The sequence below is a fragment of the Frankia sp. AgB1.9 genome, assembly GCF_016786355.1.
Taxonomy (GTDB): Bacteria; Actinomycetota; Actinomycetes; order Frankiales; family Frankiaceae; genus Pseudofrankia.
This window is the reverse complement of record NZ_JADWYX010000016.1, coordinates 1-108654: the sequence shown is the minus strand read 5'-3', so window position 1 is coordinate 108654 and position 108654 is coordinate 1. Positions and strand designations below refer to the sequence as shown.

Here is a 108654-nt window from a genome sequence, read left to right as displayed (position 1 = left end):
ATCTCGTCCTCGCCGAGAACCCGTCCGGCGGCGGCGTCCGCGTCCGCTCCCGGCCTCTCCTCGGCTGCACCGACTGACCGCCCTAGCCGACTGACCGCCCTAGCCGGCGGCGCTGTCCTTCGCCCGGGCGGCCAGCGCCCGGACCAGGCCGTCTCGGCCCTCGGTCAGCGCGCGGCGCAGCGGCGGCGCCGGGTCCTCGTTGGCCAGGTAGGCGTCCACCTTGTCCAGCGTCGAGGCCTCGATCACTCCGTCCGGGAACAGCGTCTGGGTGATCGTCTGCGCGGTGTCGAAGCTGCGGGTCTTCCAGATTCCCGCGATCTCGGCGAAGTACCGGTCGACGTAGGGCCTCGTCAGCTCACGCTGGCTCGCCACCCAGAAGCCACCCATCGTCGCCGCGGCCAGGTGGTTGGACAGCGTGTCGGACTCCATGACGGCCGCCCAGGCCGCGGCCTTGGCCTCGGCGGTCGGCCGGGCGCTGCGCGCCGTCGCCGCCCGCTTCTCGCCGGCCGCGGTGGCGTCCCGGACCAGCTCCGCGTCGATCTCGGCGTCGCCGTAGACGCCACGGGCGACGAGCTGGGTGAGCAGCGACCAACGCAGCTCGGTGTCCAGCGCCAGCCCCTCGATGACGTCGCGGCCCTCGAAGATCGCCTTGATCTTCTCGACCTGCTCGGGGTCCTCGGCCTGCGCGAAGGTCGTCGTGAAGACCAGCTGCAGGTCGCTGCCGGGCGCCGCGGCGCGCAGCAGCTGCTCGGCCCGGTCGGTGAGCGCGCGCAGCGCCGCCGACCGGTTCGCCGGGTCGCCGTAGCTGTCCAGGGTCAGGGCCGCCCGGGCGAGCAGCGTCTGCACCACGCCGATGTCGTCCTCGACGTCCACGCCGGACAGCACCAGCTTGACGTAGTCGCGGGCGGCGAGCTCCGCGTCCCGGGTCATGTCCCACGCGGCGGCCCAGCACAGCGTCCGGGGCAGCGAGGCCCGGACGCTGCCGATGCCGGAGATCAGCGTGGCCAGCGACCGGTCGTCCAGCCGGATCTTCGCGAACGACAGGTCGTCGTCGTTGAGCAGCAGCAGCTCGGGCCGGCGCGCCCCGACCAGCTTGCTGACCTCGGTCAGCGGGCCGGTGACGTCCAGCTCGACCCGCTCCCGGCGGACCAGGTCGCCCTTGCCGTCCCGGTCGTACAGGCCGATCGCGATCCGGTGCGGCCGCAGTGTCTGCGACGCCGTCGGCGGGTGGGCGGCCGGCTCCTGCACCACGTCGAACGCGGTGAACAGCCCGGACGAGTCGGTCTCGAACCTCGGCCGCAGCGTGTTGACGCCCGTCGTCTCCAGCCAGTCCTTCGACCAGCCGGTGAGCTCACGGCCGCTCGCCTTCTCCAGCTCGTCGAGCAGGTCGCGCAGCGTCGTGTTGCCGTACTCGTAGGCGCGGAAGTAGGTGCGCAGGCCGGAGAGGAACTCCTCCTGGCCGACCCAGCTCACCAGCTGCTTGAGCACCGAAGCGCCCTTGGCGTAGGTGATGCCGTCGAAGTTGGTGCGCACCGCGTCCATGTCGACGGCGTCCGCGACGATCGGGTGCGTCGAGGACAGCTGGTCCTGCCGGTACGCCCAGCCCTTCTCGGCGTTCGCGAAGGTCGTCCAGCCGTTGGTGAACCGGGTCGAGGTGACCTGGGCGAGCACCGAGACGTAGGTCGCGAACGACTCGTTCAGCCACAGGTCGTCCCACCAGCGCATGGTGACCAGGTCGCCGAACCACATGTGCGCCATCTCGTGCAGGATCGTCTCGGCCCGGCGCTCCCGGCGGGCCTCCGTCACCTTGGCGCGGAAGACGTAGTCCTCCAGGTAGGTGACGCAGCCGGCGTTCTCCATCGCCCCGGCGTTGAACTCGGGCACGAACAGCTGGTCGTACTTGCCGAACGGGTACCGGTAGTCGAACACCCGGTGGTAGAAGTCGAAGCCCTGCTTGGTGATCTCGAACAGCTCAGCCGGGTCGAGGAACTCGGCCAGCGAGCCGCGGCAGTACAGCCCGAGGTCGATCCCGTCATGGGAGTCGCGAACCTCGTGGTACGGCCCGGCGACCAGCGCGGTGATGTAGGTCGACATCACCGGGGTCGGCAGGAAGCGGGTGACCCGCACGCCGATCGCGGCCTCGGCCACGGCGGCGACCGCGCTGTTCGAGATGACCTTCCAGTCGGCCGGCGCCGTGACGTTCAGCGTGAAGGTCGCCTTGAGGTCGGGCTGGTCGAAACAGGCGTACATCCGGTGCGCGTCGTACGTCTCGAACTGGGTGTAGAGGTACACCGCCTCGTCGACCGGGTCGACGAACCGGTGCAGGCCCTCGCCGGTCCGCGAGTACGCGCAGTCGGCGAGCACCGTGAGCCGGTTCGACTCCGCCACGCTCGGCAGGGTGATCCTTTCCCCGTCGAACACCTCCGCCGGGTCGAGCGCGACGCCGTTGAGCGCGACCTCGCGCACCGTCGGCGCGGCCAGCTCGATGAAGGTCGTCGCGCCGGGCTCGGTGGCGGTGAACGTGACGGTGGTCGTCGAGGTGAAGGTCTCGTGACCGGTCGTCAGGTCGAGCTCGACCTCGTAGGAGGAGACGTTCAGCAGGCGGGCGCGCTCGCGCGCCTCGTCGCGGGTGAGGTTGTTCGGCACTCGGATCCTCTCGGGACTCAGACCACCCTCGCAGGACAGCCGCGATGGCCGGCGCGACCGCCAGACGGCAGGCACCGCGACGGCTGCGCGGCGGTAACGCGACGGCCGCGCGGCCGCGGCCGCGACGGAAGAACCACTTCCGCCAGTCTTCCACGCTGCGTGGGCGATCGGGCCGCGCGCGCGTTCCCGGCCCGTTGCGAACGCGAAAACGCGGCGGACACGCGGGCCGGCGGGGTGTCGGGCACCTGTCGGGCGGCCCGTTCCGAGGGTGGGACGATCTCGGCGTAGTCTCGGGGCCGCGTGTCCGGCTGGCCGGTCACGTCGTCGGCGTACCCCCGCGACCTACCCCCGCGACGCTGTTCGGTCATCCAGCCCGATCGTTCAGCCCGGCCGCACAGCCCCGTTGGATACTCGGTGAATTGGGTACAGACCCGGTCGGATGTGACGTCGAGGAGACTCTGATCGCGATGCCCGGGCGAGCGGCCCGCAGGCCAAGGGAGGACGCGTGGTGAGACGGGTCGCGCGTGGCGGGACCGACGGCCCGAGCGGTCCGCGGCGCATCGCCCGGCTGGCCGAGCGCGGGGCGGCCAGGCTCGCCGCCGCGCGGGAGGCGGAGGCGGCCGCCGCGACGGCGCCCCCGCCCGGCGAGGCGACCAAGCCCCGGACGCTGGATCAGGTCGCCGTGGTGAGCACGGCGTCGCCGCACGAGCGCGCCGAGCGAGCGGTCCCGGTCGCGTTACGGGTCAGCGCCGGCTGGTCGTGGCGGCTGCTGATCATCGGTGCGGCCGTCTACGTCGTGGTGATCGCGATCGGGCGTGTTCGGTCCATCGTGATCCCGGTTGTCGCCGGTCTACTGATCACCGCTTTGATCGTTCCGATAGCGCAGCGCCTGCAGCGGGTGGGGGTGCCGCGGCTGGCGTCGGCGTTCCTCGCGTTGCTGACCTTCTTCGTCATCCTGGGTGGGGTCGCCGTCGGGGTCGGCTTCAACGCGGCCAACGAGCTGCCTACCGTCGTCGACCAGGTCAACAACGGCATCGGCCAGGTCAGGGACTATCTGACGAACGGCCCGCTGCACCTGTCGCAGAAGCAGATCACCGACCTGATCGACAGCGTTCAGCACTCGCTCACCGCGAACCGGGGGAAGGTCGTCTCGCAGGTCATCACGACGGCCTCGGTGCTGGTCGAGGTGCTCGCCAGCCTGCTGGTCACGGTGTTCGCGACCTTCTTCTTCGTCTACGACGGGGCCGGGATCTGGAACTGGATCGTCAACCGGTTCCCGGCGTCCGCGGAGGAGCGGGTCCGGGGCGCCGGCCGGGAGGCCTGGGCGACGCTGACCGGCTATATCCGGGGCACCGTGCTGATCGCGTTCACCGACGCGTTGGGCATCTCGATCGGCCTGGTCTCGGTCGGGACGCCGCTGGTGGCGCCGCTGGCACTGCTGACCTTCTTCGGCGGCTTCATCCCGATCGTCGGTGCGACCGTGGCGGGGACCGCGGCCGTCCTGGTCACTCTGGTCGCGAAGGGCCTGGTGCCGGCGATCATCGTGCTGTGCGTGGTGGTCGTCGTTCAACAGTTCGAGGGCCACGTCATGCACCCGCTGGTGATGCGCCGGGCGGTGAACCTGCACCCGCTGGCGATCGTGATCTCGTTGTCGGCCGGTGCGGTGCTCGCCGGCATCCCGGGCGCGATCGCGGCCGTGCCGACCGTGGCGGTGATCAACCGCGTGGCGGGATATCTCGCCGCGAGCGGGAAGGCACCGCCCGAGCCGAAGGTTGACCCCGGCGGGGAGCTAGGGGCGGACTAGCGCGCCGCGTCGGTCGGGGGTGCCGGCCGCGGCTCGTCGATCGTCTCCGGGCCTCCTCGCGACGCTGCCCCACCGGAGCCGGGGCGGCGTCGCGGCGGCGTCGGGGCGTGCCCGGCGCTACGAGTGCGGGCCGGCGAACGGAGAAACATGTGACTGCGTCAGCCACCAAGACCGGGTCGGAGCCCGCGGCGGAGACCGGGGCCGCGGTACCGGTGGTCGCCGACTTCTGGTTCGACCCGAGCTGTCCGTGGGCGTTCCTGACCTCGCGCTGGATGCTGGAGGTCCAGAAAGTCCGCGACGTCGAGATCCGCTGGCACGTCATGAGTCTCGCGGTGCTCAACGGCGGCAGGGACGACATCCCTGAGGTCTACAAGGCGATGATCCCGGGCATGTGGGGGCCGGTCCGGGTCGCGATCGCGGCCGCCGCCGAGCATGGCGACGAGGTGCTCGGCCCGCTCTACACCGCGCTCAGCCGCCGCCGGCACATCGACAAGGCCGAGTGGTCCAAGGACGTCTTCGAAGCGGCGCTGACCGAGGTCGGCCTGCCCACCGCGCTCGCGGCCGCGGCCGACTCCACCGAGTTCGACGACGCGGTCCGCGCGAGCCACGCCGACGGCATCGGCCGGGTCGGGATGGACGTGGGCACCCCGGTGATCGCCATCGGCGACACCGCGCTGTTCGGCCCGGTGATCACGCCGGCGCCGACCGGCGAGGCCGCGGGCAAGCTCTGGGACGGCTTCCTCCTCGTCGTCCAGACTCCCGGCTTCTACGAGCTCAAGCGCAGCCGGGACGTCGGCCCCACCTTCGACAACCTGACGATCTGAGTGGACGGGCGCCCGCCCTGCGCGCCGATCCGGCGGGGCGGGCATGATGCTCGTCGTGCGCGTCCATCTCGGTTCTGACCACGCCGGCTATCACCTGAAGGCCGCCCTCGTCGAGCGGCTGGCCGAGCTCGGCCACACTCCGGTCGACCACGGCCCCAGCGACTACGACCCCGACGACGACTACCCGCCGTTCGTCATGGCGGCGGCCGCGGCCGTCGCCGCCGAGCCGGGCAGCCTCGGCATCGTCATCGGCGGCTCCGGCAACGGTGAGGCCATCGCGGCCAACAAGGTTGACGGCGTCCGGGCCGCGCTGGCCTGGAGCGAGGAGACCGCCCGCCTGGGCCGTCAGCACAACGACGCGAACGTGCTCAGCCTCGGCGCCCGGATGCACGAGGTGTCCGAGGCGATCGGCTTCGCGCAGGTGTTCCTGGACACGCCGTTCTCCGACGAGTCCAGGCACACCCGCCGGCTGCGGATGCTGACCGGCTACGAACGGACCGGGGAGCTGCCGCCGGTGCCGACCGGAGCGCCCGCCCCGCCGGCTGTCTGAGCGGTCGGGCCGAGGTTCAGGCCCGCCCCGGGTCCGCCTCGTCGGACCGGCCGGGCGGCGCCGGACGCGGCGGGCGCTTCCACATCGGCGGGGTCCGCCGGATGGCCGGCCTGGCCGCCCTGGCCCGGTCCGCGGCGATTCGGCCGGCGATCAGGCGCTCGGCTTCGGCCAGGTCGTCGGCGTCCGGGCGGGCCACGTCGCGGGCCCGCATCGCGGAGCTGAGGGTGATCTTGCTGCGCCCGCCGTCGAGCAGGCCACGCAGCGCGCCGTCGCCGTCCTCGCCGGACCGGCGCCATCGGGTGCCGCCCGGCCGGGGTGGGCCGGCGCGGCCCCGGACGTCGCCGCCGGGATCCTCGTCGTGCGGGTTCTGGGCCTGCCTGGGCGTCGGTCCGGCGGAGCCCTCGGAGGGCTGGCCGGGCTCGGTCGCGTCGCCGGCCCCGGGCTGGCCGAGCTCGGTCACGATGGTCGCCTCCCTCCCAACGGGCGCTCCGTCGTCGGCGTGTGAGCGACCTCATTGTCCGCCGGACCGGGCGCTCAGGCGCGAAGTTCCCTTTCGTACCCGCCGGTCTGCGCATACCCGCTCCGGACCGTCACGCAAGGGCATAGATCAACAGCCTCGCAACGACGCTGCGTTTGGTGGACCTTAGGTCGTGCCCGATAGCACCGACGGGTACCGTGCCTTGCAGCCCGCTATGCCGATCTCATGATGTTTCGCGGGTTGTTCGGACGGTTGATCCCGCTTTACCCTCGGGTGGGCGGACATTGTTGATCTCTTGCGATGCTGGGGGTGAGACGTGCGGAGGGTTCCCGTCAGCGTTGTGGTTCCGGCCTTCAACGAGTCGCGCCGGCTTCCTTTCTCGCTCCCGGTCCTGGTCGCCGCGCTGCGCGAGTTTCCGGGTGCCGAGGTGATCGTCGTCGACGACGGCAGCTCGGACGACACCGCGGCGATCGCGACCCGCCTGCTGCGTGACCTGCCGACCGGCCGGGTGATCAGGCTTCCCTGGAACAGCGGGAAGGGCACCGCCATCCGGGCCGGCGTGGCCGCCGCGACGGGCGAGGCGATCGTCTTCACCGACGCCGATCTGGCCTCGGACGTCAGTGACCTGCCGCTGCTGCTGGCGGCCCTGTCGGACGCCGAGGTGGCGATCGGGTCGCGACGGGTCGGCGCGGGCGCGACCCGCCCCTACGTCCGCCAGCTCGGAAGCTGGGCGTTCAACCAGCTGACCAGGTCCTTCACCGCCATCGACCTGGCGGACACCCAGTGCGGCTTCAAGGCCTTCCGGCGGGACGAGGCCAAGGTCCTGTTCAGCATGGCGCGGGCCACCGGCTTCGGCTTCGACGTCGAGGTGCTCGCCATGGCCACCGCGATGGAGTACCGGATCGTCGAGGTGCCGGTGCGCTGGTCGGAGGAGCCGGGCGGCACGTTCAGCGTCATCCGACACACCCCGTCCATGATCGTCGACCTGGCCCGGGCGCGGCGCTACCTGCGCCAGGCCGGCCGGCCCATTCCGCTGCGCGCGGCCGAGCCGAGCGGCACCGGGCCTGGGACCGGCGAACGGTCGGTCGATCCGGCTGCCGGCGCCGACGTCATCCCGCTCGACCGGGGCCACCCGCAGCCGGCGCCGGTCAGCCTGGGCAACCCGCTGCGCTCCGCCGCCGAGGGCGTCGCGCGCGCCCGCCCGTCCACCTCCGGCTGAGGCCGAGCGGCCGGGTCAGCGCGCGTCGCGGCCGGCCGGGGACGCCGCGGCCCGGTCCGGGCCGTCGGTGGCCCACGCGCGTCCGGTGCCGACAAGCAGGTCCGCTCCGCTGGCCGGTCGCATCCGCGCCGTGCCCGTGGCGATGCCGAGCCGGGTCAGCGCGGTCCGGGCCGCCGCCTGCGACGCGCCGTAGAGCAGTGCGACGGCGCCCGGCACGTCGGTGTCGGGTTCGGGCGTGCCGGCGGGTCCGACGGTGTCAGGCACGGCCGTGTCGGCCGCCGCCGGCCTGGTCCGGTACAGCAGGTCGGTGCCGCGCAGCGCGGGCGCCGGGTCGTCGGGGCCCAGCGGGAACCAGACCCGGGTCACGGCGTCGTCGAGCCGGCGCCGGTCTCGCCGGCCAGCCCTGGCCAGCTCGCCGGCGAGGACCGTCGCGAGCAGGGCCGCGCTCGTCTCCCAGGTGAACCCGCCCGCCCAGTGGCTGGCTGCCGCCCGCCACCCGGCCGCGCGGGCCGGGTCGCTCAGCTCCGTCAGGGCCGCGTCGACGACGGCGCCGAACTGGTCCGGAGCGTCGACGAGCCAGCCCGTCTCCCCGTCCCGGACGGCGTCGCGCAGCCCGGGAACGCGGAACGCCACCGCCGGCACCCCCAGCGCGCCCGCCTCCAGCACCGACAGGCCCCAGCCCTCGCCGTGCGACGGGTTCACGGTCAGCCAGGCCGAGGCCCGCCCGGGGCCCGGGGGGGCGGCGTCGCCGTCACGGTGCCTGCGCCGGGGGGCCCGGGGCGCCGGGCCGCCCTGCGAGACCCCCAGCTCGGCGGCCCGCGTGGCCAGCCGCTCCCGGTCCGGGCCGTCGCCGATGAAGTGCACCACCAGGCCGGGGTGGCGCGCGGCCAGCCGCGGGATCGCCTCGATCAGCAGGTGCATCCGCTTGTGCGGCACCAGCCGGCCGACGCACACGATCGTCGGGACCGCGGCCCGGTCGCCGGCACCCCCGTCCGGGGCGTCCCGGCCTGCCGCGGGGGAGGTGGTCACCCCGTTGGGCACCAGGAAACGCGGTCCGGGCAGGCCCAGCACCCCGCGGGCCTCGTCCCGGGTCGACGGCGAGACCACCGCCACCGGGCGGCGCCGGTACACCCAGCGGCTCCCAGGCTTCTCCAGCAGCTGCCCCACCCGGGCCAGCGGGCCGGGGAAGTAGAGCGGGAACTGCTTCTGGTGCACGTGGTGGAGGACCTGCACCACCGGCATCCGGCCGGGCAGGACGAGCGGGCTGAAGAACGGGATGCCGTTCTGGCAGTCGACCACCGCGTCCACCCCGCGCCCGGACCGGGTGAGCCGGGCGAGCCGGGCGAGCGTCGCCGGGTAGACGCCGAAGGTGCCACCCCCGCGACGGACCGCGACCCCGTCGACGGTCGCCGTCGCCGGCAGGCCGCGCGGGCGGGCGGTCAGCAGCGTCACGTCGACGCCCCCGGCCGCGAACTGGGCCGCCACCGACTGGCAGAACAGCTCGGCGCCGCCGGACTGCGGATGGTCGAGGTCCCGCCAGTTCAGGAACACGACGTGCCGGCCCGCGAGCGCCTCCAGGGCGCGCCGCGCGGCCGTACTGCCGGCCTGGCCGGTGGTGGCGGGCGCTGAAGAGGGCACGGGGGCGGTCCTCGCCTTCGGGTTCGGCGCTGCGGGCGGCGGGCGCGCGGGGAATGCCTGGCCAACCTAGCCGAGGAATATCCCATCCACCCGGGGTCGTACGATTGCCCGGGTCCGGGGCCAGTACGGCCGGCGGCGACACGACGCGGAGGCGGTCCATGGGGCTCGCGGTGGTGATGCGGCGGGATCTCGTCGCGGAACTGTTGCGGGGCCCGATGGCGTTGGCCGCGGCCGGCACGGTGACCAACGGCTTCAACCTGGTGATGAACCTGGTGCTGGCCCGCGCACTGGACCCCGCCGGCTACGGCGCCGTGGGCGTCCAGACGAGCATCTTCATGATCCTGTCGGTGGTCGGCAACTCGGTGCTGACCGCGACCGTGCACCGCGAGTCGGCCGAGATCGGCGACACCCGTCGTGAGCGGCGGATCTGGATCCGCCAGCTGCGCAACGTGACTCTGGTGGGGGTCGTACTGGCCTCGGTGCTCGCGCTCGCCCTGTGCGAACCGGTCTCCCTCCTGCTGTCGTACCCGCACCCGCTGGCGGTCGCCGAGGCGGCCATCGCGGCCGCGATCTGGGTGGGCCTCTGCGTCGAGCGCGGCCTGCTGCAGGCCAGGGGCAACTACCCGGCGCTGGCCCGCAACCTGGTCTTCGAGTCGGCCTTCCGGATCACCTGCGTCGTCGTCCTGGTCGCCGCCGGCCTCGGGGTCAACGGCGCGGGGATCGGGCTCGCGCTCGGCTGCCTGGCCGGCGGCGAGCATGCCCGGCTGGCCGTCGCCCGCACCCCGTCGCTGATCCGTCGGTCGCCGTCCGCGCGCTCGCGGCTGCGCGGTGGTGACGACGTGGTCACCCCGACCCCGACCGTCACCGGCCCGATCCCGATGATGCCGGCGGCGGCGACCCCGCGGCGGACTCGGGACAGCCTGATCGCCGAGGCGTCGGTCGCGCTGGCGACCCTGGTGCCGCTCGCGCTGCTGCAGAACATGGACATCGTGATCGTCGGCTGGCGCAACCCGGACGGGGTCGGCAGCTACGCGGCGATCTCCACCGCCTGCAAGGTCCCGGTGTTCATCGGCCTGGCGGTGGCGAACTTCCTGCTCCCGGAGGCGGCCCGCCGGCGCAAGGAGGGTCTGCCCGCCGGACGGGCCCTCACGATGGCGCTGGTGTGCGTGGTGACGCCCGGCCTGTTCCTGGCCGCGGTCGGCGCGGTCGCCGGGCACCTGATCCTCTCGCTCGTCTTCGGCCCGAAGCTGGCCGGGGCCGCGCCGGACCTGTGGGTGCTGGCCCTCGCGATGACGTATCTCGCGGCCAGCCTGATGTTCGCGACCTACCTGCTCGGCGCCGGCTACCGCAAGATCGTCTGGGCGCTCGCCTGCTGCACACCGCTGACCGCGGCCGTGCTGACGCTGGCCGGGGGCGACATCGGACGGACCGCCGCCGCGGGCCTTGCCTGCCAGGCGTTCACCGCCGCCGTCGCGGGAGCCCTGGTGTACCGGATGCACCACCATCACTTCGCCGCGGCGGGCGACCGTGCCCGCGACGAGGACGTCCGGCTGGCGGACGCGGACCTCGCCGTGGCCGCGGCACCACCGGACCCGGCTCGATCCGCCGGACTGGCCGAGCCGGCCGGTGCGCGGCCGGGCTCCGGCGCCTACGAGAAGACGGTCGCGCGGCGTCGGCCAGCGGCCGGCTCCCGGGTCGTGTTCGCCGAGCTGGCGCCCCCGAGGTCGTCGTCCGGGCGCCGGTCCGGGCCGGCGGCCCCTACGGCCGACGCGGCCGGCCCCGCGTCCGGGTAGGACGGCGCGCCGCCGCCGAGAAGCACGCCGGTAATGCGGTCGCCGGACGCATTTGCCGGCGCCCTACGCCGTGCGCGGTCGACTCGGAGCACCGCGCGGTTCCGATCTCTTTCCGGCCTGGGATGGTGCGTGCCAGTCCTACCGCGCGCCGTGCCAATGCTTGGACCAGCGGGTCTTCAACCGCGCGTCTTACATTGATGGGTCTACGATCTGGCCGGATCGTTAGCTTCCCCGACAAAATGCGACACGTCGGGCGTCCTGTGCGATAGTCGACTCCTCTCGAATGAGGGCATAGATGGTCAACCGTTCACGGCCGACGGGCGGCTGTCGCTGAGGGGGTCTGCAGCGTGGGTCTGGACTTAGACCGAGTACCAGTAAGCGTTGTCATCCCGGCGTTCAACGAGAGTCGCCGGTTACCATCGTCGCTTCCCGAACTTTTGGCTGCCTTACAGCGCTTTCATCTTCACGACGCCGAGCTGATCGTCGTCGATGACGGCAGCCTCGACGACACGGCACGGATAGCGGCTGACCTGCTGCGCGACGTGCCAAACAGCCGGGTAATCAGGCTTCCGCGCAACCAGGGAAAGGGCGCCGCCGTCCGCGCGGGCGTGGCCGCCGCCGCGGGCGAGGCGATCGTCTTTATGGACGCCGACCTCGCGTCCGATGTAGCAGATCTGCCGGCGCTGCTGGCGGCCCTGGACCACGCTGAGGTCGCGCTCGGGTCGCGCCGGCTCGGCGGGGGCGCCGAACGTTCCGCCAAGCGCCGATTAGGCAGCTGGGTGTTCCACCAGGTGACCCGGATGTTCGTCCCGCTCGATCTGGCCGACACCCAGTGCGGTTTCAAGGCTTTCCGGCACACCGAGGCGAAGGTCATCTTCGGCCTCTCGCAGGTCGCCGGCTTCGCGTTCGACATCGAGGTCCTCGCCATCGCCCGGTCGCTCGGCTACCGGATCGCCGAGGTGCCGGTGCGCTGGACCGAGCAGCCACACGGAACGTTCAATGCCCTGCGGCACACCCCGGCGATGCTGGCCGACGTGGTCCGGGCCCGCCGCAACGTCCACCGGGCCGTCCGGCACGCCGGCCTCGCCCCGGCCGGGGCGCCACGGCTCATCCAGCCGCGCGGCGAGATGAGCGGTTTCGCCGCGGCGCACGAGGTCGCGCTGGCCCAGGCGACGGCCGGCCCGTTGCACAAGCAGCACTCCAACGGCCTGGTCGAACGGCCCTCGCCGACGCGGCGTCCAGGTCTCGGCGTCGACGTCGCCACCCGGGTCGATCCGCCGACGCGCCGGCCCCGGGACCGCCCGGACCAGGCTGGCCGCCCACCGCCGGACGAGCCGAACCCGACCAGCACCCGACGCCCGGCCGGCGGACGCTTCGGCGGCGCCTCAGACAGCAGGACCGGACCGCCGGGTGACGCCGCCCCGGCCGGCCTACCGACCCGCACCTCGCTTCTGCACCTTCTCTGGATCGCCCTGGGTTACGCGGCGCTGTTCCTGCTTCAGGCACCGGGAAAGCTCACCGCCGACACCAAGATCGAACTTGCCGTCGCGCCGACGCGGTTCCTCGCGGACGCGACGCACCTCTGGAACTCGGGATCGGGCTTCGGGTCCATCCAGAACCAGCCGTGGGGCTACCTGTTCCCGATGGGGCCCTTCTTCCTCGTCGGCCACGTGCTCGCGATCCCGCCGTGGATCACCCAGCGGCTATGGATGACGCTGGTCCTCACCGTCGCGACCTGGGGCGTCGTGCGCCTCGCGGACACACTGGGGATCGGGCGACCGGCGAGCCGGCTGGTCGGCGGCCTCGGGTACGCGCTTTCGCCGATGTTCCTGGGCAAGATCGGGTCCACCTCGGCCGCGCTCGCGGGCGCGGCCATGCTCCCGTGGATGCTGGTGCCCCTCCTGCGGGCCCTGCGGCCCACCGCCGCGGCGGACCTCGTGGGGTCGTCCCCGGCGCCGGCCGACCCCCGGCTCTCGCCGCGCCGCGCCGCCGCGCTGTCCGGCCTCGCGATCCTGGGCACCGGGGGCGTCAACGCGAGCGTCACCGCCGCCGCGATGCTGGGTCCTGTCGTGCTGCTGGCGCTCGCGGGCGGCGGCCGCCGGGCCTGGGCGCTGCGCGGCTGGTGGCTGCTCGCGGCCCTGCTCGCGACGGCCTGGTGGGCGGTCGGCCTGTTGTCCCTCGGCCGGTACGGGCTGAACTTCCTGCCGTTCACCGAGTCCGTCAGGACCGCGACGTCCGCCGCCTCGGTCAACGAGACGCTGCGCGGGACGGCCGACTGGATGGCGTACCTGCGCCTGCCCACCGCCTGGCTGCCGGCTGCCGCCGACTACGCGACGTCGTGGATCGCGGTCGTCGGTTCGGTCGCCGTCGCCGCGCTCTCGCTCTGGGGCCTGGCCCGCCGCGACCTGCCCGCCCGGCGGTTGCTAGTCGTCATGTTCGGCATCGGCGTGGTCGTGACGGCGACCGCCTACCCAGGGAGCCTGGGCAGCCCCGTCGGCGCAGGCGTGCGGGACCTGCTGGCCGGGCCGCTCAGTCCGTTGCGCAACGTGTTCAAGTTCCAGCCGGTCGTGCACCTGCCGATGGCCCTCGGGCTCACCCATGCCGTCGCCTGTGCCCACGACCGGCTGCGCCGCGCCGAGTTCACGGTGGCGGACCGGCTGGCGGGCCCGCGGCGGGCCGCCGCCGCGGGCGCGGTCGTCCTGACGGTGGCCGCGCTGGTCGCGGGGTCGACCCCGATGCTGAACGGCGACGCGCTGCAGCCAAAGCCGTTCGCCAAGGTTCCCGGCTACTGGACCCAGGCGGCCGACTGGCTCGGTGCCAACCCCGAAGGTGGACGGACGCTGCTGTTGCCGGGCGCTCCGTTCGGCGACTACAGCTGGGGACGCCCGCTCGACGAACCGATGCAGTGGCTGTCCTCGACCCCGTGGGGCGTGCGTAACCTCATCCCGCTCGGCAGCGTCGGCATCACCCGTTGGCTAGACGCGGTCGAGGACGCCCTGTCGCGTGGCGACGGCTCCGGTCTCGCCGCCGCGCTCGCGCGGGCCGGAGTGGGCCAGATCGTCGTGCGCAACGACCTGGCGGCCGACGCCTGGGACAGCCCGCCGTCCACCAGCGAGATCCACCGGGCCCTCGCGGCGTCGGGCCTGCGGGAGGCCGCGACCTTCGGCCCGGCGGTCGCCGCGCACCTCGGCACCACGGAGCTGTCCGTGCCGGTGGCCCGGCGTCCCGCCGTGGGCAAGGTCCCGGCGCTGGAGGTCTGGACGGTGCCCGGTGGCGCGAGCCTCGTCCAGGCCTACTCGGCCGCGGACGCGCTGGTGGTCGCCGGCGGCCCGGAGGCGACGTTGCAGCTCGCCGCGCACGGTCTGCTGCCGGCGGACCGCGCGGTGGTGCTGGCCTCCGACCTCAGCGGGCCCGGCGCGGTCAGCACCGGCGGCGGCGTGGTCGCGCCGTCCGCGGACACCGTGCCGGCCAACCAGGTCCTGACGCCGACGACCGGGCTCGCCGTCACCGACACGCTCGACCGGCGTGACTACATCTTCGGCCGCGTGCACGCCTCCGCGTCCTACCTGCTGGGTCCGGACGAGGAGGTCGCCGGCTCCGTCACCCCGCCGCACGAATGGACCGACCGGCCGCCCGCCGGCCACCAGACCGTCGGCGGCTATCTGGACGGGAAGTCCGTCACGGCGTCGTCCTACGGGTACGCCCTGCGGGCCGCGCCGGAGCTCGGGCCGGCGAGCGCCGTCGACGGGCTGGCCTACTCGTGGTGGATGGCGCGGGCCGACCCGAAGACCGGTACGGAGGGGGCCTGGCTGCGGGTCGACGTTGGCGCGCCGGTAGCCGTGCCCTACCTGCAGGTCCAGCTGCTCGCCGAGTCGGCCAGGCGGTCGGTCCCGCAGGTGGTCCGGGTGACCACGGCCAACGGGTCGGTGGACACCCGCGTCACCAGGACCGAGCAGGTCCAGCGACTGGCGGTGCCGCCGGGGAAGAGCTCGTGGTACCAGGTGACCCTGCTGCGGGTCGCGCCGAACGGCGGCACGGCCCTGGGCGCCGGCATCCGCGAGCTGACCGTCCCCGGGCAGAGCTTCCAGCACTACGCCCAGGTCCCCTCCGACGCGACCGGGCTGCTGGCGGGGACGACGGGCGGGTCCACGGTGTTCGCCTTCGACCGCGCGCGATCCGACATCCTCGCGCCGTTCAGCGCGTCGGAGGAGCCCGCGATCGCCCGCCGGTTCGAGACGTCCCGCCCGACGCGGCTCACCCTGACCGGGACGGCGACGCTGGCGCCGCTCCAGACCGGGACGCGGCCCCAGGGCGACCGACCGGTGCTCTTCGCCTGCGGCCAGGGCCCCCAGGTCCGGATCGACGGCACCGCCTACCAGCTCCGGGTCGAGGGCCGCTCCGGCGACATCGCCGCAGCCAGGCCGATGCGCGTCACCCTCTGCACGCCCGACGGCTCGGTGACGTTGCCAGCGGGCCAGCACGTGCTCACGGTCACACCCGGCGCCGCCGCGACCGTGTTCGTCGACACACTTTCGCTGGCCAGCCCGGCGCCGAGCCAGCCGGCGAGCACACTGCGCTCGACAACAGTCGGGACGTGGACGGCCGAGCGTCGCACGGTCGCGATCGGTCCGGGGCGGCAGGCGTTCCTCGCGGTCCGGGAGAACGCGAACAGGTCCTGGACGGCCACCCTGGGCGGCGTGCGGCTGACGCCGATCCGTCTGGACGGCTGGCAGCAGGGCTGGATCGTGCCCGCCGGTGCCGGCGGCACCGTCGTGCTCGAGAACCGGCCCGGCCAGACGTACCGGACCGGCCTCGTCGTCGGCTTCGCCCTGGTCGCGGTGCTGCTGGCGGCCGCGCTCGTCCCTGGCCGGCGCCGGCACCGGCACCGGGCCGCGCGGCTGGATGGTGGCGCTCGGCTGGTGGCCGGGACGCGGTGGTGGGAACGGCTGCCGGCCTGGTGGGTGGCGACGGTCGCGGGAACGGTCGCGGTCGGCCTGGTCGCCGGGCCGGTGGCGGTCGTGGTGCCGGCGCTCGCCGTCGTCGCGCGGCGCTGGCCCGGCCTGATGCCCTGGGCCGCTGCGGCCGCGATGACCGCGACGGGGGTCGCTATGCTCGCGGCCCCGGACGGGTCGCCGCGGGAGGGTGTGGGCGCGTTCGGCGGATTTGCGCAGGCGGCCGGCGCTACAGCGCTCGCGGCCGTGTTGGTCGCGCTCTGCGTCGGGCGGGACAGCCAACCCGACAGTCGTGCCGGCCCATGAACGGATTGGATTCACTGACGTGCCGGGGGAGATGGGAACCGTGAACGGGGCGGCTATCGGCGGGACGCGACGTCCACTGACGTTGCCTGAGCACGTGCTGCTGGCGTCGGATCGACGCGACGCGCCCGTGGCCGTCGCGCTGCTGGGTCGGACCGACGGGCACCTCGACGCGGGCGAGCTCGCTTCGGCCGCCTCGGCCGTGTTCGCCGGCCACCGGGCCACCAGGTCCGAGCTGACGGACCGGGCCGGCTCCGGCGGCTGGCTGCACCTGCCGGACCCGCGGGCCGCCGCCGTGACCGAGGTCGCCGCGGCGACCCGGGAGGACGCCTGGCGCGAGCTGGGCGACGTCATCCGCCAGATCGACCTGCGTCAGGCGCCGCTGGCGCGCCTGCTCGTGGCCCACCACGCGGACGGCGACTGGATCGGCATCGCCGCGCACCACCTGGCGGTGGACGGCAGCGGCCTGCTCACCCTGCTGACCGAGACGATGGCTGCCTACCGGCCGCCGGCCGTCCCCGGTGCCCCGGCCGGCACCCGTGACGCGAGCCCGGCGCTCCACCCAGGGGCCGGGGTCTGGCTGCGGGCGCGGGTGCTGCGCCGGGTCACGCCGCGCAGGCGGTTCCTGCGCCCGGTCGGGCGCCCAGGCCACACCGGCTTCGCCTTCGTGCCCGAGGTGATCCCCGCGCCGCGGCCCGCGCGGCTGACCGATGGCCGGGTCCCCACCGTCAACGACGTGCTCGTCGCGGCCGGTCACCTCGCCGCCGAGCGGTGGAACGCCCGGCGTGGCCAGGCCAGCGGCACCCTGCGGGTCAGAGTCCCGGTCCGCGGGGTGGAGCCCGACCAGGTCGACGGGGTGTCCACCGGGTTCGCGATCATTTCCAGCGATGCGGTGCTGCGGGCGGCGCCGCCGCGGCTGCTCGCGCTCGTCGTCGACCGGACGACGGCCCTGAAGGCCCGCCCGGCGACGCCCGCGCCGGGCCGGGCGCGCCTCCTGCTGGAGCGGCTGCTGCACGCGGCGCCGGCCCGCCCCCGGCTGGCGCTGCTGCGGCTCGCCGTCGCGGCGGTGCGGCCCGCCCTCATGCCCACGGCGGCGGTGGGCAGCCTGGGCCACGTGCCGGCCGACCTCACCGTCGGCGCGGACGGCCCCCGGCTGTTGGACCTGCATTTCACCGCGACGGTCCGGATGCCGCAGGGCCTGGTGCTGCATGCCACCCGGATGGGTGGCCGCCTCCATCTGACCTTCTGTCACACCCACGAACTGTTCGACGGGAGATCGGCGCGCGAGTTCGTCGGTCTTTTTCTCGCAGCGGTGTCCGAGCTCGCGGAGCCCGGCGTGCCGGCCGAGGCCGTCGCCGCCGCGCGATCCGCGCACGGCGGTTCTCATTGATATCGCGACGAGATTGGCGCGGTGGCCGCGGAGGTAACGGGCGAATAGGATTGTCCGGGTCCGGATGATATTGGCCGGCAAGGTCACGGGGAAAGGTCCGACGATGGCGGTGGCGGCGCGGCGCGAGTTCGTCGCCGAGCTGTTGCGCGGGCCGGTGGCACTTGCCGCGGCCGGAGCCGTCGCGAACTTCTTCAATCTCGTGATGAACCTCGTGCTGGCCAGAGTCCTGAGCACACGCGGTTACGGCGCCGTGGTCGAGCAGACGAATATCTACATGGTCCTCTCGGTCGTCGGCCTCGCCGTGCTGACCGCCGTCGTGCACCGTGACCTGGGGCAGCTCGACAACACCAGGAGCCTGCGCTGGGGCTGGATCCGCAAGCTCCGGAACGTGATCGGGTTCTCGACGGTAGGCGCCGCGGTCGTGGCGATCGCGCTGTGTAAGCCGGTCGCCGTGCTGCTGTCCTACCCGCACCCGTTCGCCATCGCCGAGGCGGCCATCGCGGCCTCGGTGTGGGTCAGCGTGTGCGTCGAGCGCGGGCTGCTCCAGGCCCGGCGCAACTACCTGGGGCTGGCGCGCAACGTGGTCCTCGAGGCGGCGTTCCGGTTCGTCGGCATCGTCGTGCTCGCCGCCGTCGGGCTCGGTGTGAACGGCGCCGGGCTCGGTCTCGTGCTCGGTCTCGCGCTGGCCGGCGAGTTCGCCCGGTGGACGGCGGCCCGGACACCCTCCCCGGGCTGGGCGACCGGCGGGGACCAGGCCAGGCCTGCCGCGCCGCGGCCGGCGCTGGCGGCCACGGCCGTCGCGCGGCGGACCCGCGACGGCCTGATCGCCGACACCTCGGTGGCACTCGCCACGCTGGCGCCGCTCGCGGTGCTGCAGAACATCGACGTGGTCATCGTCGGCTGGCGCAACCCTGCGGGCGTCGGCGGCTACGCTGCGATCTCGACCGCCAGCAAGATCCCGGTCTTCATCGGGCTGGCGGTGGCGAACTACCTGCTCGCCGAGGCGGCGCGGCGGCGTCAGGCGGGGGAGTCCGCGAGCCGGGCGCTGGCGATGGCGCTGACCATCGTCGTCGCGCCCGGCCTGCTTCTGGCGGCGGCAGGCGCGGTCGCCGGCCACGGGATCCTCGCGGTGCTGTTCGGGCCGAAGCTGACGGCCGCCGCCCCGGCGCTGCCGGTGCTCGCGCTCGCCATGACGGCGCTGTCCGTCACGCTGATGTTCGCCTCCTACCTGCTGGGCGCGGGCTACCGGAAGGTCGTCTGGGTCCTCGCGGTCTGCACGCCGTTGACGGTCGTCGCCCTCACGCTGGCCAACGGGGCGATCATGAGGACGGCGGTCGCCGGCCTCCTGTGCCAGACCCTTGCCGCGGTGCTGACCGGGGCGCTGGTGGTTCGCCTGCTGCGCGCTGGCCGGGTGGCGTCCCGACCACGACCGGCGGTTGGCGCCGAGCTGGCGGTGCCAGCCCAGCCGGGAGTCCCGGTCGTTCAGGAGGTCATGTCCCGGTAGCGGAACAGCAGCGCGGTGATGAGGACCGCGACGGCGCCGTAGCACAGGACCCGCAGGCCGGCGTCCGCGTACGCGGTGGCGTAGCCGTAGCCGCCGTTCGCGATGTCCTGCAGCAGCTGGCCGGGCAGCCAGCTCTCGGCGGGGCGCCAGATTCCGCTGACGATGATCTCGATCGGCAGGACGTAGGCCACCCCGACCGAGATCGAGGCCGCCGGTGACCGGAACACGATCGCGGCGAGCGCCCCGAGCACGCCGAACCCCCAGGCGTTCAGCACGTTGTTGAGCACCGCCTTGCCGAACTCGCCCAGACCGGCGAGGGAGGTCCAGGCACCCGTCGAGACGTTCTTGATCGGCGCGAGGGCGAACGACAGCGCCACGCTGACGGCCGCGGCGGCGAGCACGACCAGCGCGATGAACGCCCCCAGCGCCAGGCATTTGCCGAGCAGCAGGCGCAGCCGGCGGGGCTGGGCGACGAGCTGGTTGCGCAGGGTCCCCCGGCTGTAGTCGCCGGCCAGCGACGCGGCGACCACGCACAGCCCGACGACGCCGAGCAGGATGCTGATCGCGTTCAGCCCCTGGACCATGCCCTCGGGCCGGGCCAGCTCGTCGGTCCGGGGCATCTCGGCGTAGACCTGACGGCCGTCGCTGGCGACGAAGGTCAGCACGGCGCCGAGCGCGGCGATGGCCGCCGTCGCGCCGAAGGTGCCGACGACGAACCGCCGGCGCAGCAGCTGGGGCCATTCGGCCAGGAACGCTCGGAACATCAGTGACCTCCCCTGGGCCGCCCGGTCCCGGCCCGGTGGTTCGCGCCCGGTGTGGCCGGGTCGCCGTCGTGCGGGTACGGCTCGGCCGCGTGTGGGCGGGCCCAGCGCCGTCGCGGGCGCCCGGCCGTGGCCTGTTCCCCTCCTTCGGATGGGTAGGGCGGCGCCAACGGGTCGGGCCGCGGGCCTTTCGACCGGCCGCCTGGGCGGCCGCGGCGCGGTTCGGCCTCGGTCGCCTGCTCGGCCGAGACGATGTCTCCGTCCGCGCCCCCGGTGGCGCGCAGGAAGGTCTCCTCCAGGCTGGGCCGGTGGGTGCGCAGGCCGCGCAGCGCGATGCCGGCGTTCATCGCGGCCCGGTTCAGGTCGGCCGCCATCCGCTCGGGAGCATGCGCGACCACGAGGGTGCGCTGGTCGCAGGAGCCGGCCGCGACCTTCGGCGGACCGTCCAGCTTGATCTCCGCGCGCACCCCGAACCCGGCGAGCACGTGCAGCAGCCGGCGCGCGTCGGCACCGCACTCGGGGGACAGCAGGATGTGGGGGTCCCCGACCGCGAGCAGGTCGCCCGTCCGGCCCTGGTAGAGCAGCTTCCCGCCACGGATCATGACGACGTGGTCGCAGATCTGCTCGATCTCGGAGAGCAGGTGGCTGGAGACGAAGACGGTCATCCCGCCGTCCGCCAGCTCGCGCAGCAATGCACGGATCTCCCGGATGCCGGCCGGGTCCAGCCCGTTCGTCGGCTCGTCGAGGATCAGCAGCTCCGGGTCGGGAAGCAGCGCGGCGGCGATGCCGAGCCGCTGCTTCATGCCCAGCGAGTAGGTCGCGAACGGGTCGCCGGCCCGGCCGGTCAGCCGGACCATCCGCAGCACCTCGTAGATCCGGTGACGGTCGACCCCGCGCAGCAACGCGAGCTGGCGCAGGTTCTGCCGGCCGGACAGCCCGGGGTGGAAGGTCGGGCCCTCGATCATGGCGCCGACATGGGAGAGGTAGCGCTCGGGGTGGCTCACCGGCTCGCCGAGCACGTAGCCGACGCCCTCGGTCGGGGTGACCAGCCCGAGCAGCATCCGCAGCGTCGTCGACTTCCCGGCGCCGTTGGGCCCGACGAATCCGGACAACGAGCCCACCGGCACGTCGAGGTCCAGGTGGTCGACCGAGACGCGGTGGTCGTGGCATTTGGTGAGCCCACGGGTCCAGATCGCCGCGTCCGGGCGGCGCCCGGCGCCCGAGGCCGGGTCTCGGTGCGGGTCCCGGTGGGGCAGGTGGAGGTGTGGCAGGTGGAGATGGCCATGGATCGGGTGCGGCAGCCGCAGGTTCTCCAGGTTCGGGAAGATCGAGCGGCTCGGCTCCCGGACCTCGGCGACCCGGTTGCCCCGTCCGCGCCGGCCCAGGTCTCTGCGGTCGCCCGGCGTCATCGGAGTGCTTCCTCCCGCGAGGTCTCGCTGTCCCGGCCGGAAGTTGCCAGGCGCGGCGGCTGTCGATCGGTACGCGAAGCTCTCGGTCGGTAACGGTGGGTGGCTATGGCCGAGACCTACCCACCGTTGGGCTGGCCGTACCGGGCCGCACGGTCCGGTGTGGCCTGCTCACCGACGCGGAGCAACGGGACCGCGGGGCCGCCCGGAGCCGTGACGGCGCGTCATGGCATCGGCCCCGCGGCGCCCCGATGCGGGGGCCGGGCGACAATGGCCCTCAATGTCCGCCTGGCCGGGACCTGCCAGCCCGCTTGGGTGACGGACGTCGTGAGAGGCGGGCGAACGACCCAGCGGCCGACCAGAGCGGCCTCGCGCTTCGGCGGGGGGGGGGCCGCGCCGAGCAGGTGCCGGCGCATCGGGCAGCGGCGCCGCGGATGCCAGGAGGGGTGAGACCGTGCGTGAATCCACGGGACTGCGCCACGGCATCCGGGTGGTCGTCGGGCTCGCCGGCATCGCGGTCGTGGCCACGTTGCTGCTCACGCTGTACTCGTCGGAACGGGCCAACCACGCCGCCGCCGAGCGCGCCGACCGGCTCGACCCGGCCGAGACGCTGACCGCCCAGTTGCAGACGGCGTACGTCGACGAGCGCAACGCGCTGCGCGGGTACCTGATGTCCTCAGGCGAGCCCGCGACGCCGGTTCTCGCCGGGTCACCGAGTGGCTCCGCGTCGTCTGGTGGTTCCGCGTCGTCTGGTGCTTCCGGGCTGCTCGGTGCCGCGCAGTCGTCCGGGGGCCAGGCCGCCGACTCCGACCGGCTGGACCCGTACGAGAAGGCGCTCGACGACATCGCGGCCCGCGGCCGGGACCTGCGCGCCCGGCTGGGCGACTTCCCGACGCTGCTCGCCCAGATCGACCGGGTCGACGAGACCTACCGGCGCTGGCAGACCGACTCGGTCATCCCCGAGATCGCGTTGATGAACGCCGGGGAGCCGGCGCAGGCCCAGGCCCTCGAACTCGGCACGGACAGCCGGGACCGGTTCGTCGCCCTGCGCGCCGCGGTGACGAAGCTCGACGGCGCGATCACCGCGGAGCAGACCGAGGCAGCCGGCCGGGTGAAGAGCTCCGGCGACATCATGCTCAGCTCGTTCGGCACGATCGTCGCGGTGCTGCTGGCGATGTCCGCGCTCATGCTGATCCTGTCGCGGCGCTGGCTGCTCGTCCCGATCAACGAGCTGCGTTGGGCGGTGAACGCGGTCGCCGCCGGCCGGTACGACACGACCATCCCGGCCGTCGGCCCCCGCGAGATCATCGACCTGGCCGACAACGTCGAGGCGATGCGTTCCCAGCTCGTCACCCTGGTCCGGCAGAACGAGCGGTCGTGGGAGGCGCTCGCCCAGGAGGGCCCGGCGGTGCTCGCGTTGCGCGACGCGCTCACCCCGACCTCGCTGCGCGACACGGCCGGCCTGGAGCTGCTCGGTCGGGTGGACCCGGCCGAGGGCGAGCTGGCCGGCGACTGGTTCGACGCGATCGAGCTGCCTGGCGGTCAGGTCGCGGTGGTCGTCGGCGACGTCGCCGGGCACGGCGCGGCGTCCGGCGTCTTCGCGCTGCGTCTCAAGCAGCTGCTCACCGCGGCGCTGACCCGGGGCATGGAGCCCGCGGCCGCCGTGCAGTGGGTGGTCGAGGCGCTCGGCGACACCGGGGAGACGTTCGCGACCGCGCTGGTGGCGCTGGTCGATCCGCGCGGCGGCGAGGTGGTCTACGCCAACGCCGGTCATCCGGACGCGCTGGTGCTTCGGGCCGACTGGACGGCGCTCCCGCGGCCCCGGCCGCGCGTCGGCGCGCACGCGGCGATGGCCGCGGCGGCGATCGAGGACCATCCGGCCGAACCCGACGGCCTCGGCGCCGACCTGGACCCCGTCGCACTCGCCTCCCGCGAGCCGGCCACCGGCACGGAGCTCGGTGAGACCGACTTCGAGGCCCTGGCCGGCGAGGTCAACCTGGTTGATCTCGACGAGCTGGCCAGGCTGGGTGAGGTGGAGCCGCTGGCGTCGACGGGACCGCTGATGTCCAGCCTGGTCGCCGCGCCCGAGGCCTGGCGGGCAGGCAGGCTGCGCCTGGCGCCGGGGGACGTGCTGTTCGTCTACACCGACGGTCTCGTCGAGGCCCGCGACGACGACGGGCGGCTGTTCGGGCGCCATCGGCTCGTCGACGAGCTGGTCCGGGTCGGCGGGCGCACACCGGGCCAGCTGCTCGACGACGTGTTCGCCGCCGTGCGGAGGCATTCCCCTGGCAGGCCCAGTGACGACCGGACCGCGATCGCGCTCTCCCTCTCCGGCGAGTTTCGGGCCTGAGCCACGTCGTCACCGCGGCCTGACGCGGACCCGTCTGAGCAGGCCGCGGCGCCCGGCTCGCCCGATGGTGGGGGGTAGCCGGGCCGGATCTCCCCAAACCTGTAGCCCGCCGCTTGTCTTGCAGGTGACGAACCTGCGTGATAGCAGGGTTTCTGGGTACTTTCCGCGCCATGAGCGACGAGTCCGGCCGGTCGGACACCAAGTCCACCGGCACCCTGCCTCCCACCACCCCAGATGCCGCATCCGGCCGCGGTGGCCGGCGCGGCCCGCAGCTGCCCGGCTTCGGGGGCCTGATCAGGCTCGTGGCGCTGTTGGTCGTGCTGGCGGTCGCCGTCAGCGCGATCAGCTTCGTCGCCGGCTGGCGGCCCTCCTTCCTCCACAACCCCTTCAAGCACCAGACCATCGACCGCAGTGAGCCTGCCGTGCTGCGTTCCCTAGAGACGATCAACGACTACCACGCGGCCAGCGGGCACTTCGAGGTCGTCGTCGACACCCAGAGCTCCACCAAGTACATCCCGTCCTGGCTGTCGGGCGAGCAGGTGCTCTTCGTCGGCGTCGGCACCGTCGACTCGGTCGTCAGCTTCAAGGGCCTCGACGCCAGCCGGGTCAAGGTCTCTCCCGACGGGAAGTCCGTGACGATCACGTTGCCGCCACCGACGCTGAGCAAGCCGAACCTCGACCTGCAGAAGAGCTACGTGGTCGCCCGCCAACGGGGGGCGCTCACCCGGATCGGCAACTTCTTCGGTGGGCAGAGCTCGGACAAGAGCGTCTACGTCAAGGCCACCCAGCAGATGACCTCGGCCGCCTCAGCCGACGGCCAGCTGGTCAACCTGGGCAAGGGGAACACGGCCGGGATGCTGCGCGGCCTGCTCGGCGCCCTCGGCTACACGAACGTGACCGTGAACTTCGAGGAGGACAAAAAGTAAGGCGGATCGCTGCGGGCTGGGTCGGCGCGGACCCAGCCCGCTGCTTCGTTCGGGAGCGGGGAGGCCTCGCGGCGCCTCATTGTGCGACGGTAGGCGGAGGCCGGGCGGGCGTCGGACGGCTAGCTCCTGACGCGGTGCGGCTGCTGGCTTTTGGGACCTGGGAGGCGCCGCGATGACGACGACGGACGACCGCGCTACCGACGGCTCGCTCGGCGAGCTCACCGACTATCCCGTCGCGGCGGGCAAGGCCCTGAGAGTCCAGCGCCGTGGCCCGGTCGCCCAGGTGACGATGCTCGGCCCCGGCAAGGGCAACGCGATGGGGCCCGAGTTCTTCGCCGAACTGCCCGTGGTGTTCGCCGCGCTGGACGCGGACCCGTCGGTGCGGGCCGTCGTCCTGGCCGGCTCCGGGCCGAACTTCTGCTACGGGCTCGACCTGGCCTCGATGCTCGGCGACCTGACCGGGACGAGCGCGCGGGACGGCGGGCTCGCCGGCGCCCGCACCGCGATGCTCGGGAACATCCGCACGCTGCAGCGCGCCATCGACGCGGTCGCCGAGTGCCGCAAGCCGGTCGCCGCCGCGGTGTCGGGCTGGTGCATCGGCGGTGGCGTCGACCTCCTGGCCGCCTGCGACGTCCGGTTCACCAGCCAGGACGCCCGGTTCAGCATCCGCGAGGTACGCGTCGCGATCGTCGCCGATCTCGGCAGTCTCCAACGGCTGCCCGCCATCATCGGCGACGGCCACCTGCGTGAGCTGGCCCTGACCGGCAAGGACATCGACGCCGCCAGGGCCGAGGAGATCGGCCTGGTCAACGACGTGCTGCCCGACCAGGCGGCGGCCCTGGCCGCTGCGCACGAGTTCGCCGACGCGGTCGCAGCCAACCCGCCGCTGGTCGTCCAGGGCGTCAAGGAGATCCTGGAGGTCGGCCGGGCCGGCGCGGTCGGCGCCGGGCTGCGTTACGTCTCCACCTGGAACGCGGCCTTCCTGCCGTCCCACGACCTGAACGAGGCCGTCACCGCCTTCGTCGAGCGCCGGCCGGCCCAGTACGAGGGCCGCTGACCGCCGCCCTGAGGGCGATCACCCCGCGCCGGCCCGCGGCTCTCGGCCGGGCCGATCCGACGGATCGCCGCGGGGGGATGTGCATGGGCGGCGGATTTGGCACGATCAGGGGTGGTGTTCTGTTGACGTTTCTTGACCTCGGCGAGCACCGAGCAGGAACCGATCCGAACTCCGTCCGCCGCGCCTGGCCGGCGGGCCGTGAGGGGGCCGCGCGCCATGTCCACCTTCCCGCAGTACATCGCTCCCGTCGCGCCGATGACCTGGGACGTGCCGTCCTCCGGGGCCGCCCGGTTCAGCTGGGAGTACGACGACGGGCGTCAGCGTCTGCTGGCTCTGTACCAGAAGGGCAAGGACAAGCAGTGGGACGCGGGCACCCGCATCGACTGGTCGCTTGACGTCCCCTACGGCCGGCCGCTCGGTCTGCCCGACGAATCGGTAGCCCTCTTCGGCACCCCAGTCTGGGACAAGATGAACGACCGGGAGCGCGACGAGGTGCGCCGCCACCTCGCGAGCTGGCAGTTCAGCCAGTTCCTGCACGGCGAGCAGGGCGCGATGATCTGCAGTGCCCGGATCGTCGAGTCGGTCCCCGACCTGGACGCGAAGTTCTACGCGACGACGCAGACCATCGACGAGGCGCGCCACGTCGAGGTGTACGCCCGCTTCCTGCACGAGAAGCTAGGCCTCGTCTACCCGATCAACGACCACCTGAAGGCGCTGCTGGACCAGACGCTGTCCGACAGCCGCTGGGACATCCCGTATCTGGGCATGCAGGTGCTCATCGAGGGGCTGGCGCTGGCCGCGTTCGGGGTGCTGCGGGACCTGACGCCGCTGCCCCTGCCCAAGCAGGTCCTCGCCTACGTCATGCAGGACGAGGCGCGCCATGTCGCGTTCGGCCGGCTCGCGCTGCGCGACTACTACCGGCAGCTGACCGACGCCGAACGGGCTGAACGCGAGGAGTTCGCGGCCGAGGGCTGCTACCTGATGTACGAGCGGATCAACGGCTCCGAGGTGTGGGCGACCCTGGGGCTCGACATCGCCGAGAGCACCGAGCTGGTCAAGCAGTCCGACTACATGCGCATGTTCCAGACACTGCTGTTCAGCCGGATCGTGCCGTGCATGCGGGACATCGGGCTGTGGGGGCCGACGATCCGGGACGCCTACGAGAAGCTGGGCGTCCTGGAGATGGCGAACGTCGACCTCGGCGCGCTGATGGCCGCGGACGAGCGGGCCGCCGACGACCTGGACCGCGAGCGTGAGCAGGCCAGAGCCGAGGCCGACCTCGCCGCACGCCAGGCCGAGGTCGCCGAGACGATCGCCGGGGCGGACGCCGGCGCTGGTTCGGATCCGGACGCCCGGCTCGAGGTCCTCCAGGCCCTGCCCGACCTGCCCGCGCGGGCCAGCCTCTGACCCGTGAGGCCCCGGCCCGTGTCTGAGCCCGGGGCCGGTCAGTCTCGGTGCCCGGAGTCGGCCCGTCTCTGAGCCCGGCGCCGGCCAGCGTGCTCGCCCTGCTTGATCGGCGTTTTGGCCCTTCCGTGGTCGTGCCTGCCGCCGGTTTGCAACCACCCGAGGGTCGAAACGGCGATCAAGCTGGCATCGTGGGGCCGCTAAGACCGGCCAGGCCTCCCGTCACCGTTCCGGGTGGGATCTCGGGGTTGTCGGACCGGGGGACTAACGTTCTCGATGTGCGGATCGCGACGTGGAACATCAACTCGGCCAAGGCGCGGCAGGCTCGGCTGATCGAATGGCTCGACCGGGCCCAGCCCGACGTGCTCTGCCTGCAGGAGACGAAGCTCGACGACGAGGCGTTCGCGGAGAACTTCGACGAGGACCTGTTCCGCCGCGGCTATCGCTACGCGCATCACGGCGACGGCCGCTGGAACGGGGTCGCGCTGCTGTCCCGCGCGGGCCTCGACGACGTCGCGCGTGGCTTCGCCGGCGATCCGGGCTTCCCCGAGCCGGAGCCGCGGGCGATCGCGGCAACCTGCGGTGGCATCCGGGTCTGGTCGCTGTACGTGCCGAACGGGCGCACGCCCGATGACCCGCACTACGCCTACAAGTTGCGGTGGCTGGCCGCCCTACGTGACACGGTGGCCGAGGTCGCCGCGAACCAGCCGGTGCTGGCGCTCGGCGACTTCAACATCGCCCCGACGGACGCCGACGTCTGGGACCCGGCGGACTTCGTCGGCGCCACCCACGTCACCGAGCCGGAGCGGACCGCGCTGCGAGAGCTGACCGACGTCGGTCTCGTCGACGTGTTGCGGGCCCGCTGGCCAGACGAGACCGTCTACACCTACTGGGACTACCGCGCGCTGTGCTTCCCCAAGAACATGGGGATGCGCATCGATCTGACGTTGGCGGGCGCCGACGTGGCCAAGCGGGTCGCCGCGGTCTACGTCGACCGAGCCGCCCGCAAGGGCACCGGCACGTCCGACCACGCCCCGGTGATCGTCGACCTCGACACGGCGCCCGACGGCGACATCGGCCCGATGGTCCCGCCCCCGTCCGCCCGCAGTTCCTCCGGCCGGGGGTCGAGCCAACGCGACCGCGCCGCCGCGACCATGCGCCGCAAGGCGGCGAGCCCGCCCGCCACCGACGACTGACCAGAGCGCACGCAACGGGCCGGGGGTCCAGGCGCGGTTCCTTACCGGGGCTCGGGCCAGGGGCCTGTGCGACTGGGGCCTTGTGCCGTAAGGCGGGCGTGGCTGCCACTGGCGACTGACCAGAGCGCACGCGCAGCGGGCCGGGCATCCAGCTGGATGGGCCGCCCCCCGCGGGCGGCGGGGGGGGGGGGGCGGCCGGCCCCGCGCCCCCGCCGCCCCCCCCCGGGGGGCGGGCCCCCCCGGGGGCCCCGGGCCCCGCTGCCGTCGGGACGGCGCTGGCGGCGCGGTCCCGGACTGTCCGGGCACCCCGACGGGCCGGTCCGGCCTCCGCCGAGCGGACCGCCAGCTGGTGCTGCGTCAGGCCGCGGCCTGGTCCCCGGACTCCACGGAGGTGCCGACCTCGGCCGCCGTATCGACGGAGACCGGCTCGTCAGCGGGAACCTCGGCGACAGGCGCAGGGGTCGTCACCGGGGCCGGCTCACCGGCGAGAACCTCGGCGGACGGGACGGCGGTCGTCACTGGGACCCGAGTGCTCGCGGGCACCGCTCCCGCGCCAGGCAGGCGGACGGACAGCACGCCACGGTCATAGGTCGCGACGACCTTGTCGGCGGCGACGCTCTCCGGCAGCGCGAACTCACGGCGGAACGAACCATGCCAGCTCTCCCGGCGGATCCGGCCACCCTCCGTCGACTCGGTGGAGCTTCCGCGCTCCCCACGCACGACCAGCCGGCCACGGGCGATCTCGACCGCCACGTCCTTCTCGACGTCCAGGCCCGGCAACTCAAGGTTGATGACGACGTCATCCCCGGCCGTCACGACGTCCGCTGACGGGACGACGCCCCGAAACCCGGGGCCGAACGTCGCCACGGCCCTGCCGGCCGGCGCGGTCCGCGCTGCCGGGGCGAGGCTCGCACGCCGAGCACGCGGCCGGTCCCGCCCGAACGAGCCGCGCACAACGGCGTCGAAGTCCCGGTCCACACGCTCCAGCACCGCGAACGGGTCCCACAGGTAGGTGGTCATTCCACAACGCCCCTCTCCTTGCCCGGACCTGCCCGGGTCGACTGCCACTCCTGGAAGCTTATAAAAATTGAGTCCAGGACGCTCAGTCTTATGAACGGATCGTCAGGCAGGTTGATTCCCTCGGCGGGCAGCAATTTGGCGCCGGCGGCGCCACCGAGGCAGGTCCGACGCCGTCCTGCCACACGGGCGCGGGTGCGGGCGGCCCGCGGGCGGTGCGCGGCGTAGCGGGGGTGCGCGGGCGGTGCGCGGGCGGTGCGTGGGGCTACGCGTGGAGGGCGCGGGCCAAGGTCGTGGCCGGTGACGGATCGTGGTGGCGTCGAAACCGGGGGCGGCGGGCCCCAATTTGTTTTGTCCCTGCACAGCCGATGATCACGGCCAGTCAGCTGCCTGCGACGGTCGGCCGGGACCGACGGCGGCCGGGCGCGACCAGCTCCCCTGCGCAGTCGGTGATCAAGGCGGTCTCACGCCCCATCGCGACGCGTTGATCACTAGCTGTGCAGGCAAAACGGCGTCCGATGCCCCAATTTGTCCTCTTTAGCTCTGCGCTGTTCTCGATCATGGTGTGGCGGTGCGGCCCAGCCAGCCGGATGATCGGCGTCTGCGCAGGCAAGCCGGTGCCTCGGATCAGGCGAGCCGCGCCGGTGATCGGGGGAGCCCGGGCGCGGGGCATCGGGGGGTTGACGGGGTCCGGGCCGGGCGCCGGAAGTGTCGCGGTGCCGCAGGCACTGGGGCGTCTCGTCACTCATCTGCTGTGGCTGGGGTTGGGTTGGGGCTTGGCCGGTGACCGCCACGTATGAGTCGAGCCGGGCTCGCGGGCGCGCTGAGGTAGGCCTCGCGCGGGCGGCTCCGGCGGCGTAAGGCACTACCGGCCCGGGGGCGGATCTTTGCCGATGGCGCGAGGTAACTGGACGCCAGAGGCCTTTCGGGTCGCAAACGAGACAGGCTGGTGGGCATCCGTCCGTTCCGTCTACAACCCAAGCGCACTAGCCTGTCAGGCCAAAGGTCGACTTCTTTGGGGGAATCCGGGTGGGCAGCACCACGCTTCGAGTGACGACATCTTCTGGCGAGGTGCGGCTGCAAGGTCCCGAACCCGTGTCCATCGGTCGATCCCGGGACTCGGCCGTGCAGGTCAATGACAGTAAGGTGTCGCGCCAGCACGTGCTGCTCTCGCCGTCCGCCGCTGGCTGGCGGGCCGTTGACCAGAGCGCCAACGGGATCTGGCGCGACGGCCGGCGGATCTCCGAGCTGGAGCTGGCCTCCGGTGAGGAGGCCCGGATTCGGCTCGGTGGCGTCGACGGCCCGGAGGTCGCGCTCGCCGTCGTCCCCGTGGGCGCGTCACCCGCGCCGCCGGCCGGGACCGCGCCGCCGGTGGCGGCGAGCGGCCGCTCCGCCCCTGCCAGCCGGTCCGCCCCTGCCAGCCCGGCTAGCCCCGCTGGCCGGTCTGCCCCCGCCGGCGCGGCTAGCCCCGCCGGCCCGTCCGGCCCCGGGAGTCCGGCTAGCCCCGCCAGGCACCCCGCCCCACCGCTCCAGCCCGTCGCGGGTAGCGCACCCGCACTGTCGGACGCGGCCGACCTCTCGGCGCGCGGCACCTCCCGGCACGGCCAGCCGGGCCAACCAGGCCAGCACGGCCCGGGCGGCCCGGCGAGTGGCGCGATCGACCTGTCGACCAGCGCGAACCCGGCCGTTCCCACCGCCCGCAAGGTCCACGCGATCTCCGCGGGACGGATCCGGCTCGGCCGGTCCCGGGACAACGACGTGACGGTTCCCGACCTGCTCGCCTCCCGCCACCACGCCGAGATCTACCTCCACCCGAACGGCGCGGCCGAGGTCGTCGACCTCGGCACGGCCAACGGCACGTTCGTCAACGGCCAGCGGGTGGCGCGCGCCCCGATCAGCCAGCGCGACGTGATCGCCGTCGGGCACCACCTCTTCCAGCTCGACGGCGCGTCGCTGGTCGAGTACCGCGACTCCGGCGACGTCGCGTTCGAGGCGCAGAGCCTCAACGTCTGGGCCGGCACCAAGCAGCTCATGCACGACATGACGTTCCGGCTGCCGGCCCGCTCGCTGCTGGGCGTCGTCGGGCCGTCCGGCGCGGGCAAGTCGACGTTGCTGAACGCGCTCACGGGCTTCCGTCCTGCCGACGCCGGTACGGTCCGGTACGCCGGCCGAGACCTCTACGACGAGTACGACGAACTGCGCCGGCGCATCGGCTACGTGCCGCAGGCCGACCCGCTGCACGCCCAGCTGACCGTCAAGGAGGCGCTGGAGTACGGGGCGGAGCTGCGGTTCCCGGCCGACACGACGGCGGACGAGCGCCGCGTCCGGGTCGACGAGGTGATCGGGGAGCTGGGGCTCACGCAGCACGCCGACACCCCGGTCTCGCGGCTGTCGGGTGGCCAGAAGAAGCGGACCAGCGTGGCGCTCGAACTGCTGACCAGGCCGTCGCTGCTGTTCCTGGACGAGCCGACGTCGGGCCTCGACCCGGCGAACGACAAGGCCGTCATGGACACGCTGCGCAACCTGGCGAAGGGCGGCGGCGCCGGGTCCGCCGACGAGCAGGGCCGGACCGTCATCGTCGTCACCCACAGCGTGCTGTTCCTCGACCGCTGTGACTACGTGCTGGTGCTCTCGCCGGGCGGCTACATCGCCTACTTCGGGCCGCCGGACGGCGCGCTGACCTACTTCCACCGGGCCGACTTCAAGGACTTCGTCGACACGTTCCGCGAGCTGGAGGAGACCCCGGGCGAGCAGATGGCGGCCCAGTTCCGGGGCTCGGAGTACTACGTGCCGTCGGCGATGGTCGCGCCGCTCGTGCGCACGGCCCCGCCCGCGCTGGCGAGCGTGCGCCAGCAGCCGGTGTCCTTCCAGCTCTCGACGCTGACCCGCCGGTATCTGAAGGTCATCATCGCGGACCGCTCGTACCTGCGGCTCATCGCGCTGTTCCCGATCCTGCTGGGCGTCATTCCCCGGGTGATCCCGGCGCCGCACGGGCTCGGCCTGATCGCGAACCGGCCCAACGGCGACGCGGCCAAGGTGCTGGTCGTGCTCATGCTGTGCGCCTGCTTCATGGGCATGGCGAACTCGGTCCGCGAGATCGTCAAGGAACGGGACATCTACCGGCGAGAACGCACGATCGGCCTGTCCAGGACGGCCTATCTCGGCTCGAAGGTCGTCGTCCTGACCGGCATCACCACCGTGCAGTGCTTCGTGTTCACGCTGATCGGCCTGCTCGGCCGGACCCCGCCCGAGGCGGCGGTGCTCGGCTCGCCGCTGCTGGAATGCCTGGTCGCGATCATCGTCGCGGCGCTCGCGTCGATGATGATCGGTCTGTTCGTCTCGACGCTCGTCGACAACGCCGACAAGACGATGCCGTTCCTGGTGCTGGTGACCATGGCGCAGCTGGTGCTGTCCGGTGGCCTGATCACCGTCAGCAACTCGGTCGGGCTGGCCCAGCTGAGCTGGCTCGCCCCGGCCCGCTGGGGCTTCGCGGCGATGGCCTCGACCGACGACCTGAACGCGGTGGAGTTCCTCGGCCGCACGCCGGACAGCGACCCGCGGGACGTGCTGTGGAACCACACCGCCGGGGTGTGGCTGCTGGACATCGTCCTGGCCATGGTGATCGGCGCGGTGATGCTCTACCTGACCACCGTCATGCTGCGCCGGATCGAGCCGAAGGTCGGCCGTCCCGCGGCTGTCGGGGTCGCCGCCGGTGCCGTCGCCGCGTACGCGGGGCCGCCCTCGGGGGCGCCGGGTTACACCGCTCCCGGCTACGCGCCGCCGGCCGGCTCTGGCTCGTATCCGCCGGTCACCGGCCCGCCGAGTGGCGCCATGCAGTGGCCGCAGCAGCCTGGCTCCCCGCAGGCGCCCGGCCAGTGGGGCGGCCCCGCCGGCTGACGGCGGGGGCGGTCGCGGGGGGGTCCTCCTAAATGACGCGGGGGACCTTCGGGCCGGTGACGCCCCAGAAGACCAGCCGGACCATCGCCTCGCGCAGGTCGCTGACGTGGATGTCCCAGGACTCGAAGCCGGGCTGGTGCGCGGCGACGTGCGCGAGCATCGAGACGAGCGCTCCGGCCATCGCCATCGGCTCCAGCTCGGCGCTGCGGCCGGCCCGGGTCTGTGCCTCCTCGATCACCGCGGCGAGCGCCCTGGTGATCGCGTTGAGCATCCGGACCCGGGCCCGGCGAAACCGCAGGTCGCCCTCCTCGGTGAGCAGGTCGACGACCCGCAGCACCGGCTGGTGCGCCGTCCAGAACGACAGGAACCCGTCGACCAGCGCCTCGGCGCCGCGCAGTCCCGTCGCTCCCCGCCAGGGCCTGGTGCCGACCAGGTCGGACAGCTGCGCGCCCTGGTCGGCGACCTGCTCGGCGAGCACCAGCATCGCCGTCTCCATGTCGACGAAGTACTGGTAGAACGTCGCGGGTGACGTGCCGGCCTCGCGGCTGATGTCGGTGACGGTCAGCTCGCGGTAGGGCGTGCTCTCCAGCATCGCCGCGGCGCATTCCAGCAGCCGGGCCCTGGTCGCGAGCCCGCGCCGGCCCGGGACCCGGCCGTCGGCCGCGCGTGGCCCCGGGCTGTTCGCGGTCGTCCGCGGGTCCTGCTCGCCACCCTCGGGGCCGGTCTCCGGCGTCGCCGCGGTACCGGCGGGCTGGAGGTCGGGCTCCGCGCCGACCGTCAGCCGCGCGGCCGCGGTGCCGGTCCCGGCTCGGGACCGCGCGCGGGCGCGGGTGGGGGCTGACTTGTCCAGGGCGGGTGCGTCGGTGGGAGACACGCGGTAAGCGTAAGGCGCCGATCCGACGGCGCGTCAGAACCCGGCATGTGACCGTGTTCACCAGTCACCGCGTAGTCCCCGGCCCGAAGCCCGTGACCGGCGGGGTTGTCGGTCTCCAGGTGCTCGGCCCGAGGCGGTCCGGGCGCCGCCAGGCTGACGCCCGGTCAGGTCATCCGATCGGCGACGGGGCGTCGGTCCCGGCGCGCGCCAGGTGCGGGTGGCGCGCGGCGACCATCGCCCGCAGTCCCTCCTTCCACGGCACGCGGGCGGCGCCGACTCGTTCGTGCAGGCTGGTGAGGTCCATGACGACGCTGCCCAGGGTCGCCTCGGTGTAGTCGAACGTCGCGGGCAGGCCGGTCAGCGCGGTGAGCTCGGCGCACCACTCCTGGACGCTGACCGTCTCCGGCCCGGCCCAGTTGAGCACCGTCGCCGGCACGCCCGCGACCGCCAACAGCCCGGGGATCATGGCCACGGTGTCGTCGTCGTGCAGGAGCTGGTAACGGGTCGGAGTCGAATCGGCCTCGCTCGCGCCGAAGACCGGCACGGGCATCCCGGCGGCCATCATCTGCAGGTGGTAGTCGGGCAGGCCGCCGGCCGTCGGCCCGTACGGGACGTTGAGCCGGGCGATCGTCGTCGGCAGGTTGTAACGACGGGCGGCATACCGGGCCGCGGTCTCGGCCGCGATCTTGCAGATGCTGTAGGTGTGCAGGAACGGCCAGACCGCGTGGCTGTCGCCCAGGTCGTGGTCCTCGCCGAGCAGGCCATCGTGGTCCGGCGCGTAGACCGCGCCCGAGCTGCAGTGCAGGAAGGCGGTCGCGATCCCGGCGTACCGCTCGGCCAGCGCGAGCGTCCCCCCGGTGTTGCCGTCCAGGTCGACGGACCACCGGTTCGACTTGACGACACCGAAGTTCAGCACGAACTCGACCCGTTCGGGCAGCTGGGCGACGTCGGCGCTGACCAGGTCGACCGGGGCGCAGCGCACCCCCGCGGCCGTCAGCTCGTCGCGCAGGGCGGTGTCCTTGAACCGGGCCGCGCCGTAGACGGTGTTGCTGCGCGCGAGCGCGATCGCCAGCGGCCGGCCGACCTGTCCGGTCACCCCGGTGACCAGGATCGTCCGGTCGACCAAATCGACCGGGTCGACGGGTACTGCGTCGGCGGGTGCTGCGTCGGCCGGTTTCGTGGTGTCAGCCACGCACGCCTCCGTCAGCCCACGTCGTGGACGATGACGCCGCGGATGTTGCGCCCCGCGAGCATGTCCTCGTAGCCGGTGTTGATCTCTTCGAGCGGGTAGCGGTGGGTGATCAGCTCGTCCAGCTTGAGCTGGCCGGACCGGTACAGGCGGAACAGGGTCGGCAGGTCGGAGCGGGCGTTGCAGGCGCCGAACAGGCTGCCGCGCAGCTCCTTCTGGAAGATCGTCAGATCGAACAGGGAGAGCTTCACGTCCGAGTCGAAGACCGGGGTCACGCCGGTGACGACGACCCGGCCGCCCTTGGAGACCAGCCCCATCGTCGGCGCGATGTGCTCCTCGCCCCGCACGACGCCGATGGTGATGATCGCCGCGTCCGCCATCGCCCCCTGGGTCAGGTCGCGGACCAGGTTGGTCGCCTCCTCGAAGTCGGCGGCGGCGTGGGTCGCGCCGAACAGCTTCGCGGAGTCCCGCTTGCCGGCCACCGGGTCGACGGCGATGATCCGCTCCGCGCCGGCGATCCGGGCGCCCTGGATGGCGTTCATGCCGACCCCGCCGGCGCCGATGACCACCACGGTCTCGCCCGGCACGACCTTCGCCGTGTTGACCGCCGAGCCGTAGCCGGTCGGAACGCCGCAGGAGACCAGCGCCGCGACGTCCATCGGGATGTCATCGTCGATCTTCACGACGCTGCGCTCGTGCAGCACCGCGTAATCGCTGAACGTGCCGAGGAAGCAGATCGCCGAGCAGTCCTGGCCGCGGGAGTGGAACCGGGGGGTGCCGTCGATCCCGTAGCCCATCATCAGGTTCGCGCCGAGGTCGCACAGGTTCGACCGGCCGCTGGCGCACCACCGGCACTGGCCACAGCTGGGCATGAACGTGCAGATCACGTGGTCGCCCTCGGCGAGGCCGGTGACGCCGGAGCCGACGGCCTCGATCACGCCGGCACCCTCGTGACCGCCCACGATCGGCGTCCCCGCGCCCATGTCGCCGGTGCGCAGATGGTCGTCGGAGTGGCACATGCCGGCGACGTGCCACCGGACCAGCACCTCACCGGCCTTCGGCGGGTCGAGCTCGATCTCCTCGACGACCCACGGCTGGTTCAGCTCCCACATCACGGCAGCCTTGGTCTTCATGGCCTCAGGGCCTCGCTCTCTGCTGACAAGCCGGCGACGGAAAGGTCATCGTCACGTCTCCTACGGCTGCTGCACGTACTCGCCGAGCACGTACGCGTGCGACCGGTACCGCGCCGCCGTGGCGTCCGGCAGCGTCACCAGGTCGACGGCGTGCACAGGTGGGGCACCGGGGCTGAGCGTGCCGAGCACCCGGTAGCGGACAGTCCCCGGGATCGCGTCGGGACCGCCCGCCTCGTCGGCTGCCTCCTCCGCCTCGGCGCCGTCGAGGAAGATCCGGGCCATCACCACGCCGGGCGTGCGTTCCCGCGCGGCGGTTGGCCTGGCCGGTCCGGCGGCCGGGACGAGCACCTCGCGGCTCACCCGGTACATGTGGAAGCCGACGAGGAAGCTCGCCGCGTCGTCGATCACGGCCTTCCAGTTCTCCGCCGAGTCCCAGCCCTTGTCCGGGTCGACGAAGGCGTCGACGGACGCCGTGTGAATCTCGGTGATCGCGTCCACCGGCAGCGGCAGGGCGCCGTGGCCGCCCTCGACCAGGCGGACGACGTAGCGACCGGTCGCCGTCGAGTGCGCCACGCTCATCGGTGCGTGCACACCCAGGTAGTGCTCGCGGAACTGCTCGTCGGACAGGCCGTCCTTGCGGGTGAACAGGAACAGCAGGATCTCGCCCGCGGTGTCCGTCGTGCCGGTGCCGGTGCCGGTGCCGGTGCCGGTGCCGGTGGCGGTGGCGGTGGCGGCTAAGGCGGCGGGGGCCGCGTCGGCGCTCACACCTGCGCTCCGGCGGCGTCCGTTCCGTCGCGAGGCGCTGGTGGCTCGGCGGCAGTCCAGCCGGCCGGGAGGTTCACCGACTGGTACTCCAGATACGCCGACAGGCCCTCCGGCCCCAGCTCGCGGCCGACGCCGGACTCCTTGAACCCGCCGAACGGTGCTGCGTTCTCCAGCATGAACGTGTTGACGTTGAACGTGCCGGTGCGGATCCGGGCGGAGACCTCCAGGCCGCGGTCCGTGTCGGCCGTCCACACCGAGCCCGACAGGCCGTAGCGGGAGTCGTTGGCGATCGCGACCGCCTCGTCGACGCCCGAGTAGGGGATCACCGCCAGCACCGGCCCGAAGATCTCCTCCTGGGCGATCTTCATGCCGTTGTCGACCTCGGAGAAGACCGTCGGCTCGACGTAGAAGCCGCGGTCCAGCTCGGCCGGCCGGCCGCCGCCGAACGCGACCTTCGCGCCCGCGTCCCGCCCGGCGGCGATGTAGCCCTCCACGCGCTCGCGCTGCCGGGCGGCCACCAGCGGCCCGATCTCGGTGGCGGCGTCCAGCGGGTCGCCGACCTTCATGGCGGCCACCTTGGCGACCACCGCCTCGACGATCTCGTCGTAGCGTTCCCGCGGCGCGAGCAGCCGGGTCTGCGCGACGCAGGCCTGGCCGTTGTTCATCAGCGCGGCCGGCAGCAGCGCCGGCAGCGCGGCCTCGATGTCGACGTCGGGGAGCAGCAGCGCGGCCGACTTGCCGCCGAGCTCCAGGGTGTAGCGGGCCAGCCGCTCCCCGCAGATCGCGGCGATCCGCCGGCCGGCCGCGGTGGAGCCGGTGAAGCTGATCTTGTCGACGCCGGGGTGGCGGACCAGATGCTCGGCGACCTCGCGGTGGGCCGGCACGATGTTGACGACGCCCGGCGGGAGCCCGGCCTCCTCGACCGCCTCCGCGAGCAGGATCGCGGACAGCGGCGTCTCCGGCGCTGGCTTGATCACGATGGTGGAGCCGGACGCCAGTGCCGGCCCGAGCTTGAGCGCGGTGACGTAGAGCGGCACGTTCCACGGCACGATCGCGCCGACGACGCCGACCGGCAGCCGCCGCACCAGCGCCGGGCCGAGCATGCCGGCGCGCACCTCGGTGAACGAGAACGTCCGGGCCAGGCCCGCGAAGTAGTCCAGCGCGAACGTCGCCGAGTAGACCTGGCCGAACAGCGCCCAGCTCACCGGGCTGCCCATCTCGGTGCTGATCACCCGGGCGGCCTCCTCGGCGCGCCGGTTCAGCACGGCCGTCAGGCGCCCGATCGCGTCGGCCCGCGCGGCCGGGGACAGCCGCGGCCACGGGCCGTTGTCGAAGGCCTCCCGCGCGGCGGCGACGGCGGCGTCGAGGTCGGCGACCGTGCCCTCCGGCACCCGGCCGACCACCTCCTCGGTGTGCGGCGAGACCACCTCGATCGTGTTCGTCCCGGCCGGGGCCACCCAGCCGCCACCGATGAACAGCCGGTCCTGGACCTGCATCGTCGCCTCCGTCTACCGGTCGGGCCGGCGAGGTGGGGGAGTGGCCTGCGTCACTGGTTCAGATGCCGAAAAACTAGTACGAGTTCTAGAAATCCGCAACGCTGTCCCGGTGCCCGCCCGGTCGGCCGCCGGCGCTGGTGTGATCGAAGTGGTGTGATCGAAGCGAGGAGACGCGATGACCGCGGACCTGAAGTTGGGCCTCAACCTCGGCTACTGGCCGGCGAGCCCGCCGCCGGGCCAGCTGGAGCTGGTGACGGCGGCGGACGACTGCGGGTACGCCTCGCTGTGGACCGCGGAGGCGTGGGGCTCCGACGCCGTCAGCCCGCTCGCCTGGTACGGCGCCCACACGAATCGGATCAAGCTCGCCACCGGCCTGATCCAGCTCTCGGCCCGCACCCCCGCCTGCACCGCGATGACGGTGGCCACGCTCGACCACCTCTCCGGCGGCCGGGTCATCCTCGGGCTCGGCGTCTCCGGGCCGCAGGTGGTCGAGGGCTGGTACGGCGTCCCGTTCCCGAAGCCGCTGGCGCGCACCCGCGAGTACGTCGACATCGTCCGCAAGGCGCTGGCCCGGGAGGAGCCGGTGACGGGCGACGGCCCGCACTACCCGCTGCCGTACCCGGGCGGCACCGGCCTGGGTAAGCCGCTGAAGATGATCCTGCATCCCCTGCGGCCCCAGGTGCCGATCTACCTGGGCGCCGAGGGGCCCCGCAACGTCGCGCTGGCCGCGGAGATCGCCGACGGCTGGGTGCCGATCTTCTACCACGCCGAGCGCGGGCCGAAGGCCTACGCCGACGCGCTGGCCGGCGCCCGGCCGGGCTTCGAGATCGCCTGCCCGGTGACGGTGTCCATCACCGACGACGTCGCCGCCGGCCTGCGGCTGGTCAAGTGGACGGTGGCGTTCTACATCGGCGGGATGGGCGCCAGGACGGTCAACTTCCACTACGACCTGATGGGCCGGCTGGGCTACGCCGACGAGGCCGCCGAGGTGCAACGGCTCTTCCTCGCCGGCGACCGGGCCGCGGCCGCCGCGGCGGTCCCGGACGATCTCGCCGACGGCATCGCGCTGGTCGGCCCGCTCGCCCGTATCCGCGAGCGGCTGGGCCTGTGGCGCGACTCGCCGGTCACGACGCTCCTGGTCGGTGGCGTGCGCGACCCGGCCCAGCTGCGGGCCCTGGCCGACCTGTTCTGAGCTCGCGGCGGACAGAGCGAAGGAGGTGCTCTGAGTGGCCCGGATCGGGTGGTTCTCAGGCGGCGAGCAGCGGCCCGACCTCGGCTCCGAAGGCGGCGACCTGGTCGACCAGCTCGGCCAGGGTGCGGCTCGGGAACCGGACCTGCAGGTGGGTCACGCCGAGCGTGGCGTACTCGCGCAGGTTCTCGGCCAGCTGGGCGGGCGTGCCGCTTACGCACGGCCGGTCGACGTCCCAGCCGGGATCGCCGACGTAGAGCCACTCGGTGACGGTGCCGATCGCCGCCGGCGTCTCGAGCCCGGCGGCGGCCCGCTCCTTGGCGAACAGCTCGACCAGCGGCCGCATCTCGGCGCGCGGTGTGCCCTGCGGCAGCCAGCCCTCGTAGCGGGCCGCCCGGCGCACCGCCGCCGGCGAGGACCCACCGACCCAGATCGGCGGCCGGGGCGACTGGACCGGCCGGGGCGCCAGGCCCAGGCCGCCGTCGAGCCCGGGGATCTCGCTGCCGGCGACGGTCGGGAACTCGTCGCGCAGGGCGGCGGCGACGCCCGCGAGCCCCGCGTCGAGCAGCCGGCCGCGCCGCGCGAAGTCCACGCCGAGGGCGGCGAACTCCTCGGGCACGTGCCCGGCGCCCGCGCCGAGGATCACCCGTCCGCCGGACAGGGCGTCCAGGGTCGCGAACGCCTTCGCGGTGAGCAGCGGATGCCGGTAGGTGATGTTGAAGACGTGCGAGAGCAGCCGGGTGCTGCTGGTCCGCGCGGCCAGCCAGCCGAGCGTGGCGACGGTGTCGTACCAGACGGTTCCCATCGCCGGGGCGAGCCGCTGGGGGATCGCGACGTGGTCGCACACGCCGACGTAGTCGAATCCGGCCTCGTCCGCGGCGACGGCGACGGCGGCGAGCTCGGCTGGCCCGGCGGCCCGCTCCCACGGCTCGGCGAACAGCGTGCTCTGCGCCTGGACCGGCAGCTGCAGGCCGAAGGCGAGGGAACCGGGGGCGGGCAGGGGCGCCGGCTGCGGCGCGGTCGCGTTCACGGGGCCGGAGTGTAGAAGATTTTCTGACGGGTCGACAGATTCGCCCGGTCGTGGTGACCTACGCTTCCCGGGCCCACGACGCAGCCCGTCCGTCGGATCCCTGGATGATCTTCACGAAGGAGCCGCCATGACGACGACCAGCGAGCCGGGCCGGACGACGGGCCAGCCCGAGGACCAGCTGGGCCCGGTGGCCTGGGCCGAGCCCGACCAGGCCTACACGGAGCTGGCCGCCGTCGGCCCGTACTCGGTGGAGATCGGCTCGGCCCTGATCACGATGGTCGAGCCGCGGCCGGGCCATGAGCGTGCCTACAACCGCTGGTACGAGGACGACCACTTCTTCGCGGGCGCCATGGCGATGCCGTGGATGTTCACCGGCCGCCGCTGGGTCGCCACCCGTGAGCTGCAGCTGCTGCGCCGGCCGGACGACTCGGCGATCGCCCAGCCGGTCACGCTCGGCTGCTACATCGCGACCTACTGGATCACGAAGGGCCGGCAGGAGGACCACATGCGCTGGACGGTGGCCACCAACCAGCGGCTGCTCCCGGACGGCCGGGTCTACCTGGACCGCGACCACGTGTTCACCGCGTTCCAGCGCTACCTGGGGGTCAGCTACCGGGACGTGCCTGCGCCGGGGCAGCCCGCCCAGCCGCGGGACATCCACGCGCTGGAATACCCGTACCAGGGCCTGGTGGTCGAGGTGATCGACGCGCCGGCCGAGTCCGCGGCCGTCAGCGAGGGGGGCGACGGCACCGGGGTGGCCCGGGTCCTGGACTGGCTGCGGACCGAGCGGGCGCCCCGGGTGCTCGGGGCTTCGGGCGCCGCGATGGGCCTCTACTTCACGCCGCTGCCGCTGCCGGACAACCGGATGTCCTACGTCAAGCAGGTCGAGGGCCTCGGCCGGCGGGTCACCGTGCTGTGGTTCCTGGAGACGGACCCCCGGCAGGTGTGGGACGGCGTCTTCGCCGGGGCGGGCGAGGACGCCGAGCGGGGCGGCGCCGGGCGCCTGGAGCTCGTCGCGCCGTTCATCCCGACGCTGCCGGGCACCGACGCCTACGTCGACGAGCTGCGCTGAGCCCGCGCCGGCGGCTTTACAAAGTTGCTCCGTACTGACAGGGCTGTAGCAGTTCGAGGAACTTTACAAACTTGCCCTCAACTGGAAGGCCCGTAGGGCTTGCAATCTGACGACCGCTCAGGTCTCATGGCAACTGAGAACGTGTTCTAGTGATGGCCATGGGGGGCGGGCGGCAGCGCCAGCGTCGGCCGTCACGGGCGCCGCCCGTACGGGGCGCGTTCCCGCCTACCCGTCGTTCGGTGTACCGGTCGCCGCCGCACCCGGAGGTCCCCATGGCAGGTCAGATCAGCCTCGACAGCATCGACATCTACGACCCGGAGCTGTACGTCAAGGGTCTCCCGCACGACCAGTTCGCGGTGCTGCGGACCGAGGCCCCCGTCTTCCGCCACCCGGACTTCGAGCAGCCGAACGGGTTCTGGTCGGTCACCCGGCACGCCGACGTCAACTTCGTCTCGCGCAACCCGGAGATCTTCTCGTCGCACCGGCAGACCTGCTTCCTGAACGAGCAGACGCCGACGCAGCTGGCCGAGCAGCAGATGATGATGGTCAACCTGGACCCGCCGCACCACACCCGGCTGCGCAGCCTGCTCAACCGCGGCTTCACGCCCCGGTCCGCCGCTCGGATGACGGAGAAGATCGAGCAGGCCTGCGAACTCATCGTGGACAAGGCGTTGGCCACGGGCTCCGGCGACTTCGTCACGATGTGCGCGGCCGAGCTGCCGCTCGTCGTCATCGCGGAGCTGATGGGGGTCCCGAACGCGGACCGCTACAAGATCTTCGAATGGTCGAACCGGATGCTCTCGGCCGACGACCCGGAGCTGGCCCCGGCGCCCGACGAGGGCCTGCAGGCCGCGGTCGAGGCCTACACCTACGCCAACGAGCTCGGCGCCGCCAAGCGGGCCTGCCCGGTCGACGACATCGTCAGCAAGCTGGTGGTGCCGGACGAGAACGGCCGGGAGCTCACCGAGCTGGAGTTCGACCTGTTCTTCATCCTGCTGATCGTCGCCGGCAACGAGACGACCCGCAACGCGATCTCCGGTGGCATGCAGGCGCTGATCGAGAGCCCGGACCAGTGGGAGCGGCTGCGCGCCGACCCGGCCGGGCTCGCCCGCAAGGCGGCCGACGAGATGGTCCGCTGGGTCAGCCCGGTGATGGCCTTCCGGCGCACCGCCACCCGCGACGTCGAGCTCGGCGGCCAGCTGATCCGCGAGAACGACAAGATCCTCATGTACTACACGGCGGCCAACTTCGACGAGACGGTGTTCGAGAACCCGCACACGTTCGACGTCGGCCGGGACCCGAACCCGCACGTCGGCTTCGGCGGCGGCGGCCCGCACTTCTGCCTGGGCCGCCACCTGGCGCTGCTGGAGATCGAGATCATGTACCGGACCCTGGCCCGCCGCGTCGCCCGGGTCGAGGCGACCGCCGCGCCGCGCCGGCTGCGCTCGAACTTCATCAACGGCATCAAGGAGATGCAGGTCCGGCTCGTCCCGGCCTGACTTGTCCCGGCCTGATCGCAGGTGCCACCGCGGGTCTGGCTGGTCACCGGCTGAGACCGGTCCGTCCGGGACTGTCGCCGACAGGGCGGTCTGCGCCCGCACCGGGTCGACGATGAACGAAACGCCGGTCGCTTTCTGTGTCAACATCGCGACATGAGGACGCTCGGCGACGTGTTGGCCGCGATGGTCACCTGCGGCGAGCGGTGGCCCTCCGTCCACGCCGAGCTCGTGCATCGGTACGACCCCGGCGCGGCGGCGGACGCCCGCCGCTCCCAACAGGTGCGTGACCTGGACGGCCAGGGCGCCGGGAACGACGCTGGGCCGCCGCCAGGTCCTGGCACGGTCGTCGCCCCGCCGATCCCCGCGTTCGGCTTCGTGCCGGTGCCGGCGGCGCCAGCTCCGGGTGAGGACGCGACCGATCCGGTGGTGCGCCGAGGCCGGCTGCTCGCCGGTGACGGGATGCTGCGGGTCGAGTGGCCGGACGAGGACGAGGTCACCGTCGTGCACGGTGAGCTGTGGCGACGGCGGCGCGGCGAGGAGATCAGCGGGACCGGCACCGTCGGCGCGGCCTCGGCCAGGCCGGGCTCACCGCGCCGTCCCGGTGTCGTCGTGCGGGAGCAGCTGCTCGTGCGGCCCTGGCTGCTGCTGGCCTGGCTGCGGCCCCGGCTCACCGCGTCGGTCCAGGTCGGCGGCCGTGCGTCGACGCGGCTGACCGCTGTGCCGCGTCCCGGCGCCCGTCCGCCCGTCCTCTCGGGCCTGGCCGACGGGGCACAGCGCTTCGACCTGGTCGTCGATGACGAGACCGGCGTCGTCGTCGAGCTCGCCGCCTTCTTCCGCGGCCGGCTCATCGAGCGTGTCGCGCTGCGCCGGCTCACCGTCGGCGACACCGCCGACCCCCGGCTGTTCGACCTGGCCGCCCTCGACCTGGGCGCGGCCGGCCGGGCCGAGGCCCCGCGGTCTCCCGCCGGCGGCGGTTCGTCGGGTGAGGCCGGACCGGCCGAGCCCAAGTCTCCTGGGCCGCCCAACCAGGCGGTGCTCGTTCCCTCCCGGGCCACCGCGGAGCCGGCGGGCGTCGGGGAGTCGGCCGCCGGCGAGCCCGTCCTGCCGGCCCGCCCGCGCCCGCTCGCCGAGCTGGCCGGCGAGGTGGACTTCCGGCTGTGTGTGCCCGTCGGGCGGGCGTTCGTCGGCCGGATCGAACGGCGGCCGGAGGGTGCCGTCGTGGTCGCCTTCCCGGCGGCCAACAACGGCGAGCTGCTCACGGTGAGCCAGTCCGCCGGAGCGGGGATCGCCGACACCGCGGGCTGGGAACGGATCAGGCTGCCGGACGGCACCCCCGCCAGCTGGTGGCCGCCGGACGGCCTGCTGCTCCAGGGCCATCTCGTCTTCGACCGCGCCGACACCCGCATCTGGGTCCGCGGCGTCGACCGCCACGCCATGACCGCCCTGGCCCTCTCCCTGCACCCCGTCCGCTGACCGCCGCGCTGCCCCCGCATGTCCGTTTGACCCCGATCCGATCAGGGGGGAGAGTTGCCTCCGACAGGGTCTGAGCCGCCAGTGTCGGCTCGGCTAGAAACAGCTAGACAAGGGGAGGCTCATGTGGCCACAATGATCTATGTTGATGTAGCCACATTGGAGGCTCCGGTGGATGTTGGTATCCGCGACCTGCGCGACAACCTCAGCCGCCACCTCGCCGAGGTGCGCGCGGGCCGCACGCTGACCATCACCGATCACGGCCGGGCCGTCGCCCGTCTGGTGCCTGTCGCGAAGCCCACCCGGCTCGAACAGCTGATCGCCGAAGGAGTGGTCGAACCCGCCCGGTCGCGCATCCGGACGAGCCCCAGACCGGTCGAGGCGGATGGCATCGTCAGCGATCTCGTCAGCGAGCAGCGTGGATGATCTGCTATTTCGATACGTCCGCGTTTGTTCCGTTGCTGGTCGACGAGCCGGGCTCGGCCACGGCGATCCGGATCTGGGACGCGGCTGACCGGGTGGTGTCGTCGAGGTTGCTCCACGTCGAGGCCGCCGCCGCGCTCGCGCAGGCGAATCGGCTCGGGAAGCTGAGCGGGTCCGCCCACCAGGCGGCACTTTTGCGCCTGAACGACCTTTACGCCGAGTTCGACCTCCTGCCCGTCACCGACGGGCTCGTGTCGAGGGCGGCGACGCTCGCTCGACAACTGGCGTTGCGCGCCTACGACGCCGTGCACTGCGCGGCCGCGCAGCTCCTGGCCTCCGATGATCTCGTGGTGGCCAGTGGCGACAGGAAGCTCCTCGCAGCCTGCCGAACGCTGGGCCTAGCGACAGCGAACACCGGCCTCATGGGATGAACATGATCGCCGTTTGAGCCCTGGGGTGGTTGTGGAAACGGCGGCGACACGACCGTCCCAGGGCCCAAACGGCGATCAAGGTGACGCGAGTCGCCCCGCTGCCGCGATCAGGGCGCGGTTGCGGCGGTCAGGTGTAGACGCCGGGCTCGGGGGGCTGGCCGGTGAGGAGGTACTGGCCTAGTTCGGCGTGCTTCCAGTCGACGGGGTCGTGCAGGGAGAGGGTGCGGGCGTTGCGCCAGTAACGGTCGAGGCCGTGGCCGCTGGCCGTGGCGCGGGTGCCCATCAGGGCGTAGATCTCGCTGGTGGCACGGACGGCGGCCCGGGAGGCGGCCGCCTTGGCCGCGTAGATCGGGATGGCCAGCGTCGTGCGGTCCAGCTCGCCGCGTTCGAAGGCGTCGAGGAGGTCGCCGGTGGCCAGCGTCAGCGCGTAGGCGGCAGCGAGGTCGGTCGCCAGCTCACCGGTGAGGCGGCGCACCATCGGGTCGTCGGCGGCCCGGGCCACGCCGGCGGTCACCCAGGGCCGGGCGCTCGCGGCGACGAACCCGCTCGCGGCCTTCAAAGCCCCGATGCCGATGCCGAGTAGCGTCGCGGCGAAACCGGCCTGGTAGCGAAGCGAGTTCTGCGGCAGCGGCGCCCGGCCGGGGACGCTGCCCACCAGGTCCGGGTCGACGGTGACGTCGGCGAAGGTGATCGTGCCGCTGTCGGTGGCCCGCTGGCCGAGCGCGTCCCAGTCGCGGTGGACGGTCAGGCCAGGCGTGCCGGCGGGGACGAGGGTCAGCGCGAAACCGAGGAACGGGTCGCCGGCGCCGGCCACCGGGTCGAACGCCCAGGTCGCGACGTAGTCGGCCTCGGCGGCGCCGGTGGTGTAGATCTTCGTACCGTTGATCACCCGGCGGCCGTCGTCGGCGGTCGTGACGACGGTCTTCCAGGGGTCAGCGGCAGTCCTGCCCGACTCGGCGACCGCGAGGCCGAGCAGCTTTCCCGCCAGGAGCTCACCGGCAAGCCACGGGCGGACCGCCGCCGGGCAGTAGACGAGGATCTCCCTGGTCAACTCGTCGTGAACCTTCCAGACCTGCGCCACGGCGCTGTCGACGGCGGCCAGCCGGACCAGTGCCTCCAGGAAGAACCGATGTGAGACGCCCGGCCCGCCGAGGTCCACCGGGACGCTGACCGCGGTGAGGCCGGCGGCCCGCAGGGCGGCGATGCTCTCCGTGGGGTAGCGCCCGGCCGCGTCGTTCGCGGCCGCGAGCGGCGCCAGCTCGGTCTCGGCCATCAGGTCGAGCCGGGCGAGCAGCGCCGCCTCCGTGGGAGTCCACCGCTGGGCGGGCAACAGCGCGCCGAGCAGGCCCGGTGCGGCCGCCACGCCGCGCGCGGTGCTGGTCACGGGCTCGTCCGTGGGTGCGTCCGTCATGACGGGCATTCTGGGCCGACCGACGCGGGCGGCTCACGACCGGACCCCGAGCGTTTCAGGACAGGCCCTCATGGGGTTGCGGCCTCGTTGCCGCAACGGGTGCGCGAGCTGCGGGTATGTCCGTTGCGTAACGACTTCACCGGCGCGTTGACAGGGCGACGGCGCCGTACCAAGGCTCACGGTCGTGACTCTGGAGACCGCTGGCCCGGCCATCGACGAGACGCTGGTCAGGGCGCTGCCCAAGGCCGAGGTACACGTCCATCTGGAGGGGTGCTTCGACCTCGCCGACCTGCTGGAGCTGGCCAAGGCCGCCGGCGAACGGCTGCCCGGCCCGGCCGCGACCCTGTTCGACGTCGACACGCACGACGTGCCCGCGGGGGCCAGCGCCCTCTCGGCGTTCCTGCGGTTCCTGGACTGGGAGGGCGGGCTGGTCCGGACACCGGAGCAGGCGGCTCGGGCGGCCTACCGGTTCGCGGCCCGGGAGAGCGCCTCCGGCGTCCGGTACGCCGACGTGATCATCAACCCGACCCACTGGGGTGCCTGGCACGGCCGGCTCGGCGCGCTGTTCGCCGCGTTCGCGGCCGGTCTCGACGAGGCCGAGCAGGACGGCCTGTGCGTGGTGAACCTGTGCGCGTCGCTGCTGCGCCAGCAGTCCCCGGCCGAGGCGGCCGAGCTGGTCGACTGGATCGTCGAGGCCCGCCCGCCGCGGCTGGTGGCGCTCTCGATCGACGGCGACGAGCGGGCCGCCGGGCGCACGGGCCCACGGTTCGCCGAGGCCTTCGGCCGCGCGGCGGACGCGGGACTGCGCCGGACCGTCCACGCCGGGGAGTCCTCCGGTCCGAGGGGTGTCTGGGACGCGCTCGACCTGCTGCGAGCAGAGCGGATCGACCATGGCGTCCGCGCCGTCGAGGACCCGGCGCTGCTGCGCCGCCTGGCGGACTCCCAGGTGCCGCTCGGGGTCTGCCCGCGCTCGAACCTGGCGCTCGGGCTCTACCCCGACCGGGCGAGCCACCCGCTGCCCGCCCTGCGCGCCGCCGGCGTGGCCGTCACGGTCAACACCGACGACCCGGCGGCGATGGGCTACCGGCTGGAGTCCGAGTGGGTGGCCTGCGCTGACGCCTACGGCTGGGGCCTGGCGGAGCTCGCCGGCCTCGCCCGCGCGTCGATGGCCGCCAGCTTCGCGCCACCCGAGCTCCAGGCCGCGCTGCAGGCCGACGTGAACCGTTTCGTCGCGGCCCGGACCCGGTCGCCGAACGGGAGCCCCGGCCCAGCTGATTACCCGGCCCGGCCCGAGGGTCCCAACCCGTCCCACGGCCCGGTACCGACGGGCGACGTGGAATGAGCGGCCAGCTGCGGCCCGAGCTGCTGCCGACCGTCGACGAGCTGATGCTGGCCCGCCGGGTCGCGACAGGCGCGGCGCCGGCCGATCTGATCGTGCGCGGCGGCCGGGTCCTCGCCGTGCACACCGGCGAGCTGCTCGAACGCGACGTCGTCGTCTCCGGCCGCCACATCGCCGCCGTCACGCCGCCCGGGCGGATGACCGCCGGCGCGGACACCGTCGAGCTCGACGCGGCCGGCCTGCACGTCGTCCCGACCTTCATCGACGCACATCTGCATATCGAGTACACGATGCTCACCCCGGGCGAGCTGGCCCGCCTCACGGTCCCGCGCGGCACGGTCTGCGTGCTCACCGACCCGGACTGCATGGCCAACGTCGCCGGAACCGCCGGCATGGACGTCATGCGCACGACCGGCACGCCGCTGCGGATCTTCGAGCAGGTCTCGCCGACCACGCCGGTCGTCCCCGGGCTGGAACGCGGTGGCGCGATCATCCCCGAGGCGGCGGTGCTCGAACGGCTGGCGGAGCCGACGTCGGTGACGCTCGGCGAGTCCAGCCCGTTCGACGAGAGCCGGGTCGCCGCCGAGCGCTACCTCACGGCGCTGCGTCACGGCCGGCGGATCACCGGGCACACCGCGCGCCTCTCCGGCGAGCCGCTGTGGTCGTACCTGGCCGCCGGTGTCGGCGACGACCACAACGCGGCCACCGCCGACGAGGCGCTGGAGCGGATCCGCCTGGGCGCGATGCTGACGCTGATGGCCGGTTCGATGAACGACAACACCGCCGCCGTGTTCGCCGACCTCGACCGCGTCCGCCCGGCCTTCGGGCACATCTGCTTCTGCGCCGACGACAAGCACGTCCTGGACCTCGCGACCGAGGGCCACATCGACCATCACGTCCGCGCCGCGATCGCCGCCGGTGTGCCGGCCGTGGACGCCTACCGGATGGCCAGCTGGAACGCGGCGCTGTATTACCGGATCGACCAGCTCGTTGGCGCGGTCATCCCGGCCCGGCTCGCCGACCTGGCGATCATCGGCGACCTGGCCGCTGCCAGCCCGGAGCTGGTCGTCGTCGGCGGCGCGGTGGTCGCCGAGAACGGCCGGGCGCTGTTCGCCAACACCGACGAGATCCCCGCCTGGACTCGGGAGACCGTCCGGCTCGCGGACGGCTTCGGTCCGGCCCGGCTCGCCGTCCCGGCCCGGGACCCGGCGGCGCCGACGGCCTGGGTGCAGGCGATGGAGATGTACGACGGCTACTTCAAGCGGGCGTTCCACGTGGAGTTGCCGGTCGTCGACGGCCTGGTCCAGCCGGACGTCGAGCGTGACGTCCTGAAGATCGCGGTGGTCGACCGCCACCACGGCGACGGGCTGACCGGGGTCGGGTTCGTGCGTGGCTTCACGCTGCGCTTCGGGGCGCTGGCGATCTCGACGAACTGCACCAACGCCAACGTGGTGGCCGTCGGTACGAGCGACGCCGACCTGGTCGCCGCGGTGCGGGCGCTGCGCGAGCTGGGCGGCGGGTTCGTCGCCGTGGCGGATGGGGTGGTGCTCGCCGCGGTCGCGCTTCCGGTCGGCGGGCTGATGAGCGACGCTCCGTTCGAGCGGACCCGGGACGCGCTCGCCGCCGCGCAGGACGCGGCGGTGGCGCTCGGTTGCGGCATCCCTTCGCCGTATCTGGTGCTGTCGTTCGTCGGCCTGGCCGTCGTCCCCGACCTGGGGCTGACCGAGCTGGGCCTGGTGGACGCCGTCGCGCAGCGGTTCACCGACGTCGTCCTCGACCTACGCGAGACCGGTGTGACCTGCCGCTGCCCGAGCCACGGCTACCCGGTCCACGCCCTGATGGACCCGAGCACCGCCGACGGCGGGCTCGGTCAGCGGACGCCGTAGGCGTCGAGGCCGAGCCAGACCGCGAGGCCGAGTGCGGCGACGGCGACCAGCAGGCGGATGACGGTGGCCGGGGCGACCCGCACGATCGCGGGCCCGGCGTAGCCGCCGGCGAGCAGACCGACGGCGAGTGGGCCGGCCGCGGCCCAGTGAACCGGGCCGGAGAACGCGAAGATGATCGTGGCGAGCAGGTTCGCGAAGCCCGACGAGACGGTCTTGACCGCGTTGACCCGGGCCAGCGGCTCCGGCAGCGTCAGCGCGAGGACGGCGAGCATCGCGACACCGCCGCCGGCGCCGAAGTAGCCGAGATAGACCCCGACCCCGAGCACCGCCAGCCGGATCGGGAGGCCGTGCTCGTCCAACGTGCCGGTGCCCATGCGCACCAGCCGCGGCTGCAGCGCAAGCAGCACCCCGGCGGCCGCGATCAGCCACGGCACCGCCAGCCGGAACGCGCCGGGCGGGGTGGTCAGCAGCAGCACGGCGCCGGCCGAGCCACCGACCAGGGTCAGCGCCCCGAACCGCAGCACGCGCGGGGCCTGCCCGACGAGCTCGGGCCGTGAGCCGCCGACCGCGCCGAGCGCGATGCACACGAGGGCCACGGTGTTGGTGACGTTGGCGTCCAGCGGCGGCAGCCCGACCGCGAGCAGCGCCGGGTAGGAGACCAGCGACGCGAGCCCGACCGTCCCGGTGATCCCCGCGAGCACCCCGGAAACGACCAGGAACACCATGTCGGCACCGCTCACCGCCGGTCCGCCGGCACCGCGTCCGCCCCGGACCTGGGTAACCGGGACGCTTGCACCAGGCGACGCTATCCAGCCCGCTCCAGGTCAAAGTCACCCCAGCCCGCGATGTGACCAAGGAGTCCGCCGCGCCGCCGCGTCCTGATCGCCGGCCAGATCCGCGACCACCTCGCGTGTGGCCTTGATCGCCGTTTGGGCCCTGGGATGGTCGTATCCAGGACGTTTCTGCAACCACCCCAGGGCCGAAACGGCGATCATGACGCGACGGCTGGCTGGGCTCGGAGGTCCGGCCGCGGGCTAGGGGATGCGGGTGTCGTGGTGCGCGTGGGCGAAGCTGCGCTCGGCGTCGGTCAGGTCCTCGTCGCGGACCGGCGCGACGAGCGACCAGTGCCGCCCGACCGGGCAGTACTGGAGCCGGTACCAGCCGAGGCGGATCGACTTGAACGAACCACCGGGGATCCACAACGTCGTGAACAGATGCCCGTCACGGCAGCGGACGACAGTCTCACCACCGACGTTGTAGCCGCGGCGGCGGGCGACGACGGTCCCGCCGACGATGACCGCGAGGACGACGAGGATTGGCACCAGCCTGACGATGTCCTGGTCCCGCATCGTGGCTCACCTTCCCGAGGCACCCGTCGGCGCCCGTCTACCGTCGAAGCCCGCTCGGCGCCAGATCCAGCATGCTCCCGAACCGCGCCCAGCGTGACCGGTCGGGCGACCCTCGGCCGAGTGACGTGTGAGATTGGTTCTGGGCGATGTGTGAACTTGGTGCTGAACGACGTGTGAGATTGGCACTCGCACGTGTGTAAGATTGGTGCTCCGGTACGTGTGAGACTGGTCGCGCCTTCCGCGTGAGGGCGCCGTCTGGAGTGGTCATGGCGGTCTCGTACGTGCCACGACTCGTCGACCGACTCGTAGATGATCTCTTGTCCGAACTGTCGGCGGTGTTGTTGGTTGGGCCGCGGGCTACCGGTAAGACGACCACCGCGGCGCGCCATGCCCGAAGTGTGGTCCATCTGGATCAGCCAGCCGATGCGGCCGCCTTCGAGGCCGATCCGGATACGGCTCTCCGCTGGTCTGAGGAACCGGTTCTTCTGGATGAGTGGCAGGTGGTTCCCGGGGTTCTCGGCGCGATTAAGCGAGCAGTCGACCGAGATCCCAGCCCCGGTCGTTTCCTGGTGGCCGGCTCCATCCGCGCGGACATGCAAGCAGATACCTGGCCCGGTACTGGTCGTCTCGTCAGGATCGCGATAACGGGCCTTTCGATGCGGGAAATAGCTGGCCGTATCGAAGGCCCGACCTTCGTCGACCTGTTGGCCGAAAGCGGCGTTGACGCGCTACGAATACCGGCCGACGCACCGGATCTGGGAGATTACGTCGAGCTCGCGCTGCGAGGCGGGTTCCCGGAGCCCGCTCTACGGCTGTCGCCGAGGACGCGGGGTGATTGGCTCGAAAGCTATCTCGACCAACTGCTCACCCGTGACGTCGGACTTCTCGGCGAGAAGCGCGATCCTGAACGTCTGCGTCGTTTCTTCGAGGTGCTCGCGCTCAACTCCGCCGGTCTGGTCACCAACAAGACCCTCTACGAGACCGCTCACGTAGGCGCCAAGACTGCCGACGCCTACGAAGGACTCCTTAAGAACCTGATGGTGGTCGAGGCGGTGCCGGCTTGGTGGTCCAACAGACTTAAACGCCTGGTTCAGACGCCGAAGCGGTATGTCTCGGATGCGGCCCTCATCGGCGCGGCGCTACGGATCGACACGCGTGGGGTGTTGCGCGACGGGGATCTGCTTGGCCGCATCCTGGACACGTTCGTCGTCGCGCAGCTTCGGGCCGAGCTTCCGGTGGCTACCAGCAGACCCCGTCTGTATCACCTTCGTCAGGCAGACGGCCGACGTGAGGTTGATATTCTGCTTGAGCTCGGCGGGGGTCGGGTGATCGGTATCGAGGTGAAGGCCACCGCCGCGCCCGGCGCGTCGTCGGCCGCGCACCTGGCCTGGTTGCGCGAGGAGCTAGGCGACCGTTTCGTCTGCGGCGTGGTTCTTCACACCGGAAGAAGGATCTACCGACTGGATGGAAACATTGTCGCGGCACCCATCTGCGCACTCTGGGCCTGAAGCGATCTATCTTTCCTGCCGGTCGGATCCCGGTGCCCATGGTGCGCACCGACGAGGCGTTCGGCGCCGGTCAGGTGTTCGTCCTGAACGGGGATGACGGCTCGGGCTGCTCGTCGTCCGGGTAGTGGACGCCGACGGCGGCGCGGATGGCGTCGAGCGTCTCGGCGATCCGGACGCTTTCGGACAGCGGCATGACGTCGCTTTCGAGGTGGCCGGCGCGCAGGCGATCGTGGATGTGCCGGACCTGGTAGTGCAGCCCGATGCCGGCCAGCGGTGTGTCGATCCGGCGGGCGGGCGCCGGCTCAGCGTCGTCGGCGCCGATCCTGCTCGGCGCCGCGGGAGCGTGGACGAGGATCGACTCCGGCGCCCACATGGAGCTGGGCAGCTCGATCGAGCCGAGCGTGCCGACGATCCGGGCCGCGCCCGGCAGGTCGGCCCGCAGCGACGACGTCGCGACGGCGAGCGCGCCACCGGCGTACCGCAGCACGGCGACGACATGCTCGTCGACGCCGGTCGCGCCGAGCACCCCGCTCGCGGTCACCGCGACGGGCGTGCCGAGCAGCAGGTGCGCGAACTGGACCGGGTAGATGCCGATGTCGAGCACGCTGCCGCCGGCCAGGTCCGGGTTGAACAGCCGGTGGGCCGGGTCGAAGTCGGCCCGGAAGCCGAACTCGGCCTCGACGAGCAGGATCTCGCCGATCTCCCCGGCGTCGAGGATCGCGCGCATCGCGCGGTAGCCCGGGGTGAACCGGCTCCAGACGGCCTCCATCAGGAACCGCCCGGCCTGCCGCGCGGCGGCGGCCATCGAGGCGGCCTGCGCAGCGTTCACGGCGAGCGGCTTCTCGCACAGCACGTGCTTGCCGGCGCCGAGGAACTGCAGCGTGTGGGCGAGGTGCCCGGTATGCGGCGAGGCCACGTAGACGACGTCGACCTCAGGGTCGTCGGCCAGCGCCGCGTACGAGGCGTGCCGGTGAGGCACGCCGAGGTCGGCGCCGAAGGCCTCGGCGCTCGCCGCGGTCCGCGAGCCCACGGCGACCAGCTCCGCGTCCTCGACGAGGGCCAGGTCGCGGGCGAAGTCCCGCGCGATCATTCCCGTGCCGGCGATGCCCCACCGGATCCGCTCTGCCACGCCAGCCATCCTGCTCCGCGCGGCGCCCGGACCAGAACCCGGCGGCGTCCAGTACCGGCCACGGCAGGAACCGGCAGTGCGAAAAAACTAGAACGGGTTCCATTTGAGGGCGAAAGATGCTTGTATGCCCTCACTACCTGGCCACCGGGGCACAACCGCCGACGCGGTTGCGGCGCCCGCGCGCCCTCGGCGCCGCCCATCCCCGGCGACATCCCAACGACTGCCATCCCAACGACTGCCATCCCAACGACTGCCATCCCAACGACAAGGGGCCGTGGTGCGAACACCCATCTGTGACCGGCTCGGCATCGAGTTCCCGATCTTCGCGTTCTCGCACTGCCGGGACGTCGTGGCGGCCGTGAGCCGCGCCGGCGGGTTCGGGGTGCTCGGCGCGTTGGCGTTCAACGCCGAGGAGCTCGAGGTCGAGCTGTCCTGGATCGACGACCACGTCGACGGCAAGCCGTACGGGGTCGACATCGTCATGCCCAACGCCTACATGGGCAAGGGCGAGGGCTTCACCCGAGAGAAGATCTCGGGCCTGGTGCCGCCGGAGTACCGGACGTTCGTCGACGGGGTGCTCGCCGAGTACGGCGTCCCCCCACTGCCGGACGAGGCCGAGGACGGCCGGGACATCAAGGCCGCCGGGCTCGCCGTCGACCTGGAGGGCCCCGGCCAGGTCGAGGTGGCGCTCAAGCACCCGACCCGGATGCTCGTCAACGCGCTGGGCCCGCCGCCGAAGGAGGTCGTCGACCGGGCTCACGAGCACGGCATCCTGGTCGGCGCGCTGGTCGGCAGCCCCCGGCACGCGGTCAAGCAGGTCGAGCAGGGCGTCGACATCATCGTCGCCCAGGGCACCGAGGCCGGCGGGCACACCGGCGAGATCTCGACGATGGTGCTCATCCCGGACGTCGTGGACGCGGTCGGACCGGACGTACCCGTGCTCGCGGCCGGCGGCATCGGCTCGGGCCGGCAGATGGCCGCGGCGCTCGCGCTGGGCGCCCAGGGCGCCTGGACCGGCTCGATCTGGCTGACGGTCGCCGAGGCGGACACCAACCCGGTCGTCGTCGACAACCTGCTGCGGGCCGGCTCGCGGGACACCGTCCGGTCGCGCTCGATGACCGGCAAGCCGGCCCGGCTGCTGCGCAACGCCTGGACCGACGCCTGGGAGCGGCCGGACGCGCCGAAGACGCTGCCGATGCCGCTGCAGGGCGTGGTGTGGGCCGAGGCGGCCCGCCGGTTCACCCGGGCCGGAACACCCGAGCTCAACGGCTTCCCGGTCGGTCAGATCGTCGGACGGATGAACGCGCGCCGGCCCGCCGGCGAGGTGGTGCACGGCCTCGTCGAGGAGTGGATCGCGACCACCCAGCGCCTGTCCGGCCTGATCGAGGACTGAGCCCGGTCGTGATCGATCCCGGGTTCTTCCGGCGGGTGCTGGGGAACTTCCCGACCGGCGTCGCGGTCATCACCGGCCTCGACGCCGGCGGTGCGCCGGTGGGGCTCGCCGTCGGGTCGTTCGCGTCGGCGTCGCTCGACCCACCGCTGGTCGCGTTCTTCCCGGACCGCTCCTCGTCGAGCTGGCCGCGGATCGCCGCCACCGGGCGGTTCTGCGTCAACATCCTCGGCTTCGACCAGGAGGCGGTCTGCCGGACGTTCGCCGTCCGGGGCGGCGACAAGTTCGCCGAGCTGTCCTGGCGCTCGGCGCCGTCGGGGGCACCTGTCCTCGACGGCGTCGTCGCCTGGATCGACTGCGACCTGGAGGCCGTCCATCCCGCCGGCGACCACGATCTCGTGCTTGGGCGGGTCCGGACCCTCGACGTCGGGCGCTCCGTGCTGCCGCTGGTGTTCTTCCAGGGTGGCTACGGCCGTTTCTCGCCGCTCTCGCTCGCCGCCTGGGAAGGCGACCTGGCCGTCCAGCTGCGCACGGCCGACCTGGCCCGCCCGCAGCTGGAGGACCTGGCCGCCCGGTTCGCCGCCGAGTGCGTGGCCAGCGCGGCGGTCGGCGACGAGATGGTGCTGGTCGCGAACGCCAGCGCCGGGTCGTCGGGGGAGCTCGCGCCGAGGGTCGGGCAGCGCATCCCGTTCCTGCCGCCGCTGGGCACGGCGTTCGTCGCCTGGGCCGGCCCGCTGGCGCGCCGGGCCTGGCTGGACCGCGCAGGCAAGGACAGCCCGCCCGGTACCGTCGCCGCTCTGGAGGAGACCCTCGCGCAGGTGCGGGCCGCCGGCTACTCGGTCGGCCGTGGCCGGGACTGGCACGGCGCGCTGAACACGGTCCTCGCGAAGGCCGACCCGACCGACCCGGCCGACCCGGGCCACGACGCGATCCGCCGGCTGATCCGGTCGCTTCCGCCCGGCTACGAGTCGCCGGCGGTGGCGTCACCCGAGGGGCAGGTTCCGCGCCGGCACGCGGACGAGCTGCGCACGCTGTCCGCGCCGGTCTTCGGCCGCGACGGCACCGCCGTCCTCGTCCTCACCCTGATCGGCGTGCACCGCCCGCTCGACGGCGGCGGCGACGACCCGGTCGCGGCGCTGCGGGCGGCGGCCGCCACGGTCACCACCGCGCTCGGTGGCGCCCAGCCGACCTGACGCCCGGCCGCTAGCCGGTCAGCTCGGCCCGCGCCTGGCGGTGCGGACGGTCGGCCCGCAGCAGGAAGATGACCGTCGCGACCACCAGCAGCGGGCCGCAGACCAGGAGGCCGGCCTTCGGCCCGACCAGCGTCCAGAGACCGCCGGCCGTGAGCGTCGCGAGCACCCGGCCCGCGCTCTGGATGCCGGCGAGCGCCCCGAACGCGGCGCGGCAGCTCTCCGGCCCGGCGAGCCGGGCCACGCCGGTGTACTCGGCGGTGTCGACCGCGCCGGCAGCCGCGCCCGCGAGCAGGAAACAGACGGCGAGCGTGACGTTGTGGTCGGCCGTGATGGTGGCCAGGCCCAGGTAGGCCAGCAGCAGGCTCACCCCGCCGGCGGCCAGCACGAAACCGGTCCCGACTCGGTCCACCAGCCGCCCGACCCAGGCCGCGCAGACGGCGGCCGTCAGCTGGTAGAGCCCGTAGCACAGAGCGACCCGCTGGGCGGTCGCGAGCGCTCCGCTGGAGCCGACGACCTTGGACGCCCGCAGCAGGAGCAGGACCACCGCGATGTTGGACGCCTCGTAGCAGGCGACCCCGACCAGCAGCGTGCCCAGCGCCCGGCCGCGCAGCTGGGTGATCTTGATCTGGGTCGGTGCCGTCGGCGCCTGCGCGGCGGTGCCCCGGCCCCGGAGCATGGCCACGGCGCTCACCACCACCGCCAGCGCGATCGGGATCGCGGCGAAGCCGATGACGCCGCGTGGGCTGGTGAACTCCAGCAGGGCCACCGTCACCAGGGCGCCGAGGGCGCCGCCGAGCGCGCCGACCGACCGCTCGAATCCCAGCCGGCGCCCTAGCCGGGCCGGCCCGGCCGCGCTCGCCTCCTCCTCCAGGGCCGGCGTGCCGAGCCCACGGGCCGCCCACGAGCCGGCCCGGCAGGCGCCGGCCTGCCACAGCGCGCCGCTGGCCGCGAGAAAGCCGGCGGCCAGGGCGAGCCCCGCGCTCGCCGCCAGGTCGAGGGCGCCGCGCAGGCCGGGACGCCGGTCGGCGAGCTGGTTGCGGCCGTACCGGGCGGCCGCCCCGCCGGCCCGGCCGGCCGCCTCGACACCGGCGAGTGCGAAGGGCGCGGCCCGCAGCGTGCGCGAGAAGAACGGCGCCGCGACGGCCGTCATGCACTCCAGCCCGACCGTCGACAGCAGGTAGGGGAGCCGCGCGGGGTCGCGGTAGCGAATCTGGTCTCGGGCGGGCGCCGCGGCGAGGGCCCCGGCCGACCGGGCGGTCCCGGCCGGCTGGGTCGCCACCGCGAGGCCGTCGTCGGTGCTGTCCCGCGCGTCGGCGGGTGGGGCTGACATGGCGTGATCGTAGAGCCGCCGCCCCGGTCCCGAGCACGAAAGCCCCAGTCAGGACATCCAGGACGCTTAGCGGGGCCCCTGGCTCATGGCCGGACCTCGCTCCTCTGGCCGCACCCCTGCTCCAACAGGATTTCGGCCGGGATCATCGGCCCGTTCTGAGGCCAGCCGGTGCCGCTATGCTTCGGCCCGACCCTGCCAGCGCGGGGTGTTCGGCGGGCCGGGGAGGGGACATGGCGACGGGGTTCGGCCGGCTCTCGGAGCAGCCGATCGCGTGGAGCCGCACCGGGAACGGTGAGTTCCCCTTCCGCGCTGACCATGCGGGCAGCGAGCTTACGATCCGGGTCAACGACTTTCCGGCCGAGCCGCTCTACACCGTGCTCATCGACGGGCGCCCCGGTTTCGACCTGGAGGACTGGCCACCCGCCTGGACGAAGCCGCTCGTCGGGCCGGAGGCGCTGCGCGTCGCCGGGGATGCGCGGGTCGGCCGCGGCAGGTTCGACGCGATCGTCGTCGCGGACTGGGCGCATCGGCTCTGCGCGGTGGCGGGCAGCCCGGCCGAGCAGGTGATCGCCGCGTTCGGCCTGACCGGTGAACTGGTGGAGGCGATCGGCTACCGGCTGCTGACGCCGCCCCCGGCAGGCGTCGACCGGCTGGAGATCTCCGAGCGGGACGGCTCCGTGACCGACCTCCAGGTCACCCCGACCGGCGGCGGGCCTCACCGCGCCGAGCTGGACGAGCTGCTCGGGCCCGGCGGCGACGGGGTGCGGGTGCACTGGGACAGCCCACACCCGGTGCGCTACCGCGTCACGGTCGGCGCGGCGCCGTACGCGTGCAACCTCGTCGCGTACTTCGCCAACCCGCCGTCGTCGGGAGAGCCCGCGAGCCAGGGGCCGGCCATCCGGCTGATGCTGCAGCGCAGCAAGGTCGAGCTCTCCGAGCGCGGCTCGGCCGGCTGAGCAGGCCCGGCCGTCGCCGCTCGGCGCGGATGGGAGACGAGGTCAGGGCGCCGGCCGCCGGGTCGGCCCGGTGGACACCAGCTGGCGTGGCCGGTCTGGTCCCGGTGTCACGTCGTCGATCATGACCGGCAGATGGCGGGGCCCGCGCAGCACCGGGCTCGGCCGGTAGGGCGGCGGGTCGGCGAGCAGCCGTGGGTTCACCAGCCGGCGGGCCAGCTCGGTGAGCGCGAGCTGCGCCTCCAGCCGGGCCAACGGGGCGCCGAAACAGTAGTGCACGCCACCCCCGAAGCCGAGGTGCTCGATGTTCGGCCGGTCCGGGTCGAAGCGGTCGGGGTCATGGACGTGGCCGGGGTCGCGGTTCCCGGCGGCCAGGACGAGCGCGACCGCCGCGCCGCGCGAGATCGTGGTCCCGGCGACCTCGAGATCGTCGAGGGCGGTCCGGTTCGGCAGGTACTGCACCGGCGGCTCGTAGCGCAGCAGCTCCTCCACCAGCCGGGCGGCGAGGTCGGGCTCACGTCGCAGCCGCGCGAGGATCGCGGGGTACCGCAGCAGGGTGAGCATCCCGTTCGCGATGAGGTTGACCGTGGTCTCATGACCGGCGATCAACAGCAACGCGGCGTTGGCCATGATCTCCTCGCGCGACAGACTGCCGTCCGGACCGTCGTCGGTGGCGAGCCCGGACAGCAGGTCGTCGCCGGGATGGCGCCGCCCGGCGTCGGCGAGCGCGCCGAGGTAGCCGCCGAGCTCGACCATCGCCCCGGCCCGGCGGTTCAGCCGGGTGGCGAGGTCCCCGGTGGCGGGGTCGGTCGCGGCCACGGCGACGTCCGCCCAGACCCGGAAGCGGGGCTCGTCCTCGGGCGGAACCCCGAGCAGCCGGCAGATGACCGTGACCGGGAGCGGGTAGGCGAAGTCGTCGACCAGGTCGACCCGGTCACGGCCGGCCAGGTCGTCGGCCAGGCTGCCGGCGATCTCGGCCATCGCGGGGACCAGGCCGACGACGCGGCCCGGGCTGCGCGGCGGCCCGAAGTGCCGCGTCAACAGCCGGCGGATCCGGTCGTGCGCGGGCGGGTCGAGGCCGATGAACGCCGGCGGCAGGTCCGGTCCGTCCACCATGGCCGGGTCGGCCCGGTTACGCCGGTCCGAGCTGAGCCGCGGGTCGTGCAGCAGGCCGGCGATCTCCACGTAGGTGCTGACGACGAAGGTGCCGTCGTCGGAGCGGCTGACCGGGGTGCGGCGCAGCTGGGCGTACAGCGGATACGGGTCGGCCCGACTGCCGTAGTCGAGGATCTGGTCGAAGACGCTGGCCGGCGCCATGGCGGCCCCTCCGGTGGTTTCGACGGCGAGAGCGTTCGGGGTTGGGCGGGCCGCCGGATCAACGGTCCCGGCGGACGTACTGGGCCCGGCGCTGGTCCGGGCTGTGGCCGGTGACGACGACGGTCGCCTGGCGGACCAGCATCGGCGTCTCGGAGATTCCCGCCGGTACGGGCCGCCGGCCGTCCGCCGCGTCGACGGTCCGGAACTCCGGCGGGAACGGCGCGGCCTGCCTGATCAGGCCCTCGTAGAACTCGAGCCATTTGCCCTGGTCGAACGCGACGGCCGCGGTGACCCGGCCGCGACACCCGTAGACGGCGACGAAACGCCGGTCGGCCACCGAGCCCTGGGCGAAGACGACCTCGTCCGCGAAGGTGGGCACCCCCACCGACTTGATCTCGATACCGAACTGCGTCGACCAGAAGCTGGGGATCGCCAGGTGCGGCCAGCGCCGGGTCTGCGGGTTGATCATGTTGTGGGCCGCGATCTCGCCCTGGGCGACCGCGTTGCCCCAGTGCTCCAGCGCGAGGAACTGGTAGTCGTAGACCGGGTGCGGGCAGCGCGCCACGTCGCCGGCGACGAACACGTCGTCGGCGACCATGCCGTCGACGGTGAAGGCCCGGCAGCCGGTGTCACAGCCGACACCCCACGGCCCGGCGGCGAGCCCGGAGTCCTCCAGCCATTCGACGTTGCGCACGCTGCCGAGCGCGACGACGGCCACGTCGACGTCGAGCACGGTCCCGTCCGACAGGCGCGCGGCGCGAAGCCGCCCGGCGTCGTCTCCTTCGAGGTCGGTGACCGTCACGCCGCAGCGCAGGTCGACGCCGTTCTCGCGGTGCAGGTCGGCGGCGATGGCTCCGACGGCCTGGCCGAGCGCGCCGACCAGCGGCGCCTGGCCCCGCTCGGCGACAGTGACCGGCAGCCCGAGCCCACGGCACGAGGAGGCGACCTCGGAACCGGTGAAGCCCGCGCCGATCACGAGCACCCGGCGAGGCCTGGCCGCCAGCCGTTGCCGCAGGCCGGCGGCGTCGCTCCCACCCCGCAGCACGAACACGCCGTCCAGCGTGGCCTGCGCGGGCTTGGGCCAGGGCCGGCCCCGGGCGCCGGTGGCGATCAGCAGACGGTCGAACTCGACCTGCTCGCCGTCGGCGAGCAGTACCCGCTTGCGCGCGAGGTCCAGGCCAGTCGCGGCCACGCCGAGGCGCCACCGCGCCGCGAGGTCACCCGGCCGGGGGAGCGCGGTGTGCCCACCGGCGACCCAGCCGTCGACCACCTGCTTCGACAGCGGCGGCCGGTCGTAGGGCTCGCTCGCCTCGTCGCCGATCAGCGTCAGCGAGCCGGCGAAACCCTCCTGGCGCAGCGTCACCGCGGCCCGCAGACCGGCGAGCGAGGCGCCGACGATCACAATCCGGCCGGTGCGCGTCAGCGCGCTGTCGGCGTCGCCATTGAGCGGGGGACGGCCTGGGCCGGCCTCGGCGTGTGCCGACCAGGTCCCGGCGGGGACGTCCCGCATCCGCGCCGGTTCGACCCGCAGGGCCTGGACCGGGCAGGCAGCCGCGGCCCGCAGCACCTGCTCCCGCCGCGAGTCGTCGGGCTCCGGGTCATACCAGAGCGCCTCGTCACCCTGCATCCTGAACACGTCCGGAGCCAGGAACGCGCACTGCGCGTACCCCTGACAACGGGTGAGGTCCACAACCAGTCTCACGACGTCCCCCCGGACCGAGCGAGATCAGGGCCGGCGGCCGGCGCCGACGCCAGCGGGCTCCTCCCCTCGGGGCGAGCGGGAAAACCCAGGTCACGCGGTTCCACCCACGGCAGGGACGCCCCTGGGTGTCGCTCGGGTTTACGGGGCGTCGTGGGGGTTGCGCCGCGACATGGACATCGAGACCGCGCTCAAGGAAGCGATGACGCTCGACGGCGCACAGGGGGTGGCGCTGGTCGACTACGAGAGCGGCATGATGCTGGGCGCCGCCGGGGGTGGCCGCGCGCTGAACCTGGAGATCGCCGCCGCGGGAAACACCGAGGTCGTCCGGGCCAAGGCCAGGACGCTCGAGGCGCTGGGCGTCCGGGAGGGGATCGAGGACATCCTGATCACCCTGGACCGGCAGTACCACCTCATCCGTCTGCTCAGCCGTGGCGGGAGCCAGCTTTTCCTCTACCTCGCGCTGGACCGGTCCCGCGCCAACCTCGCGCTTGCCCGCCACCGCCTGCGCGCCATCGAACGTGAACTGAGCATGTGACGGCCGGCCATCGATGAACCAGTCGTCCGGCTCTCTGCGCGGGGAGCCCCGTTATGGAGGCGATGAATGCGCCGGATGAATACCGAATCCGTTTTCACGGAACTCATGACGCTGCGTGAGCAGGTGGCCGGCGTGACCAACAGCGCGGTGGCCTCGGTCGACGGGCTGTTGGTCACCCACGACGCGAGCGACGTCCGCCCGGAGGTCCTCGCGGCGATGGCCGCCGTGGCGCTCGGCCTGGGCAAGAGCACGGCGCCGAGGTCGGCATGGGCGAGCTGCGCGAGGTCATCACCCGCTGCGCGGGCGGGCACATCGTCGTGTACGCCGTCGGCCAGACCAACCTGCTCGTCGTCCTGGGCGACGAGGGTCTCGACATCAACAGGCTGCACCTGTACTCGCGGCCCGCCGTCACCCGACTGGGCGAACTACTGGCGGCCTGACCCACCCGGCGGCCTGACCCACCCGCCGGCCGCGGCGCCTGCTCAGAGCCGGACGACCCTCAGAGCCGGACGACGATGAGGCCGATGTCGTCGCGTGCCCCGCCCGCGACGCCGAGGCGGTCCAGCAACGCGTCGGCCAGGCATTCCGGGCTGAGAGCGCGGTTGTCCAGCAGCGCCTGGACCAGGCGGTCCAGCCCGGCCTCGATGTCCTCGCCGCGGCGTTCGATCAGGCCGTCGGTGTAGAGCACCAGCGTGTCGTCGGCATGGTAGGACGTGCCCGCCTGGGGCCGGGGGGCCTGCCGGGGCCGCGCGGCGAGCGGTGGATCGGTGCGGCGACGCCGGCCTGCGCCCGGACGAACGCCGTCACGTCCTCGACCCGGTGGATGATCCCCTGCCCCTGCCCGTCCGGGCCGAGGACGGGTGTGTTCACGGCGAACCACCAGCGCTCCTCGAACGCGCCAGGCTGGCCGGCGGCGGGGATGTCGTACTTCTGGACGACCATCATGTCCCGCTTCCGGGTGGCCAGGACACGCTGGAAGGAGAGACTGAGGTTCTTCACCCCGTCGGCCTGGCCGTCGGCGGGATTGGCTGGAAAGGCCTCGAAGAGATACGCGCCGACCAGATCGTTCCTGGTCCGGTTGGTCGCTTCCAGGTATGCCCGGTTGGCGTCCGCGATCACCAGATCTGGCCCCAGCACGAGGAGCGGGCTTGGCACGGCGATGAAAAGCGTGGCGTAGTCGATATCGGGCATCACCTCGCCTCCCCGCTGCCGCCTTTCTGGCTGGGCCTTTCGCCTCACCCTAGAATCCGGGCCGCTCGGACGCCCGCTGGAGCTTCCCCGCCCGGACCGGTCGGGCGGGGTCCGATGACCGGCCGAGGTTGACCGAGCCCGAACATTCCGCTCACACGCTTCTCGTCTTGAACGATCACGTTGGTCGTCGTCACCGACGCCTACGTCGAGGAGCCCCATGTCCCGCCATCGCAACCGCCCGTTGACCGCGACCTTCGTGAGCCTGGCGGCCGCCGCCACGGTCGCCGGTCTGACCGCCTGCCAGGCCGGCACCCTCGGGGCGCAGGCCGCGTCCTCCAACGTGGCGGCGACGACCCCGGCCGCGACCCAGCCCGCCACCGCTACCGGCGTTACCGGCGCTCCGGCGCCGGCCGCGGCCCAGCCCGCGCTCGCGGTCGCCCCGGTCGCCGCGACCAGCGCCGCCGACGCCGCGGCGCCGGCATCGTCCGGCGCCTGCGACGCCCGCCAGAACCACTGCTCCGTACCGCTGCCCGACCAGGTCATCGGCGCGCCGAGCGTCACCCCTGGCGGCGTCGACGGCGTGTGGGTGTGGCATGACGGCGCCGGCTGGCATCTGCGCGTCACCCACCCCTCGACGAGTCCGGAGGTGTTCACCGGGACCGTCCGCAGCGCGCAGACCATCACCGCGCACCCGTTCGCGCTGGAGAAGGGCGACAGCTTCCAGCTCTCGGCCGACCGGCACGTGCTGACCTTCAGCCTGACCAACCACGGCCGGATCGACGGCTTCGATCTCACCGACCAGTGCGCGATCTACACCCAGTTCGGGTTCCAGCACGCTGGCGCCGAACTGCCCGCGAGCGCGGTGCACCTGGGTGCGCACGCCGTCGCGGCGGCCACCGACCCGTTCATCATCCGGCGCAAGAGCTGAGGCGCGCGCCGCGTCCAGTCAGCTTCGTTCGGCCAGCGTGTCGGCGACGAGGGCGTTGGCGTGGCCGTGCCCAAGGCCGTACTCCGTCTTCAGCCAGCCGACCAGCTCCATGTGGCGGGTGAGACTGCTCGACCGGATGATCGTCTTCCATTCGGCGATCGGGCGGCCGTACTTCTTCTCGATCGACGGGAAGTAGGACGCCGGTCCGTGGACCTTCGTGACGGTGGGTTCGGTGGCCATGAGTCTGCTCCCGCGGTCGAAGGGGTGGGCCGCCGGATTCCCACCGGCACGCTCACCTCTTTCGACCGGCCCACCCGCGCCAACTCATCGGCCACCGGGCCGGAGAACCGCGTGCGCATCCACGGGCGGTCAGTGGTGGAAGGCAGATGTGGTCTCGGCGGGCGGCGGACCGGGGTGGCTCGCGTCGGTGAGCCGGTCGACGACGCGGCGTAGGTCGGCGACCAGCAGGTCGGCCAGGTCCGGACCGAACCCGTTGCGCACGACGACCCGCAGCACGGCGAGCTCCTCCAGCGCCGGCGGGAACCGGTAGGCGGGAACCTGCCAGCCTCGGGTCCGCAGCAGCTCCGACACGTCGAACACGCTGAACCCGGCCGTGTCGGCGTCGCGCAGCGTGAACGCGAACGCGGGAATGCCCCCGCCGGCGCCGTCGGAGACCAGCTCGAAGGGGCCCATCGCGGCGATCTGGTCGGACAGGCGGGTCGCGACGTCCCGGCAGCCCTGGATCACCTGCCGGTAGCCCTCGCGGCCATGGCGCAGCAGCGAGTAGTACTGCGCGACGACCTGCGCGCCGGGCCGGGAGAAGTTGAGCGCGAAGGTCGGCATCGTGCCGCCCAGGTAGTCGACGTGGAAGACGAGCTCCTCGGGCAGGTGCTCGCGGTCGCGCCACAGCACCCAGCCGACGCCCGGGTAGACCAGGCCGAACTTGTGGCCCGACGCGTTGATCGAGACCACCCGGTCGAGCCGGAAGTCCCAGAGCAGGTCGGGGTCGCAGAAGGGGGCGACGAAGCCGCCGGACGCCGCGTCGACATGAACCGGCACGTCGGGACCGCCGCCGGCCGCGAGCCGGTCGAGCGCCGAGACGATCTCGGCGACCGGCTCGTACGTCCCGTCGAACGTCGAGCCGAGGATCGCGACGACGCCGACGGTGTTCTCGTCGCAGTGCCGCACGGCCTCGTCGGCGGTGAGGTGGGTGCGCCCGGGCGCGAGCGGCACCAGGCGGGCCTCGACGTCCCAGTAGCGGGCGAACTTCTCCCAGCAGACCTGGACGTTCGCGCCCATCACCAGGTTCGGCCGGTCGGCCGGCTGGCCCGCGGCGCGGCGCGCGGCCCGCCACCGGCGGGTCATCGCCAGACCGGCGAGCATGCCCGCCTCGGACGAGCCGGTCGTCGAGCAGCCGACCGCGTCGGCCGCGTCCGCGGCGTGCCAGAGGTCGGCGAGCATGCTCACGCAGCGCGCCTCCAGCTCGGCGGTCTGCGGGTACTCGTCCTTGTCGATCATGTTCTTGGCGGCGCACTCGGCCATCAGCCGGTCCGCGTGTGGGTCCATCCAGGTCGTCACGAACGTGGCGAGGTTCAACCGGGCGTTGCCGTCGAGCATCAGCTCGTCGTGCACGAGCTGGTAGGCCGTCTCAGGGGCCGTCGGCCCGGCCGGGATGCGGTAGCGCGGCAGCTCGCCGCTGACCCCCTGGCCCGGGTGCGTCTGCCCCGCGGGCCAGCGGAACTGTGGGCGGACGGCCAGCCGCGCGTCCGCCTGGTCTCCCACCGCTTGCCTGTGCAGCGCCACGCGGCAAAGGCTATGCGGAGCCGACCAGCCTGGCGACAGGGCGTGGCCGAGCCCGGGACGTCGAGGGCTCCCTCCCAACCGTCGGGCGATGCTATGATTTGTCGGCTTTCGTGCTACGCGACCGCGCCGCACCGAGCCGCCCAGCAGTCCGCGTAACCCTCAGTAGTCGACGCAGTCATCAGAGTCGACGGTCGTTTCGCGGACCAGGCCCGCCTCCCGAGGTCCACCTCGAACGGGGCGCCGGCCGCTGCGCGGCGTGCCGGCGGTCGGGCGTGGCCGAGTCGACGCATCCGGGACCCGTCACCCCGCCGGCTGAGCGCCCGTTGCGCCTCGGTCGCGAGGTATGCCCGATGAGCGTCACGTCTGACCTCAGCACGTCCGCACCGATTTCCGTCCCTACTGTCGCCGTCCCTACGATTTCCGCCGCGCCGGACCGGCCCGTCGCGGCCGGGCACCGGCCTGAGGCTCGATCTCAGGCCGCGCCGGTGGCCGCCGAGCCGCCCCAGTCCGGCGCCGCCACCTACCGATGGCTGATCAACCAGCCTGGCACCCGGCCGATGATGGTCGCGGGGCTGCTGGCCCGGCTGCCGGTCGCCATGATCGGTGTGGGCGGCATGCTGCTGGTGGCGGCGAGCACCGGCTCGTACCGCCTCGCCGGCCTGACGACCGCCGCGATCGCGCTTGCCGGCGCCGCGGCCGGCCCGGTGATCGGCCGGCGTATCGACCGGCTCGGCCCCCGCGCGGTCCTTCCGCTGCTCGCCGCTGCCCACGTCGTCACCGGCGTCGGGTTCCTCGTGGCCGCGGTCGTGGCCGCGCCGGTGCCCGTGCTGCTCGGAGCCGCGGTCGCCACCGGGGCGACCCTTCCGCAGGTCGGCCCGGTCGCCCGGCAGCGCTGGGCCGCCAGGCTGCCGGTCGGGCCGCGGCTGGACGCCGCGTACGCGCTGGAGTCGGCGATCGACGAGATCACCTTCGTCACCGGCCCGGCCGCCGCCAGCGCGCTCGCCGGCCTCGCCCCGTCCGCCGGCACGGCGGCCGCGCTGGTGCTCGCCGCCGTCGGCACCGCCGCCTTCACAGCGCTGCCCGGCTCGGCTCACCCGGTGCCCGCCCAGCCTGTCGTCCCGGCCCAGCCTGTCGTGCCGGTCAGCGCGGCGGGCCGCCGGGAGCGGTCGATGGGGCGGATCCAGGGTCTGGTACCGCTGCTGGCCTCGGCCGTCGCGCTCGGGATGTTCTTCGGCGCCTCGGACGTCGCCCTGGTGGCCTACGGCCGCGCGCATGGGTGGGGAGCCGCGTCAGGACTGCTGCCGAGCACGCTGACGGCGTCCAACCTGTGCGCCGGAATCTGCTACGGGATGGTGCGCTGGCGCTCGAGCCTGCCGCGCCGGTTCGGGGTGGCGGGAGGTCTGTTCGCCCTGACCGCCTCGGTCGCGCCGCTGGCCGCCTCGGCCGGCGGCATCGACGCCGTGGTCGTCGCGGTCGTCATCGCCGGCCTGCCGCTGACCCCTCTGATCATCAGTTCGACCGCGATCGTCGGCGAGCTGGTCCCCGCGCACCGGCGGACCGAGGGCTTCGGTTGGGTGGTGATCGCGAACGGCGTCGGCGTCGCCGCCGGAGCCCCACTGGCCGGCGCGCTCGTCGACCACGCCGGTGCCGCCTCCGCCCTGATCGTCTTCCCGGTCTGCGGGTGCGCGACGGGGGCCACCGCCCTGCTGGCCGCCTACCGGCTGTCGGCCCGACGCCGCGGCGGCCCGGCCGGCCCTCGCTCGTCGCGCCGTGGCGGCCGTCGGGTCGGTCGTCGGCGATGATGCACGCGGGCCGGGCCGCAACCGGCTCACGACCGTCGGGGTAGGCCGGCGGCGCACGACCGACGAGGAGCGTGGTGCCGCATGTGTCGTCTGTTCGGAATGAGCAGCGCGCCGCTGCGCACCCGCGCCACGTTCTGGCTGCTGGACGCCCCGGACAGCCTCAGCGACCAGAGCCGCCAGGAGCCGGACGGCGCCGGGATCGGCTTCTTCGACGCCGACGGCGCTCCCGAGCTGTACAAGGCGCCGATCGCGGCCTATGAGGACCGGGGTTTCGCGCAGGAGGCCCGGAAGGTCGAATCGGCCACCTTCCTCGCTCACATCCGATTCGCCTCGACCGGTGCCGTGGAACAGCGCAATACCCATCCCTTCGAGCAGGAGGGGCGGATGTTCGCGCACAACGGGGTAGTCGAGGGCCTGGACCAGCTTGACGCCGAACTCGGCCCGGACCGCTCCCTGGTGAAGGGCGACACGGACTCCGAGCGGTTCTTCGCTCTGATCACCCGGGAGATCAGGAGTTCCGGGGACGTGGCCACCGGCATCGAACGAGCGGCCCGCTGGGTCGCCGCGAACCTGCCGCTCTACTCCCTCAACCTGATCGTCACGACCCAGCGTGAGCTCTGGGCGTTGCGCTATCCCGACACCCACCAGCTGTACACGCTCGAACGCCAGGCCGGTGGCCACCACGGCGACCGCCACCTCGACCACAGCGGCACGAACGGCCGGATGCGAGTCCATTCCCCCGACCTGGCCGCCGCACCCGCGCTCGTCATCGCCAGCGAAGAGATGGACGACAGCCCGATGTGGCGCCCGATGGAGCCCGGCGAACTGCTCCACGCCGGACCCGATCTGCGGATCACCCGCCGGATCGCGGTGCCCGACAAGCCGGCGCATCAACTCAGCCTCGCGGAACTGCGGCCCGACGCCGCCGCGTCCCAGAAGCCGAAGTAAGGCCGGCCCGGCGCTCCCGACGCAAGGGTGGGTCAGGCGCGAACGCGTAGCGCGTCCATGAGGAGGTCCAGTAGGCGGCCGGCCTGTTCGCGGTCGCCGCGGTCGGCGGAGGCGAGCGACAGCGCGCTGAGGCTGACCAGGATGTCGTCGGAGGCCACGTCCGCGCGCAGCGTCCCGGCCGCCGCTCCGGCCCGCAGCAGCGTCCCGACGGCGGTGGTCAGCCGGTCGCGGCTGTGCGCGAACGGGTCGCCACCGGAGGCGATGAGCGCACGCAGTGCGTCGCCCATGCCGCGCTTGGCGGCGAGGTAGTCGACGAACCGGTCCATCCAGCCGCGCAGGGCGCGATCGGGCGGCAGGTCGCGCAGGAGGTCGTCGACGGCGTCGGCCAGCCGGTCGAGCTCGTTGCGGTAGGCCGCGTCGACCAGCGCCTCCCGGCTGGGGAAGTGGCGGTAGAGCGTGCCGATCCCCACACCGGCCTCTTTCGCGATCGCCTCCAGCGGCACGTCGGGACCGGCCTGGGACAGCACCCGGACGGCGACCTCCAGCAGCCGGTCCCGATTGCGCTGGGCGTCGGCGCGCAGGGCCCGCGTGGCCGCCATCACATCACCTCCGGAATGAAGCGGAGGAACCTCCGGTTAGTGTGGTCAACGGACCGGAGGAACCTCCGGTTAAGCGTACCGACGGGAGCACGCCATGACCGACCGGATCACCACTTCGTTCTCAGCCCAGTCGACCGCCGCCGAGGTGATCGAGGGCATCGACCTCACGGGCCGGCGCATCGTCGTCACGGGCGGTGCCTCGGGGATCGGTGTCGAGACGGCGCGGGCCCTCGCCGGCGCCGGTGCCGAGGTGACGCTGGCCGTCCGCGACGTCGGGGCTGGCGACCGGGTCGCCGCCGACCTCGCGGCCGCCACCGGCAGCAAGCAGATCCTGGTCGCCCGGCTCGACCTGGCCGACCAGGCTTCGGTCGCCGCCTTCGTCGCCGGCTGGGACGGCCCGCTGGACATCCTCGTCAACAACGCCGGGGTCATGGCGTCCCCGCTGGCGCGTACGCCCGAGGGCTGGGAGATGCAGTTCGCGACCAACCACCTGGGCCACTTCGCCCTCGCGGTCGGGCTGCACGACGCGCTGGCCGCGGCCGGCCGCGCCCGGGTCGTGTCGGTCAGCTCCAGCGCGCACCACCGGTCCCCGGTGGTCTTCGACGACATCCACTTCGAGCGCCGCCCGTACGACCCGTTCTCGGCCTACGGGCAGTCGAAGACGGCCAACGTGCTGTTCGCCGTCGAGGCCAGCAAGCGGTGGGCCACGGACGGGATCACCGTCAACGCGCTCATGCCGGGCGGGATTCGCACGAACCTGCAGCGGTACGTGCCCGACGAGGTGCTGGAGCAGATGCGGACCGCGGCCGGCGGTAGCGGCCTGAAGTGGAAGACCCCCGAGCAGGGCGCCGCCACCTCCGTCCTGGTCGCGACCGCGCCGCTGCTCGACGGCGTCGGCGGGCGCTACTTCGAGGACTGCAACGAGGCCGAGGTCGGCGTGCTCACCGCCCGCAACGGCGTCGCCCCGTTCGCGCTCGACCCCGAGGCCGCCTCCCACCTGTGGGAGGTCTCGGTCCAGACCCTGGCCGGCTGAGCCCCCGCCGGACGGGCGGCGCCACTCAGATTCGACTGTGACCCAGGTCACAGTCAGTGCGGTGATCCGTCGGCGCCCGCCACGCGAATGGCTCGCGACCCGCACGCACGTTTCGGGGGCGGGGAGCTGAGCGGAGGCTTTCGCGTGACGAACACCGAGATCATCAAGGGCGGCTACGAGGCGTTTTCCAGGGGCGACGTCGTGGACCTGTTCGCCAGGTTCGCGCCGGACATCGAGTGGACGTCTCCGGCCGGGTCGCCGCGTGACCTGGCCGGCGTCTACAAGGGCCACGGCGAGTTGCAGTCCTTCTTCGGCAAGGTGCTCGCCGCCTATGGCGAGAACATGGCGGTGCGACCCCTGGAGTTCGTCGAGGCAGGAGACCGCGTCATCGCGTTCGGCCTGCTGGAGGCCCAGTCGGATTCCGGCCACGTCGTCACGTCGGGCTTCGTCCACGACTGGGTGCTCGCCGACGGCAAGGCGACGCGGATGACCGAGTACTTCGACACCGCGCACTGGGCCGCGCTGCTCGCCGGCTGAAGTCCTCTTCGGTCGGGGCCGGGCTGTGAGCCGGCACGACGCGGCCCCGACCCGAGAAGTTCACCCTGTCGGGAATAGCGTCCACGTTAGAATCACCTCCCTCCAGGGGGGTGGACGTGTGGTGACGGGGGACCGCCCGCGGCCGACGACCGAGATGGCGTCGGCGGACGCGGAACTGCACAGGCGGCTGGTCGCCGGTGACGAGAGCGCGTTGTGCGAGGCCTACAGGCTGTTTGGAAACCTTGTTCAGACGCTTGCCCAGCGGGTTACCCGCGATCGGGACGCGGCCGGCGACATCGTCCAGGACGTGTTCGGGTATCTCTGGGAGCGGCCGCTGCGCTATGACCCGAACCGGGCCGCTTTGCGAAGCTGGCTGGCAATGCTGGCGCACCGCCGGGCCGTCGACTGGGTGCGTGCGGAGGAACGCCAGCGGGCCGCGGCCGGCCGGTTCGGGCCGCCGCCGGAGGCGGTGCCGAGTGCCGCAGAAACAGTGGAGGTGGCAGACACCTTCTGCCGGGTACGGCATACCGTCGCCGGTCTTCCCGAGTCCTTGCGGATCGCGGTCGAGTTGGCGTTCTACCGGGAGATGACCTACCGTGAAGTAGCGGCCGAGCTCGGAATCCCGGAGGGTACGGCGAAATCACGAATGCGCAGCGCACTGGCGCGCATCGCCCGGGCTCTCGCCGAGGAAGGTATCGGCGGATGACGAATTCTGATGGGCACGCGGCCGGCGCGCCTGCCTCCGACCCGCATCCGGGCAACCTGACCAGGCTGGCGTCGCACCTGTGCGACGCGGCGGACGTCGGACCGCTGGCCGACCATCTCGACGAATGCCCGGCCTGCGCGCGGGCCGAGGCCGAGCGCCGGGAAATCGAGCAGCTGCTGCGCGCGCCGGACGACGGCACCGGGCCCGGGCCCGCGCTGTCGCGGGTGCTCGCGGCCGCCCGCGCGCGGCGGCGCCCGGCACCCGAGCTGCCCGCGTTCGCCGCCGCGTTCGGGGCCACGGCCGGGATGCTCGACGTGGTGCTCGCCGAGGTGAGCGACGACGTCCTGCTGCGGCCCAGCCCGGTCCTCACCTGGCGGTTGGGCGATCTGGTCACCCACCTGGCCGCGGGCAACGCCCTGGTGGCCGACGCGGTCGCGATCGCGGTCGATCCACCCGTGGCCGCGGACGTCGACCTGGTGGCCCACACCGAACGCCTGCTGCGGTGGGTGGACGGCTGGCCGCGGGCACGCGTCGCGCGGCTGTGGCGCGACGGCATCGCGGCCATGGCGGAGCGGATCCGCGCCGAGCCGGCGCTCGCGCGGGAGTGGGTCGAGGTCGACGGCCTGCGCCTGCCGGTGGGCTCCCACCTGGTCGCGCGTGCCTTCGAGACCTGGATACACGCCCGCGACCTCGGTGTCGCGGCCGGCCTGACGGTGCCGTCGCCGCCCGCTGACAGCCTCGCCGCGATGGCCGACCTCGCCGCGGGACTGCTCGGCGCCCTGCCACCCCGCGCCGCCACGGCGCCGGCCGGTGCCGTGCGCCTCACGCTGACCGGGCCTGGTGGCGGCGCCTGGCTGGTCCACCTCGGTGGTCCGCCCCCTGCCGGGCTCGGCGCGATCGAGCCCGCGGCGGGGCTGGTCCTCGACACGGTCGAGTTCTGCCTGGTGGCCGCGAACCGGCGGGCGCCCGAGGCGGCGCGCGCCGCGATCAGCGGCGACGCGGCCCTCGCGGCGGAACTGCTCACGTCGGCCGCGCGCCTCGCCCGTCCCTAGCACCATCCGCCGCGAACCGGGACGGGGTGGGTTGGTGGGCAGGCCGGCGGATCGGCTCCGAGCAGGCAGCCGTCGCGAAGCAAGCGCCCGGGAGCGGCCAAATGAACCGGGGGTGGCCTGTAACGTCTACGGCATGGCCGATCGCCTCCCGCAGCTGGAGCTCGGCAACCAGCTGTGCTTCGCGCTCTACAGCGCGAGCCGTTACGCGATCCGGGCCTACGGGCCGGTTCTCGCGGAGCTTGGCCTGACCTACCCGCAGTACCTCACGATGCTGGTGCTCTGGGAGGCGCAGGAACCGCGGACGGTCGGCGACATCGGCGCGAGCCTGCACCTCGACAGCGGCACTCTGACTCCGCTGCTCAAGCGCCTGGAAGATCTCGGCCTGGCCGACCGGACCCGGGACCCGGCGGACGAGCGCCGGGTCCTCGTCTCGCTGACCGAACAGGGAACGGCCCTGCGGGCGAAGGCCGCCGACGTCCCACAGCGGGTCTTCCAGCGTTACGGCATCGACATCCCGACCGCCCTGCGGCTCATCGGCGAGCTGACGACGATCGTCGACTCGCTGCGCACCGCCTAGCCGGGCGCACCGCCCAGCTAGGCGCGCCGCCTGGCTGGGCGCGCGGTCCGGCTCGGTCGGCGGTCAGGCCGGATCGGGGGCGGCCGGCGCGGTCCTCGGCGCGGCGCCGTCGAGGAGCTCGGTGAAGCCGCCGGGGGCGTAGGGGCCGATCACGACCTGTTCGAGGACGCCGAGGCCGGTCCGGTCACCCCAGGTCGCGCGCATGACCTGCTGCACGTGAATGGTGTCGAACGCGAGGACGTCGAGGTCGGCGGCCTTGTGGGCCTCGCCGCCGACGGCCAGCTCACCGTGCCACTTCCCGTGGCCCCAGGTCGGGTGGAGATAGCCGACGCCCTTCATCCGGAAGGTCCGGATGGGCTCCAGCTCGACGGTCTCGCCGGCCCCGAGCCGGATCGTGGCACCCTCGGAACGACGCAGCCCCGGGGCCCAGCGGATCTCGTGACTGACCCCGTCCAGCCGGCGAATCCCCGTTTCGGCGCCGAAGATCGGTGCCTCGTCGCCCAGCACGGGCAGGACGGCCGCGGTCTCCGACCACGGGACGCCGCGGGCGTCCTCGAAGCGCAGGTAGTGCAGGCACTGGTCGGGAAAGTTCAGCGGAGCCCAGAAGAAACACAGCTGCGCCGGCACGTTGCGGGGCGCGGCCGGAGCGGGGTCGCCGACGCCGCGGATACCCCAGGAACGGTCCTTGGTGCCGTAGGTGGGCGTGCCGAGCGGAATGTCCGTGCCACCGGACGAGAGGGTGCCCGACCAGGTGACCAGCTGGGTGGCCCGGGTGACGTCCATGACCATCACGGTGCCGGCGTGCCGGGTCTGGCGGGGTTCCTCGTACGCGGACGTCCTGGCGGTCGCGGTCAGGTCCGCGACGAGCCCGTGCTCCGGGGCGGTGACGACGATCCGGGCGACCCGCATCGGTTCGACGATCTCGATGGAGATCGGGCCGATTCTGGTCTGGGTGCGGTCCAGCGGGATCCGGCCGGAGGCGAACACCGACCGCTGGACGCCGTCGTGGACGACGCTGAACGCGGCGTCGATGATGCCGCGGTTCGGGTAGAGGCCGAGCGCGACGGCGAAGTACATGTTCTCGTCGTAGCCGTTGAACCAGAACCGGTCGTACTGGTCCGGGTGGCCGTCGCCGGCGTGCGCGAGCGGAAGCGCGGTCTGGTGCACCGGGTAGTCGTCAAAGGGAATGAGCACCAGCGGATTCCTCTCAGCGGGTGGACCCGACGACAGGCGAGGCGGCGAGGCCTCAGCCGGCGGGCGCTCCGAACGTCGGCTCCCGGCCGTTGGGGGAGGTGAAGAGTGGTTCGTCGGTGATGTCGAAGTGGGCGTCGCGGAGTTGGAAGGCTTTCTTGGTGCCGTGTTGGGCGCGGGTCTTGACGAAGTTGAATTCGTCGTCTTCGAAGCGGAGGTTGGTGCCGTAGGCGTGGATGAGGTAGCTGGTGGTTTCTTCGCCTTGGTAGGCCTGGAGTTGTTCGACGAGGCGGAAGGCTTCTTTGGCGATGGTGATGCCGTCGGCGGGCATTTTCGCGGCTTTGCGGGCCCAGTGTTCGGCTCGGGCGGTCACCGCGTCGTCGTCGACGACCTCGGTGAAGATACCGAGGTGGGCGAGGTCGGCGGCGGGGATGATGTCGCCGGTGAGCAGGAGGCGCCGGGCGGTGACGGGGCCGAGGCGGTGGAAGAACATGTGCAGGGAGCCGAGGGCGGGGCCGAGGAAGCGGGTGGCCGGCATGCCGATGCGGGTGGTGGCGCCGATGACGCTGATGTCGGCCATGAGGGCCAGTTCGAAGCCGCCGCCGAGCGCATAGCCGTTGACCTCGGCGACCGTGACCTTGGGGTAGCCGAGGAACTGGTGGTAGAAGTCGAAGCTTCGGCGGTCGACGGTGAGGCGGCGGCGTTGGCTGGGCCGTCGGCTGCGCGCGGCGTTGTCGTCGGGATTGGTGCCGGCGCCGTACCAGGCGTAGGCGTTGCCCATGTCGGCGCCGGTGGAGAAGACGTCGTCGCTGCCGCGCAGGATGACGACCTTGATGGTGTCGTCGTCGGCGAGATCGTCGAGGTGGGCGGCGAGCTGGGCGCGCATCGCGGGGTCGTAGGCGTTGCGGCGGGCGGGGTTGTCGAGGGTGAGCCGGGCGATGCCGCGGGACTCGTCACGCTCCAGCAGCACGCGGCCGTCCCGCGTCTGTCCTTCACCCATCGCAGGTTCTCCTCGTCGCCGCCGCCACCCGGAAGGATGCCCTGCCGGTACCCCATCGTATATATCTAGACATTAGTGGGGTCGCTGGCTAGCATCGCCGCAGTACGAGGCGCTCAGGGGTGACGGGCGGTGGCGTGCCGGCCTTGACCGGCCGCCGGCGCGGCGTCGCGGCCAGCATCTGCTCCGCGCGCGGCGCGCGGACCTCTGACCGCTTGCGCGACGTTGTCCCCATCGGCGTCAATCGAGACAACGCCGTGCTCGACAGTCCTGGAGGCCGGTCGTGACGAAGACGTTCATCGACTACGAGGTCAGCGACGCCGTCGCGACCATCACTTTGGACCGGCCGGAGGCAGCCAACGCCCAGACGTTGGAGCTGCTCGACGAGCTGGACGCCGCGTGGCGGCGGGCCGCCGACGACCCCGAGGTCCGGGTCATCATCCTGCAGGCCAACGGCAGGCACTTCTCCGCCGGTCACGACATCAAGGGTGTCGGCGGCGAGTCGAACGGTGCCCGGCCGAAGGTGACGCTGGAGGGGATCTACGAGGTCGAGTCTCGTCGGTTCCTGGAGTACAGCCTGCGGTGGCGCAACGTGCCGAAGCCGTCGATCGCCGCCGTCCAGGGCGTGTGCATCTCCGGCGGCCTGCTGCTCGCCTGGCCCTGTGACCTGATCATCGCCGCGGACAACGCCACGTTCTCCGACCCGGTCGTGAACATGGGTATCGGCGGCGTCGAGTACCACGGGCACACCTGGGAGATGGGCCCGCGCAAGGCCAAGGAGCTGCTGTTCACCGGCCGCAAGATGGACGCCTATGAGGCGGAGCGCGTCGGCATGGTCAACAGGGTCGTCCCGCTGGCTGACCTGCGCGAGGCGACCAGGGCGCTCGCGGCCGAGATCGCGACCAAGCATCCGTTCGCGCTGCGCCAGGCCAAGCGGGCCGTCAACCAGACGCTCGACGTGCAGGGCTTCTACGCGGCGGTCCAGTCGGTCTTCGACATCCACCAGACCGGCCACGGCCACGCGCTGTCGGAGAGCGGCATGCCGATCCTCATGCTGCTCGACGGCATGAAGGAGCAGCTCGCGAAGCCCTCCGCCAACGGTCGCTGACCGGAGCCCCCATGGGAGAGACAGTGGCGACGCAGCTCGAGCATCCGAAGTGGTTCGCCGCCGTGGCGCCGGACCGGCCCGCGGTGATCGCCGGTGACGTCACGATCACCTACGCGGAGCTGGAGGCTCGGTCGAACCGGCTCGCGCACGCGCTGCGCGCGGCCGGATTAGGCATCGGCGCCAACGTCGCGGTGCTGATGGAGAACCGGGCCGAGTACTTCGAGGTCACCTGGGCGGGGCTGCGGGCCGGCCTGCTGGTCACGCCGATCAACTGGCACCTGTCCGGCGCCGAGGCCCGTTACATCGTCGAGGACTGCGGCGCCGACGCGCTGATCGCCTCCGCGTCCTGCGCCGACGTGGTGGCCGAGCTGGCCGGCGCCGGCCCGAAGATCCGGCTGTCCGTCGGCGGGCCGATCGAGGGGTTCGAGCTGTACGAACAGGTCGCCGCCGGCTTCCCGTCGACACCGATCGACGACGAGGCGGACGGCGCCTGGATGTTCTACTCGTCGGGCACCACCGGCCGCCCCAAGGGCATCAAGCCGCCCGAGGTCGGCGGCCCGCTGGGCGCGCCGATGGGGTTCACGGCGATGGTCCGGTTCCTGTTCGGCGGCGACGAGAACACCCGCTACCTGAGCCCCGCTCCGCTCTACCACGCGGCCCCGTCGGGCTGGACCAACGCGATGCACCGGATCGGCGGCACGGTCGTGCTGACCGAGCGGTTCGAGCCCGTCGACTTCCTCGAGACGATCGAGCGCCACCGGGTCACGATGGCGCAGGTCGTCCCGACCCACCTCGTCCGGCTGCTGAAGCTCCCCGAGCAGGAGCGGGCCCGCCACGACCTGTCCAGCCTGAAGACGCTCGTCCACGCCGCCGCGCCGTGCCCGGTCGACGTCAAACGGGCGGCGCTGGAGTGGCTCGGCCCGATCGTCTACGAGTACTACGCCGGCAGCGAGGGCGTCGGATTCTGCTTCATCGGGCCCGAGGAGTGGCTGGCCCACCCGGGCTCCGTGGGCCGTTCGATGCAGGGCAAGGTCCACATCGTCGACGAGGCGGGCGAGGAGCTGCCGGCCGGCGCCGACGGCCGGGTCTTCTTCGAGGCCGCGCGCCGCTTTGAATACCACGGCGACGCGGAGAAGACTGCCTCGGTGTTCGACGACCGTGGCTGGGCCACCTACGGCGAGATCGGCCATGTCGACGCCGACGGCTACCTCTACCTGACCGACCGCGCCACCAACATGATCGTCTCGGGTGGCGTCAACATCTACCCGCGCGAGCTGGAGGACGTCCTGGTCCGCCATCCGCGGGTCGCGGACGTCGTGGTCATCGGCGTCCCCGACGCGGAGATGGGCGAGTCGGTGCGGGCGGTCGTCCAGCCCGCGAGCCCCCCGGCCGACCCTGCCGCGCTGGAGGCCGAGCTCATCGCCTACGCCCGCGAGCACCTCGCCCGGTTCAAGGCACCGCGCTCGGTCCGGTTCCTGGACGAGTTCCCGCGTCTGCCCACCGGCAAGGTCGCCCGCCGCCTGCTGCCGTCCGACGTGCTGGCGTGACCAGGTCCGGTCCTGGGGCGGCGAGCGGCACGGGCGCCAATACATCTAGATATTTGAGGGCTGCCTCGCTACCATCGCCGTGGTGAACGACATGGATTCCGCCACGGGCGCCGACGTCGTCGTCGAACGCGACGGCGGTGTGCTGCGGATCGGCCTCAACCGCCCGGAGCGCCGCAACGCCCTCGGCCCCGCCACGGTCCGCCTGCTGATCGCCACGCTCGAGGACGCGGCGGTCGACGACGGCCTGCGGGTCGTCGTGCTGTCCAGCCTCGGGCCGGACTTCTGCTCCGGCGCCGACTGGGTCGCGTCGAACAGCAAGGACGGCGAGCGGCCGCGGACCGGCAGCGTGCAACGGCGCACGGCCCTGCAGGCCCACCGGCTCGTCCAGCTGATCACCGAGCTCCAGCTGCCCGTCGTCTGCGCGGTGCGCGGGCACGCGGCCGGGCTCGGGTTCCAGCTGGCGCTGGCGGCGGACTTCACCGTCGCCGCCGAGACCAGCCGCTTCTGGGAGCCGTTCCTGGCCAGGGGCTTCAGCCCGGACAGCGGGGCCACCTGGCTGCTGCCCCGCCTGGTCGGCATCGCGCGGGCGAAGGAGCTGCTCATCCTGGGGCGCAGGCTGTCCGGCCGGGAGGCCGCCGACTGGGGGCTGATCTACCGGGCGGTGCCCGACGCCGACCTCGACGACGCGACCGCCGCCCTGGTCACCGAGCTCGGCCAGGCCGCGACCGTGGCGGTCGGGCTGACCAAGCGGTCGGTCAACCGGGGCCTGGAGCTGGGGCTCGCCGAGACGATGGAGCAGGAGGCCTACGCGTTGGAGCTGTCGTCCCGCACCGGCGACTTCCGGGAGGGGCTCGCGGCCTTCCGGGAGCGGCGCGAGCCCAAGTTCGGCGGTCGCTGACCATGGTCGTGACGACGATCGAGGCCGAGGACGGCCTGCCGCTGACGGTCGCGGCCCTGCTGCGTGAGCGGGCCGCGCAGTACGGCCCGCGCGTGCTGCTCGTGTCCGACGACGACGTGCTCACCTATGCCGAGGCCGACCGGCGCTCGCGGGAGCTGGCCCGAGGCCTGCTGGCGCTCGGCGTCGACCGGGGGACCCACGTCGGGCTGCTGTTCCCGAACGGGAGCGACTTCGTCGTCGGCTGGCTGGCCGCCGCGCGGGTCGGCGCGGTGACGGTCCCGCTGAGCACGTTCTCGACCAGCGCGGAGCTGCGCGGACTGTTGTACAACGCGGACGTCGGGGTGCTGCTCGCGGCGCGCGGTTTCCGCGGCCACGACTACGTGGCCGCGCTCGGGTCGGCCGTCGGAGACCTTGACCTCCAGGGCGAGCAGCCGCTGCTGGCCGCGTCGATGCCGGTACTGCGGCACGTGTTCTTCGCCGACGGGGCGGACGGCGGCGCCGACGACGGGCGGGTCGGCCCGGCCCGGACCCTTGCCGCGCTCGCGCGCCACGGCGTCACGGTGGACGACGACCTGGCGCCGGCGGTCGAGGAGTCGCTGGCGCCGAGCGACCGGATGGTCATCGTCCACACGTCCGGGTCGACGAGCGCGCCGAAGGGCGTGGTCCACACCCAGGGCGCGCTGATCCGGCATCTGGCGAACCTGAACGAGATCCGCCGCTACACGCCCGAGGAGGCGCTCTTCTCGAACTCGCCGTTCTTCTGGGTCGGCGGGTTCGCCTACGCGCTGCTCGGCACGCTGGTCGCCGGCGCCCGGCTGGTGTGCTCGAACGCGTCGAATCCGGCGGGGGTGCTCGACGTGCTCGAACGGGAGCGCCCGACGATGGTCAACGGCTACGCCCAGTCGGTGGCGGGCCTGCCGAACGACCCGACGTTCGCCCGCCGGGACCTGTCCTCGATCCGGCGCGGCAACCTGTACTCGATCATGCCGCCCGACGTCCGGCCCGAAGACCCGCTGCGGCGCCACCAGATGCTCGGGATGACCGAGGCCGGCAGCGTCTGCCTGGTCAGCGCGGACGAGGGCGACCAGCCGGAGCGGCGCTGCGGCTCGTTCGGCCCGCCCGCGCCGGGCCTGGAAGCCCGGCTCGTCGACGCGGACGGTTCGGCCTGCGGTGTCGGCGCGGTGGGGGAGCTGTGGCTGCGCGGGCCGTTCCTGATGGAGGGCTACTACGGCAGGGAACGCCACGAGGTGTTCGACGCCGACGGGTGGTTCCGCACTGGAGACCTGTTCGCCTTCGACGACGAGGGCTTCTACTACTTCCATGGCCGGCGCGGCGACCTGATCAAGACCGGCGGCGCGAACGTGTCGCCGAGCGAGGTCGAGGCGGTGATCCGCGACGTCGCGGGGCTCACGGCGCACGTCGTCGGCCTGGAGGACCCGGCGCGCGGGCAGATCGTCGCGGCGGCGGTCCGGGTGCCGTCCGGCCGCGGCGTCGACGCCGACGAGCTGCGCGGCCAGCTCGCCGAGCGGCTGTCCTCCTACAAGGTGCCGCGCAGGTTCGTCCTGCTCGCCGACGACGAGGTGCCGACGATGTCCAGCGGCAAGATCGACATGCCCGCCCTCAAGGAGCTGCTGCGTGCCGCCCGCTGAGCTCGCGGCGCCCACGATCCCGGGGCCGCTCACGATCCCTGGGCTGCTCGTGGTCCGGCGGCGCGAGGACGCCGACCTGCGGGCGCTGGTCGGCGACGACGACGCCGTCACCTACCGGGAGCTCGACGACGCGAGCCGGGCGCTCGCGGCCCGGCTGGTGGCCGCCGGTGTCGGCAAGGGCAGCCGGGTCGGCCTGGTGATGCCGAACGGCGTGGGCTGGGCAGTGCACGCGCTCGCCGTGACCAGGCTCGGCGCGGTGCTCGTCCCGCTGTCGACGCTGCTGCGCCCGCCGGAGCTGGTCGCCCAGCTACGGGCCGCGGCCGTCACCCAGCTGGTCGTGGTGCCGGCCTTCCGCGGCCGCGACTACCGTGCCGAGCTGGACGCCGAGGTGCCGGGCCTGACCGAATGCCTGCGCGCGGGCGGCCGGCAGCCGGCGGTGCCGTCGCTGCGCGCGGTCTGGACCCCGGACGAGCTGCCTACGGCAGCGGCGCCGGTCGAGCTGGTCGACGCGCTCGAACGGGTGGTCCGGCCCGCCGACGACCTCGTCGTCCTGTTCACCTCGGGCAGCTCGGGCGGCCCGAAGGGCGTGCTGCACACCCACGGCAACGCGTTGCGTGCCGTCGCCAGCAGCCTGGATGCCCGGCGCGTCGGCCCTGGTGAGCGGCTCTACATCCCGATGCCGTTCTTCTGGACCGGTGGGTTCGGGTCCGGGCTGCTCTCGGTGCTCGTCGCCGGCGCCACGCTGCTCACCGAGGCGGAGCCGGAGCCCGGGCGCACGCTGCGCTTCCTCGAACGGGAGCGGGTCACGCTGTTCCGCGGCTGGCCCGACCAGGCGGCCCGGCTCGCGGCGCACCCCGACTTCCCGACCGTCGACCTGTCCTCGCTGCGGCCGGGCAGCCTCGGCGCGATCCTGCCCGCGGCGGCGCGGCCCGCCGCGGGGGCGCGGGCGAACCTGTTCGGGATGACCGAGTCGTTCGGCCCGTACTGCGGCTCCCGGCTCGACACCGACCTGCCCGCCGGCAAGCACGGCAGCTGCGGCCAGCCCTTCGCGGGCGTCGAGGTCCGCGTCGTCGACCCGGCCACCGGCCAGCCGCTGCCACCCGGCGCCGAGGGGGAGATCCGGCTGCGCGGGCCGCACCTCATGCGCGGCATCTGCGGGCGCCACCGGGCGAACGTGTTCGACCGCGACGGCTTCTACCCGACCGCCGACGCGGGTGTGCTCGATGCCGAGGGCTACCTCTGGTACCGGGGTCGGCTGGACGACATGTTCAAGGTCAGCGGCGCGACCGTGTACCCGCTGGAGGTCGAGTCGGCGCTGCGCGGCCTGGCCGGGGTGCGCGAGGCATTCGTCACCGACGTCGCGGACGAGACAGGCGACCGTCAGGTCGCCGCGCTGGTCGTCGTGACGCCCGACGCCACAGCCGGACCAGGCGCCACGGACCGATCCGACGCCACGGCCGGACCTGACGCCACGGACCGAGCCGACGGTCTGGCCGGACCCGACGGCCTGGCCGAGCTGGCCAGGTCCCGGCTGAGCAGCTTCAAGGTCCCGACCCGCTGGCTCGTGGTGACCGACCCGGCCGGCGTGCCGCGGCTGGCCAGCGGCAAGGTCGACGTCGGCGCGCTGCGCCGGCTCCTGCGGGACCAGGGGGTCGTCAGATCCCGGAAGGTGAGGCCGACATGAAGGCCATCGACTGCCTGGTCAACGTCCACCTGGGCGACGACAAGCAGCCGGAGTGGATGGTGCGCGTCAAGGAGGACTACTTCAAGGGCGGCGCCTCCTTCTTCCACAGCCCCGAGCTGCCCGAGCTGATCGACGCGATGGACGCCGCCGGTGTCGAGCGGGCGATCCTGGTCTCGCGGGCCAACAAGGGGCCGGACCGGGCCGCCCGCTACGCCGAGCAGCGCCCCGACCGGTTCGCCCTCGCCGTCGGCACCTTCAACCTGCTGCGCCCGATGAGGGCCCTGCGCACGCTGGAGTCGTACGTCCGGGACTACCCGGTCGCCACCGCCACCGTCGGGCCGAGCTTCTGGGGCGACGGGATGTACCCGCCCACCGACGCCGTCTACTACCCGCTCTACACGAAGTGCTGCGAGCTCGATCTCCCGCTGTGCATGAACACCGGCCTCCCCGGTCCGCCGATCCCCGGTGAGGTCCAGAACCCGATCTACCTCGACCGGGTCTGCTACCGGTTCCCCGAGCTGAAGCTGTGCATGATCCACGGGGCCGACCCCTGGTGGGACACCGCGATCCGGCTGATGCTCAAGTACAGGAACCTGCGGCTGATGACGTCGGCCTGGTCGCCCAAGCGGCTGCCCGCCTCGCTGCTGCACTACATGTCGACCCGGGGCCGGGACAAAATCATCTTCGCCTCCGACCACCCGGTGCTCTCGTTCGAGCGCTGCCTCGCCGAGTCGGCCAACCTCGGCCTCACCGACGAGGTCCGCCAGGCCTGGCTCCACGACAACGCCATGTCCTTCTTCTTCGCCGACCGGGCCAAGTCCGAGTGACCCGCCGCGGCCGAAATATCTAGATATAACCTACGAGGCGACGGCTCGCCGGGCTGGGCGCGCGTGACGAGAAGGGCGATGGAGATGGCCGAGAAGCCGTTTGCCTTTACCGAGGAGCAGCGGGAGCTGCGCCGGACCGTACGCGCGTTCCTGGAGCACGCCGCCCCGGAGCCCGAGGTGCGCCGCCTGATGGAGACCCGGGCGGGCTACGACCCCGCGGTCTGGGCGCAGCTGGCCGGCGAGCTGGACCTGGTGGGTCTCGCGATCCCGGAGGAGTTCGGCGGCGCCGGCGCTTCCTTCGTGGAGGTCGCGATCGTCGCCGAGGAGATGGGGCGGCGCCTGCTGTGCGCGCCGTACCTGTCGACGGCGGTGCTGGCCGTCGGGACGCTGCTGCGCTCCGGGGATGCCGGGGCGCAGAAGGCCTGGCTGCCCGGAATCGCGGCCGGCGAGACCATCGCGACGCTCGCCTTCGCCGAGGAGAACGGCCGTTGGGACGCCAGCGGCATCACCGCCGTCGCGGCGCGGTCGGGTGACGGCTGGACGCTGACCGGCACGAAGTCCTACGTGCTGGACGGCCATACGGCGGATCTGCTGCTGGTCGCCGCGCGTACGGCGGCGGGGGTGTCGCTGTTCGCCGTCCCGGGTGACGCTGTCGGCCTGACCCGCGCGCCTTTGGCGACGCTGGACCAGACCCGCCGACTGGCTCGCGTCGAGCTCGCGGGCGTGCCGGCCACCCTGGTCGGCGAGGACGGCGCGGGCTGGCCGGTGATCGAGCACGTGCTGAACCTGGCGGCCGTCGCCCTGGCCGCCGAGCAGGCCGGCGGCGCCGAGGTCGCCCTGAACATGGCGGTTCAGTACGCCAAGGACCGGGTCCAGTTCGGCCGCCAGATCGGCAGCTTCCAGGCGGTGAAACACCGGTGCGCCGACATGCTGCTGGAGGTGGAGTCGGCGCGGTCGGCCGCCTACTACGCGGCCTGGTGCGCGGCCGGGGCCACGGCGGGCGACGAGAGTGCGGACGAGCTGGCCAAGATCGCCGCCGTCGCGAAGGCCTACTGCTCGGAGGCCTACACCCAGGTCGCGGCCGACAACATCCAGGTCCACGGCGGCATCGGCTTCACCTGGGAGCACTCCGCCCACCTGTACTTCCGCCGGGCCAAGTCCGACGAGCTGCTCTTCGGCGATCCAGCCCTCTGGCGCGACCGGTTGGCCACCAGCATCGGCGTGTAACCCGCCTGGACGGGTCCGGCCGGGAGAGTTTTATCTACTTCATCCCATGCCGCGACGGCCCTGGCGGTGCGCATCCTCCGGCCAGGGCCGCCGTGACAACGGCGCGGCGGTTGACCTCGGCCCGAGGCCGGCAAGATCGCCGTTTGCGCCCTCGGGTGGCTGTAACCGCAGTGGTTTTGTGACCATGTGAGGGCCAAAACGGCGATCAAGCCAGCGGGCCGACGCCGGGCGCGGTACTGGGCCCGTGATGGGGGCCGATGGCCAGCATCACGGGTCCCGGCTCCGTTGAGCCCTGCTTCAGGTCGTCGGCACGCGTCTTCTGACGGGCCGGGAGGTAGGACCGGGCTGCTCTGCTCGCCCGAACCTTGTCGGAACTGGCGCTAGCCGGCCGGCGCGGCGTCATCCCGGGTGGCCCGGCCGCGCAGGACCTCGCGGTAGGGGCGGCCGCGGTCGGGGCTGGGCTCGCGGGGGAGGCCGAGGACGCGTTCCGCCGCGATGTTGCGCTGGATCTCGTCGGTGCCGCCGTAGATCGAGGAGGCCCGGGCGAACAGGAACGCGTTGCTGAACTTGCCCTCGTCCGCCGCGTCGGCCCCGGCGAGCAGGCCGCCCGCCTCGAGGACGTCCAGGCCGATCTCGGCGGCGAGCTTGGTGATCCGGGTCTGGGCGATCTTGCCGGTGCTGGCGATGGCCGTGCCGGCGGCGGCGTCACCGGCGGCGGTCTCGGCCTTGGCGCGGGCCGCGTTCCACTGGCCGATCTGCTGGTAGGAGTACAGGCGGGCCAGCTTCTGGCGGATGGCCGGGTCGTCGGCCCGGCCGTGCTCCTTGGCCAGTTCCACCAGGTCGGCGAGGGTGACGGTGAGGCCCTCGGGCGCGCGCAGCTTCGCGGCGTCGCCGGCTGTCATCCCGAGGATCCCGCCGTTCGGGCCGGGCGTCGGGAAGCCCGCATGCGCCCCGCCGGCGCCGATCCCGGTCCGCTCGAAGTGCAGCGTCGTGTTCGCCGCCATCCAGCCGTTGCCCTCGCCGCCGACCAGGTCCTCGTTCAGGACGATCGCGTCGTCGAAGAAGACCTCGTTGAAGACGGCGTCGCCGGTCATCTCCCGCAGCGGGCGGATCGTGACGCCGGGCTGGTCGAGCTTGAAGGCGAACCAGGAGATGCCGGCGTGCTTGGGCACGTCGAAGTTGGTCCTGGCCAGCAGCATGCCGTAGTCGGCCTCGCGCGCCCCGCTGCTCCAGACCTTCTGGCCGTTGATCACCCACCGGTCGCCGTCGCGCTCGGCCCGGGTGGTGAGCCCGGCCAGGTCGGACCCGGCTCCCGGCTCGGAGAACAGCTGGCACCAGCCGCTGCGGCCGTCCAGGATCGGCGGCACGTGCCGGGCGATCTGCTCCGGCGTCCCCAACGTGAGGATGGTCGGCGCCGCCATCAGCAGGCCGAGGCCGCCAGGCGGCTGCAGGGCGCCGAACGCGGCGAACGCGGACCGCACCGTCTTGCCGGTCCGCTGGGGCAGGCCCCGGCCGCCCTGCTCCGGGGACAGATGAGGCGCCGACCAGCCGCCCGCCGCGACCAGCTGCCACCACTGCTCGACCGACAGCTCGGGGTCCCAGTTCTCGTGCAGCCAGGCCGTGACCTCGGCCCGCAGGTCGAACCCGAGGTCCGCCTCGCCCGCGGCGCTGCTGGAGAAAGCCGTGCTCATCGGCGCCACCCCTTGCACGTGATCTTTGAAATATCTAGATACTAAGAGGACGCCCTCGATACTAGCGCCAGGGCCGAACAGAGGGAGGCTCGATGGCGGCGACGCTCGTTGAACGCCAGGACGGTCTGGTCACCGTCACGTTCAACCGCCCGGAGAAGAAGAACGCGCTGAACGCCGAGAGCTGGGCCGACCTCGACCGGGTGCTGACCGAGGTCACCACGAACCCGGACGACCGCGCGCTGGTGCTGACCGGCGCGGGTGGGAACTTCTCCTCCGGCGCCGACCTGTCCGGCAACAGCGACGCGACCAGCGGGCTGACCGGCCGTGGCCGCCAGGCGATCCTGCACGAGATGCGGGTCGTCGGCGACATCATCAACCGGCTGCACCGGCTGCCCAAGCCGACGCTGGCCGTCGTCGACGGCGTGTGCGTCGGGGTGGCGCTCGGGATCGCGCTGGCCTGCGACCTGGTCCTGGCCAGCGACCGGGCCCGGTTCTGCGAGGTGTTCGCTCGCCGCGGCCTCGCGCTCGACGGCGGCACGTCCTGGACGCTGCCCCGCCACGTCGGCCTGCGCCGGGCCAAGCAGCTCGCGTTCTTCGGCGACATCCTCGGCGCGCAGGACGCGCTGGACTGGGGCCTGATCAACGAGGTCGTGCCGGCCGACGAGCTGCCCAAGGTCGCCGGAGCCTGGGGCCGCCGGCTCGCCGACGGGCCGACCACCACGCTCAGCCTGATCAAGCGCCAGCTCGACGCCGCCGGCTCGCTCACCTTCGAGCAGGCCCTGGAGGACGAGGCGCGCTCCCAGCACATCGCCTACACCACCAAGGACATGGGCGAGGGCATCCGCTCGTTCCTGGAGCGACGCGAGCCCCGCTTCACCGGCCGCTGAGCCGGTGTCGGGCCCCGGCGGTCTTCCAGCCGCCCGGGGCCCGACGTCGCCGGTCAGGTGGCCGGCACGGCGTCCTGAGCGGCCTTTCTGGCCCAGGTGTAGTCGGCCTTGCCGGTGGCGTGGCGGCCGATCGTCTCGCACAGCAGCACCGCGCGCGGCGCCTTGAACCGGGCGACGGACCGGGCCGCGTACTCCCGGACCTCGGCGGGCGACAGCGCCGCGCCGGGGCGTAGCTGAACCAGGGCGACGACCTCCTGGCCGAACCGCTCGCTGGGCCGCCCGACGACCAGGGCGTCCAGGATGTCCGGGTGGCGGCGCAGCGCCTCCTCGACCTCCTCGACGAACACCTTCTCCCCGCCGGTGTTGACGACCATCGAGTCGCGGCCGAGCATGACGATCCGCCCGGAGCCGTCCGCCTCGTAGCGGGCCCGGTCGCCGGGGACGGTGATCCGCCGGCCGTCGACGATCGGGAAGGTCTGCACCGTCCGGTCCTCGTCGTTCAGATAGCCGAGCGGGACCCGGCCGGTGCGGGCCGTCCAGCCGACCTCGGCCTCGTCGGTGCCCAGGAACCGCGAGCGGTCGGCGGACAGGACGGCCCCGCCCGGGCCGAGGGTGAACTGCCGGGTCTCGGCGCCCCGCGTCGAGGCGCCGAACGCCATGCCGCCGGTCTCCGACGCGCCGTAGCCGTCGACGATCGTCAGGTGCGGGACCAGCTCCAGGAACGCGTGCTTGAGAGCCGCGCTGGTCGTCGCCCCGCCGGTGCTCAGGCTCGTCAACGCGGCCAGGTCATGGGAGCTGGCCTGCAGCTCCTCGACGAGGGGACGGGCGTAGGCATCGCCGACGATGGTCATCATGGTGACCCGTTCGCGGGCGGCGAGGGCGAGGATCGCGCCGGCGTCGAACGGGGTCTTGTCCTCGTGCAGCACGAGGGTGACCCCGAGGGCGAGGCCGGCGAACGCGGTCCACTGCGCGGCGCCGTGCATGAGCGGCGGCACGGCGAACCAGACGCCGCCGCGCGACCGCGGCCCCCCAGGACCGCCGGGCACGGCGACGAGCGCGGCGACCCGCTTGGCCGTGGCGCCCTCGAAGCCACCCATCGCGGCGATGTAGACGTCACCCTGCCGCCACAGGACGCCCTTGGGCTTGCCGGTGGTGCCGCCAGTGCAGACCAGGTAGAGGTCGTCGGGCGACGCCGTGGGCAGCGCGTCGAGCTCGGCATCGCTCACCCCGGCGAGCGCCTGCTCGTACGGCGTCGAACCGTCGAGCGGCGCGACCCCCGAGCCGTCGTCGACGTCGAGCAGCAGCCGGCCCTCCAGCGGGGTGGCCGCGGCGAGCAGCGGGCCCAGCCGGCGGTGGTAGACGACCGCCTCGGCGCCGACGGCCGCCAGCAGGGCGGCGACCTCGTCGGCGTTGTAGTGGTGGTTGACGTTGAACGGCACGGCCCTGGCCCGGTAGGCGCCGACCATCGCCTCGATGTACTCGGGGCAGTTGGACAGCAGGATCGCGACCGGGCTCTGGCCGCACTCCCAGCGCTCCAGCTCGGCCCGCTCGCGGTGGGCGCCGAGGCCCCTGCCGCGCAGGAACGCGCCGAGGCGGCGGGTGCGGTCGCGGACCTCGGCGTAGGTGCGCCGGACGTCCTCCCAGACCAGCATCTCCCGGTCGGGCGCCGCGTCGGTGATCACGTCCAGCAGTGCCGGCAGGGACCAGTCCGTCGGCGGGCCGGGCGGGGTCGCGCGTGGGTCGGCGGGCGTCGCCGTCTGGCCGGGGGCGGTCACGCGGCGGCCCGGGCTAAGGCGGGTCCGCGGCGTGGGTCGCCCGCGTCGATGGTTGCCGGGTCGGCCATGGTCATCTCCGTGCTCGCCGCGGTCACTGGCACTTCCACTCCGGCTGGCGCTTCTGGAGGAACGCAGCCGGGCCCTCCTTGGCGTCGTCGGTGCGCACGACCCGCTCGCGGAACGTCTCGGCCATGACCTCCGCCTCGTACATCGGCAGGTCCAGGCCCCGGCGGATCGCCAGGCGGGTGCCGCGCACGGCCAGCGGGGCGTTGCGGTTGACGATGGCCGCGATCTCCCGCGCCCGCTCCAGCAGCCGGTCGTGCTCGACGACCTCGGAGACCAGCCCCAGCTCGTAGGCGCGCTGGGCGGACATCCGCTCGTGACGGCCCATCAGCGCCATCCGCAGCGCGACGGTGGTCGGCAGCGCCCGGGCCAGCCGGACGGTCTCGCGCCCCGCGACCAGCCCGATGCTCACGTGCGGGTCGAAGAACTCGGCCCGGTCGGAGGCGATCACGATGTCGCCGGTGGTGACGAGGTCCAGGCCGGCGCCGCAGCACAGCCCGTTGACGGCGGTCAGGATCGGCTTCGTCATCGACCGGAACGGCGGGGTGCCCTCCTGCGGCGCCTCCCACTGCGCGAACGTCGACAGGTACGGCTCGTCGTAGATCACCCGGCCGTCCGCTGGGATCTCGCCGACGTCGGCGCCCGCGCAGAACGCCCGGCCGTTGCCGGTCACCAGCAGGATCCACACGTCGTCGTCGGCCTCGGCGTCGGCGTACGCCTGGCGCAGCTCGCCGATCATGGCGGGGCTCAGCGCATTGAGCCGGTCCGGCCGGTTGAAGGTGATCGTCGCGACGCGGTCGGCGACCTCGTACTGGATCGTCTGGAATCCCATACCGGGAACCTCCCGCTGTGAAGGGGTGGGGCTGCGTGGAACCGTGCCGTCGGCTGGCGCGGTCAGGCCGTCCCGGCCGCTGGGGCCGACCGGGTCACGCCGAGCAGGTCGGCGAGGTTCGTTGACATGATCCGCTCGACGTCGGCAGGCGGGAGGTCGGTGATCCGGTCCAGGAACGACAGCGGCTCGGCGAGGCCCTCGGCGTGCGGGTAGTCCGAGCCGAAGCAGACCCGGTCGGTCCCCATCAGGCCGATCAGGCCGTCGAGCGAGTCCTCCCAGAACGGGTTGATCCACACGTTGCGCCGCAGCAGTTCCAGCGGATGGGTCTGGAACTCCTGCGGCATCTTCTTGTAGGTCAGCTCCAGGTTCTTCGCGAGCACGCCGACCCAGCTGCCCCCGTTCTCCACACTGACCAGGCGTACCCCGGGGAAGCGGTCCAGCATGCCGTGGCAGATCGCCGAGGCGAGCGTGTCCTGGATGCTGCGACCACCGTCCGCCACGTAGGCGAAGGTCTTGGGCTTGAACGCGACGAACTCCCCGTCGCGGCCCTCCCAGGTGTTGAGGTACTCCTGGTAGCCGCTGTCGGAGGCGTGCAGGGCGACGATGACCCCGGACTCCTGGACCCGGGCCCAGAACGGGTCGAACTCGGGCAGGAAGGGGGAGCGCGGCCCGCGCGAGCCGGTGACCGGCGCCGGGCGCATCAGGACGACCTTCGCGCCGCGGCCGAGCACCGTCTCCAGCTCCCGCACACCGGCCTCCGGTGTCGTCGGGGTGATGATCGGCGTGGCGAAGATGCGGCCCTGGTAGTCGTAGGTCCAGTCGTCGTGGAGCCACTCGTTGAACGCGTGGATGGCGACGTCGGTGAGCCGCGGGTCGTCACGCAGCCGCTCCTCGATGAGGCTCGCCAGCGTCGGGAACATCAGGCAGGTGTCGAGCCCCTGCTCGTCCATCAGCGCCAGGCGGGCGGCCGGCTCCCGGAACGCCGGAACGGTCCGCATCGGCTTGCCGGCGAGCTCGCGCAGCGACTTCCCCTCGGGGTTCTCGCTGGCGTAGAAGGCCATGTGCGAGCCGGGCCGGGCCACCACCTCGAACGTCGGGTTCGGGATGTACTCGGTCAGCAGGCTGCGCACGACCAGCTTCTTGCGCCCGTTCAGCTCGACGAACCGGAACAGGTCCCGGTGCGCCGCCGGCAGGTGCCGGGTCAGCGCGTCCTCGGTCTCGTACAGGTGGTTGTCCACGTCGAACACCGGGAAGTCGGGCGCCGGTGACCCCGCTTCCGGGGAGTCCACTGCAATGGTCATGATCGGCCACACCTCCGCCGCCAGCCGCCCGCGGTCCACCCGCGGGCGCCATCCCGTCGGTCCGCAATATATCTAGATTTATCGCGGACCCGCTACGGGTTCAGTCGAGGTCCCGGGCCGGGGCGCCGCTCAGTAGTGCTGCATGAGGTCGATGACGGTCTTCGCGCGTTGCGCGACCAGCACCCGTCCCACGACCTTCATGTGCTCGGCCCAGTGGGTCTCGGCGGCGGCGGCGTCGCCGGCCTCGACGAGGGCGGCCAGCCGGGCCTGGGAGCGCAGGCCGCGGGCCCGGGTCGCGGCGGTGTCCTTGCCGTCGTCCGGCTGGCTGACGGCCGCGACGGCGCGCGCGACGATCTCGCTGAGCATCTCGGCGACGATGCTCAGCGTCTGGTTCCCGGCCAGCTCGACCAGCCGGGCGTGGAACGCGGAGTTGGCCCGGCCGAAGGCCTCGGGGTCGTCGATGACCTCGAGCTGCTCGGCGGTGAGCCGGCGCAGCTCGGCCGCCGCGGACCGGCGGGACCGGGACTGGGCGAGCAGCCGGGCGGCGACGGGCTCGATCAGCCCGCGGGCGTCGTAGACGTCGGCCAGCGGTACGTTGCGCGCCTGCAGCAGCAGCGCCGCGGTGCGCGCGGTCATCCGGCCGTTGGGCTGGTGCACGACGATGCCGCCGAGCACACCGCGCTTGACGGTGATCAGGCCTTCGGCCTCCAGGATGCGCAGCGCCTCACGCAGCGACGGGCGGGAGACGCCGAACCGCTCGACGAGGTCGGGCTCGTGCCCGAGGGACTCGCCGTCGGCCAGCTCCCCGGTGACGATCAGCCGCCGGAGCTCGTCGGCGATCTGCTGCGGCTTCTCGCGAAGCCCGGGACGCTCGCCGCCGCGGGCTCCCTGGCGCTCGGCCACCATGCTCGACTCCTCCTCCATCGGCCGCCCGCGGCCGTCGCCCGCGCCGGTCCTGGTGCGCATCGCCGGCTGGGCGAGGCCCGGCGGACGTCGGCCCGGTGCCCAAGCTCGATCACACCGTTCGGTGTCACCATTTGGGAGGTCACCGGGCCGGGAGCAAGACGATCAATCAAGCGTACCGTCCGAGACCGGCCGCCTGGGCGCCAGCGGGCCGGACATGCCGACGGTCGGTGGCCCTCAGTGATTGAAACATATATATCTATGGAAAAGGGTTGGGATGAGCGGAGGTCGGTCGATGAAGATGACCGCGGCGGTGCTGCGCCGGGCTGACGGGCCGTACGTGCTGGAGGAGGTCGAGCTCGACCCGCCGGGGCCCGGCGAGCTGCTGGTCCGCGTGGTCGGCGCGGGCCTGTGCCACACGGACATCGTGCCGCGCCAGGCCGCGTCGTTCTCGCCGCCCCCGATCATCACCGGGCACGAGGGCGCCGGGGTGGTCGAGGCCGTCGGTGCCGGCGTGGAGCGGGTGGCGGTCGGCGACCACGTCGTGCTGTCGTTCGACACCTGCGGCGAGTGCGCGAACTGCCGCGGCGGCCGTCCGCCCTACTGCGACCAGTTCCTGTTCCGCAACCTGCTGGGGCGCCGGGCCGACGGGACCACCGGGGTGCGGGACGCGGACGGCGGCGAGATCGCGTCCCGCTGGTTCGGCCAGTCCTCGTTCGCGACCTACTGCGTCGCGGCGGAGCGCAACGTCGTGGTGGTCGACAAGGACCTGCCGCTGGAGAAGCTGGGGCCGCTCGGCTGCGGCATCCTGACCGGCGCCGGCTCGGTGCTGGTCCAGCTCGCCGTGCCGGCCGGCGCGAGCCTCGCGGTGTTCGGCGCGGGCGCGGTGGGCCTGGCCGCGATCATGGCGGCCAAGGCCGTCGGCGCGGCCACCATCATCGCCGTCGACCTGCACGCCCACCGGCTGGCGCTGGCGACCGAGCTGGGCGCCACCCACGTGCTTGACGGGGCCGCCGCGGACCTCGTCCAGCAGATCCAGACGCTGACCGGTGGCGGGGCCGAGTTCAGCTTCGACACCACCGGCAACGTCACCGTCATCGGCAACGCGATCAGCGCGCTGCGCCAGGGCGGCCACTGCGGCCTGGTCGGCATCCAGACCGAGCCGATCACCCTCGACCCGATCGCGCTCATCGGGAAGACCGTGTCCGGGATCCTGGAGGGCGGCGCCGACCCTCGCGTCGTCATTCCCCAGCTGATCGACTGGTGGCGGGCCGGCGAGTTCCCGTTCGACCAGCTGATCGAGACCTTCCCGCTCGACGAGATCAACGCCGCCGAGGAGGCCTCGTTGTCCGGCAAGGTCGTCAAGCCGGTGCTGCTCCCGCCCGCGCGGACGGCCCAGGCCGAGGGCCTTCCGGCGTAGGGCGTAGCCGCGCCGACCGGACCGGCGCTCTCCTCCATCCCCCGGCCGGGGGATGGACCTCTTGCGCGATGGCCTCCCGTTGCGGAAAGCTATAGATGTATCTAGCTTGAGGAGGCCCGGTGCCTTTCGCCGACGTGGGTGACGTCCGCCTGTTCTACACGGACGAGGGCGCGGGCGACCTCCCGCTGCTGCTCGTGCACGGCTACGCCGCCGACTCGCACGACTGGAGCTGGCAGCTCCCGTCGTTCGTCGCGTCGCGGCGGGTGATCTCGGTCGACCTGCGCGGCCACGGCCGGTCCAGCGCGCCGCCCAAGGGCTACACGACCCGCCAGTTCGCCGAGGACCTCGCCGGGCTGCTCGACCAGCTCGGCGTCGGGCGGGTCGTCGCCCTGGGCCACTCGATGGGCGGCAGCGTGGTCAGCGGCCTGGCCGTGGAGTACCCCGACCGCGTCGCGGGCATCGTCGCCGTCGACCCGGCCTACCTGTTCCCGGACGAGATCGCCGGCGGTATCCAGCCGATGCTGGACCTGATCGCCGACGCCGACCCGGTCCCGTTCGTCCAGCAGCTCGTGGGCGGCGGGATGGACTCCGCGGCCCGGCAGCCGGCGCTGCGGACCTGGCAGCTGCGCCGGATCGCGGGCATGGACGCGCACGTGCTGCGCCAGTCGCTGGAGGCGCAGACGTCCGGCATGGCGCTGCGCTCGCAGAGCGAGCCCTACCTGCTGCGGCGCCGCTGCCCGGTGCTGACCTTCTACGCCGACCCGGCGCGGGCCGCGACCGAGCGGGCCCTGTTCGACGACCCGCGCTCCCGGGTCGTGACCTGGGAGGGCGCTGGCCACTGGCTGCACCAGGAACGGCCGGCCGAGTTCAACGCGATCGTCGCGGCCTGGCTGACGTCAGTCGTATAAAACATACGTTCGGATCGTGTGGCCGTGCTCGGCGCGGCCTGAGGAGGAACTGTGCGCGCGGCGGTCACTGGTTCGGGCGGGCGTTTCGAGATCGTCACGGTGCCGGACCCGGCGCCGGGTCCTGACGAGCTGCTGCTGCGGGTCGCGGCCTGCGGCCTGTGCGGCTCGGACGTCAAGGCGCGGGCCATGATGCCCGCGGGCACGGTGATGGGGCACGAGTTCGGCGGCGAGGTCGTCGCGGTCGGGGCCGGGGTGACCGGGTGGCGGACCGGCTCCCTGGCCGCGGTCCTGCCCGCGCTGTCCTGCGGCCAGTGCGAGTGGTGCCGGTCCGGCCACGTGGCCCACTGCGCGTCGGTCCGGCTGGTCGGCCTCGGCGGAAGCTCGGGCGGCTTCGCCGAGCTCGCCGTGGTGACCACCGCCGCTGCCGTTCCGCTGCCGGACGGGACCGACCCGCTGCACAGCGCCCTCGTCGAGCCGTTCGCGGTCGGCCTGCACACCGCCCGGACCGCCGGGATCAAGGCCGGCGACGACGTCCTCGTCGTGGGCGGCGGCAGCGTCGGGCTCACCACCGCCGCCTGGGCGGGGGCGCTCGGCGCGCACCGCGTCACCGTGGTCGACCCGGTGGCGTCGCGGCGCGAGGTCGCGACGTCGTTCGGCGCGACGGACGTCCTGGCCTCGCTGGACGAGGCCGCCCCGGCCTCCTACGACGTCGTCGCCGAATGCGCCGGCAAGGCGAAGCTGCTGGACGGCTGCGTCGCAGCGACCCGCGTGAAGGGCCGCGTCGTCATCGCCGGGGTCTCCGTCGACTCGTCACCCTTCTCGTCGCTGTCGGCGCTGATGAAGGAGGTCACGATCGGCTTCGCGGTCTACTACACCCCCGAGGAGTTCCGGACCGTCGTCGCCGCGTTCGCCGACGGGCTGATCGACCCGTCGCTGCTGCTGGCCCGCCGGGTCCAGCTCACCGACGTCGACGCGGCGTTCGACGACCTGGTGGCGGCCAACTCCGGCGCGAAGATCCTCGTCGAGCCCTGACGGGCCGGTGCGCCCCGGGCGCTCACCGGGAGGCGAGGGCCAGCCGACGTGACGGCCTGGCCAGGTGGAAGCCCTGCGCGTACCGGATGCCGACCCGGGACACGCGGTCGAGCTGCGCTGCGGTCTCGATGCCCTCGGCGATGACGGAGGCTCCGATCTCCTTGCTCAGCGTGACCACCGCGCGGGCGAGCACCTCGTACGCGGGGTCGACGTCGATCTTCGAGATCAGCGCCCGGTCGATCTTGACGTAGTCGGGCCGCAGCTCCAGCATCCGCTGCAGGCCGCAGTAGCCGGCGCCGAAGTCGTCCAGGGCGATCTGGATGCCCTGCCCGCGCAGTTCGTCGCGGATGGTCCGGACCGAGGCGTAGTCGTCGATGCGGGCGTGCTCGGTCACCTCGACCGCCAGGTGCCCGGCGGGGACGGCCGCGAACAGTTCGTTGAGGTCCCGGGAGGCGATCACGGGCGGGGAGGCGTTGACCGAGAGCACCGCGGGTGCGGGCAGGTCGGGAAGCACGCGTAGGGCGTTGCGGACGGCGGCCGTCTCCAGCTCGCGGCCGAGGCCGACCGTCTCGGCGTCGAAGAACCACCGTTCGGGGCCGCCGGAGCCGGCCGGGAACCGGGAGAGCGCCTCGACGACCGCGACGGAGCCGTCGACGACGTCGTAGACCGGCTGGTAGACGATGTCCGGCCCGCCCGCGTCGATCAGCAGGTGCACCCGCAGCCAGATCTGGTCCCGGGTCCGGGCCGTCGCGGTCGCGGGGCTCGGCCACAGGCAGTCGGCCAGGACGCCGGCCAGCAGAGCGAGGAACTTCGCGTCGCGGTCGCGCTGGACGGGCATCGGGGACCGGCTGGCGCAGCCGAGCATCCCGTAGACCGAGCCGTTGCACAGCACCACCGGGGCGCCGGCATAGGCCCCCGCGCCGTTGCGGCTCGCCAGTTCCCGCACGTCCGGCCACGCGCACCGGTCGGCCGTCGCCACGACGAAGGGCCTGCGATGGTGCATGGCGTCCCCGGTGGTGGTGCCGGGAGAGCAGTCCACGAATCCGGGGACCAGGCCGGGCAGCGAGCCCTGGGCGTCGACGAGGTCGGTGACGAGGCCGTGGTCCTGGGTACGACGGTCCAGCCAGGAGACCTCCATGCCGAGCCGGTGGCGTGCCGCGGCGAGCAGGCCCAGCACGCTTCGCTCCGTGTCCGAGCCTTCGGCGAGTCGCGGCGAGCTATCAGGATCCATCGTCCTCATGCCCATTTCTTCGCTTGGGGGCCCTGGGGCCGAGGCGGTCCTTTCCTGAATTCCCGTGGAAATCCTTGGATTCGGTCGCGCAACGGGAGTTGCCCGCCGGCACACGTCTCCGTTATGCCCGTGCGCCGGCCCTGCTCACCTAAACCCTCACTCCGCCTCAGGGCGCTCGCCGGCCTCGGCCGCCGATGACTGGTCGGGGGCCGGCCGCGCCGCGGTGTCGATCGGCCTGACGGACCCGTCCGCGCCGGCCAGCGCGACCCGCGCCCGGCCGTGGCGCTTGGCGTCGTACATGGCGAGGTCGGCGGCTCGGACCGTCCGCAGCGGGTCCGGATAGGCGGTGGAGACCGCGGCCCCGATCGTGGCGGCGACCCTCAGCGGGCCCGCCTGGGTCCGCAGCGGCTGGTCCAACACGGCGACGACGCGGCGGGCGAGCTCGATCAGCTGGCCCTCGTGGGTGTTCTCGGCGAGCACGGCGAACTCGTCACCACCGAGGCGTGCGACGGTGTCGCTCGGGCGGACGGCCGTCTCCAGCCGCCGGGCGATGATCTCCAGCACCTCGTCGCCGGTCCCGTGCCCGTACCGGTCGTTGATCGGCTTGAAGTCGTCCAGGTCGATGAACAGGACGCCGAAATGGGCTGTCTGCGTCCACCCCGGTTCGGTCGGACCGCCGGCCGGCGCCGATTCCGCCGCGCCGTCGTGGTCGAGGCCGCCGTCGGTGCCGCCGTCCGAGCCGGGCTCGTCCGGGGCCGGTTCGTGCTCGCCCGGCGGCCTGACCCGCCACCGGGCCACCCGCAGCACGGCCTCGTCGAGGCGGCGGGCGAACGCGGCCCGGTTCGGCAGGCCGGTGAGCGGGTCGCGGAACGCCGCGGCGGTCAGCTCGTCCTGGAGCACCTTGCGTTCGCCGATGTCATGACATGTCAGCAGCACCGCCGCGGCCGCCGGGTCGGGCGTGGTCGGCAGCCGCGACGCGGTGACGTCGAACCACCGGTACCGGCCTTCGGCGGTCCGGAGCCGCACGTCGCGCAACCGGCGCGGGACCGGCGGCGCGTGCGCCTCGGCGGGCGGCGGGCCGTCCGCGCCCGGCACAGACCGGGCCGCCGCGGCCAGGACGAACGCGCGCAGCCGGGCGGCGTCGTCGGGGTGGACGAGATCGGCGACGTCGTGGCCGGTCCAGTCGGTGGGCTGCTGGTGCAGGAGTCGGTACACCGACGGCCCGACGACCCGGATCCGCCCGTCCGGCGCGGCGACGGCGACGATGTCGTGCGCGCCGCGCAGCAGCGCCTCGAACCAGTCGGCGTCGCGGCGCACCGACCGGCGGCGGCGGTCATCGGCGACGGCCACGGCGACCAGCGTGAACGCGACTATGCCGAGCAGCAGTCCGAGGCCGGGCAGCGAGCTGCCGAGATCGTCGAAGACCACGGCCCGGTAGCGCTGCAGCAGGGTGGAGTACCCCGGGATCGTTCCCGTCGGTATGGCGAACGAGATCACGTCCGGTTTGACCGATCGGACCCGGGTTGCGTTGTTAGCGGGCAGTCCGCGCAGCACCGCGGGATCGACGACGCGCTTGCCGACGACCGAGCTGTCCGAGCCGAAGCCGACGCGCCCGTTCTCGTCCACCAGCTCGAGCGCGCCCAGGGGAGCGAGCGAGCGGAAGATCACGGTCGGCAGCCCGTGGTGGGTCGAGCGCCCGATGACCAGGATCGCCACGGCCCGGTCGCCGCGCAGCACCGGTTCCAGGGCGTACACCCGCTGGGCTCCGCCCGCGTCGGTGGTGACCGGGGTCCACTGCGCCCGCCCGGCCACGGCGGCGCGCCAGAGCGGTCCGTGCGTGTCGACGGGCAGCCGGGCGGTTGTCGGCAGCGTCGAGAGAACCTGGCCGGTCAGCGACGTGAGCAGCAGGTCCGTGTCGGGCCCGCCGACCGCGGACGCGGCGAACCGGCGCAGGATCTCGCGGTCGACCGCGGTGTTCGTGAACGTCCACGGCGCGGCCGACACGAAGGGCACCAGCCGCTGCGGGTCCAGGATCGCCGCCGCCGAGTCGTTGAACGCGGCCGTGACGGCGCGGTTCTGGGCGAGCGCGGCGGCGCGGGCGGTGCGCCGGGCATCGCCTTCCTGATGCAGCCGGATCCCGACCACGCCGAGCAGCAGGGTCGCGACCGTCAGCAGCAGGATCACGGTGTGCAGCCAGCCCGGCCAGGGCCGCCGGGTCCGGCTGGCCGTTGGGTCGGTGCCTGCGGCGTGCCGGGAGGCGGCGCGGCGGGGCCAGGGCGTCCGGGCTCGGGTGCCGCCGGCCGCGGCCGGCCGCCAGGCGCTCGGTGCGCGGTCCTGCCGGGTCGACCGCGCGGTTCGCGCCGCCCCGGCCCGGTCCGGCGGCGTCTCGGGCGGACCGGTTGGCGGAACAGGGCGGGGCTGCGCCCCGGTCGGTTCGGCGGGCGGGGCAGGGTCCGGCGCGAACGCGGTACGCGCCTGCGAACGGGCGCGTTTGGCCTCGTACATCGCGTGGTCGGCGGCTCGCAGCAGCGCCTGGACGTCCGGCACGGGCGTGGCCGCGGCGGGCCGTGCGCTCAGGGCGACCCCGATGCTGGCCCCGACCCGCATCCGTCGCGGCGAGGCGGCCCGGCCGCCGCCGGCGACCGCGTCGGCGGGGGGCAGCACGATCGGGCGCCCGATGGCCGCCACGAGGCGCTCGGACACCTCGCCCGCGGTGGCGTGGTCGGCGTCGCGCAGGAGCACGCCGAACTCGTCGCCGCCGAAGCGGCCGGCGAGGTCGCTCGGTCGCAGGGTGGCGACGATGCGCTGGGCGACGATCCGCAGCACATCGTCCCCGGCGGCGTGGCCGTGCAGGTCGTTGACCGGCTTGAAGCCGTCGAGGTCGATGAACAGCAGGGCGTCCCTGGTGCCCTCCTCGGCCGCGCGGGTGAGCGCGCCGGCGACCTGCGCGAGGAAGGTCGCCCGGTTGGCGAGGCCCGTCAACGGGTCGTGCCAGGCCTGGTGGGACAGCCGGTCCTGTAGCGCCTTGCGCTCGCCGACCTCGTGGCAGGTGATCAGCACGCCGTCGAGGTCCGCGACGTCGCGCTCGTCGACCGCGGTGAGATCGAACCAGCGGAAGCCGTCGAGCCCGAAGCCGGCCTCCGGCTCCCGTCCGGTACCCGCGGCCGCGCTGCTCTCGGTAACCGTTGCCGCGGCCGTCGCCGTTGCCGTGGTGGCGGGCCGCGGGCCGGTGCGCAGCCGGACATCCGTGACCGTCGTCTCGCCGGACGGCAGCCGGGTCAGCGCCGTCGCCACCCGGTCCCGGTCGGCGGGATGGACGAGGCCCAGCAGCGGCCGACCGATCCATTCGGTCCCGGTCTGGCCGAGCAGCCGGTGCGCGGACGGGCTCATGAACGCCACCGTGAGGCCGTCGCGGACCAGCACGATGATGTCGTGGGTGTTGCCGATCAGCTCGAACAGCCGCGCGCGGGTCCGGCGGACCGCCGACTCCCGCAGCGCGCCGAACAGGACCAGGCCCAGCGCCGAGCCGCCCAGCAGGGCGACGAGCGTCCGGTCGCGGCTGGTCTGCTGGGCACGCAGGTCGCCGTAGAGCTGCCGGGTGTGGACCTGGAACACGGTGACGTAGCCGGTGGTCGGCTGCCGGGCCGCGATCACGGTCAGCTCATGCCCGGCCGCGTCCCGTTCCCGCCACACCTTCGGGCGCCCGGGTGGCAGCCTCGCCACCTGGGCCGGTTCGAGGACGCGCTGGCCGACCCCGGCCGGTTTCCACGACGAGATCGCGACGCCCTCGGGGTCCACCTGGGACAGCCCGCCGGCGCCGCGCTCCAGGGCGCCGAGGCGTTCCTGGAACCGTTCGCCGGCGGTGTCGACCGACAGGGAGACGAGCACGACCCGCGGCCTGCCCCCGTCCGGACCGTGCGCGCCGCCGCCCGCCTGGTCGCCGTCGTGCACCGGGGCGAGCGCGGCGCGGACCACCTTGCCGCCTGACTCGAACGCGGACGACCAGCCCGGCCGGCCCCGCAGCGCGGCCGGCCAGGCGGGTCCCAGCTGGGCGGTGGAGATCACCGCCCCGGCCGGATGCGACGCGACGATGTGCCCGGCCGGGTCGACCAGCGCGACGGCCACTGTCGGATTGCCCGTCGGCGTCAGGTCGAAGGCCCCCAGCAGGAGGGTGTCGCGGGCGGCGTCGGTCGGGCTGAAGCCGGCGTTGTCGACCATCGTCTGGAGGATGCGTGGGTCGTCGGTCTGCGACCGGTAGCTCGCGATGCTCTCGACCAGGTCGACCTGGTTGGCGAGCCGGTCCCGCTCGGCGTGGCGCAGCTGCCAATGCCCGATCAGCAGCGCGGCCAGTGCCAGTAGCGCGGCCAGCACGGCACCGGTGGCAAGCGGCGCGGCGCGGCCGAGCCAGCCCCGGCGCCGCGACCTTGTTCGCCCCCACATCCCCGAACATCCACCTTCGACGGGCGCGTTGACGTGGAGATCGCTATCTGTACGCAAAGGACTACCTGAAGTTACGCGCGGGTGCGCCCCTCAGCAAGGCGCGCGGCGGCTACCGTCGGCCGGCGGCGATCACGCACATGGGAGCACCGCGCGCAGGCGGGTGCCGCCGCCGGCCGGCGAGTCGATCCGCAGGCCGCCGCCGACGGCGTCGACCCGGTCGAGCAGGCCCCGCAGCCCGGTCCCGCCGGCGACCAGCGCCCCGCCGACGCCCCGGTCCGTGACCTCGATCAGCAGCTGGCGCGGCTCCCGGACCACAGACAGTCGGGCCTCGTCGACGCCGGCGTGCTTGGCCACGTTCTGGAGCGCCTCGCTGACGACGTAGTAGACGGTCGCCTCGAGGACCGGATCGACACGCTCGGGCACGTCGATGTCGAGGCTCACTCGGATCACCGCCCGCCGGGCCAGCTCGGCCAGGGCGGCGCCGAGCCCGTGCTCGGTCAGGATCGCGGGCCGGATGCCCTGGGCAAGATCACGCAGCTCGTGGATCGCGGCGTGCAGCTCCTGCCGCAGGTCGTCGACCAGGTCCGGCCCGGCGGCCCCGCCCAGCTGCTCGCGCAGCACGCCGAGGCTCAGGCCGATGCCGAGCAGGCGTTGCTGCGCGCCGTCGTGCAGATCTCGCTCCAGGCGCCGTCGCTCCGCGTCCGCCGTCTCCGAGAGCCGCTGCCGCGAGGCGCGCACCTCGGCGACCTGCCGGCGCACCTCGGCGTGCAGCCGCGCGTTTTCGAGCGCCAGCCGGGCGGCGCCGGCGGCCGCGTCGAGCAGCGTCTGCTGCTCGGCCAGCGCCGGGTCGTGCAGCAGCAGGGCGACCGGCGGGTCACCCAGCGGCGTGACGGCCCGGGCCGCGTCCGATGGGGGTGGGTAGGGATGCCCGGCGGTGTCGACCAGCCCGTCGGCCGTCGGGAACGCGACCCGCAGGCCGTCGTCGCCCAGCAGCTCGCCCAACGCGGCCTCGACCTCGCCGGCCGTGACGTGCCCGAGCCGGCCCACGAGGGCACCGACCGAGGCGAAGGCCAGCCGCTCGGAGAGCAGGCCGGCGAAGAACGGAACGGTCAGCGAGGCGACCGCCGCCCACTGGTGCAGGTAGTAGAGAGCCAGCTCGGCCGGGGACCCGAGGCCGGTCGCCGCGGCGGCGATCTCGTGCCCCGCGAAAAGCGCCAGGGCGAGACCGAACATCGCGAACGCGAGCCGCAGTGTCCGGCGGCGGCGCGGGGTCGAGCGCCGCGCGTGCCGCACGAGCAGCAGAAGGATTGCGCCCGCCAGCCCGATCCAGACGATCAGGTCGGCCAGCCCGGCGGCGTGGTAGAACCGGGCGCTGTGGATCAGCCGGACCGGGCTCTGGTAGCACCAGAACGTGCAGGTCGAGGCATCGACGGTACGGCTCACCAGGAGCAGGAAGCCGCCCGCCAGGGCCAGGCCGAAACAGCTCGCGACGACCAGCCGCTCCGGCCGGCCAGGCAGCCGGCCCGACGGGTACGCGAGCAGAATGTGCCCGCCGATCGCGTACTGCGCCATGAACGTGGTGACCGCGACGACGGTCAGCGCGGTGTAGCCGGGCGCGGCCGTCGAGATCTGCAGGTCGTGGGGGTTGTCGACGAACACCAGATAGCCCAGGGCGAGCATCCAGAGCCCGGTCCGGCTACGCGGACGCAGGCGCCAGATGGCCAGCCCGGCGGCCGCGAAGAAGACACCCTGGGAGATCTCGGAGACCAGGTCGGGCAGCTCGGCGGCGCCGTACCGCAGCCCGAGCCAGACGTTCGCCCCAGCCAGCCCGGCGAGGACCACGCCATGCCCGGCGAGTAGCCCGACCGACGGCGAGTCCCCGTCAGGCACCGCCATTCCTCAACGGTAGCAGGGCAAACGGTGCCTGCCGCTCGATCCGTGGGCGCCCGCGACGGTGGCTCAGCCCGCCGGGGTGACCCCGGAGCCGAGCAGGGAGCCGCCGTCGACGACCAGGACCTCTCCGGTGATCCAGCCCGCGTGCTCGCTGGACAGCCACAGGGCAGCCGACGCGATGTCGGCCGGCTGGCCCAGCCGCGCCATCGGCCAGGGCCAGGCGGCCTCGGCCGGGTCCGCGTCCCTGCCCTCCCACAGGTAGCGGGCGAAGTTGGTCTGGACGAGCCCCGGGGCGAGGGCGTTGACCCGGACAGCGGGTCCCAGTTCGGTCGCGAGGTGCTTGGTCAGGTGGACCAGGCCCGCCTTGGTCATGTCGTAGGCGCCGATCGGGCCGCCGAACTTCATCGCGCCGATCGAGGCGATGTTCAGGACGCTGCCGCCGTGCTCGGACTGCCACTGCCGCCAGGCCTGCTGGGTCCAGACGAGCGGCGCGCGCAGGTTGACCTCGACGGTCTTGTCGAACCGCGGCAGGTCGATGTCGATCAGTGGGCCCGCGTACGGGCTGGTGGCGGCGTTGTTGACCAGGATGTCCAGGCGGCCGAACGTCGCGAGCGTCGCGGCGACGGTCTCCTCGGCCGCCTCCGGACTGCCCGCGTGCGCCGGGTGAATTGCGACCTCGCCGTCGATCGACGCCGCCGCCTTCTCCAGGCCCTCCCGCTTGCGCGAGCTCAGCATCACCTTGGCGCCGTTCTCGGCGAACGTCCGCGCGATGGCCGCACCGATGCCCTGCGACGCCCCGGTCACGAGCGCGACCTTGCCGGCGAGATCAACCTGCACGGCTGGCTCCTCCTGCCCTCGGCTGACTTCCGCGGGAGAGCTGACTTCCCCGGTAGACGCTGACTCCCGGGTAGACACGGTGCCCGCAACCGGCCCCAGGCGCCAGATCTCGGTCAGCTCCGCCCGGCGAACAGGTCGACCCGGCCGGTCGAGACCGCGGCGACCGCGCCCCCGTCGACGAGCAGGTCGATCCCGGTGACGAACGAGGCCGCGTCCGACAGGAGGAACTCGGTGGCGGCGGCGATGTCGTCCGGCGAGCCGAGCCGGCCGGTCCCCGAGGCCGCCACCATCGCGCGCATGCCGGCGCCCGACTCGGTCGCGAGCTCCTGCTGGCCCATCTTGGTCGAGATGACCCCGGGGCTGATCGAGTTGACCCGGGCGCCCCGCCCACCCCACGCGACGCTCGCCGCCCGCACCCGCAGCTGGTTGGCCCGCTTCGCGAAGGAGTAGGCGTAACCCGGGCTCGGGAACGCGTCGACCGCGGTGAACGGCAGCGCCAGCAGCTCGTCGGTCGCGGTGTTGGCGAGGGCGGCCTCGATCTCGCGGGCCGGCGGGGGAGCGAGGTAGCCGGACATGCTGGAGATGACCACGCCGGCGCCGCCCACCGCGATGACCTCGGCGAACGCGTCGAGCACCAGCGCGGTGCCGAGCAGGTCGACCTTCAGGATCGCGTCGACCGGAGCCTGCGCGGGGGAGAGCCCGGCGGTGTGGACCACGTGCCGGACCGGGCCGAGGGCCGCGGCGGCCCGTGCGAGCGCGTACACCGACTCCCGGGACGAGACGTCCACGACCTGCGTCGTCACCTGCTGGCCCTCGTCGCGCAGGACCTCGGCCACGGCGCCCAGCGCGGTCTCGTCGTAGTCGGCCAGCAGCACCGCCTTGCCGGTGCCGACGCGATGGGCGACGGCGGCGCCCATGCCCCCCGTGCCGATGACCACCAGTACCTCGTTCGGCATGCCCGAGCTCCAAACGTCCAGTTTCGAGACGACCAGTCTCGGAAACGGGACTATACGCCCGCGGGTTGCGTCGGGGCGCTTCTAGACTCAAAGGGATGACAGGCGGGCGTCGGCGCAGTGAGAGCTCGCGGCTCGCGATCCTCGACGCGGCCCGTGACCTGCTGCTCGAACGCGGGTACGAGCGGCTGACGATCGACGCCATCGCCGCCCGGGCCGGCGTCGGCAAGCAGACGATCTACCGCTGGTGGGGCTCGAAGGGCGCCGTCGTCGCCGACGCGGCCCTGGAGGGTGGCCTCGCGCCACCGCTGGTTCCGCCGCCCGACACGGGAGACATCGAGGCCGACCTGCGCGCCTGGCTGCGCGACTGGACGTCGCGGCTGGCCTCCGGTGGCACGAGCCTCATCCTCGCCCTCACCGCGGCCACGGCGGAGGACCATGCCGTCGCCGACGTCCTGTACGAGCGGTTCACCGCGCCGCACGAGCAGCTGTTGCGGGACAGGCTGGAGGTGGCCCGGATGGCGGGGCAGCTCGGCTCGGAGGCCCCGGTGCCGACGATCGCCGGCGTGCTCATCGGCTCGCTGCTCTACCGCGTGCTCAGCCGGCAGGAAGCGCCGACGGCCGACGACGCCGACCTGGTCGTGCGCGTGGTGCTCGGCGGCACAGGCGGCTGACCAGGCGCCGTCGCCCCAGTCCACAACTGGTCGCTTTAGGTAACTGTATGTGTTCCCTGCGTGTGGCGGGGGGAATGGGTTGACCGGAGGCCGGCGGCGCCTCGGCGCTCCGTTCGCGCCTGCCTGCTGGCCAGGAGGAGCTCGGCCGGTCATGGGCGATGGAGCGGCAGTCTCGGCGCGGGCCGGTCGCGGCGCGCGGTGGTTCGCCGTCGCCACGGTCGTCTACTCGCTCGTGCTGGCGCTGTGCGCGGTCGTACTGCCGGTCGACCTGGCGTTGGCCGTGCTGCGGGTCAGCCTGTCCGGCGGCCTGCTGGGCGGCGGCGGGCTGTGCCTGTGGGCGGCGAGCCGCCAACGCGGTGTGGAACGGCTCTGGCGTGCGCTGATGGGCGCAATGCTCCTGGGCGGGGCTCTCATCGGCGCCCTGGTCCTGCTCGGCAACCTGGGCACCGAACGCGCCATCCCGACGCCGAAGAACGACGTCCTGCTGGTGGCCCCGGTCCTGCCCTGGCTGTGCGGGCTGGCCGGGCTGCTGCTCTATCCGGCCGATCCCTACGACATAGGCCTACGCGGGCGGGACGCACTCCCAGGCCGGCGGTGGCACCTCGTAGCCGCGCTCGACAGCCTGATCGTGACCGGGGCGCTCGCGCTGATCGCCTGGATGGTCCTGCTCAACCGCGCTCTCGGCGCCGGGTCGCAGTCCTCGACGATCTACTACTTCATCTCCACCGGCATCGGCCAGACGCTCGTCGTGGCGGTGATCCTCATCGCGGCGTTCCGGCGGCCGCGCCGGCCGCTCGGCTTGCTGCTGCTCGGGGTCGGTGAGCTGGCCTTCGCGCTGTCGACGCTCGCCTCCCTGTACTCCGCGATCCACGGCCTGGGCGACAGCCGGCCGGTGCTGAACCTCGGGATGGCCGTCGGGCCCCTGCTGATCGCGGGAGCGACCCTGCTGCCGCCGGCTCCCACGCCCCCGGCGGCCGGCGCGGAGGGGCCACTGGTTGATGAAACCGCCGACACGGGTGCTCGCCGGCGTTGGTGGCACGCGGCGCTGCCCTACGTCCCGCTGCCCGTCGCCGCCGCGGTGACGCTGACGCACCTGCCGAGACAGCTCGGAATTCCCCGCGAGGTGTGGGCCCTGCTGGCGCTGTTCCTGTTGGCCCTGATCCGTCAGATGATCACGATGGCGGACAACACGAACCTCGTCACTCGCGTCGAGGAGGACCGGCTCGCCATGCGCCGCCAGGCATTCCACGACCCGCTGACGGGCCTGGCGAACCGGGCCCTGTTCGCCGACCGGCTCGCCCAGGCGCTCGCCCGGCGGGCCAGGGCGCCGAGCCGGCTGGCGCTGCTCTACTGCGATCTGGACGACTTCAAACACATCAACGACGCGCTCGGTCACGCGGCCGGCGACGAGCTGCTGCGGGTCACCGCCGCTCGGCTGCTGGGCGCGGTGCGCGGCAGCGACACGGTCGCGAGGCTGGGCGGCGACGAGTTCGCCATCCTGCTGGAGCCGCTGACCGACGACCCCGAACAGATCAGCCGGCGGCTCGGCGACGCGATCCGTGCGCCGATCATCGTCGCCGACAGCGAGTGCACCGTCCTGGCGAGCCTCGGCCTGGTCGTCGTGGAACCGGACAGCGGCCCGATCAGTCCGGAGGCACTGCTGCACCGGGCCGATGTCGCCATGTACACCGCGAAGGCGAACGCCGCCGGGACGCTGACGATCTACGGGCCGGAGCTGCTCGGGCCGCGGTCGCCCAGTGCCCTGCGCTCAGCGCTGGGCGCGGCACTGAGCGGCGACCGGGCCGGGGGCACGCTCGACGTCGACTATCGGCCGATCGTCGATCTCGCCAGCCGGGTGACCGTCGCGCACGAAGCCCGGCTCACCTGGACGCATCCCGACCTGGGGCCGGTGCAGCCGAGCCGGCTGGTTGTCGTGGCCCGGTCGGCGGGCCTCATCCCCGCGCTGGACAGCCAGTTGCTGCGCGCGGCCTGCGGGCACGCCGCCGCGCTGCGTGGCCAGGCCGGCGGTCCAATGCCCGTGCATGTCGTGATCTCCGCGGAGCGGTTCGCCGACGAGTCGACGACGCGTGAGGTCCTGGAGGCCCTCGACGTCACGGGCACGAGTCCGCGGGAGCTGGTGCTCGGCGTCGAGGCGACCTCGCAGGCGCCGGACCTGGCCGCGGCGGCCCGCGAGCTTGAGCACCTGCGCGCGCTGGGCATGTCGATCTCGCTGGCCCATCTGGGCCGCTACGACACGTCCCTCTCCGCGTTGCGCGTCCTGCCGGCGGACATCGTCGTGCTGGATTCGTCGTTCACCGAGGTGGTCGTCGGCAGCCGGCACGAGCCGCGAACGGCCGTCCTGCTCAATGCCCTCCTGACGGCGGTTCGTCAGCTGGGCCTGACGGTGGTCGCCGCCGGGGTGAACGACGAGGCGGCGGCCGCCCGCGTCCGCGAGCTCGGCTGCGCGCTCGCGTCCGGCCACCTGTTCGGCGGGGTCAGGACCGAGCGCAGTTGTCGGCCTGCAGTTCGAGGCTGACGGGCTCGGTGGCGAGCTGGTTCGTGCCGGGGGCGGGAGCCTGGCTGACGACGACGCCGGCACTCGGCGAGCCCAGACACTCGTAGACATACGGGATGTTGTTCAGCCCGCGGGCCTTGAGGGCGGCGGCCGCGCTGTCGAGGCTCAGGCCGCGTACGTCGGGCACCGTCCCGCAGTTGTTCGCCTCCAGGTAGAGGTGGACGGGGTCGGGGCGCGCCCCCCGCCCCCCCCCCCCCCCGGCCCGCG

At 73.2% G+C, this 108654-nt stretch carries 83 protein-coding genes and 2 pseudogenes; 49 read left to right on the top strand and 36 right to left on the bottom strand.

The features are described 5' to 3' along the window. Window positions 1–99 precede the first annotated feature (99 nt). Window positions 100–2646 (bottom strand): aminopeptidase N, encoded by a 2547-nt coding sequence (pepN, locus tag I6A60_RS08510; protein ID WP_203042425.1) that lies wholly within the window; start codon window positions 2644–2646, stop codon window positions 100–102. A 505-nt stretch (window positions 2647–3151) separates the two neighbouring features. On the opposite strand from pepN, the gene I6A60_RS08505 reads away from it, so the two are divergent. From I6A60_RS08505 to I6A60_RS08495, 3 genes are all read left to right on the top strand, one after another. Beyond that, window positions 3152–4450, top strand: a complete 1299-nt coding sequence (locus tag I6A60_RS08505; protein ID WP_203011885.1) for an AI-2E family transporter — start codon at window positions 3152–3154, stop codon at window positions 4448–4450. Window positions 4451–4599: 149 nt separating this feature from the next. Then, window positions 4600–5274, top strand: a complete 675-nt coding sequence (locus tag I6A60_RS08500) for a DsbA family protein (RefSeq protein ID WP_307873587.1) — start codon at window positions 4600–4602, stop codon at window positions 5272–5274. A gap of 55 nt (window positions 5275–5329) precedes the next feature. Then, window positions 5330–5824, top strand: a complete 495-nt coding sequence (locus tag I6A60_RS08495) for a ribose-5-phosphate isomerase (protein WP_013426230.1) — start codon at window positions 5330–5332, stop codon at window positions 5822–5824. 16 nt (window positions 5825–5840) lie between these two features. Here I6A60_RS08495 and I6A60_RS08490 read toward each other — a convergent pair whose 3' ends face one another. Further along, complete coding sequence (locus I6A60_RS08490; RefSeq protein ID WP_203017156.1) at window positions 5841–6284, bottom strand: hypothetical protein; 444 nt, start codon at window positions 6282–6284, stop codon at window positions 5841–5843. A gap of 334 nt (window positions 6285–6618) precedes the next feature. On the opposite strand from I6A60_RS08490, the gene I6A60_RS08485 reads away from it, so the two are divergent. Next, window positions 6619–7521 carry a dolichyl-phosphate beta-glucosyltransferase gene (locus I6A60_RS08485; RefSeq protein ID WP_203017154.1) on the top strand — a complete coding sequence of 301 codons (903 nt, stop codon included), beginning with the start codon at window positions 6619–6621 and terminating at the stop codon, window positions 7519–7521. Between the two features lie 15 nt (window positions 7522–7536). Here I6A60_RS08485 and I6A60_RS08480 read toward each other — a convergent pair whose 3' ends face one another. Then, the gene (locus I6A60_RS08480; RefSeq protein WP_203055587.1) at window positions 7537–9159 is read right to left on the bottom strand and encodes a glycosyltransferase family 4 protein; all 1623 of its coding nucleotides are present in this window, start codon (window positions 9157–9159) and stop codon (window positions 7537–7539) included. 158 nt (window positions 9160–9317) lie between these two features. Between I6A60_RS08480 and I6A60_RS08475 the strand changes: the two genes are divergently transcribed. From I6A60_RS08475 to I6A60_RS08460, 4 genes are all read left to right on the top strand, one after another. Continuing rightward, window positions 9318–10952 carry a lipopolysaccharide biosynthesis protein gene (locus I6A60_RS08475; RefSeq protein WP_203018362.1) on the top strand — a complete coding sequence of 545 codons (1635 nt, stop codon included), beginning with the start codon at window positions 9318–9320 and terminating at the stop codon, window positions 10950–10952. A 347-nt stretch (window positions 10953–11299) separates the two neighbouring features. Continuing rightward, window positions 11300–16210 carry an alpha-(1->3)-arabinofuranosyltransferase family protein gene (locus tag I6A60_RS08470; RefSeq protein WP_203018364.1) on the top strand — a complete coding sequence of 1637 codons (4911 nt, stop codon included), beginning with the start codon at window positions 11300–11302 and terminating at the stop codon, window positions 16208–16210. Between the two features lie 40 nt (window positions 16211–16250). Next, window positions 16251–17597 (top strand): hypothetical protein, encoded by a 1347-nt coding sequence (locus tag I6A60_RS08465; protein ID WP_203018366.1) that lies wholly within the window; start codon window positions 16251–16253, stop codon window positions 17595–17597. Between the two features lie 103 nt (window positions 17598–17700). Continuing rightward, the gene (locus tag I6A60_RS08460) at window positions 17701–19101 is read left to right on the top strand and encodes a lipopolysaccharide biosynthesis protein (RefSeq protein ID WP_238435019.1); all 1401 of its coding nucleotides are present in this window, start codon (window positions 17701–17703) and stop codon (window positions 19099–19101) included. Here the strand turns inward: I6A60_RS08460 and I6A60_RS08455 are convergent. Together I6A60_RS08455 and I6A60_RS08450 are read right to left on the bottom strand one after the other, a co-directional pair. After that, window positions 19080–19865 carry an ABC transporter permease subunit gene (locus I6A60_RS08455; protein ID WP_203018370.1) on the bottom strand — a complete coding sequence of 262 codons (786 nt, stop codon included), beginning with the start codon at window positions 19863–19865 and terminating at the stop codon, window positions 19080–19082. The two genes, I6A60_RS08460 and I6A60_RS08455, sit on opposite strands and share 22 nt — an antisense overlap. Next, window positions 19865–21271, bottom strand: a complete 1407-nt coding sequence (locus I6A60_RS08450) for an ABC transporter ATP-binding protein (protein ID WP_203018372.1) — start codon at window positions 21269–21271, stop codon at window positions 19865–19867. Before I6A60_RS08450 ends, I6A60_RS08455 begins: the two co-directional genes overlap by 1 nt. 451 nt (window positions 21272–21722) lie before the next feature. On the opposite strand from I6A60_RS08450, the gene I6A60_RS41435 reads away from it, so the two are divergent. The 5 genes from I6A60_RS41435 to I6A60_RS08420 all read left to right on the top strand — a co-directional run bounded on the left by I6A60_RS41435 (window position 21723) and on the right by I6A60_RS08420 (window position 28201). Continuing rightward, window positions 21723–23618 carry a SpoIIE family protein phosphatase gene (locus tag I6A60_RS41435; RefSeq protein ID WP_307873586.1) on the top strand — a complete coding sequence of 632 codons (1896 nt, stop codon included), beginning with the start codon at window positions 21723–21725 and terminating at the stop codon, window positions 23616–23618. 170 nt (window positions 23619–23788) lie between these two features. Next, window positions 23789–24544: a DUF4230 domain-containing protein gene (locus I6A60_RS08435; RefSeq protein ID WP_203018374.1), complete on the top strand. Its 756-nt coding sequence runs from the start codon at window positions 23789–23791 to the stop codon at window positions 24542–24544. Window positions 24545–24716: 172 nt separating this feature from the next. After that, window positions 24717–25601: a crotonase/enoyl-CoA hydratase family protein gene (locus tag I6A60_RS08430; protein WP_203018376.1), complete on the top strand. Its 885-nt coding sequence runs from the start codon at window positions 24717–24719 to the stop codon at window positions 25599–25601. A 216-nt stretch (window positions 25602–25817) separates the two neighbouring features. After that, window positions 25818–27008, top strand: coding sequence for a ferritin-like domain-containing protein (locus I6A60_RS08425; protein ID WP_203018378.1), 1191 nt, complete (start codon window positions 25818–25820; stop codon window positions 27006–27008). Between the two features lie 275 nt (window positions 27009–27283). Beyond that, window positions 27284–28201 (top strand): exodeoxyribonuclease III, encoded by a 918-nt coding sequence (locus tag I6A60_RS08420; protein WP_203018380.1) that lies wholly within the window; start codon window positions 27284–27286, stop codon window positions 28199–28201. Window positions 28202–28558: 357 nt separating this feature from the next. Here I6A60_RS08420 and I6A60_RS08415 read toward each other — a convergent pair whose 3' ends face one another. After that, window positions 28559–29221, bottom strand: a complete 663-nt coding sequence (locus I6A60_RS08415) for an Hsp20/alpha crystallin family protein (RefSeq protein WP_203018391.1) — start codon at window positions 29219–29221, stop codon at window positions 28559–28561. A 1026-nt stretch (window positions 29222–30247) separates the two neighbouring features. Between I6A60_RS08415 and I6A60_RS08410 the strand changes: the two genes are divergently transcribed. Then, on the top strand, window positions 30248–33115 hold the full coding sequence (locus I6A60_RS08410; RefSeq protein ID WP_203018401.1) for an ATP-binding cassette domain-containing protein: 2868 nt from the start codon (window positions 30248–30250) through the stop codon (window positions 33113–33115). A gap of 28 nt (window positions 33116–33143) precedes the next feature. Here I6A60_RS08410 and I6A60_RS08405 read toward each other — a convergent pair whose 3' ends face one another. The 5 genes from I6A60_RS08405 to I6A60_RS08385 all read right to left on the bottom strand — a co-directional run bounded on the left by I6A60_RS08405 (window position 33144) and on the right by I6A60_RS08385 (window position 38572). Further along, window positions 33144–33728: a TetR family transcriptional regulator gene (locus I6A60_RS08405; protein WP_374113396.1), complete on the bottom strand. Its 585-nt coding sequence runs from the start codon at window positions 33726–33728 to the stop codon at window positions 33144–33146. A gap of 430 nt (window positions 33729–34158) precedes the next feature. After that, the gene (locus tag I6A60_RS08400) at window positions 34159–35181 is read right to left on the bottom strand and encodes an NAD-dependent epimerase/dehydratase family protein (protein ID WP_203018405.1); all 1023 of its coding nucleotides are present in this window, start codon (window positions 35179–35181) and stop codon (window positions 34159–34161) included. Window positions 35182–35192: 11 nt separating this feature from the next. After that, a complete protein-coding gene (locus tag I6A60_RS08395; protein ID WP_203018415.1) occupies window positions 35193–36311 on the bottom strand; it encodes an NDMA-dependent alcohol dehydrogenase in 1119 nt (372 codons plus the stop codon). A 60-nt stretch (window positions 36312–36371) separates the two neighbouring features. After that, entirely contained in the window at window positions 36372–37076 is a 705-nt protein-coding gene (locus I6A60_RS08390) for an EthD domain-containing protein (RefSeq protein WP_203042428.1), read from the bottom strand. After that, complete coding sequence (locus tag I6A60_RS08385) at window positions 37073–38572, bottom strand: aldehyde dehydrogenase (protein WP_203018428.1); 1500 nt, start codon at window positions 38570–38572, stop codon at window positions 37073–37075. The genes I6A60_RS08390 and I6A60_RS08385 overlap by 4 nt, the downstream gene beginning before the upstream one ends. Before the next feature lie 175 nt (window positions 38573–38747). Between I6A60_RS08385 and I6A60_RS08380 the strand changes: the two genes are divergently transcribed. Continuing rightward, window positions 38748–39764, top strand: a complete 1017-nt coding sequence (locus I6A60_RS08380) for an LLM class F420-dependent oxidoreductase (RefSeq protein ID WP_203018430.1) — start codon at window positions 38748–38750, stop codon at window positions 39762–39764. 55 nt (window positions 39765–39819) lie between these two features. Here I6A60_RS08380 and I6A60_RS08375 read toward each other — a convergent pair whose 3' ends face one another. Then, the gene (locus I6A60_RS08375) at window positions 39820–40791 is read right to left on the bottom strand and encodes an LLM class flavin-dependent oxidoreductase (protein ID WP_203018432.1); all 972 of its coding nucleotides are present in this window, start codon (window positions 40789–40791) and stop codon (window positions 39820–39822) included. 127 nt (window positions 40792–40918) lie between these two features. Between I6A60_RS08375 and I6A60_RS08370 the strand changes: the two genes are divergently transcribed. The 5 genes from I6A60_RS08370 to I6A60_RS08350 all read left to right on the top strand — a co-directional run bounded on the left by I6A60_RS08370 (window position 40919) and on the right by I6A60_RS08350 (window position 45686). Beyond that, window positions 40919–41863 (top strand): hypothetical protein, encoded by a 945-nt coding sequence (locus I6A60_RS08370; protein ID WP_203018455.1) that lies wholly within the window; start codon window positions 40919–40921, stop codon window positions 41861–41863. Window positions 41864–42135: 272 nt separating this feature from the next. Further along, the gene (locus tag I6A60_RS08365) at window positions 42136–43362 is read left to right on the top strand and encodes a cytochrome P450 (RefSeq protein WP_203018458.1); all 1227 of its coding nucleotides are present in this window, start codon (window positions 42136–42138) and stop codon (window positions 43360–43362) included. A 153-nt stretch (window positions 43363–43515) separates the two neighbouring features. Next, window positions 43516–44835, top strand: a complete 1320-nt coding sequence (locus tag I6A60_RS08360; protein ID WP_203018460.1) for a hypothetical protein — start codon at window positions 43516–43518, stop codon at window positions 44833–44835. 132 nt (window positions 44836–44967) lie between these two features. Next, complete coding sequence (locus tag I6A60_RS08355) at window positions 44968–45258, top strand: type II toxin-antitoxin system Phd/YefM family antitoxin (RefSeq protein ID WP_238435033.1); 291 nt, start codon at window positions 44968–44970, stop codon at window positions 45256–45258. Continuing rightward, complete coding sequence (locus tag I6A60_RS08350) at window positions 45255–45686, top strand: type II toxin-antitoxin system VapC family toxin (RefSeq protein ID WP_203018462.1); 432 nt, start codon at window positions 45255–45257, stop codon at window positions 45684–45686. The genes I6A60_RS08355 and I6A60_RS08350 overlap by 4 nt, the downstream gene beginning before the upstream one ends. Window positions 45687–45813: 127 nt before the next feature. Here I6A60_RS08350 and I6A60_RS08345 read toward each other — a convergent pair whose 3' ends face one another. Continuing rightward, complete coding sequence (locus I6A60_RS08345; RefSeq protein ID WP_238435017.1) at window positions 45814–47097, bottom strand: acyl-CoA dehydrogenase family protein; 1284 nt, start codon at window positions 47095–47097, stop codon at window positions 45814–45816. Window positions 47098–47281: 184 nt separating this feature from the next. Here I6A60_RS08345 and add point away from each other — a divergent pair, with 184 nt between their 5' ends. Beyond that, window positions 47282–48439, top strand: a complete 1158-nt coding sequence (gene add, locus I6A60_RS08340; protein WP_307873585.1) for an adenosine deaminase — start codon at window positions 47282–47284, stop codon at window positions 48437–48439. Then, window positions 48436–50322 carry an adenine deaminase C-terminal domain-containing protein gene (locus tag I6A60_RS08335; RefSeq protein ID WP_203018475.1) on the top strand — a complete coding sequence of 629 codons (1887 nt, stop codon included), beginning with the start codon at window positions 48436–48438 and terminating at the stop codon, window positions 50320–50322. Before add ends, I6A60_RS08335 begins: the two co-directional genes overlap by 4 nt. On the opposite strand, the gene I6A60_RS08330 is transcribed toward I6A60_RS08335, so the two are convergent. Continuing rightward, window positions 50307–51062, bottom strand: coding sequence for a sulfite exporter TauE/SafE family protein (locus I6A60_RS08330; RefSeq protein WP_203018477.1), 756 nt, complete (start codon window positions 51060–51062; stop codon window positions 50307–50309). The two genes, I6A60_RS08335 and I6A60_RS08330, sit on opposite strands and share 16 nt — an antisense overlap. A 294-nt stretch (window positions 51063–51356) precedes the next feature. Then, window positions 51357–51671: a hypothetical protein gene (locus I6A60_RS08325; protein WP_203018479.1), complete on the bottom strand. Its 315-nt coding sequence runs from the start codon at window positions 51669–51671 to the stop codon at window positions 51357–51359. Window positions 51672–51937: 266 nt separating this feature from the next. On the opposite strand from I6A60_RS08325, the gene I6A60_RS08320 reads away from it, so the two are divergent. Beyond that, a complete protein-coding gene (locus tag I6A60_RS08320; protein WP_203018481.1) occupies window positions 51938–53179 on the top strand; it encodes an ATP-binding protein in 1242 nt (413 codons plus the stop codon). 70 nt (window positions 53180–53249) lie between these two features. Here the strand turns inward: I6A60_RS08320 and I6A60_RS08315 are convergent, their stop codons facing one another. Further along, on the bottom strand, window positions 53250–54317 hold the full coding sequence (locus I6A60_RS08315; RefSeq protein WP_203018482.1) for a Gfo/Idh/MocA family protein: 1068 nt from the start codon (window positions 54315–54317) through the stop codon (window positions 53250–53252). A gap of 268 nt (window positions 54318–54585) precedes the next feature. Between I6A60_RS08315 and I6A60_RS08310 the strand changes: the two genes are divergently transcribed. After that, window positions 54586–55701 carry a nitronate monooxygenase gene (locus I6A60_RS08310; protein ID WP_203018484.1) on the top strand — a complete coding sequence of 372 codons (1116 nt, stop codon included), beginning with the start codon at window positions 54586–54588 and terminating at the stop codon, window positions 55699–55701. Between the two features lie 8 nt (window positions 55702–55709). Further along, entirely contained in the window at window positions 55710–56891 is a 1182-nt protein-coding gene (locus I6A60_RS08305) for a flavin reductase (protein WP_203018494.1), read from the top strand. Between the two features lie 10 nt (window positions 56892–56901). Here I6A60_RS08305 and I6A60_RS08300 read toward each other — a convergent pair whose 3' ends face one another. Further along, entirely contained in the window at window positions 56902–58221 is a 1320-nt protein-coding gene (locus tag I6A60_RS08300) for an MFS transporter (RefSeq protein WP_203042429.1), read from the bottom strand. A 230-nt stretch (window positions 58222–58451) separates the two neighbouring features. Here I6A60_RS08300 and I6A60_RS08295 point away from each other — a divergent pair, with 230 nt between their 5' ends. Continuing rightward, complete coding sequence (locus tag I6A60_RS08295) at window positions 58452–59177, top strand: hypothetical protein (RefSeq protein ID WP_203022645.1); 726 nt, start codon at window positions 58452–58454, stop codon at window positions 59175–59177. A 42-nt stretch (window positions 59178–59219) separates the two neighbouring features. Here the strand turns inward: I6A60_RS08295 and I6A60_RS08290 are convergent, their stop codons facing one another. Together I6A60_RS08290 and I6A60_RS08285 are read right to left on the bottom strand one after the other, a co-directional pair. After that, window positions 59220–60491, bottom strand: a complete 1272-nt coding sequence (locus I6A60_RS08290; protein ID WP_203022646.1) for a cytochrome P450 — start codon at window positions 60489–60491, stop codon at window positions 59220–59222. Window positions 60492–60549: 58 nt separating this feature from the next. Then, on the bottom strand, window positions 60550–62193 hold the full coding sequence (locus I6A60_RS08285) for an FAD-dependent oxidoreductase (RefSeq protein ID WP_203022647.1): 1644 nt from the start codon (window positions 62191–62193) through the stop codon (window positions 60550–60552). A gap of 169 nt (window positions 62194–62362) precedes the next feature. Here I6A60_RS08285 and I6A60_RS08280 point away from each other — a divergent pair, with 169 nt between their 5' ends. Next, window positions 62363–62728: a hypothetical protein gene (locus I6A60_RS08280; RefSeq protein WP_203022648.1), complete on the top strand. Its 366-nt coding sequence runs from the start codon at window positions 62363–62365 to the stop codon at window positions 62726–62728. A 75-nt stretch (window positions 62729–62803) separates the two neighbouring features. After that, window positions 62804–63168: pseudogene (locus tag I6A60_RS43940) on the top strand (roadblock/LC7 domain-containing protein). Window positions 63169–63227: 59 nt separating this feature from the next. Here the strand turns inward: I6A60_RS43940 and I6A60_RS43935 are convergent. Next, a pseudogene (locus I6A60_RS43935) lies at window positions 63228–63919 on the bottom strand (SpoIIE family protein phosphatase). Window positions 63920–64136: 217 nt separating this feature from the next. On the opposite strand from I6A60_RS43935, the gene I6A60_RS08265 reads away from it, so the two are divergent. Next, entirely contained in the window at window positions 64137–64847 is a 711-nt protein-coding gene (locus I6A60_RS08265) for a hypothetical protein (protein WP_203055586.1), read from the top strand. 18 nt (window positions 64848–64865) lie between these two features. On the opposite strand, the gene I6A60_RS08260 is transcribed toward I6A60_RS08265, so the two are convergent. After that, the gene (locus I6A60_RS08260; RefSeq protein WP_203022650.1) at window positions 64866–65087 is read right to left on the bottom strand and encodes a DUF4287 domain-containing protein; all 222 of its coding nucleotides are present in this window, start codon (window positions 65085–65087) and stop codon (window positions 64866–64868) included. A 129-nt stretch (window positions 65088–65216) separates the two neighbouring features. After that, window positions 65217–66650, bottom strand: a complete 1434-nt coding sequence (locus I6A60_RS08255; RefSeq protein ID WP_203022651.1) for a glutamate decarboxylase — start codon at window positions 66648–66650, stop codon at window positions 65217–65219. A gap of 485 nt (window positions 66651–67135) precedes the next feature. On the opposite strand from I6A60_RS08255, the gene I6A60_RS08250 reads away from it, so the two are divergent. Both I6A60_RS08250 and I6A60_RS08245 read left to right on the top strand, forming a co-directional pair. After that, window positions 67136–68452 (top strand): MFS transporter, encoded by a 1317-nt coding sequence (locus I6A60_RS08250; protein ID WP_307873583.1) that lies wholly within the window; start codon window positions 67136–67138, stop codon window positions 68450–68452. Window positions 68453–68533: 81 nt separating this feature from the next. Next, window positions 68534–69400 (top strand): class II glutamine amidotransferase, encoded by an 867-nt coding sequence (locus I6A60_RS08245; RefSeq protein ID WP_203022653.1) that lies wholly within the window; start codon window positions 68534–68536, stop codon window positions 69398–69400. 32 nt (window positions 69401–69432) lie between these two features. On the opposite strand, the gene I6A60_RS08240 is transcribed toward I6A60_RS08245, so the two are convergent. Continuing rightward, a complete protein-coding gene (locus tag I6A60_RS08240) occupies window positions 69433–69999 on the bottom strand; it encodes a TetR/AcrR family transcriptional regulator (protein WP_203022654.1) in 567 nt (188 codons plus the stop codon). A 94-nt stretch (window positions 70000–70093) separates the two neighbouring features. Here I6A60_RS08240 and I6A60_RS08235 point away from each other — a divergent pair, with 94 nt between their 5' ends. The 5 genes from I6A60_RS08235 to I6A60_RS08215 all read left to right on the top strand — a co-directional run bounded on the left by I6A60_RS08235 (window position 70094) and on the right by I6A60_RS08215 (window position 73904). Then, the gene (locus tag I6A60_RS08235) at window positions 70094–71032 is read left to right on the top strand and encodes an SDR family NAD(P)-dependent oxidoreductase (RefSeq protein WP_203022655.1); all 939 of its coding nucleotides are present in this window, start codon (window positions 70094–70096) and stop codon (window positions 71030–71032) included. 144 nt (window positions 71033–71176) lie between these two features. Then, entirely contained in the window at window positions 71177–71569 is a 393-nt protein-coding gene (locus tag I6A60_RS08230) for a nuclear transport factor 2 family protein (protein WP_203022656.1), read from the top strand. 154 nt (window positions 71570–71723) lie between these two features. Beyond that, a complete protein-coding gene (locus I6A60_RS08225; protein ID WP_238435015.1) occupies window positions 71724–72275 on the top strand; it encodes an RNA polymerase sigma factor in 552 nt (183 codons plus the stop codon). Then, complete coding sequence (locus tag I6A60_RS08220; protein WP_203022658.1) at window positions 72272–73327, top strand: maleylpyruvate isomerase family mycothiol-dependent enzyme; 1056 nt, start codon at window positions 72272–72274, stop codon at window positions 73325–73327. The genes I6A60_RS08225 and I6A60_RS08220 overlap by 4 nt, the downstream gene beginning before the upstream one ends. A 133-nt stretch (window positions 73328–73460) precedes the next feature. Continuing rightward, entirely contained in the window at window positions 73461–73904 is a 444-nt protein-coding gene (locus I6A60_RS08215; RefSeq protein ID WP_203022659.1) for a MarR family winged helix-turn-helix transcriptional regulator, read from the top strand. A 63-nt stretch (window positions 73905–73967) separates the two neighbouring features. Here the strand turns inward: I6A60_RS08215 and I6A60_RS08210 are convergent, their stop codons facing one another. Both I6A60_RS08210 and I6A60_RS08205 read right to left on the bottom strand, forming a co-directional pair. Next, the gene (locus I6A60_RS08210) at window positions 73968–75098 is read right to left on the bottom strand and encodes a hypothetical protein (RefSeq protein WP_203022660.1); all 1131 of its coding nucleotides are present in this window, start codon (window positions 75096–75098) and stop codon (window positions 73968–73970) included. A gap of 52 nt (window positions 75099–75150) precedes the next feature. Beyond that, the gene (locus I6A60_RS08205; RefSeq protein ID WP_203022661.1) at window positions 75151–76095 is read right to left on the bottom strand and encodes an enoyl-CoA hydratase/isomerase family protein; all 945 of its coding nucleotides are present in this window, start codon (window positions 76093–76095) and stop codon (window positions 75151–75153) included. Between the two features lie 280 nt (window positions 76096–76375). On the opposite strand from I6A60_RS08205, the gene I6A60_RS08200 reads away from it, so the two are divergent. The 7 genes from I6A60_RS08200 to I6A60_RS08170 all read left to right on the top strand — a co-directional run bounded on the left by I6A60_RS08200 (window position 76376) and on the right by I6A60_RS08170 (window position 85032). Continuing rightward, window positions 76376–77200, top strand: coding sequence for an enoyl-CoA hydratase (locus tag I6A60_RS08200; RefSeq protein WP_203022662.1), 825 nt, complete (start codon window positions 76376–76378; stop codon window positions 77198–77200). An 11-nt stretch (window positions 77201–77211) separates the two neighbouring features. Next, entirely contained in the window at window positions 77212–78747 is a 1536-nt protein-coding gene (locus tag I6A60_RS08195) for an AMP-binding protein (RefSeq protein WP_203022663.1), read from the top strand. Window positions 78748–78838: 91 nt separating this feature from the next. After that, window positions 78839–79645: an enoyl-CoA hydratase/isomerase family protein gene (locus tag I6A60_RS08190; protein WP_203022669.1), complete on the top strand. Its 807-nt coding sequence runs from the start codon at window positions 78839–78841 to the stop codon at window positions 79643–79645. A gap of 2 nt (window positions 79646–79647) precedes the next feature. Beyond that, entirely contained in the window at window positions 79648–81294 is a 1647-nt protein-coding gene (locus tag I6A60_RS08185) for a class I adenylate-forming enzyme family protein (RefSeq protein WP_203022664.1), read from the top strand. Continuing rightward, a complete protein-coding gene (locus I6A60_RS08180; protein ID WP_203022665.1) occupies window positions 81281–82978 on the top strand; it encodes a class I adenylate-forming enzyme family protein in 1698 nt (565 codons plus the stop codon). Before I6A60_RS08185 ends, I6A60_RS08180 begins: the two co-directional genes overlap by 14 nt. Continuing rightward, window positions 82975–83805 (top strand): amidohydrolase family protein, encoded by an 831-nt coding sequence (locus tag I6A60_RS08175; RefSeq protein ID WP_203022666.1) that lies wholly within the window; start codon window positions 82975–82977, stop codon window positions 83803–83805. The genes I6A60_RS08180 and I6A60_RS08175 overlap by 4 nt, the downstream gene beginning before the upstream one ends. Window positions 83806–83889: 84 nt before the next feature. After that, the gene (locus I6A60_RS08170) at window positions 83890–85032 is read left to right on the top strand and encodes an acyl-CoA dehydrogenase family protein (RefSeq protein WP_203022670.1); all 1143 of its coding nucleotides are present in this window, start codon (window positions 83890–83892) and stop codon (window positions 85030–85032) included. A gap of 380 nt (window positions 85033–85412) precedes the next feature. Here the strand turns inward: I6A60_RS08170 and I6A60_RS08165 are convergent, their stop codons facing one another. Continuing rightward, on the bottom strand, window positions 85413–86723 hold the full coding sequence (locus I6A60_RS08165) for an acyl-CoA dehydrogenase family protein (RefSeq protein ID WP_203022667.1): 1311 nt from the start codon (window positions 86721–86723) through the stop codon (window positions 85413–85415). Window positions 86724–86815: 92 nt separating this feature from the next. Here I6A60_RS08165 and I6A60_RS08160 point away from each other — a divergent pair, with 92 nt between their 5' ends. After that, on the top strand, window positions 86816–87610 hold the full coding sequence (locus tag I6A60_RS08160) for an enoyl-CoA hydratase/isomerase family protein (RefSeq protein ID WP_203022668.1): 795 nt from the start codon (window positions 86816–86818) through the stop codon (window positions 87608–87610). A 53-nt stretch (window positions 87611–87663) separates the two neighbouring features. On the opposite strand, the gene I6A60_RS08155 is transcribed toward I6A60_RS08160, so the two are convergent. From I6A60_RS08155 to I6A60_RS08140, 4 genes are all read right to left on the bottom strand, one after another. Then, window positions 87664–89310, bottom strand: coding sequence for an AMP-binding protein (locus tag I6A60_RS08155; protein ID WP_255545097.1), 1647 nt, complete (start codon window positions 89308–89310; stop codon window positions 87664–87666). Window positions 89311–89476: 166 nt separating this feature from the next. After that, window positions 89477–90280 (bottom strand): enoyl-CoA hydratase/isomerase family protein, encoded by an 804-nt coding sequence (locus I6A60_RS08150; RefSeq protein WP_013426162.1) that lies wholly within the window; start codon window positions 90278–90280, stop codon window positions 89477–89479. Window positions 90281–90342: 62 nt separating this feature from the next. After that, a complete protein-coding gene (locus I6A60_RS08145) occupies window positions 90343–91581 on the bottom strand; it encodes an amidohydrolase family protein (protein ID WP_203016109.1) in 1239 nt (412 codons plus the stop codon). Between the two features lie 129 nt (window positions 91582–91710). Continuing rightward, complete coding sequence (locus tag I6A60_RS08140) at window positions 91711–92487, bottom strand: FadR/GntR family transcriptional regulator (protein WP_203016107.1); 777 nt, start codon at window positions 92485–92487, stop codon at window positions 91711–91713. Between the two features lie 292 nt (window positions 92488–92779). On the opposite strand from I6A60_RS08140, the gene I6A60_RS08135 reads away from it, so the two are divergent. The 3 genes from I6A60_RS08135 to I6A60_RS08125 all read left to right on the top strand — a co-directional run bounded on the left by I6A60_RS08135 (window position 92780) and on the right by I6A60_RS08125 (window position 95844). After that, entirely contained in the window at window positions 92780–93904 is a 1125-nt protein-coding gene (locus tag I6A60_RS08135; RefSeq protein ID WP_203016105.1) for an NAD(P)-dependent alcohol dehydrogenase, read from the top strand. 119 nt (window positions 93905–94023) lie between these two features. Further along, a complete protein-coding gene (locus tag I6A60_RS08130) occupies window positions 94024–94812 on the top strand; it encodes an alpha/beta fold hydrolase (RefSeq protein ID WP_203016103.1) in 789 nt (262 codons plus the stop codon). A 51-nt stretch (window positions 94813–94863) separates the two neighbouring features. Continuing rightward, window positions 94864–95844: a zinc-binding dehydrogenase gene (locus I6A60_RS08125; protein ID WP_203016101.1), complete on the top strand. Its 981-nt coding sequence runs from the start codon at window positions 94864–94866 to the stop codon at window positions 95842–95844. 22 nt (window positions 95845–95866) lie between these two features. Here I6A60_RS08125 and I6A60_RS08120 read toward each other — a convergent pair whose 3' ends face one another. The 5 genes from I6A60_RS08120 to I6A60_RS08100 all read right to left on the bottom strand — a co-directional run bounded on the left by I6A60_RS08120 (window position 95867) and on the right by I6A60_RS08100 (window position 105201). After that, window positions 95867–97075 carry an EAL domain-containing protein gene (locus I6A60_RS08120; protein ID WP_203016099.1) on the bottom strand — a complete coding sequence of 403 codons (1209 nt, stop codon included), beginning with the start codon at window positions 97073–97075 and terminating at the stop codon, window positions 95867–95869. Window positions 97076–97231: 156 nt separating this feature from the next. Then, complete coding sequence (locus tag I6A60_RS08115) at window positions 97232–101515, bottom strand: diguanylate cyclase domain-containing protein (protein WP_203016097.1); 4284 nt, start codon at window positions 101513–101515, stop codon at window positions 97232–97234. 129 nt (window positions 101516–101644) lie between these two features. Then, on the bottom strand, window positions 101645–103411 hold the full coding sequence (locus I6A60_RS08110; protein ID WP_203016092.1) for a sensor histidine kinase: 1767 nt from the start codon (window positions 103409–103411) through the stop codon (window positions 101645–101647). A 63-nt stretch (window positions 103412–103474) separates the two neighbouring features. After that, window positions 103475–104245 (bottom strand): SDR family oxidoreductase, encoded by a 771-nt coding sequence (locus I6A60_RS08105; protein WP_203016090.1) that lies wholly within the window; start codon window positions 104243–104245, stop codon window positions 103475–103477. 113 nt (window positions 104246–104358) lie between these two features. Continuing rightward, entirely contained in the window at window positions 104359–105201 is an 843-nt protein-coding gene (locus tag I6A60_RS08100) for an SDR family oxidoreductase (protein ID WP_203016088.1), read from the bottom strand. A gap of 95 nt (window positions 105202–105296) precedes the next feature. Between I6A60_RS08100 and I6A60_RS08095 the strand changes: the two genes are divergently transcribed. Next, window positions 105297–105872: a TetR/AcrR family transcriptional regulator gene (locus tag I6A60_RS08095; RefSeq protein WP_203016087.1), complete on the top strand. Its 576-nt coding sequence runs from the start codon at window positions 105297–105299 to the stop codon at window positions 105870–105872. A 151-nt stretch (window positions 105873–106023) separates the two neighbouring features. Further along, window positions 106024–108408, top strand: a complete 2385-nt coding sequence (locus I6A60_RS08090; protein WP_203016086.1) for a bifunctional diguanylate cyclase/phosphodiesterase — start codon at window positions 106024–106026, stop codon at window positions 108406–108408. Here I6A60_RS08090 and I6A60_RS08085 read toward each other — a convergent pair. Next, the coding region (locus I6A60_RS08085; RefSeq protein ID WP_203055585.1) for a PASTA domain-containing protein at window positions 108368–108654 on the bottom strand (287 nt) is incomplete at its 5' end. The two genes, I6A60_RS08090 and I6A60_RS08085, sit on opposite strands and share 41 nt — an antisense overlap.

Bases quoted from the DNA above. Each gene is read 5' to 3' on its own strand.
- I6A60_RS08475 (WP_203018362.1), top strand. From the start codon at position 9,318: ATGGGGCTCGCGGTGGTGATGCGGCGGGATCTCGTCGCGGAACTGTTG.
- I6A60_RS08460 (WP_238435019.1), top strand. From the start codon at position 17,701: ATGGCGGTGGCGGCGCGGCGCGAGTTCGTCGCCGAGCTGTTGCGCGGG.
- I6A60_RS08455 (WP_203018370.1), bottom strand. From the start codon at position 19,865: ATGTTCCGAGCGTTCCTGGCCGAATGGCCCCAGCTGCTGCGCCGGCGG.
- I6A60_RS08450 (WP_203018372.1), bottom strand. From the start codon at position 21,271: ATGACGCCGGGCGACCGCAGAGACCTGGGCCGGCGCGGACGGGGCAAC.
- I6A60_RS08435 (WP_203018374.1), top strand. From the start codon at position 23,789: ATGAGCGACGAGTCCGGCCGGTCGGACACCAAGTCCACCGGCACCCTG.
- I6A60_RS08430 (WP_203018376.1), top strand. From the start codon at position 24,717: ATGACGACGACGGACGACCGCGCTACCGACGGCTCGCTCGGCGAGCTC.
- I6A60_RS08425 (WP_203018378.1), top strand. From the start codon at position 25,818: ATGTCCACCTTCCCGCAGTACATCGCTCCCGTCGCGCCGATGACCTGG.
- I6A60_RS08415 (WP_203018391.1), bottom strand. From the start codon at position 29,221: ATGACCACCTACCTGTGGGACCCGTTCGCGGTGCTGGAGCGTGTGGAC.
- I6A60_RS08395 (WP_203018415.1), bottom strand. From the start codon at position 36,311: ATGAAGACCAAGGCTGCCGTGATGTGGGAGCTGAACCAGCCGTGGGTC.
- I6A60_RS08385 (WP_203018428.1), bottom strand. From the start codon at position 38,572: ATGCAGGTCCAGGACCGGCTGTTCATCGGTGGCGGCTGGGTGGCCCCG.
- I6A60_RS08380 (WP_203018430.1), top strand. From the start codon at position 38,748: ATGACCGCGGACCTGAAGTTGGGCCTCAACCTCGGCTACTGGCCGGCG.
- I6A60_RS08370 (WP_203018455.1), top strand. From the start codon at position 40,919: ATGACGACGACCAGCGAGCCGGGCCGGACGACGGGCCAGCCCGAGGAC.
- I6A60_RS08365 (WP_203018458.1), top strand. From the start codon at position 42,136: ATGGCAGGTCAGATCAGCCTCGACAGCATCGACATCTACGACCCGGAG.
- I6A60_RS08360 (WP_203018460.1), top strand. From the start codon at position 43,516: ATGAGGACGCTCGGCGACGTGTTGGCCGCGATGGTCACCTGCGGCGAG.
- I6A60_RS08355 (WP_238435033.1), top strand. From the start codon at position 44,968: ATGATCTATGTTGATGTAGCCACATTGGAGGCTCCGGTGGATGTTGGT.
- I6A60_RS08350 (WP_203018462.1), top strand. From the start codon at position 45,255: ATGATCTGCTATTTCGATACGTCCGCGTTTGTTCCGTTGCTGGTCGAC.
- I6A60_RS08345 (WP_238435017.1), bottom strand. From the start codon at position 47,097: ATGACGGACGCACCCACGGACGAGCCCGTGACCAGCACCGCGCGCGGC.
- I6A60_RS08335 (WP_203018475.1), top strand. From the start codon at position 48,436: ATGAGCGGCCAGCTGCGGCCCGAGCTGCTGCCGACCGTCGACGAGCTG.
- I6A60_RS08325 (WP_203018479.1), bottom strand. From the start codon at position 51,671: ATGCGGGACCAGGACATCGTCAGGCTGGTGCCAATCCTCGTCGTCCTC.
- I6A60_RS08320 (WP_203018481.1), top strand. From the start codon at position 51,938: ATGGCGGTCTCGTACGTGCCACGACTCGTCGACCGACTCGTAGATGAT.
- I6A60_RS08315 (WP_203018482.1), bottom strand. From the start codon at position 54,317: ATGGCTGGCGTGGCAGAGCGGATCCGGTGGGGCATCGCCGGCACGGGA.
- I6A60_RS08300 (WP_203042429.1), bottom strand. From the start codon at position 58,221: ATGTCAGCCCCACCCGCCGACGCGCGGGACAGCACCGACGACGGCCTC.
- I6A60_RS08295 (WP_203022645.1), top strand. From the start codon at position 58,452: ATGGCGACGGGGTTCGGCCGGCTCTCGGAGCAGCCGATCGCGTGGAGC.
- I6A60_RS08290 (WP_203022646.1), bottom strand. From the start codon at position 60,491: ATGGCGCCGGCCAGCGTCTTCGACCAGATCCTCGACTACGGCAGTCGG.
- I6A60_RS08280 (WP_203022648.1), top strand. From the start codon at position 62,363: ATGGACATCGAGACCGCGCTCAAGGAAGCGATGACGCTCGACGGCGCA.
- I6A60_RS08265 (WP_203055586.1), top strand. From the start codon at position 64,137: ATGTCCCGCCATCGCAACCGCCCGTTGACCGCGACCTTCGTGAGCCTG.
- I6A60_RS08260 (WP_203022650.1), bottom strand. From the start codon at position 65,087: ATGGCCACCGAACCCACCGTCACGAAGGTCCACGGACCGGCGTCCTAC.
- I6A60_RS08245 (WP_203022653.1), top strand. From the start codon at position 68,534: ATGTGTCGTCTGTTCGGAATGAGCAGCGCGCCGCTGCGCACCCGCGCC.
- I6A60_RS08240 (WP_203022654.1), bottom strand. From the start codon at position 69,999: ATGGCGGCCACGCGGGCCCTGCGCGCCGACGCCCAGCGCAATCGGGAC.
- I6A60_RS08235 (WP_203022655.1), top strand. From the start codon at position 70,094: ATGACCGACCGGATCACCACTTCGTTCTCAGCCCAGTCGACCGCCGCC.
- I6A60_RS08225 (WP_238435015.1), top strand. From the start codon at position 71,724: ATGGCGTCGGCGGACGCGGAACTGCACAGGCGGCTGGTCGCCGGTGAC.
- I6A60_RS08220 (WP_203022658.1), top strand. From the start codon at position 72,272: ATGACGAATTCTGATGGGCACGCGGCCGGCGCGCCTGCCTCCGACCCG.
- I6A60_RS08215 (WP_203022659.1), top strand. From the start codon at position 73,461: ATGGCCGATCGCCTCCCGCAGCTGGAGCTCGGCAACCAGCTGTGCTTC.
- I6A60_RS08205 (WP_203022661.1), bottom strand. From the start codon at position 76,095: ATGGGTGAAGGACAGACGCGGGACGGCCGCGTGCTGCTGGAGCGTGAC.
- I6A60_RS08195 (WP_203022663.1), top strand. From the start codon at position 77,212: ATGGGAGAGACAGTGGCGACGCAGCTCGAGCATCCGAAGTGGTTCGCC.
- I6A60_RS08190 (WP_203022669.1), top strand. From the start codon at position 78,839: ATGGATTCCGCCACGGGCGCCGACGTCGTCGTCGAACGCGACGGCGGT.
- I6A60_RS08185 (WP_203022664.1), top strand. From the start codon at position 79,648: ATGGTCGTGACGACGATCGAGGCCGAGGACGGCCTGCCGCTGACGGTC.
- I6A60_RS08175 (WP_203022666.1), top strand. From the start codon at position 82,975: ATGAAGGCCATCGACTGCCTGGTCAACGTCCACCTGGGCGACGACAAG.
- I6A60_RS08170 (WP_203022670.1), top strand. From the start codon at position 83,890: ATGGCCGAGAAGCCGTTTGCCTTTACCGAGGAGCAGCGGGAGCTGCGC.
- I6A60_RS08165 (WP_203022667.1), bottom strand. From the start codon at position 86,723: ATGAGCACGGCTTTCTCCAGCAGCGCCGCGGGCGAGGCGGACCTCGGG.
- I6A60_RS08160 (WP_203022668.1), top strand. From the start codon at position 86,816: ATGGCGGCGACGCTCGTTGAACGCCAGGACGGTCTGGTCACCGTCACG.
- I6A60_RS08150 (WP_013426162.1), bottom strand. From the start codon at position 90,280: ATGGGATTCCAGACGATCCAGTACGAGGTCGCCGACCGCGTCGCGACG.
- I6A60_RS08145 (WP_203016109.1), bottom strand. From the start codon at position 91,581: ATGACCATTGCAGTGGACTCCCCGGAAGCGGGGTCACCGGCGCCCGAC.
- I6A60_RS08140 (WP_203016107.1), bottom strand. From the start codon at position 92,487: ATGGTGGCCGAGCGCCAGGGAGCCCGCGGCGGCGAGCGTCCCGGGCTT.
- I6A60_RS08135 (WP_203016105.1), top strand. From the start codon at position 92,780: ATGAAGATGACCGCGGCGGTGCTGCGCCGGGCTGACGGGCCGTACGTG.
- I6A60_RS08120 (WP_203016099.1), bottom strand. From the start codon at position 97,075: ATGGATCCTGATAGCTCGCCGCGACTCGCCGAAGGCTCGGACACGGAG.
- I6A60_RS08115 (WP_203016097.1), bottom strand. From the start codon at position 101,515: ATGTGGGGGCGAACAAGGTCGCGGCGCCGGGGCTGGCTCGGCCGCGCC.
- I6A60_RS08110 (WP_203016092.1), bottom strand. From the start codon at position 103,411: ATGGCGGTGCCTGACGGGGACTCGCCGTCGGTCGGGCTACTCGCCGGG.
- I6A60_RS08100 (WP_203016088.1), bottom strand. From the start codon at position 105,201: ATGCCGAACGAGGTACTGGTGGTCATCGGCACGGGGGGCATGGGCGCC.
- I6A60_RS08095 (WP_203016087.1), top strand. From the start codon at position 105,297: ATGACAGGCGGGCGTCGGCGCAGTGAGAGCTCGCGGCTCGCGATCCTC.
- I6A60_RS08090 (WP_203016086.1), top strand. From the start codon at position 106,024: ATGGGCGATGGAGCGGCAGTCTCGGCGCGGGCCGGTCGCGGCGCGCGG.